The sequence below is a fragment of the Streptomyces sp. NK08204 genome (assembly GCF_020400585.1).
Taxonomy (GTDB): domain Bacteria; phylum Actinomycetota; class Actinomycetes; order Streptomycetales; family Streptomycetaceae; genus Streptomyces.
In genome coordinates, this window is record NZ_JAINVF010000021.1 from 1 (window position 1) to 111128 (window position 111128).

110 protein-coding genes, 1 tRNA gene and 1 pseudogene (1 of these 112 running past the window's edge) are annotated in these 111128 nt (G+C 72.3%); 69 read left to right on the top strand and 43 right to left on the bottom strand.

What is annotated here, in order from left to right; translation table 11 throughout:
• Positions 1 to 358 precede the first annotated feature (358 nt).
• The gene (locus K7G59_RS25830; RefSeq protein WP_225838443.1) at positions 359 to 1141 is read left to right on the top strand and encodes a tetratricopeptide repeat protein; all 783 of its coding nucleotides are present in this window, start codon (positions 359 to 361) and stop codon (positions 1139 to 1141) included.
• 109 nt (positions 1142 to 1250) lie between these two features.
• On the opposite strand, the gene K7G59_RS25835 is transcribed toward K7G59_RS25830, so the two are convergent.
• On the bottom strand, positions 1251 to 2534 hold the full coding sequence (locus K7G59_RS25835) for a DUF1015 family protein (RefSeq protein ID WP_225838193.1): 1284 nt from the start codon (positions 2532 to 2534) through the stop codon (positions 1251 to 1253).
• Positions 2535 to 2608: 74 nt separating this feature from the next.
• On the opposite strand from K7G59_RS25835, the gene K7G59_RS25840 reads away from it, so the two are divergent.
• The 4 genes from K7G59_RS25840 to K7G59_RS25855 all read left to right on the top strand — a co-directional run bounded on the left by K7G59_RS25840 (position 2609) and on the right by K7G59_RS25855 (position 6702).
• Positions 2609 to 3637, top strand: a complete 1029-nt coding sequence (locus K7G59_RS25840; protein WP_225838195.1) for an HAD hydrolase-like protein — start codon at positions 2609 to 2611, stop codon at positions 3635 to 3637.
• A gap of 136 nt (positions 3638 to 3773) precedes the next feature.
• Positions 3774 to 4814: an iron ABC transporter permease gene (locus tag K7G59_RS25845; RefSeq protein ID WP_225838196.1), complete on the top strand. Its 1041-nt coding sequence runs from the start codon at positions 3774 to 3776 to the stop codon at positions 4812 to 4814.
• Positions 4811 to 5857 (top strand): iron chelate uptake ABC transporter family permease subunit, encoded by a 1047-nt coding sequence (locus tag K7G59_RS25850; protein ID WP_225838199.1) that lies wholly within the window; start codon positions 4811 to 4813, stop codon positions 5855 to 5857. Before K7G59_RS25845 ends, K7G59_RS25850 begins: the two co-directional genes overlap by 4 nt.
• The gene (locus tag K7G59_RS25855) at positions 5854 to 6702 is read left to right on the top strand and encodes an ABC transporter ATP-binding protein (RefSeq protein WP_225838201.1); all 849 of its coding nucleotides are present in this window, start codon (positions 5854 to 5856) and stop codon (positions 6700 to 6702) included. The genes K7G59_RS25850 and K7G59_RS25855 overlap by 4 nt, the downstream gene beginning before the upstream one ends.
• Here K7G59_RS25855 and K7G59_RS25860 read toward each other — a convergent pair.
• A complete protein-coding gene (locus K7G59_RS25860) occupies positions 6686 to 7033 on the bottom strand; it encodes a sterol-binding protein (RefSeq protein ID WP_225838203.1) in 348 nt (115 codons plus the stop codon). The genes K7G59_RS25855 and K7G59_RS25860 overlap by 17 nt on opposite strands.
• A gap of 42 nt (positions 7034 to 7075) precedes the next feature.
• On the opposite strand from K7G59_RS25860, the gene K7G59_RS25865 reads away from it, so the two are divergent.
• The 6 genes from K7G59_RS25865 (at position 7076) to K7G59_RS25890 (ending at position 13234) form a co-directional block, all read left to right on the top strand.
• A complete protein-coding gene (locus tag K7G59_RS25865; RefSeq protein ID WP_225838205.1) occupies positions 7076 to 7426 on the top strand; it encodes a hypothetical protein in 351 nt (116 codons plus the stop codon).
• Between the two features lie 7 nt (positions 7427 to 7433).
• Complete coding sequence (locus tag K7G59_RS25870) at positions 7434 to 8249, top strand: TlyA family RNA methyltransferase (RefSeq protein ID WP_225838207.1); 816 nt, start codon at positions 7434 to 7436, stop codon at positions 8247 to 8249.
• Positions 8246 to 9163, top strand: coding sequence for an NAD kinase (locus K7G59_RS25875; RefSeq protein ID WP_225838209.1), 918 nt, complete (start codon positions 8246 to 8248; stop codon positions 9161 to 9163). The genes K7G59_RS25870 and K7G59_RS25875 overlap by 4 nt, the downstream gene beginning before the upstream one ends.
• Positions 9164 to 9202: 39 nt before the next feature.
• A complete protein-coding gene (gene recN, locus K7G59_RS25880; RefSeq protein WP_225838212.1) occupies positions 9203 to 10945 on the top strand; it encodes a DNA repair protein RecN in 1743 nt (580 codons plus the stop codon).
• Between the two features lie 113 nt (positions 10946 to 11058).
• The gene (locus K7G59_RS25885; RefSeq protein WP_225838214.1) at positions 11059 to 11817 is read left to right on the top strand and encodes a hypothetical protein; all 759 of its coding nucleotides are present in this window, start codon (positions 11059 to 11061) and stop codon (positions 11815 to 11817) included.
• A gap of 283 nt (positions 11818 to 12100) precedes the next feature.
• Positions 12101 to 13234, top strand: coding sequence for a glycosyltransferase family 4 protein (locus K7G59_RS25890; protein WP_225838216.1), 1134 nt, complete (start codon positions 12101 to 12103; stop codon positions 13232 to 13234).
• A gap of 3 nt (positions 13235 to 13237) precedes the next feature.
• On the opposite strand, the gene K7G59_RS25895 is transcribed toward K7G59_RS25890, so the two are convergent.
• The 3 genes from K7G59_RS25895 to K7G59_RS25905 all read right to left on the bottom strand — a co-directional run bounded on the left by K7G59_RS25895 (position 13238) and on the right by K7G59_RS25905 (position 18252).
• On the bottom strand, positions 13238 to 14884 hold the full coding sequence (locus K7G59_RS25895; protein WP_225838218.1) for a PucR family transcriptional regulator: 1647 nt from the start codon (positions 14882 to 14884) through the stop codon (positions 13238 to 13240).
• Between the two features lie 90 nt (positions 14885 to 14974).
• The gene (locus K7G59_RS25900; protein WP_225838221.1) at positions 14975 to 16357 is read right to left on the bottom strand and encodes an FAD-binding oxidoreductase; all 1383 of its coding nucleotides are present in this window, start codon (positions 16355 to 16357) and stop codon (positions 14975 to 14977) included.
• Between the two features lie 92 nt (positions 16358 to 16449).
• A complete protein-coding gene (locus K7G59_RS25905; protein ID WP_225838445.1) occupies positions 16450 to 18252 on the bottom strand; it encodes a glycoside hydrolase family 15 protein in 1803 nt (600 codons plus the stop codon).
• 590 nt (positions 18253 to 18842) lie between these two features.
• Here K7G59_RS25905 and K7G59_RS25910 point away from each other — a divergent pair.
• From K7G59_RS25910 to K7G59_RS25960, 11 genes are all read left to right on the top strand, one after another.
• A complete protein-coding gene (locus K7G59_RS25910; protein WP_225838448.1) occupies positions 18843 to 20492 on the top strand; it encodes a CTP synthase in 1650 nt (549 codons plus the stop codon).
• Positions 20493 to 20593: 101 nt separating this feature from the next.
• Positions 20594 to 21220 carry an NUDIX hydrolase gene (locus K7G59_RS25915; protein ID WP_225838224.1) on the top strand — a complete coding sequence of 209 codons (627 nt, stop codon included), beginning with the start codon at positions 20594 to 20596 and terminating at the stop codon, positions 21218 to 21220.
• Positions 21221 to 21547: 327 nt separating this feature from the next.
• The gene (locus tag K7G59_RS25920; RefSeq protein WP_374114282.1) at positions 21548 to 23626 is read left to right on the top strand and encodes a tetratricopeptide repeat protein; all 2079 of its coding nucleotides are present in this window, start codon (positions 21548 to 21550) and stop codon (positions 23624 to 23626) included.
• 139 nt (positions 23627 to 23765) lie between these two features.
• Positions 23766 to 24890: an alanine dehydrogenase gene (gene ald, locus K7G59_RS25925; protein ID WP_225838229.1), complete on the top strand. Its 1125-nt coding sequence runs from the start codon at positions 23766 to 23768 to the stop codon at positions 24888 to 24890.
• Between the two features lie 425 nt (positions 24891 to 25315).
• Entirely contained in the window at positions 25316 to 26449 is a 1134-nt protein-coding gene (locus tag K7G59_RS25930) for a ParA family protein (RefSeq protein WP_225838231.1), read from the top strand.
• Positions 26434 to 27000: a hypothetical protein gene (locus K7G59_RS25935; RefSeq protein WP_225838234.1), complete on the top strand. Its 567-nt coding sequence runs from the start codon at positions 26434 to 26436 to the stop codon at positions 26998 to 27000. Before K7G59_RS25930 ends, K7G59_RS25935 begins: the two co-directional genes overlap by 16 nt.
• Positions 27001 to 27018: 18 nt before the next feature.
• Positions 27019 to 28047, top strand: coding sequence for a ScpA family protein (locus tag K7G59_RS25940; protein ID WP_225838236.1), 1029 nt, complete (start codon positions 27019 to 27021; stop codon positions 28045 to 28047).
• Positions 28044 to 28694, top strand: coding sequence for an SMC-Scp complex subunit ScpB (scpB, locus tag K7G59_RS25945; protein WP_225838239.1), 651 nt, complete (start codon positions 28044 to 28046; stop codon positions 28692 to 28694). The genes K7G59_RS25940 and scpB overlap by 4 nt, the downstream gene beginning before the upstream one ends.
• 13 nt (positions 28695 to 28707) lie before the next feature.
• Positions 28708 to 29772 carry a pseudouridine synthase gene (locus K7G59_RS25950; RefSeq protein WP_225838242.1) on the top strand — a complete coding sequence of 355 codons (1065 nt, stop codon included), beginning with the start codon at positions 28708 to 28710 and terminating at the stop codon, positions 29770 to 29772.
• Positions 29773 to 29834: 62 nt separating this feature from the next.
• Entirely contained in the window at positions 29835 to 30554 is a 720-nt protein-coding gene (locus tag K7G59_RS25955) for an NUDIX domain-containing protein (protein ID WP_225838244.1), read from the top strand.
• Positions 30551 to 31573 carry an ADP-ribosylglycohydrolase family protein gene (locus K7G59_RS25960; RefSeq protein ID WP_225838246.1) on the top strand — a complete coding sequence of 341 codons (1023 nt, stop codon included), beginning with the start codon at positions 30551 to 30553 and terminating at the stop codon, positions 31571 to 31573. The genes K7G59_RS25955 and K7G59_RS25960 overlap by 4 nt, the downstream gene beginning before the upstream one ends.
• On the opposite strand, the gene K7G59_RS25965 is transcribed toward K7G59_RS25960, so the two are convergent.
• Both K7G59_RS25965 and K7G59_RS25970 read right to left on the bottom strand, forming a co-directional pair.
• Positions 31570 to 32295, bottom strand: a complete 726-nt coding sequence (locus K7G59_RS25965; protein ID WP_225838248.1) for a DNA polymerase beta superfamily protein — start codon at positions 32293 to 32295, stop codon at positions 31570 to 31572. The genes K7G59_RS25960 and K7G59_RS25965 overlap by 4 nt on opposite strands.
• A 22-nt stretch (positions 32296 to 32317) precedes the next feature.
• Positions 32318 to 32707, bottom strand: a complete 390-nt coding sequence (locus tag K7G59_RS25970) for a Rieske (2Fe-2S) protein (protein ID WP_225838250.1) — start codon at positions 32705 to 32707, stop codon at positions 32318 to 32320.
• Positions 32708 to 32943: 236 nt separating this feature from the next.
• Here K7G59_RS25970 and K7G59_RS25975 point away from each other — a divergent pair.
• The 5 genes and pseudogenes from K7G59_RS25975 to der all read left to right on the top strand — a co-directional run.
• Positions 32944 to 33069: pseudogene (locus K7G59_RS25975) on the top strand (chorismate mutase); the annotation flags it as partial.
• Positions 33066 to 34151: a prephenate dehydrogenase gene (locus tag K7G59_RS25980; protein WP_225838252.1), complete on the top strand. Its 1086-nt coding sequence runs from the start codon at positions 33066 to 33068 to the stop codon at positions 34149 to 34151. The pseudogene K7G59_RS25975 and the gene K7G59_RS25980, both read left to right, overlap by 4 nt.
• Before the next feature lie 98 nt (positions 34152 to 34249).
• Complete coding sequence (gene cmk, locus K7G59_RS25985; RefSeq protein WP_225838254.1) at positions 34250 to 34945, top strand: (d)CMP kinase; 696 nt, start codon at positions 34250 to 34252, stop codon at positions 34943 to 34945.
• Complete coding sequence (locus tag K7G59_RS25990) at positions 34942 to 35607, top strand: 1-acyl-sn-glycerol-3-phosphate acyltransferase (RefSeq protein ID WP_225838256.1); 666 nt, start codon at positions 34942 to 34944, stop codon at positions 35605 to 35607. Before cmk ends, K7G59_RS25990 begins: the two co-directional genes overlap by 4 nt.
• Before the next feature lie 78 nt (positions 35608 to 35685).
• Positions 35686 to 37167, top strand: a complete 1482-nt coding sequence (gene der / locus K7G59_RS25995; RefSeq protein ID WP_225838258.1) for a ribosome biogenesis GTPase Der — start codon at positions 35686 to 35688, stop codon at positions 37165 to 37167.
• A gap of 56 nt (positions 37168 to 37223) precedes the next feature.
• Here the strand turns inward: der and K7G59_RS26000 are convergent, their stop codons facing one another.
• Both K7G59_RS26000 and K7G59_RS26005 read right to left on the bottom strand, forming a co-directional pair.
• Positions 37224 to 37622: a hypothetical protein gene (locus tag K7G59_RS26000; protein ID WP_225838260.1), complete on the bottom strand. Its 399-nt coding sequence runs from the start codon at positions 37620 to 37622 to the stop codon at positions 37224 to 37226.
• Between the two features lie 74 nt (positions 37623 to 37696).
• Positions 37697 to 38482, bottom strand: a complete 786-nt coding sequence (locus K7G59_RS26005; protein ID WP_225838450.1) for a hypothetical protein — start codon at positions 38480 to 38482, stop codon at positions 37697 to 37699.
• Positions 38483 to 38983: 501 nt separating this feature from the next.
• Here K7G59_RS26005 and K7G59_RS26010 point away from each other — a divergent pair.
• The 3 genes from K7G59_RS26010 to K7G59_RS26020 all read left to right on the top strand — a co-directional run bounded on the left by K7G59_RS26010 (position 38984) and on the right by K7G59_RS26020 (position 41284).
• The gene (locus K7G59_RS26010; protein WP_225838263.1) at positions 38984 to 39700 is read left to right on the top strand and encodes a transglycosylase family protein; all 717 of its coding nucleotides are present in this window, start codon (positions 38984 to 38986) and stop codon (positions 39698 to 39700) included.
• Between the two features lie 94 nt (positions 39701 to 39794).
• Positions 39795 to 40796 (top strand): YafY family protein, encoded by a 1002-nt coding sequence (locus K7G59_RS26015; RefSeq protein ID WP_225838265.1) that lies wholly within the window; start codon positions 39795 to 39797, stop codon positions 40794 to 40796.
• 272 nt (positions 40797 to 41068) lie between these two features.
• On the top strand, positions 41069 to 41284 hold the full coding sequence (locus K7G59_RS26020; protein WP_225838267.1) for an I78 family peptidase inhibitor: 216 nt from the start codon (positions 41069 to 41071) through the stop codon (positions 41282 to 41284).
• 152 nt (positions 41285 to 41436) lie between these two features.
• Here the strand turns inward: K7G59_RS26020 and K7G59_RS26025 are convergent, their stop codons facing one another.
• A complete protein-coding gene (locus tag K7G59_RS26025; RefSeq protein ID WP_225838270.1) occupies positions 41437 to 42462 on the bottom strand; it encodes a phosphatase PAP2 family protein in 1026 nt (341 codons plus the stop codon).
• A 236-nt stretch (positions 42463 to 42698) separates the two neighbouring features.
• The gene (locus K7G59_RS26030; RefSeq protein ID WP_225838272.1) at positions 42699 to 43976 is read right to left on the bottom strand and encodes a mannosyltransferase family protein; all 1278 of its coding nucleotides are present in this window, start codon (positions 43974 to 43976) and stop codon (positions 42699 to 42701) included.
• A 259-nt stretch (positions 43977 to 44235) separates the two neighbouring features.
• Between K7G59_RS26030 and K7G59_RS26035 the strand changes: the two genes are divergently transcribed.
• On the top strand, positions 44236 to 45891 hold the full coding sequence (locus K7G59_RS26035; RefSeq protein WP_225838275.1) for an MFS transporter: 1656 nt from the start codon (positions 44236 to 44238) through the stop codon (positions 45889 to 45891).
• Between the two features lie 67 nt (positions 45892 to 45958).
• Positions 45959 to 47149, top strand: coding sequence for an acyl-CoA dehydrogenase family protein (locus tag K7G59_RS26040; RefSeq protein WP_225838277.1), 1191 nt, complete (start codon positions 45959 to 45961; stop codon positions 47147 to 47149).
• A 37-nt stretch (positions 47150 to 47186) separates the two neighbouring features.
• Here K7G59_RS26040 and K7G59_RS26045 read toward each other — a convergent pair whose 3' ends face one another.
• Complete coding sequence (locus tag K7G59_RS26045) at positions 47187 to 47624, bottom strand: cell division protein SepF (RefSeq protein ID WP_225838280.1); 438 nt, start codon at positions 47622 to 47624, stop codon at positions 47187 to 47189.
• Between the two features lie 263 nt (positions 47625 to 47887).
• Here K7G59_RS26045 and K7G59_RS26050 point away from each other — a divergent pair, with 263 nt between their 5' ends.
• Complete coding sequence (locus K7G59_RS26050) at positions 47888 to 49015, top strand: DUF5685 family protein (protein WP_225838282.1); 1128 nt, start codon at positions 47888 to 47890, stop codon at positions 49013 to 49015.
• 411 nt (positions 49016 to 49426) lie between these two features.
• Here K7G59_RS26050 and K7G59_RS26055 read toward each other — a convergent pair whose 3' ends face one another.
• Complete coding sequence (locus tag K7G59_RS26055; RefSeq protein ID WP_225838284.1) at positions 49427 to 49684, bottom strand: hypothetical protein; 258 nt, start codon at positions 49682 to 49684, stop codon at positions 49427 to 49429.
• 13 nt (positions 49685 to 49697) lie between these two features.
• Between K7G59_RS26055 and K7G59_RS26060 the strand changes: the two genes are divergently transcribed.
• The 5 genes from K7G59_RS26060 to K7G59_RS26080 all read left to right on the top strand — a co-directional run bounded on the left by K7G59_RS26060 (position 49698) and on the right by K7G59_RS26080 (position 56274).
• Complete coding sequence (locus K7G59_RS26060) at positions 49698 to 50075, top strand: hypothetical protein (protein ID WP_225838286.1); 378 nt, start codon at positions 49698 to 49700, stop codon at positions 50073 to 50075.
• Between the two features lie 209 nt (positions 50076 to 50284).
• Positions 50285 to 51136: a S1 family peptidase gene (locus K7G59_RS26065; protein WP_225838288.1), complete on the top strand. Its 852-nt coding sequence runs from the start codon at positions 50285 to 50287 to the stop codon at positions 51134 to 51136.
• A 101-nt stretch (positions 51137 to 51237) separates the two neighbouring features.
• Entirely contained in the window at positions 51238 to 51657 is a 420-nt protein-coding gene (locus K7G59_RS35410) for a S1 family peptidase (RefSeq protein ID WP_225838290.1), read from the top strand.
• A 58-nt stretch (positions 51658 to 51715) separates the two neighbouring features.
• Positions 51716 to 55273, top strand: coding sequence for a DNA polymerase III subunit alpha (locus K7G59_RS26075; RefSeq protein ID WP_225838292.1), 3558 nt, complete (start codon positions 51716 to 51718; stop codon positions 55271 to 55273).
• Positions 55270 to 56274, top strand: a complete 1005-nt coding sequence (locus K7G59_RS26080) for a hypothetical protein (RefSeq protein WP_225838293.1) — start codon at positions 55270 to 55272, stop codon at positions 56272 to 56274. The genes K7G59_RS26075 and K7G59_RS26080 overlap by 4 nt, the downstream gene beginning before the upstream one ends.
• 30 nt (positions 56275 to 56304) lie before the next feature.
• Here the strand turns inward: K7G59_RS26080 and K7G59_RS26085 are convergent, their stop codons facing one another.
• On the bottom strand, positions 56305 to 56679 hold the full coding sequence (locus K7G59_RS26085) for a cupin domain-containing protein (RefSeq protein ID WP_225838296.1): 375 nt from the start codon (positions 56677 to 56679) through the stop codon (positions 56305 to 56307).
• Positions 56680 to 56788: 109 nt separating this feature from the next.
• Here K7G59_RS26085 and K7G59_RS26090 point away from each other — a divergent pair, with 109 nt between their 5' ends.
• The 3 genes from K7G59_RS26090 to K7G59_RS26100 all read left to right on the top strand — a co-directional run bounded on the left by K7G59_RS26090 (position 56789) and on the right by K7G59_RS26100 (position 58908).
• The gene (locus tag K7G59_RS26090; RefSeq protein WP_225838298.1) at positions 56789 to 57235 is read left to right on the top strand and encodes a MarR family winged helix-turn-helix transcriptional regulator; all 447 of its coding nucleotides are present in this window, start codon (positions 56789 to 56791) and stop codon (positions 57233 to 57235) included.
• 191 nt (positions 57236 to 57426) lie between these two features.
• Positions 57427 to 58290 carry a triacylglycerol lipase gene (locus K7G59_RS26095; protein WP_225838299.1) on the top strand — a complete coding sequence of 288 codons (864 nt, stop codon included), beginning with the start codon at positions 57427 to 57429 and terminating at the stop codon, positions 58288 to 58290.
• Positions 58291 to 58458: 168 nt separating this feature from the next.
• Complete coding sequence (locus K7G59_RS26100; RefSeq protein WP_225838301.1) at positions 58459 to 58908, top strand: GNAT family N-acetyltransferase; 450 nt, start codon at positions 58459 to 58461, stop codon at positions 58906 to 58908.
• A 26-nt stretch (positions 58909 to 58934) separates the two neighbouring features.
• Here K7G59_RS26100 and K7G59_RS26105 read toward each other — a convergent pair whose 3' ends face one another.
• The 3 genes from K7G59_RS26105 to K7G59_RS26115 all read right to left on the bottom strand — a co-directional run bounded on the left by K7G59_RS26105 (position 58935) and on the right by K7G59_RS26115 (position 61124).
• Positions 58935 to 59090 (bottom strand): hypothetical protein, encoded by a 156-nt coding sequence (locus tag K7G59_RS26105; RefSeq protein WP_225838303.1) that lies wholly within the window; start codon positions 59088 to 59090, stop codon positions 58935 to 58937.
• Positions 59091 to 59713: 623 nt separating this feature from the next.
• Positions 59714 to 60214: a DUF402 domain-containing protein gene (locus K7G59_RS26110; RefSeq protein WP_225838305.1), complete on the bottom strand. Its 501-nt coding sequence runs from the start codon at positions 60212 to 60214 to the stop codon at positions 59714 to 59716.
• Positions 60195 to 61124: a GNAT family N-acetyltransferase gene (locus K7G59_RS26115; RefSeq protein ID WP_225838307.1), complete on the bottom strand. Its 930-nt coding sequence runs from the start codon at positions 61122 to 61124 to the stop codon at positions 60195 to 60197. The genes K7G59_RS26110 and K7G59_RS26115 overlap by 20 nt, the downstream gene beginning before the upstream one ends.
• A gap of 70 nt (positions 61125 to 61194) precedes the next feature.
• On the opposite strand from K7G59_RS26115, the gene K7G59_RS26120 reads away from it, so the two are divergent.
• Positions 61195 to 61566, top strand: coding sequence for a GntR family transcriptional regulator (locus K7G59_RS26120; RefSeq protein WP_225838310.1), 372 nt, complete (start codon positions 61195 to 61197; stop codon positions 61564 to 61566).
• 120 nt (positions 61567 to 61686) lie between these two features.
• Here the strand turns inward: K7G59_RS26120 and K7G59_RS26125 are convergent, their stop codons facing one another.
• Both K7G59_RS26125 and K7G59_RS26130 read right to left on the bottom strand, forming a co-directional pair.
• Positions 61687 to 62457 (bottom strand): DUF72 domain-containing protein, encoded by a 771-nt coding sequence (locus tag K7G59_RS26125; protein ID WP_225838312.1) that lies wholly within the window; start codon positions 62455 to 62457, stop codon positions 61687 to 61689.
• A gap of 29 nt (positions 62458 to 62486) precedes the next feature.
• A complete protein-coding gene (locus K7G59_RS26130) occupies positions 62487 to 63581 on the bottom strand; it encodes a DUF5925 domain-containing protein (RefSeq protein ID WP_225838313.1) in 1095 nt (364 codons plus the stop codon).
• A gap of 976 nt (positions 63582 to 64557) precedes the next feature.
• Between K7G59_RS26130 and K7G59_RS26140 the strand changes: the two genes are divergently transcribed.
• A complete protein-coding gene (locus K7G59_RS26140) occupies positions 64558 to 64827 on the top strand; it encodes a hypothetical protein (protein ID WP_225838315.1) in 270 nt (89 codons plus the stop codon).
• Between the two features lie 11 nt (positions 64828 to 64838).
• Here K7G59_RS26140 and K7G59_RS26145 read toward each other — a convergent pair whose 3' ends face one another.
• Genes K7G59_RS26145 through K7G59_RS26155 form a run of 3 tightly spaced genes read right to left on the bottom strand, consistent with a single transcriptional unit; the run spans position 64839 to position 67815 of the window.
• Positions 64839 to 66035: a CaiB/BaiF CoA-transferase family protein gene (locus tag K7G59_RS26145; protein ID WP_225838317.1), complete on the bottom strand. Its 1197-nt coding sequence runs from the start codon at positions 66033 to 66035 to the stop codon at positions 64839 to 64841.
• Positions 66036 to 66079: 44 nt separating this feature from the next.
• Positions 66080 to 66862 carry an ABC transporter permease gene (locus K7G59_RS26150; RefSeq protein WP_225838320.1) on the bottom strand — a complete coding sequence of 261 codons (783 nt, stop codon included), beginning with the start codon at positions 66860 to 66862 and terminating at the stop codon, positions 66080 to 66082.
• Positions 66859 to 67815 (bottom strand): ATP-binding cassette domain-containing protein, encoded by a 957-nt coding sequence (locus K7G59_RS26155; RefSeq protein WP_225838323.1) that lies wholly within the window; start codon positions 67813 to 67815, stop codon positions 66859 to 66861. The genes K7G59_RS26150 and K7G59_RS26155 overlap by 4 nt, the downstream gene beginning before the upstream one ends.
• 63 nt (positions 67816 to 67878) lie before the next feature.
• Between K7G59_RS26155 and K7G59_RS26160 the strand changes: the two genes are divergently transcribed.
• Together K7G59_RS26160 and K7G59_RS26165 are read left to right on the top strand one after the other, a co-directional pair.
• Positions 67879 to 68607, top strand: a complete 729-nt coding sequence (locus K7G59_RS26160; RefSeq protein WP_225838326.1) for a TetR/AcrR family transcriptional regulator — start codon at positions 67879 to 67881, stop codon at positions 68605 to 68607.
• Positions 68604 to 69137: a nucleotidyltransferase domain-containing protein gene (locus K7G59_RS26165; protein ID WP_225838328.1), complete on the top strand. Its 534-nt coding sequence runs from the start codon at positions 68604 to 68606 to the stop codon at positions 69135 to 69137. Before K7G59_RS26160 ends, K7G59_RS26165 begins: the two co-directional genes overlap by 4 nt.
• On the opposite strand, the gene K7G59_RS26170 is transcribed toward K7G59_RS26165, so the two are convergent.
• Genes K7G59_RS26170 through hmgA form a run of 3 tightly spaced genes read right to left on the bottom strand, consistent with a single transcriptional unit; the run spans position 69134 to position 72432 of the window.
• The gene (locus K7G59_RS26170) at positions 69134 to 70291 is read right to left on the bottom strand and encodes a type ISP restriction/modification enzyme (RefSeq protein WP_225838330.1); all 1158 of its coding nucleotides are present in this window, start codon (positions 70289 to 70291) and stop codon (positions 69134 to 69136) included. The genes K7G59_RS26165 and K7G59_RS26170 overlap by 4 nt on opposite strands.
• Before the next feature lie 22 nt (positions 70292 to 70313).
• Positions 70314 to 71063, bottom strand: coding sequence for a GntR family transcriptional regulator (locus tag K7G59_RS26175; RefSeq protein ID WP_225838333.1), 750 nt, complete (start codon positions 71061 to 71063; stop codon positions 70314 to 70316).
• Positions 71064 to 71118: 55 nt separating this feature from the next.
• Positions 71119 to 72432 carry a homogentisate 1,2-dioxygenase gene (hmgA, locus tag K7G59_RS26180; RefSeq protein ID WP_225838335.1) on the bottom strand — a complete coding sequence of 438 codons (1314 nt, stop codon included), beginning with the start codon at positions 72430 to 72432 and terminating at the stop codon, positions 71119 to 71121.
• A gap of 206 nt (positions 72433 to 72638) precedes the next feature.
• On the opposite strand from hmgA, the gene K7G59_RS26185 reads away from it, so the two are divergent.
• The 7 genes from K7G59_RS26185 (at position 72639) to K7G59_RS26215 (ending at position 80770) form a co-directional block, all read left to right on the top strand.
• Positions 72639 to 73289: a hypothetical protein gene (locus tag K7G59_RS26185; RefSeq protein ID WP_225838338.1), complete on the top strand. Its 651-nt coding sequence runs from the start codon at positions 72639 to 72641 to the stop codon at positions 73287 to 73289.
• A gap of 90 nt (positions 73290 to 73379) precedes the next feature.
• The gene (locus K7G59_RS26190; protein WP_225838340.1) at positions 73380 to 74000 is read left to right on the top strand and encodes a TetR/AcrR family transcriptional regulator; all 621 of its coding nucleotides are present in this window, start codon (positions 73380 to 73382) and stop codon (positions 73998 to 74000) included.
• Positions 74001 to 74118: 118 nt separating this feature from the next.
• A complete protein-coding gene (locus K7G59_RS26195; protein WP_225838343.1) occupies positions 74119 to 76404 on the top strand; it encodes a molybdopterin oxidoreductase family protein in 2286 nt (761 codons plus the stop codon).
• A gap of 120 nt (positions 76405 to 76524) precedes the next feature.
• Entirely contained in the window at positions 76525 to 77100 is a 576-nt protein-coding gene (locus K7G59_RS26200; protein WP_225838346.1) for a hypothetical protein, read from the top strand.
• Positions 77101 to 77290: 190 nt separating this feature from the next.
• Positions 77291 to 78202, top strand: coding sequence for a class F sortase (locus K7G59_RS26205; RefSeq protein ID WP_308295093.1), 912 nt, complete (start codon positions 77291 to 77293; stop codon positions 78200 to 78202).
• An 81-nt stretch (positions 78203 to 78283) separates the two neighbouring features.
• The gene (locus K7G59_RS26210) at positions 78284 to 79672 is read left to right on the top strand and encodes an aldehyde dehydrogenase family protein (RefSeq protein ID WP_225838348.1); all 1389 of its coding nucleotides are present in this window, start codon (positions 78284 to 78286) and stop codon (positions 79670 to 79672) included.
• 15 nt (positions 79673 to 79687) lie between these two features.
• Positions 79688 to 80770 carry a Zn-dependent alcohol dehydrogenase gene (locus K7G59_RS26215; protein ID WP_225838350.1) on the top strand — a complete coding sequence of 361 codons (1083 nt, stop codon included), beginning with the start codon at positions 79688 to 79690 and terminating at the stop codon, positions 80768 to 80770.
• A gap of 22 nt (positions 80771 to 80792) precedes the next feature.
• Here the strand turns inward: K7G59_RS26215 and K7G59_RS26220 are convergent, their stop codons facing one another.
• On the bottom strand, positions 80793 to 81506 hold the full coding sequence (locus K7G59_RS26220) for a helix-turn-helix transcriptional regulator (protein WP_225838353.1): 714 nt from the start codon (positions 81504 to 81506) through the stop codon (positions 80793 to 80795).
• A gap of 55 nt (positions 81507 to 81561) precedes the next feature.
• Entirely contained in the window at positions 81562 to 82203 is a 642-nt protein-coding gene (locus K7G59_RS26225) for a TetR/AcrR family transcriptional regulator (RefSeq protein WP_225838356.1), read from the bottom strand.
• A gap of 86 nt (positions 82204 to 82289) precedes the next feature.
• Between K7G59_RS26225 and K7G59_RS26230 the strand changes: the two genes are divergently transcribed.
• The 3 genes from K7G59_RS26230 to K7G59_RS26240 all read left to right on the top strand — a co-directional run bounded on the left by K7G59_RS26230 (position 82290) and on the right by K7G59_RS26240 (position 84556).
• Positions 82290 to 83441 carry an acyl-CoA dehydrogenase family protein gene (locus tag K7G59_RS26230; RefSeq protein ID WP_225838452.1) on the top strand — a complete coding sequence of 384 codons (1152 nt, stop codon included), beginning with the start codon at positions 82290 to 82292 and terminating at the stop codon, positions 83439 to 83441.
• Between the two features lie 72 nt (positions 83442 to 83513).
• The gene (locus tag K7G59_RS26235) at positions 83514 to 83801 is read left to right on the top strand and encodes a YiaA/YiaB family inner membrane protein (RefSeq protein ID WP_225838359.1); all 288 of its coding nucleotides are present in this window, start codon (positions 83514 to 83516) and stop codon (positions 83799 to 83801) included.
• A gap of 113 nt (positions 83802 to 83914) precedes the next feature.
• Entirely contained in the window at positions 83915 to 84556 is a 642-nt protein-coding gene (locus K7G59_RS26240) for a TetR/AcrR family transcriptional regulator (RefSeq protein WP_225838454.1), read from the top strand.
• On the opposite strand, the gene K7G59_RS26245 is transcribed toward K7G59_RS26240, so the two are convergent.
• Positions 84547 to 85008 carry a MaoC family dehydratase gene (locus K7G59_RS26245; protein ID WP_225838361.1) on the bottom strand — a complete coding sequence of 154 codons (462 nt, stop codon included), beginning with the start codon at positions 85006 to 85008 and terminating at the stop codon, positions 84547 to 84549. The genes K7G59_RS26240 and K7G59_RS26245 overlap by 10 nt on opposite strands.
• Positions 85009 to 85119: 111 nt before the next feature.
• Between K7G59_RS26245 and soxR the strand changes: the two genes are divergently transcribed.
• A complete protein-coding gene (gene soxR, locus K7G59_RS26250) occupies positions 85120 to 85578 on the top strand; it encodes a redox-sensitive transcriptional activator SoxR (protein ID WP_225838362.1) in 459 nt (152 codons plus the stop codon).
• Positions 85579 to 86090: 512 nt separating this feature from the next.
• Here soxR and K7G59_RS26255 read toward each other — a convergent pair.
• Positions 86091 to 86693, bottom strand: coding sequence for a hypothetical protein (locus tag K7G59_RS26255; protein ID WP_225838363.1), 603 nt, complete (start codon positions 86691 to 86693; stop codon positions 86091 to 86093).
• A gap of 214 nt (positions 86694 to 86907) precedes the next feature.
• Between K7G59_RS26255 and K7G59_RS26260 the strand changes: the two genes are divergently transcribed.
• Positions 86908 to 89691, top strand: a complete 2784-nt coding sequence (locus K7G59_RS26260) for a penicillin acylase family protein (RefSeq protein WP_225838364.1) — start codon at positions 86908 to 86910, stop codon at positions 89689 to 89691.
• A gap of 37 nt (positions 89692 to 89728) precedes the next feature.
• On the opposite strand, the gene K7G59_RS26265 is transcribed toward K7G59_RS26260, so the two are convergent.
• Together K7G59_RS26265 and K7G59_RS26270 are read right to left on the bottom strand one after the other, a co-directional pair.
• Positions 89729 to 91039, bottom strand: coding sequence for a serine-threonine protein kinase (locus K7G59_RS26265; RefSeq protein ID WP_225838365.1), 1311 nt, complete (start codon positions 91037 to 91039; stop codon positions 89729 to 89731).
• 80 nt (positions 91040 to 91119) lie between these two features.
• Positions 91120 to 92346 (bottom strand): exo-beta-N-acetylmuramidase NamZ domain-containing protein, encoded by a 1227-nt coding sequence (locus K7G59_RS26270; RefSeq protein ID WP_225838366.1) that lies wholly within the window; start codon positions 92344 to 92346, stop codon positions 91120 to 91122.
• A 155-nt stretch (positions 92347 to 92501) separates the two neighbouring features.
• Here K7G59_RS26270 and K7G59_RS26275 point away from each other — a divergent pair, with 155 nt between their 5' ends.
• Both K7G59_RS26275 and K7G59_RS26280 read left to right on the top strand, forming a co-directional pair.
• Positions 92502 to 93275 carry an SDR family oxidoreductase gene (locus tag K7G59_RS26275; RefSeq protein WP_225838367.1) on the top strand — a complete coding sequence of 258 codons (774 nt, stop codon included), beginning with the start codon at positions 92502 to 92504 and terminating at the stop codon, positions 93273 to 93275.
• A 141-nt stretch (positions 93276 to 93416) separates the two neighbouring features.
• Entirely contained in the window at positions 93417 to 94010 is a 594-nt protein-coding gene (locus tag K7G59_RS26280; protein ID WP_225838368.1) for a TetR/AcrR family transcriptional regulator, read from the top strand.
• Positions 94011 to 94109: 99 nt separating this feature from the next.
• On the opposite strand, the gene K7G59_RS26285 is transcribed toward K7G59_RS26280, so the two are convergent.
• Together K7G59_RS26285 and K7G59_RS26290 are read right to left on the bottom strand one after the other, a co-directional pair.
• Positions 94110 to 95324 carry an acyl-CoA dehydrogenase family protein gene (locus K7G59_RS26285; RefSeq protein WP_225838369.1) on the bottom strand — a complete coding sequence of 405 codons (1215 nt, stop codon included), beginning with the start codon at positions 95322 to 95324 and terminating at the stop codon, positions 94110 to 94112.
• A 5-nt stretch (positions 95325 to 95329) separates the two neighbouring features.
• A complete protein-coding gene (locus K7G59_RS26290) occupies positions 95330 to 96352 on the bottom strand; it encodes a phosphotransferase family protein (RefSeq protein WP_225838370.1) in 1023 nt (340 codons plus the stop codon).
• A gap of 176 nt (positions 96353 to 96528) precedes the next feature.
• Here K7G59_RS26290 and K7G59_RS26295 point away from each other — a divergent pair, with 176 nt between their 5' ends.
• Positions 96529 to 97464, top strand: a complete 936-nt coding sequence (locus K7G59_RS26295; protein ID WP_225838372.1) for an NADP-dependent oxidoreductase — start codon at positions 96529 to 96531, stop codon at positions 97462 to 97464.
• Positions 97465 to 97494: 30 nt separating this feature from the next.
• Here the strand turns inward: K7G59_RS26295 and K7G59_RS26300 are convergent, their stop codons facing one another.
• From K7G59_RS26300 to K7G59_RS26315, 4 genes are read right to left on the bottom strand one after another with little or no spacing between them, the layout of a single operon-like run.
• The gene (locus K7G59_RS26300) at positions 97495 to 97818 is read right to left on the bottom strand and encodes a DUF202 domain-containing protein (protein ID WP_225838374.1); all 324 of its coding nucleotides are present in this window, start codon (positions 97816 to 97818) and stop codon (positions 97495 to 97497) included.
• On the bottom strand, positions 97806 to 98198 hold the full coding sequence (locus tag K7G59_RS26305; protein ID WP_225838375.1) for a DUF202 domain-containing protein: 393 nt from the start codon (positions 98196 to 98198) through the stop codon (positions 97806 to 97808). The genes K7G59_RS26300 and K7G59_RS26305 overlap by 13 nt, the downstream gene beginning before the upstream one ends.
• Before the next feature lie 21 nt (positions 98199 to 98219).
• The gene (locus K7G59_RS26310) at positions 98220 to 98735 is read right to left on the bottom strand and encodes an NUDIX hydrolase (RefSeq protein ID WP_225838377.1); all 516 of its coding nucleotides are present in this window, start codon (positions 98733 to 98735) and stop codon (positions 98220 to 98222) included.
• Between the two features lie 45 nt (positions 98736 to 98780).
• Entirely contained in the window at positions 98781 to 99674 is an 894-nt protein-coding gene (locus K7G59_RS26315) for a DMT family transporter (protein ID WP_225838379.1), read from the bottom strand.
• Between the two features lie 569 nt (positions 99675 to 100243).
• Here K7G59_RS26315 and K7G59_RS26320 point away from each other — a divergent pair.
• The gene (locus tag K7G59_RS26320) at positions 100244 to 100933 is read left to right on the top strand and encodes a molybdopterin-dependent oxidoreductase (protein WP_225838456.1); all 690 of its coding nucleotides are present in this window, start codon (positions 100244 to 100246) and stop codon (positions 100931 to 100933) included.
• Positions 100917 to 101543 (top strand): cytochrome b/b6 domain-containing protein, encoded by a 627-nt coding sequence (locus K7G59_RS26325; RefSeq protein ID WP_225838382.1) that lies wholly within the window; start codon positions 100917 to 100919, stop codon positions 101541 to 101543. Before K7G59_RS26320 ends, K7G59_RS26325 begins: the two co-directional genes overlap by 17 nt.
• A 192-nt stretch (positions 101544 to 101735) precedes the next feature.
• On the opposite strand, the gene K7G59_RS26330 is transcribed toward K7G59_RS26325, so the two are convergent.
• Together K7G59_RS26330 and K7G59_RS26335 are read right to left on the bottom strand one after the other, a co-directional pair.
• Positions 101736 to 103133, bottom strand: a complete 1398-nt coding sequence (locus tag K7G59_RS26330; RefSeq protein WP_225838387.1) for a GntP family permease — start codon at positions 103131 to 103133, stop codon at positions 101736 to 101738.
• A 56-nt stretch (positions 103134 to 103189) separates the two neighbouring features.
• The gene (locus tag K7G59_RS26335; RefSeq protein ID WP_225838389.1) at positions 103190 to 103732 is read right to left on the bottom strand and encodes a gluconokinase; all 543 of its coding nucleotides are present in this window, start codon (positions 103730 to 103732) and stop codon (positions 103190 to 103192) included.
• Between the two features lie 141 nt (positions 103733 to 103873).
• Here K7G59_RS26335 and K7G59_RS26340 point away from each other — a divergent pair, with 141 nt between their 5' ends.
• Complete coding sequence (locus K7G59_RS26340) at positions 103874 to 104575, top strand: FadR/GntR family transcriptional regulator (protein ID WP_225838392.1); 702 nt, start codon at positions 103874 to 103876, stop codon at positions 104573 to 104575.
• Between the two features lie 23 nt (positions 104576 to 104598).
• On the opposite strand, the gene K7G59_RS26345 is transcribed toward K7G59_RS26340, so the two are convergent.
• On the bottom strand, positions 104599 to 104973 hold the full coding sequence (locus K7G59_RS26345) for a YchJ family protein (protein WP_225838394.1): 375 nt from the start codon (positions 104971 to 104973) through the stop codon (positions 104599 to 104601).
• A 102-nt stretch (positions 104974 to 105075) separates the two neighbouring features.
• Here K7G59_RS26345 and K7G59_RS26350 point away from each other — a divergent pair, with 102 nt between their 5' ends.
• Together K7G59_RS26350 and K7G59_RS26355 are read left to right on the top strand one after the other, a co-directional pair.
• Positions 105076 to 105387, top strand: a complete 312-nt coding sequence (locus tag K7G59_RS26350) for a dsRBD fold-containing protein (protein WP_225838397.1) — start codon at positions 105076 to 105078, stop codon at positions 105385 to 105387.
• 7 nt (positions 105388 to 105394) lie between these two features.
• Entirely contained in the window at positions 105395 to 106540 is a 1146-nt protein-coding gene (locus K7G59_RS26355; protein WP_225838399.1) for a CapA family protein, read from the top strand.
• 17 nt (positions 106541 to 106557) lie between these two features.
• On the opposite strand, the gene K7G59_RS26360 is transcribed toward K7G59_RS26355, so the two are convergent.
• A tRNA-Leu gene (locus K7G59_RS26360) sits at positions 106558 to 106645 on the bottom strand.
• Positions 106646 to 106839: 194 nt separating this feature from the next.
• Here K7G59_RS26360 and K7G59_RS26365 point away from each other — a divergent pair.
• The 3 genes from K7G59_RS26365 (at position 106840) to K7G59_RS35105 (ending at position 109646) form a co-directional block, all read left to right on the top strand.
• The gene (locus K7G59_RS26365) at positions 106840 to 108165 is read left to right on the top strand and encodes a M20/M25/M40 family metallo-hydrolase (RefSeq protein WP_225838402.1); all 1326 of its coding nucleotides are present in this window, start codon (positions 106840 to 106842) and stop codon (positions 108163 to 108165) included.
• 146 nt (positions 108166 to 108311) lie between these two features.
• Positions 108312 to 108545, top strand: a complete 234-nt coding sequence (chpH, locus tag K7G59_RS26370; RefSeq protein WP_225838404.1) for a chaplin ChpH — start codon at positions 108312 to 108314, stop codon at positions 108543 to 108545.
• A 114-nt stretch (positions 108546 to 108659) separates the two neighbouring features.
• Positions 108660 to 109646, top strand: coding sequence for a chaplin (locus tag K7G59_RS35105; RefSeq protein WP_225838406.1), 987 nt, complete (start codon positions 108660 to 108662; stop codon positions 109644 to 109646).
• Between the two features lie 66 nt (positions 109647 to 109712).
• On the opposite strand, the gene K7G59_RS26380 is transcribed toward K7G59_RS35105, so the two are convergent.
• Complete coding sequence (locus K7G59_RS26380) at positions 109713 to 109901, bottom strand: DUF5703 family protein (RefSeq protein WP_043407302.1); 189 nt, start codon at positions 109899 to 109901, stop codon at positions 109713 to 109715.
• 47 nt (positions 109902 to 109948) lie between these two features.
• Between K7G59_RS26380 and K7G59_RS26385 the strand changes: the two genes are divergently transcribed.
• Complete coding sequence (locus K7G59_RS26385) at positions 109949 to 110608, top strand: hypothetical protein (protein WP_225838408.1); 660 nt, start codon at positions 109949 to 109951, stop codon at positions 110606 to 110608.
• 82 nt (positions 110609 to 110690) lie between these two features.
• Here the strand turns inward: K7G59_RS26385 and K7G59_RS26390 are convergent, their stop codons facing one another.
• Positions 110691 to 111128, bottom strand: the 3' portion of a protein-coding gene (locus K7G59_RS26390) for a helix-hairpin-helix domain-containing protein (protein ID WP_225838410.1). Its footprint extends 1827 nt past the window's final position; only the last 438 of its 2265 coding nucleotides appear in the window; its start codon lies beyond the right edge, outside the window; the stop codon is at positions 110691 to 110693.

The window sequence follows — 111128 nt, forward strand, 5'->3', positions numbered from 1 at the left end:
CCGGGACGACCGTGGTGACCGTGGTGACCGTCCCGCTTTCCGCCGGGACGACCGTGGCGACCGCGGCGACCGCCCCGCGTTCCGCCGGGACGACCGCCGGGACGACCGTCGCGACGACCGCCGGGACGACCGCCGAGGCGAGGACCGTGGCGGCTTCCGGCGGGAGGACAGCCGTGGTGAGCGCGGCGGTTTCCGGGGCCGTGACGACCGGGGCGGCCGTGGGCCCCGTCGGGACGACCGTGGTGGACGGCCCGGGGGCTTCCGCGGCCGTGACGGACGCGACGACCGTCGGGACGACCGCCGTGGCGGTAGCCGCTTCCGTGACGAGCGCGACCGGGACCGGGAGCCGATCAAGCGGCTGCCCATCCCGGAGGACGTCACCGGTGAGGAGATCGACAAGGACGTCCGTCAGGAACTGCAGAGCCTGCCGAAGACGCTCGCTGAGGACGTCGCCAAGAACCTGGTGATGGTCGCGCGGCTCATCGACGAGGACCCCGAGGCCGCCTACGGCTACTCCAGGGTCGCCCTGCGCCTGGCGTCCCGCGTGGCCGCCGTGCGCGAGGCCGCTGGTTTCGCCGCCTACGCCACCCAGAAGTTCGGTGAGGCACTCGCCGAGTTCCGGGCCGCGCGGCGGATGACCGGCTCCGTCGACCTGTGGCCGGTGATGGCCGACTGCGAGCGCGGGCTCGGCCGGCCGGAGAAGGCGCTGGACATGGCCGGCGCCCCGGAGGTGCACAAGCTGGACAAGGCAGGCCAGGTCGAGATGCGGCTCGTCGCGGCCGGTGCCCGGCGTGACATGGGGCAGCTGGACGCGGCGATCGTGACGCTGCAGAGCCCCGAGCTGGCCTCCAGCTCCGTGCAGCCCTGGACCGCGCGCCTGCGCTACGCCTACGCCGACGCCCTTCTCGCCATCGGCCGTGACGCGGAGGCCCGCGAGTGGTTCGCCAAGGCCGTCGAGGCCGACCGGGACGGCAGCACGGACGCCTCCGACCGGCTCGCCGAGCTGGACGGTGTCGAGTTCGTCGACGCCCTCGACGAGAGCGAGAGCGAGGACAGCACAGGCTCCACGGATGCCCCCGCACCCGCCCAGGACGCTGAGGACCCCCAGGGCCCCCAGGCCGGCCAGGACGACCGGGACTGACGTGAGCCGGTGAGATCACGGCAGTGACGAAATGAAGAAGGGCGGGACCGACGAGGTCCCGCCCTTTCGTATGAGACGCGGATGCGACCGGTGCCGCCCGCGGAAGGGGTCAGACCTCCAGCGCCCGCAGCACCAGCCCCGACGCCGGCTTCGGGCCGAACGACGTCGACTTGCGGGGCATCGTCACGCCCTGCCGGGCCAGGTCACGCACGACCTCCTCACGGACCGGGTGCAGCAGCACGGCCGTACCGCCGTCCCGCTCCGCCTTCGCGACCGTGGCCGCCGCGTCGTGGATGTAGGCGATGTGGGCGGGGGAGTCCTCGGGGATGCGCCACACGTGGTCGAGCAGCGTGGCGTGCAGGACGGTCGCGTCCAGGGAACGCCAGGCGGTCGGGCGGTCCGTGGGGACCGTACGGGCCAGCAGGTCCGGGTCGGGGCGGTCTATCAGGTGGAAGGCGCCGTCGCCGGCCAGCAGAAAGGCGTTGCCCGCGCAGGCCGCGTCCGCGAGCGCTTCCAGGGCCTCGGGCAGGGGCACGTTCAGGTGCCGGACCCGGAACAGGCCCGCCACGGCCCTCAGCGCCTCCGCGACCGGCAGGCCGTGCAGCAGGCGGTGGATGGCGCGGACGCGCAGCGGATAGCGGGCGGTGTCGACCAGCAGGACCAGGCCGTAGTCCCAGGGGCTCGGGGAGGGTTGCTCGGCGCGGAGCATCCGGTACGTGGCCCAGCGGTGGTGGCCGTCGGCGATGAGGGCCTGGTGGTGGGCCAGGTCGGACTGGATGCCGGCCACGTCGCCGGGGTCGGTGACCGACCACAGCCGGTGGTGGAAGCCGTCCTCGGTGACGGTGTCCAGCAGCGGCGGACCCAGCACCGTGCGCTCGACGACCTCGGCCGCCGTGCCGTTGCCGCGGTAGCTGAGCAGCAACGGCTCCAGATTCGCGCGAGTGGCCCGCATCAGGGCCGCGCGGTCTGCGACCAGGGGCGGCATGACGTCCTCGTGCGGGAGCACCACGCCTTCCCCGGGCTCCGAGACACGCAGCGCGCCGATGACGCCGCGCTGGAGCATGCCGTTGCCGTCCCGCTGTTCGTACACGTACAGGCCGGGGTCCGGGTCGGCCGTCAGAACGCCCTCGTCGATCCAGCGGCGCAGCGTGTCCGCCGCCTGTTCGTTACGGGCGGCGGGGGTGCCGGCCTCGGGGAGGATGAGCCGGACGATGTTGTACGGGTCCGCCGACTGAAGGTGGTGGACGCCGTCGGGGCGCACGACGACGTCGTACGGCGGGGACGTGACGGAGGCGAGGCTGCCGACCCGGTCAGGGTCGTAACGAAGGCCTCGGAACGGGGTGAGTTCCAGGCCCCGGGGCGCCGTTGCTTCCGAGTGACCTGCAGTGTTCATCCCGGCATCGTACGTGTGTCAGTGCCATGCGGGATGATCGATGGGGAAAGCGACAGAACGAGGAGCGATGCGGAATGAGCCAGGGCGTCAGGACCAGGCCCGGGAACAGTGGGCAGCCCCTGAGCGAGGCGTACGACACGGCGCTGCTCGATCTTGACGGGGTGGTGTACGCGGGCGGGAGCGCGATCGTGCACGCGGTCGACTCACTGACCCGCGCCCGTGCGGTCGGGATGCATCTGGCCTACGTCACCAACAACGCGCTGCGGACCCCGGACGCCGTCGCCGAGCACCTGACCGAGCTGGGGATACCGGCGGGCGCCGGTGACGTCGTCACCTCGGCGCAGGCCGTCGCGCGGCTGATCAGCGAGCAGGTGCCGGCCGGGGCGAGGGTGCTGGTGATCGGCGGCGAGGGGCTGCGGGTCGCGCTGCGGGAGCGGGGTCTGGTGCCCGTGGAGTCGGCGGACGACGACCCGGCGGCGGTCGTGCAGGGCTACGGCGGCCCCGAGCTGACCTGGGGGCGGTTCGCGGAGGCGTCGTACGCCGTGGCGCGCGGGGTGCCCTGGTTCGCGTCCAACGCCGATCTGACGATCCCGAGCGGACGGGGCATCGCACCCGGCAACGGCGCGGCCGTGGAGGTCGTACGGATCGCCACCGGCGCCGAACCGCAGGTGGCGGGCAAGCCGCTGCCGCCCATGCACCGGGAGACCATCCTGCGTACGGGCGCGAAGCGGCCCTTGGTCGTCGGGGACCGGCTGGACACGGACATCGAGGGAGCGTTCAACGGCTCGGTGGACTCGCTGCTGGTGCTGACCGGCGTCACCGACGGCGCCCAGCTGCTCGCCGCGCCCCCGCAGCACCGGCCGACCTATGTGGACGCCGACCTGCGCGGCCTGCTCACCGGGCAGCCGGAAGTCACCGAGGAGGGGGACGGGTTCCGCTGCGGCGGCTGGACGGCGCGCAGCGGAACCGAGCGGCTGGAGCTGGACGGCACGGGGAAGGCGGCCGACGGGCTGCGGGCGCTGTGTGCGGCGGCCTGGACGGTGGCCGGTAAGGGTTCCTGCGAGCTGGACGGGGGGAAGGCTCTGGCCAGGCTCGGCCTCTGAGGCGCGAAACCGGCGCGAAACCGGCGCGGAGCTGCACGGATCTGCACGGAGCTGTGGGGAACTGTGTGGAGCTGCCTGGGAGCTGCGCAGGCACCGGGGGACCGATCGTAAGTAAGGGTAGGCTAACCTAAGCTTCATGATCGGCCGTCCTTCGGAACCACGCGCGCAGACCGCCCCCGCGCCACCTGCCCGCCGGGCGGTACGGGCCCTTGGGCTCCTGCTCTCCGCCGCGATCCTCGTGCTCGTGGCCCTGGCGAGCATCGCGATCGGGGCGAAACCGCTGTCGGCGGACCAGATCTGGCACGGCCTGTTCCACGGCACGGGGACCTACGGCGACGTCGTCGTGGACGAACGGCTCTCACGCACCGCCCTCGGTCTGCCGGCCGGTGCCGCGCTCGGCCTGTCCGGGGCGGTGCTCCAGGCGCTCACCCGCAATCCACTGGCCGACCCCGGCCTGCTCGGCATCAACGCGGGCGCCTCCGCCGCCGTCGTCACCGCCATCACCTACCTCGGCGTCACCAGCCTGAGCGGCTATGTGTGGTTCGCCTTCGTCGGGGCGGCGGCGGCCGGCGCGCTGGTGTGGTTCCTCGGCGGCGGCCGGGGCACCACCCCGGTGCGGCTCGCGCTCGCCGGCGCGGCCATCAGCGCCGCGCTCTACGGCTACCTCCAGGCCGTGATGATCACAGACGGCGCGGCGCTCGGCAGGATGCGCTTCTGGACGGTGGGTTCGCTGGCCTCCGCCAGCGACGCGACCGTCCGGCAGGTCCTGCCGTTCCTCGCGGTCGGCACGGTCCTCGCGCTGGCCCTGGCCCGCCCGCTGAACGCCGTGGCGACGGGCGACGACACCGCCCGGGCCCTCGGCGTGAACCTCGACCGCACCCGCGCCCTGGCCATGCTGGCCGCGACCGTGCTGTGCGGCGCCGCGACCGCCGCCTGCGGACCGATCGTCTTCGTCGGCCTGCTGGTCCCGCACGCCGTGCGCTCCTTCACCGGCCCCGACCTGCGCTGGACCCTGCCGTACGCCGCCCTCCTGTCGCCCGTGCTGCTGCTCGGCGCCGACATCATCGGCCGCGTCGTCGCCCGGCCCGCGGAACTCCAGGCCGGCATCGTCACCGCGATCGTCGGCGGCCCGGTCTACATCCTGCTCGTACGCCGACGCAGGACGGTCCGGCTGTGAAGACACCCTCCCGGAGCCGTGCCGTACGCGCCCCTGGCGGGCTCTCCCTGCGCCTGGACGTGCGCGCGCTCCTCGTCGTCCTCCTGCTGCTGGCCGCCGCGGGCGCCGTGGCCATCGCGCTCATCGGCACCGGCGACGCGCGGATCCCGGCCGCCGACGTCATCCGGACACTGGCCGGACAGGGCACCGCCTACCAGGACTTCATCGTCAACGAGTTGCGACTGCCGCGCGTCCTGGCCGGCCTGCTGGTCGGTGCCTCGCTCGGGCTCGGCGGCGCCCTGTTCCAGTCCGTCACCCGCAACCCGCTGGGCAGCCCGGACGTCCTCGGCCTGTCCCAGGGCTCGACGGCGGGAGCACTGGTCGTGATCGTGCTGATGTCCGGCAGCGCCACCCAGGTCACCGTCGGCGCCCTGACCGGTGGCCTGGCGACCGGACTCGCCCTCTACCTGCTCGCCCGGAAGCAGGGCGTGCACGGGTACCGGCTGGTCCTGGTCGGCATCGGCGTCAACGCGATCGGCACCGCGGTCAACGGCTGTCTGCTCACCAGAGCCGACCTGGTCGACGCGGCCCGCGCGACGGTGTGGACCACCGGCTCCCTGGGTGGCCGTGGCTGGGACGAGGTCCGGCCGCTGGCCGTCCTGTGCGCCGTGCTCGTCCCGCTGGTCCTCGCCCACGCGCGCGGGCTCAGGATGAGCGAGATGGGCGATGACGTCGCGGGCGCCCTCGGGGTCCGGGTGCAGCGGGTACGGCTGGTGCTGGTGGTCTCCGCCGTGCTGCTCACCGCCGCCGCCACGGCTGCCGCCGGACCCGTCGGCTTCGTCGCGCTCACCGCGCCGCAGCTCGCCCGCCGACTGACCCGCTCGCCGGGGCCGAACCTGGTGCCCTCCCTCTGCACGGGCGCCACCCTGCTGGTCGCCGCCGACTGGTACGCGCAGCGCGCCTTCGGCGCCGACCAGCTGCCCGTGGGTGTGGTCACCGGCGTCATGGGCGGCGGCTACCTGCTGTGGCTGCTGGTCACCGAGCGCCGCGCGGGCCGGATATGAGCGGCACACACCCGAACACCCCGAGGAGCACGGTGAACCGTCTGTCCGCCCAGAACATCACTCTCGCCTACGACCAGCGCGTCATTGCCGAGCGGCTGTCGGTGGAGATCCCCGACAACTCCTTCACGGTGATCGTCGGCCCGAACGCGTGCGGCAAGTCGACGCTGCTGCGGGCCCTGTCGCGGATGCTCAGGCCGAGCCGGGGCCGGGTACTGCTGGACGGGCAGGTCATCCAGTCGATGCCCGCGAAGAAGGCCGCCCGGACGCTCGGCCTGCTGCCGCAGTCGTCGATCGCGCCGGACGGGATCACCGTCGCCGAGCTGGTCGGCCGGGGCCGCTACCCGCACCAGGGACTGCTGCGGCAGTGGTCGGCCGAGGACGAGCGGGTCGTCCAGGAGTCGATGCGGCAGACCGGCGTGGCCGACCTGGCCGGCCGGTACGTGGACGAGCTGTCCGGGGGGCAGCGCCAGCGCGTCTGGATCGCCATGGCCCTCGCCCAGCAGACCCCGCTGCTGCTGCTGGACGAGCCGACCACCTACCTGGACATCCAGCACCAGATCGACGTCCTCGACCTGTGCGCCGAACTGCACGAGACACAGGGCCGCACCCTGGTCGCCGTCCTGCACGACCTCAACCACGCGGCCCGCTACGCCACCCACCTCGTCGCCCTGCGCGGCGGGGAGGTGGTAGCCGAGGGCGCCCCGAACGACATCGTGACCGCTGAGCTGGTCGAGGAGGTATTCGGGCTGCGCTGTCAGGTGATCGACGACCCCGAGACCGGAACCCCGCTGGTGGTGCCCGCGGCCCGCCGGGCCCGCTCCGCGCGGGTCACAGCAGCTTCCTGAGCCGGAACAGGTCCAGCAGGCTCGCCTCCAGCCGCACCCGGCCCCTGCCCCAGGCGGTCGCGAAGCTCAGCTCCCCGTCCACCAGGGCCAGCAGGTCGTCCCCGGCCATGGCGAGCCTGATCTGCGCCTTCTCGCGCGGCGGCCCGGGCCGGGTGTCGTCCACCTCGATCCGGCCGCCCGTCATCCGGCCGGCGAAGGTCACGTCCAGATCGGTGATGTGGCAGCTCACCGAGCGGTCCAGGACCGCCGCCGCGCGAACCTCGCCCTCGGCACCCTGCATGGTGTCCGAAAGCTTGCCCAGCGCGGCACGGCATTCCTCGATGGTGGCCATCGCGCACGACCGTACCCCAGGGGTTCGAGGTAGCGTCTGGGCATGAGCGAGTCCGTGTCCGAGGCCGAGGGCGTCCCGGCGGCCGAGACTGACATCGGCCCGGCGGCCGAGCCCGAGACCGTCCCGGCGGCGGAGCCCGAGACCGTCCCGGCGGCGGAGCCCGGGTACGATCCCGCCGCCCCGGCGCCCCTGGACGTCCCCCGCACCCCCACCGGCAACGCCGAGGTGGACGCCCAGCTCGACCGGCTGGGCGATGCAGACCACCTCGCCACCGACGGACACCTCGAGGTGTACGAGGATGTACATCGGGGGCTGCGCGACGCGCTCACCGCGCTCGACGCCCGCCCGGGACCTCCGGTGCCCCCGACCCCGTACTACCCGAGCAGGAGCTGAACCGAACGTGGCAGGAGTCGCACGCCGCCGTCTGGACGCCGAGCTGGTCCGCCGGAAGCTCGCGCGTTCGCGCGAGCACGCCAGCCAGCTGATCGTCGCGGGGCGGGTCACCGTCGGCAGGACCGTGGCGACCAAGCCGGCCACGCAGGTCGAGACCGCCGCGGCCATCGTGGTCCAGGCCGACGACAGCGACCCCGACTACGTCTCCCGCGGCGGGCACAAGCTCGCCGGCGCACTCGAGGTCTTCGTGCCGCAGGGACTCGTCGTCCAGGGTCGGCGCGCACTCGACGCCGGCGCGTCCACGGGCGGCTTCACCGACGTGCTGCTGCGCGCCGGCGCCGCGCACGTCGTCGCCGTCGACGTCGGGTACGGACAGCTCGCCTGGTCGCTGCAGAACGATGAGCGTGTCACCGTCAAGGACCGTACGAACGTAAGGGAGTTGACGCTGGAGGCGATCGACGGGGAACCTGTGGATCTTGTGGTCGGAGATCTGTCCTTCATCCCGCTCGGGCTGGTGCTGCCCGCCCTGAAGCGGTGCGTGAAGCCGGACGCCGACCTCGTGATGATGGTCAAGCCGCAGTTCGAGGTGGGGAAGGAACGACTCGGCAGCGGGGGTGTCGTACGGAGTCCGCAGCTGCGGGCGGAGGCCGTGCGGGCAGTGGCCGAGAAGGCCTGGGAGCTGGGGCTCGGGGTGCGTGGCGTCACCGCGAGTCCGCTGCCGGGGCCCTCGGGCAATGTCGAGTACTTTCTGTGGCTGCGGTCCGACGCCCCCGAACCGGACCCGGCCGACGTTGACCGTGCAGTGGCGGAGGGGCCGCGTTGACACAGAACCAGGCGCGTACTGTTTTCCTGCTCGCCCACACCGGCCGGCCCGCGGCCATACGCAGTGCGGAACTCGTGGTCAAGGGTCTGCTGCGGTGCGGGATCGGGGTGCGGGTCCTGGCGGAGGAGGCGCGCGACCTGCCGCTGCCGGACGAGGTGCAACTCGTCGAGGCGGCGACACCGCAGTGCCTGGACGGCTGCGAGCTGCTGATCGTGCTCGGCGGCGACGGCACGCTGCTGCGCGGCGCCGAGTTCGCCCGGGCCTCCGGGGTGCCGATGCTCGGCGTCAACCTCGGGCGCGTCGGGTTCCTCGCGGAGGCCGAGCGGGACGACCTCGACCGGGTCGTCGAACGGGTGGTGGCGCGGTCGTACGAGGTCGAGGAGCGGATGACCGTCGACGTCGTCGTGCACCGCAACGGTGACATCGTGCACACCGACTGGGCGCTCAACGAGGCGGCCGTGCAGAAGGCCGGTGCCGAGAAGCTGCTGGAAGTCGTCCTGGAGATCGACGGGCGCCCGGTGACGGGCTTCGGATGCGACGGGGTCGTCCTGTCGACGCCCACCGGGTCCACCGCCTACGCGTTCTCCGCCGGTGGCCCGGTGGTGTGGCCCGAGGTCGAGGCGCTGCTGATGGTGCCGATCAGCGCGCACGCGCTGTTCGCGAAGCCGCTGGTCACCTCGCCGGACTCGGTGCTCGCGGTGGAGGTTCTGCCGCACATTCCGCCAGGCGTGCTGTGGTGCGACGGGCGGCGGACGGTCGAGCTGCCGCCCGGGGCGCGGGTGGAGGTGCGGCGGGGGGCCGTTCCGGTACGGCTGGCCCGGCTGCACCACGCGTCGTTCACGGACCGGCTGGTGGCGAAGTTCGCGTTGCCGGTCACGGGATGGCGGGGGGCGCCGCACCACTCGGGGGAGTGATGCGGGCGGGCCATGTGCACTCCCCGGCCCGGACCTCGTATGGTCTGTTCCGTGTTGGAGGAGATGCGGATACGGTCGCTCGGGGTCATCGACGACGCAGTCGTCGAGCTGTCGCCCGGGTTCACCGCCGTCACCGGTGAGACGGGTGCGGGCAAGACCATGGTGGTCACCAGCCTGGGGCTGCTGCTCGGCGGGCGGGCCGACCCGGCACTCGTGCGGATCGGGGCCGACAAGGCGGTCGTGGAGGGACGGGTCACCGTACCCGCGGACGCCTCCGCCGTCGTACGCGCCGAGGAGGCGGGGGCCGAGCTGGACGACGGGGCTCTGCTGATCAGCCGCACCGTCTCCGCCGAGGGCCGGTCGCGGGCACACCTGGGCGGGCGCAGCGTGCCCGTCGGGCTGCTCGCGGAGCTGGCCGACGACCTGGTGGCCGTGCACGGGCAGACCGACCAGCAGGGGCTGCTGAAGCTGTCCCGGCAGCGGCAGGCCCTGGACCGGTACGCGGGCGACGCGGTCGCCGTGCCGCTGGCCGAGTACGCCGAGGCCTACCGGCGGCTGCGGGCCGTCTGTGCCGATCTGGAGGAGATCACCACCCGCGCGCGTGAACGGGCCCAGGAAGCCGACATGCTGCGCTACGGGCTGGACGAGATCGCCGCCGTGGAACCGCGCGCCGGGGAGGACGTGGAGCTGGCCGAGGAGGCGGAGCGGCTCGGACACGCCGAAGCCCTGTCCTCGGCCGCGACCGCCGCGCACTCCGCGCTCGCGGGCAATCCCGAGGACCCCCAGGGCATCGACGCCGCCACCCTCGTCGCGGGCGCGCACCGGGCACTGGAGGCCGTGCGCGCGCACGACCCGGAGCTGGCCGCGCTCGCCGACCGGATCGGCGAGATCGGGATCCTGCTGGGTGACGTGGCCGGTGAGCTGGCCGGGTACGCCGACGACCTCGACGCCGACCCGCGGCGGCTGGCCGCCGTGGAGGAGCGGCGGGCCGCGCTGACCGCGCTCACCCGCAAGTACGGCGAGGACATCGCCGCCGTCCTCGCCTGGGCCGAGCAGAGCGCCGCCCGGCTGACCGAACTCGACGGCGACGACGAACGGATCGGCGAGCTGACCGCCGAGCGGGACGCGCTCCGCGTCGAACTGGGCGGACTCGCCCAGGCGTTGACGGACGCGCGGACCGAGGCCGCCGAACGGTTCGCGGCGGCCGTGACCGCCGAGCTGGCGTCGCTGGCGATGCCCCACGCACGCGTGTCCTTCGACATCCGGCAGACCGAGGACCCGGAAGGGGTCGAGGTCGGCGGGCGCACGGTCGCCTACGGACCGTCCGGTGCGGACGAGGTCGAGCTGCTGCTCGCCCCGCACCCGGGCGCGCCGCCACGGCCCATCGCCAAGGGCGCCTCCGGCGGTGAGCTGTCCCGTGTGATGCTGGCCGTGGAGGTCGTGTTCGCGGGGACGGACCCGGTGCCGACGTACCTGTTCGACGAGGTCGACGCCGGTGTCGGCGGCAAGGCCGCGGTCGAGATCGGACGGCGCCTGGCGAAGCTCGCCAGGACCGCGCAGGTCGTCGTGGTCACCCACCTGCCCCAGGTCGCCGCCTTCGCCGACCGGCAACTGCTGGTCGAGAAGACCAACGACGGCTCGGTGACCCGCTCCGGTGTCAAGGTCCTGGAGGGCGAGGAGCGCGTCCGAGAGCTGTCCCGGATGCTCGCCGGCCAGGAGGACTCGGAGACGGCCCGCGCGCATGCGGAGGAACTGCTGGCCGCGGCGCGGGCAGAGGTGTGAGGGCGGACGGACCTCCGACAGCGGCGCCGGGCGGACGGATACCGGGCAGGCGGATGTCGGGCGGACGGATGTCGGGCGGACGGATACCGGGCAGGCGGACACCGGGCGGGTGGATGAGCGTCAGGAGTGGGGCCCTGGTGGTCGCCGCCGCCGTCACCCACCTCGGCCAGGCCGCCCTGCGCGCCACCGCGCCGGGTGGGCGGGCACGGTGGGAGCGGAGGAACCACGCCGGGCGGACCGTCGGGCTGTACGCGGGGCCGGCGGCGGCCGTCGCAGCCGCGGCGGGTGCCTCACGGGTGCATCCCGCCGCCGGGGCCGCCGTGCTCGCCGCGGGGGCCTGCGGGGCGTACGACGATGTGGTCGCACACGTCCGGGCGGACACCCGGCGCGGATTCCGGGCGCACCTCGGGGCGCTGCGGCAGGGTGAAGTCACCAGCGGCGCCGTGAAGTTGTTCGGGATCTCGGGCGCCGGGCTGGTCGCGGGCGCGCTGCTGAAGGAACGGCCGCTCGACAAGCTCCTCGCCGGGATCGTGATCGCGGGCGCCGCGCACTTCGTGAACCTCGTGGACGTGCGCCCGGGACGGGCCGCCGGCACGGTGCTCGCGCTGGCCGCGCCGGGGCTGCTGCGGACCGGGCCCGCCGCCGAGCTGTCCGCGGTGGCGGTGGGTGCCGCGGCTGCCGTCCTGCCCGGCGACGTGGGGGAGCGCACGATGCTCGGCGACACGGGGGCGCACGCCCTCGGCGCGACTCTGGGGGCCGCCGTCGTCGTGGGCAACCGGCGTGCGGGACTGCTCGCGCACGCCGTCGCGGTGGTGGCCGCCGCCGTGTACGGGGACCGGGTGAGCGCCTGGGCGCGAGCTGTGAGCGGCTGACCTCGTCGTACGGCGGCGCCGGCCCGGTGTACGACATCACGGGCCGTTCGACCGTGCCGGAATTTCCTCACCCATGTGGGTGAGGCGCCCCGGCGCACTGCCCCGGCCCGCCGCGCTGTGTGCCTCCCCGGAATTGCCGGAAGAGCCTTACGGCCTGGCATGCTTGGCGGGGAACGCGCATCGCGCGGCCGGCGCGCACGGTCGTCCTTCCGCGGCCCTTCGCCCGCCGTGTTCTGTACGTTTCCTCGTGACCGTCCACGCCGAACCAGGAGCCCCCGGCCACGTGAGCCCCGTGAGCAGCAACGCACCGCACGGCCAGCCGCTGCGCACCGTGCAGGTACTGGGCGGAGGCAACGCCGGCAGCAGCGCGCACGTGCGCTCCCTGGCCGAGGGGCTCGTCGCGAGGGGCGTGCGGGTGACGGTGTGCGCCCCCGTCGAGGCCGATCACGCCTATGACTTCACCGGGACCGGCGCCGAGCACGTGCACGTGCCGCGCAGCAGCGATCCCACATCCGTGGCCGCCCTGCGGACCGCATGCGCCGACGCGGACCTGGTGCACGCGCACGGCCTGCATGCCTCCTTGCGCGCCGTGCTCGCGCTCAGCGGTCGCACCATCCCGCTGGTGGTCACGTGGCACAACAGGACCCGGGCCGAAGGCGCGCGGGCGCATCTGCTGAGGCTGCTGGAGCGGCGCGTGGCGCGCGGGGCGACCGTGGTGTTCGGCACCACCTACGACCTGGTGGACCGGGCCCGCCGCAGAGGAGCGCGGGACGCCCGGCTCGCCGCCGTTGCTCTGCCGGGCCGGTGCCGGCCCGTCGACCGGCACGACCCCGACCGCCTGGGCGCCAAACTGCGGGCCGAACTCGGCGCCACCGGGCGCCCGTTGCTCATCGCGGTCGGCTCCCTCGACCGGTACCGCGGCTACGACGTCCTGCTGGACGCGGCGCGCGCGTGGCGGGAGCTGGACCCGCCGCCGCTGGTCGTCGTCGCGGGGGAGGGGCCGCTACGGCCGGTGCTGCAGCGGCGGATCGAGGACGAGGAGCTGCCGGTGCGGCTCGTCGGGCGGCGAGACGACGCGCCGCGACTGCTGGCCGCCGCCGATCTGGCGCTGCTGCCCAGCAGTTGGGAGGCACGCTCGGTCCTCGCCCAGGAAGCGCTGCACGCGCGCGTGCCGCTCGTCGCCACCGCCGTGGGCGGCATCCCCGACCTCGTCGGCGACGCCGCCGAACTCGTCCCGTACGGCGACGCGGAAGCCCTCGCCGCCGCCGTCGTACGGCTGCTCGGGGACCCCGGGCGGCGTGAACTGCTGCGCGAACGTGGCGTACGACAGGCGCAGAGCTGGCCGACGGAGGACGAGATGGTCGCCCAAGTGCTCAGCGTCTACGATGAGTTGACCCAGCCGAGGCCGCTGGCGTGAACCCTACGGCACGTGCCGGCGGGCCCGCAGGGCCAGGCTCAACGCCAGGACCGTCTGCGGGTCGTCCAGGTCGGTGCCCAGCAACTCCCCGATGCGGGCGAGGCGGTTGTAGAGCGTCTGTCGATTGAGGTGCAGCTCGCGGGCCGTCTCCGCCTTGCGTCCGGCGTGCGCCAGATAGGTCTCGAGAGTGGGCAGCAGCGGCGGCCTGGAACGGTTGTCGTGGTCGCGCAGCGGGCCGATCGCGCGATCCACGAACGCCGCCAGGTCCGGGTGGTCGCGCAGCCGCCACAGCAGCAGGTCGATGTCCAGGCGGCGGGCGTCGTACCAGGGGCGGTCGGTCAGGCCCTGGGCGGCGGTCGCGGTCTCGGCCGCGTGCCGCAGCCCGGCCGAGGCGGCGGCCCAGCCACCGGCCACACCGACGACCACCACCGGCGGCGGCGAGCCCGGCCGCAGCATCCCGGCCCGCTCCACACCCGCACGCAGCGCCGCCGCCACCCGGTCCGCGACCGCCGACCGCTCCGACTCCGAACGCAGCCCCAGCAGCACCGGCACCCGGCCCTCGACCGGCCGCACGCCCAGCAGCGCCGGCACGCCCACCGCGGCCAGCTCCTCGGCGACCGCACGCGCCAGCACCGCCCAGCCACCGCCGGTCGAGAGGGAGTCCCCGACCCGCATGACGACCGGCAGCAGCGGACTGTTGCCGGGCTTGAAGCCCAGCACCCGGGCCTGCGCGGGCGCGTCCTCCGCGGTGATGCGTCCCTCGGCGAGGTCGGTGAGGAAGTCGCCCCGGCCGCGCGCCGCCAGCTCCTCCTCCTGGCGGGCCTGCATCAGCACCACGGCAAGGATGCCCGCTGCCCGCTCGGCCGCGATCCGGTGCACGGGGGCCGGTGACGAGCGCACCGGCAGCACCACCAGGCGGGCCCGTACCGACCCCGCCGTCCCCGGGCCTCCGCCGGGCACGTCCACGAGCACCGAACCGGCGGGCGGCACCTCCTGCTTGTGCGGGCCGCGCAACCCCTCCCACACCTGCAGCGGGTCCGCGCCCTCCGGTCCGGACCCGGCGGCGTACAGCAGCCGGCCGTCGGCTGTCTCCAGGAACACCGGGTTGCCGCTGAAGTCGGCCAGGATGCCCAGCACCTGCGGCACCCCGCCCCCGCCCAGCAGGGCCTCGGTGCAGCGCCTGTGCACCTCCTCCGCGCGCTGGAGCAGCGCGTAGTGGCCGTTGACGATCTCGGTGTGGATCTCCTCGGTGACCGTCACGAACGGCACCTCGCGGTGCAGCTGGACCAGCGGCAGCCCGGCGGCGCGGGCGGTGTCCACCAGCGCGGCGGGCAGCCGGGCGAAGCGCGGGCCCAGCTCCACCACCAGGGCCGCGATGCCGCGCTCGGCGAGGGTGCGGACGAACGCCCGCTGCTCGGCCGGCCGGGTACCGAGGCCGTAACCGGTGGTGAGCAGCAGCTCGCCGCCCTTGAGCAGCGAGGCGATGTTCGGCACCTCGCCCGCGTGCACCCAGCGCACCGTGCGCCCCAGCCGGTCGGCGCCCGCCAGGATCTCCGGGAGCCCGCTGCGCAGTCCGGGCAGCTCCAGAGCCTGCTGAACGGTGATTCCGGCGCCCTGGGTGGCGAGTCTGTTGTCCGTGCCGCTGTCCATGCAGCGGACGCTACCTGCGTGAACGCCCGGAGGACATCTCCGGGCAGCACCTGCTTGATGCCGTGGGCTACACCGGTCTGATGCCGTGGGCTACACCGGCCTGATGTTGTGGTTGAAGCGGAACACGTTGTCGGGGTCCCACCGCCGCTTCACCTTCTCCAGGCGCAGCGTGTTGCCCACGCCCAGCCCCGCCCGCACCCGCTCCGGGCCCTCCTCGCCGATGAGGTTGAGACAGACGGTGCCGGTGCTCCACGGCCGGACGTCGGCGCGGGCCCGGTCCACCCAGGCGGCGGCCCGCTCGTCGTCGGCCGGGTCGGCCCACTCGGCGTAGGGGTGCACGGCCCACGGCGCGGTGCGGTACGCCACCGGGCGGTCGGCGGGCCCGGCGGCGACCGCCCCGCCCTGCGGAAGGAGCATGTGCCGGCTGTGGGCGGGCACCGGCATGCTGACCGCGCGCTCGCAGAACAGGTCCACCACCGGGTCGGGCAGCCCGGTCAGGTACTCGGCCGAGCAGTGGCCGCGCAGGCCGGGCGGACCGTCCAGCAGGCACTGCGCCCGCGGGTACGGCAGGGCACCCAGCAGCTGCGCCTCGTGCGGCAGCGCGAGCGCCGGCTCGGCGAGCTTGCGCAGCTCCTGCGCACCGCCCGCGTACGTCAGCAGCAGGCCGCACAGCAGCGTGCCCACCAGGTGCTCCGGCACGAACGCCGCGGGCGGGCCGCTCAGGTACAGCACCGCGCCGCCCAGCTCGTCCGGCCCGGCTGCGATCATCTCGCGGAAGGTGCGCACCACCTCGGGACCGAACCGCGGGAGGTGGAGCAGCAGCGCGACCGAGAACTCGGGGAGTTCGTGCAGCTCCAGGGTGAACGCGGTGACGATGCCGAAGTTGCCGCCGCCGCCGTGCAGGGCCCAGAACAGCTCGGGGTTCTCGTCGGCGCTCGCCCGCACCCGCCGCCCGTCGGCGGTCACCAGCTCCACGCCGATCAGGTTGTCGGCGGCCGGCCCGAAGGTGCGGTCCAGCCATCCCGTGCCGCCGCCGAGGACGAAACCACCGACGCCGACCGTGGAGACCCGGGCGCCGGTGGTCGCCAGGCCGTACGGCGTGGTGGCCCGGTCCAGGTCGCTCACGGTGGCCCCGCCCTGCACCCGCGCCGCCTCGGCCGCCGGGTCGACGGTCACCGCCCGCATCCGGCGCAGGTCCACCACGAGCGCGCCGTCGCCCAGCGCTGTGCCTGCCACGCCGTGCCCGCCGCCGCGCACCGCGATGTGCAGGTCCAGATCCCGCCCGAAGCGCACCGCACGCACCACGTCGGCCGCGTCCGCGCAGCGGGCGATCACGGCCGGGCGCCGGTCGATCACCGCGTTGAAGACAGCACGGGCCCCGTCGTAGCCGACGTCCCCGGGGGCGAACACCTCGCCGGCCAGATCCTCACGCAGGGCGGCGAGGGCCGTGTGAGCCTTCGAGGGGCAGGCCATGACCGCCCCCTTTCCGGGAAAGGGGCCTGTGTGCGGTTTTCAGCCTAGGCGGGGGCGCGAGTGTCGGCCTCTCGCGGTCCCCGGCGCAGGACTCAGCCGCCGTACGCCCCCGACGCCGTCAGCCGCAGGGCGGTGTCGATCAGCGGAACGTGGCTGAAGGCCTGCGGGAAGTTGCCGACCTGGCGCTTCAGGCGCGGGTCCCATTCCTCCGCGAGCAGGCCGAGGTCGTTGCGCAGCGCGAGCAGCTTCTCGAACAGCTTGCGGGCCTCGTCCACCCGGCCGATCATCGCCAGATCGTCCGCCATCCAGAACGAGCAGGCCAGGAAGGCACCCTCGTCGCCGGGCAGACCGTCGACGCCCGCGTGTTCGCCCTCGGTCGGGTAGCGCAGGATGAACCCGTCCGCGGTGGACAGCTCGCGCTGGATCGCCTCGATCGTGCCGATCACCCGCTTGTCGTCCGGCGGCAGGAAGCCCATCTGCGGAATCAGCAGCAGGGAGGCGTCCAGCTCCTGCGAGCCGTAGGACTGCGTGAAGGTGTTGCGCTCCTTGTCGTAGCCCTTCTCGCACACGTCCCGGTGGATCTCGTCGCGCAGTTCCTTCCAGCGCTCCAGCGGGCCGTCCGCGTCACCCCGCTCGATCAGTTTGATCGTGCGGTCCACCGCCACCCAGGCCATCACCTTCGAGTGCACGAAGTGCCGGCGCGGGCCGCGCACCTCCCAGATGCCCTCGTCCGGCTCCTGCCAGTGGTCCTCCAGGTAGCGGATCAGCTTCAGCTGGAGCAGCGAGGCGTAGTCGTTGCGGGCCAGCCCGGTCATGTGTGCCAGGTGCAGGGCCTCGGTGACCTCGCCGTACACGTCCAGCTGCAGCTGGTGGGCGGCGCCGTTGCCGACCCGGACCGGGGCGGAGTTCTCGTACCCCGGCAGCCAGTCCAGCTCGGCCTCGCCCAGCTCACGCTCGCCCGCGATGCCGTACATGATCTGCAGGTTCTCCGGGTCACCCGCGACCGCGCGCAGCAGCCACTCGCGCCAGGCGCGGGCCTCCTCGCGGTAGCCGGTGCGCAGCAGCGAGGACAGGGTGATCGCCGCGTCCCGCAGCCAGGTGTAGCGGTAGTCCCAGTTGCGCACGCCGCCGATGTCCTCCGGCAGGGAGGTGGTCGGGGCGGCGACGATGCCGCCGGTCGGGGCGTACGTCAGCGCCTTCAGCGTGATCAGCGAGCGGATCACCGCCTCGCGGTACGGCCCGTGGTACGTGCAGTGCTCGACCCACTCGCGCCAGAACTCCTCCGTCGCCTCCAGCGACTGCTCCGGCTCCGGCAGCGGCGGCGGCTCCTTGTGCGAGGGCTGCCAGGAGATGGTGAACGCGATCCGGTCACCCGGGGCGACCGTGAAGTCGGCGTACGTCGTCAGCGACTTGCCGTAGGTGTCGGCCTCGGTGTCGAACCACACGGAGTCGGGCCCGGCGACCGCCACCGTACGGCCCTCGTGCTTGTGCACCCACGGCACCACCCGGCCGTAGGAGAACCGCATCCGCAGAACCGACCGCATGGGGACCCGGCCGGTGACACCCTCCACGATCCGGATCAGCTGCGGGGCGCCGTCGCGCGGGGGCATGAAATCGGTCACGCGGACGGTGCCGCGCGGGGTGTCCCACTCCGACTCCAGGATCAGCGAGTCGCCGCGGTAGCCGCGCCGGGCCGCCGTGGGCGGCGGCGAGTCGGCCGCGTGCGCCGGGCCGAGCCGCCAGAAGCCGTGCTCCTCGGTGCCCAGCAGGCCGGCGAAGATGGCATGCGAGTCGAAGCGGGGCAGGCACAACCAGTCCACCGTGCCGTCCCGGCAGACCAGTGCGGCGGTCTGCATGTCTCCGATGAGTGCGTAGTCTTCGATGCGCCCGGCCACGTGCAACTCCAGTCGAACGGCCACGTCACCCCCGCACAGGGGGCTGTCGCTAGTGCGGTCAAGGGGTCGTTTTTATGCGTCTTTGAGCGGTGAAGCAAAGCAGTCCGCCGAGCCCTGGGGCAATACGACAGTCCTTGCTCAACGAACTGCCGCGCTCTCGTTGTTTCCGGTTGCCTGCAGGCGGGGGTGTGCCGTCGTGTGCCGGCCGGGCTCGGCAGTGAGTGTCCGAGCAGGATACGACGCACGTAGATGATGTGCGTGCCGCCGAGGGCAACGTATGTGGGCCGAACGAGTGAGCGTCGAGTGATTTCCGTGTAACCGGTGCGTGCCTGTGTCGACGCCGGGCCGCGGCCGTGCCGTGTCTGTGCCGTTCCTGTGCCGTTCCTGTGCCGGCCCGGGCGCGGAGAGTGGCCGGAAGCCATCGCCGCGCAGCGCTGATACCCTGGTAGCCCGTGGACCGGTGGGCTCCCCTCGAAGGCAAGAAATCCGGCAGGGGTCCCCCGAACCGCAGCGACGGCACCCCCGGCAGGCGTCCGGACCGGCAGCCGTACCGCACGACAGACAGCGACCACGGGAGCCCCCTCTTGGCCATGCCGCCGAAATCTACGACGACCAAGCACATCTTCGTCACCGGGGGTGTCGCCTCCTCGCTCGGCAAGGGCCTCACCGCCTCCAGCCTAGGCATGCTGCTCAAGGCCCGGGGCCTGCGTGTCGTGATGCAGAAGCTCGACCCGTACCTGAACGTGGACCCGGGCACGATGAACCCCTTCCAGCACGGTGAGGTGTTCGTCACCAACGACGGCGCCGAGACCGACCTGGACATCGGCCACTACGAGCGCTTCCTCGACCGCGACCTGGACGGCACCGCCAACGTCACCACGGGTCAGGTCTACTCGACGGTGATCGCCAAGGAGCGGCGCGGCGAGTACCTGGGCGACACCGTGCAGGTCATCCCGCACATCACCAACGAGATCAAGCACCGCATCCGGCGTATGGCCACCGACGAGGTCGACGTCGTGATCACCGAGGTCGGCGGCACCGTCGGCGACATCGAGTCGCTGCCGTTCCTGGAGACCGTCCGCCAGGTCCGCCACGAGGTCGGCCGGGACAACGTCTTCGTGGTGCACATCTCGCTGCTGCCGTACATCGGCCCGTCCGGCGAGCTGAAGACCAAGCCGACCCAGCACTCCGTCGCCGCGCTGCGCAACATCGGTATCCAGCCGGACGCGATCGTGCTGCGCTGCGACCGCGAGGTGCCGACCGCGATCAAGCGGAAGATCTCGCTGATGTGCGACGTCGACGAGGCCGCCGTCGTCGCCTGCCCGGACGCCCGCTCGATCTACGACATCCCGAAGGTCGTGCACACCGAGGGCCTGGACGCCTACGTCGTGCGCAAGCTCGACCTGCCGTTCCGTGACGTCGACTGGACGACCTGGGACGATCTGCTCGACCGCGTCCACAACCCGGAGCACGAGATCACCCTCGCGCTGGTCGGCAAGTACATCGACCTGCCCGACGCCTACCTGTCGGTCACCGAGGCGCTGCGCGCCGGCGGCTTCGCCAACCGGGCCCGCGTGAAGATCAAGTGGGTCACCTCGGACGACTGCAAGACCCCGGCCGGTGCCAAGGCCCAGCTGTCCGACGTCGACGGCATCTGCATCCCGGGCGGCTTCGGCGACCGCGGTGTGCTCGGCAAGGTCGGCGCGATCCGCTACGCCCGCGAGAACAAGGTTCCGCTGCTCGGCCTCTGCCTGGGCCTGCAGTGCATCGTGATCGAGGCCGCGCGCAACCTGGCCGACATCCCGGACGCCAACTCCACCGAGTTCGACCCGGGCACCGCCCACCCGGTCATCTCCACCATGGCCGAGCAGATGGACATCGTCGCCGGTGAGGGCGACATGGGCGGCACCATGCGGCTCGGCATGTACCCGGCGAAGCTGGCCGAGGGCTCGATCGTGCGCGAGGTGTACGACGGCAAGGAGTACGTCGAGGAGCGTCACCGCCACCGCTACGAGGTGAACAACTCCTACCGCGCGGAGCTGGAGAAGAGGGCCGGGATCCTGTTCTCCGGCACCTCGCCGGACGGCAAGCTCGTCGAGTACGTCGAGTACCCGCGCGATGTCCACCCCTACCTGGTCGCCACGCAGGCCCACCCCGAGCTGCGCTCGCGGCCGACGCGTCCGCACCCGCTGTTCGCCGGCCTGGTGAAGGCGGCTGTCGAGCGGAAGAACGCCGAGTAACGCAGCAGTTGTACGGTGGCCGGGGTGCGTACCTTTCAGCAGGGAGCACCCCGGCTTCGTCTTCGGCCGGGTTTTTTCGAAACCGTGGGGAAGGACAGGGCATGACGATCAGGGACGTCGCACAGGAGTGGGAGATCCGGGCGACACAGACCCCCTTCGTGGGCAACAAGACCTCCGTCCGCACGGACGACGTGGTCATGCCCGACGGCTCGGTGGCCCGCCGTGACTACCAGGTCCACCCCGGCTCGGTCGCCGTCCTCGCCCTGGACGAGGAGGACCAGGTGCTGCTCATCCGCCAGTACCGCCACCCGGTGCGGCAGAGGCTGTGGGAGATCCCGGCCGGCCTGCTCGACGTGCCCGGCGAGAACCCGCTGCACGCAGCCCAGCGCGAGCTGTACGAGGAGGCGCACGTCAAGGCCGAGGACTGGCGGGTGCTGACCGACGTGTACACCACCCCGGGCGGCTGCGACGAGGCCGTACGGATCTTCCTCGCCCGCGATCTGTCCGAGGCCGACGGCGAGCGCTTCGAGACGGAGCACGAGGAGACCGACATGGAGCACGCGCGCGTGCCGGTCGACGAGCTGGTCCGCCGGGTGCTCGCCGGCGACGTGCACAACAACTGCCTCGTCGTCGGCGTGCTCTCCCTGGTGGCCGCCCGCACCGGCGACGGCCTCGACGTGCTGCGCCCGGCCGACGCGCCGTGGCCCGCGCGTCCGTTCGAGTCGTGAGCCGTCGCCGGGTCATGGCTGATCGTCGCCGGCCAGGGCTGATCCCTGCCGGCCAGGGCTGATCCCTCTCGGGCATGGCTGCTCTGTCGGGCATGGCCACCCCGGCGGTGTGACGATCGGCTGATCCGATCGGGGGAAGTGTCCACCGCACCCCGCCGTGCTCCGCCGGGCGCGTCGCAGAGCGTGAACTAGGCTTTCGCGAGCGAGCCGAGCGAGCCGAAGAGCACAGGCTTTGGCGCCCGGAGGCGAGCCAGCCAAGACTTAGGTGCACATGCCCGTGCCGGAGACCGGTGGGCTTGCGTGTGCGGTGGGACGGGAGTGTGGCCCGTGACGGATCAGGTGATGGACACAGGCGATGCCCGGTTCCCGGCGCATCCGGCCGGCGAGGACCATTTCCTGGGCCGCACCAGGGAGTTGAAGGAACTGCGCGCCGACATCGAGCGTGCGGGCCTCGACACCCTCGCCGGCCGCAAGGCCCCCCGCGCGCGCGTGCTGCTCATCGCCGGCCGACCCGGCTCCGGCCGCACCGCCCTCGCCGAGGAACTCGTACGGCAGGTCGAGGACCGCTACCCCGGCGGAGTGCTGCGCGCCCGGCTCAGCGAACCCGACAGCGCCCCCGTCCCGGTCGAGACGACCGCCCGCGAGCTGCTCACCGAGCTGGGGGTGCGGGCCCCGGCCGGGGCCGCCGAGGACGAGCTGGGCGAGGCGCTGCGCACGGCACTGGCGGGGCGGCGGGCGCTGCTCCTGCTGGACGACGCGGTCGGTGCCGAGCAGGTCGACGCCTTGCTCCCGGACAGCCCGGACTGCCTGGCCGTGGTCGTCTCCCAGGGCCCGCTCACCGGTATCGCGGACGTCCGCCCCTGCACCCTGGGCGGCCTCGACACCAAGTCCGCGGTGGAGTTCCTGGCCCGCTACGCCGGCTCGGTCCGCATCACCGTCGACCCGCGCTCCGCCGAGAGCCTGGCCGAGGCCTGTCTGGGCCAGCCCGCCGCGCTCACCCTGGCCGGCGGCTGGCTCGCCGCCCGGCCCAAGGCTGCCGTCTCCGACCTCGCCAAGCGGATGCACGCGGACACCGGGGACGGCGCCGACGGCACCCCGCTGGCCCGCGTCTTCCGGCTTGTCCACGAAGAGCTGCCCGGCCCGGCCGCCCGGATGCTGCGGCTGCTCTGTCTCGCCCCGGCGGGCATGCTCGACCCGCACACCGCCTCGGCCCTGGCCGGCTGCTCGGTGAGCGGCGCACGAGCCACCCTGGACGACTTCGTCGCCCTCGGCCTGCTGCGCGCCGTCGACTCGCCCCTGCCCGAGTACGAGGTCCCCGGCTGCCTGCACCCCCTGCTGCGCGCCCTCGCCGAGGGCCAGGACCGCCCTGGGGAGCTGCAGCTGGCCCGCGCCCGCATGCTGGAGCGCACGGTACGGCTGCTCCAGTCCTGCAGGGCGATCACCGAGACGGACAGCCCGCAGGCCCACGAGAAGCTCCTCGGCATGCCCCGCGCGCTGCGCTTTCCGAACCCCAGGGCCGCTGCCGACTGGCTGCGCATCCGCCGGCCCGCCCTGCTGGCCGCCGCCCGGCTGGCGGTGGCCGACGGCGAGCTGGACACCCTGGCCCGCAGGCTGATGTCCCAGCTGGTCAGGGCCATGGTGGCGCACTTCGGCACCCAGGCCGCCGCGCCGGATCTGTACGGCATCCACAGCCTCGTCCTCGATGTCGCCGAACGGCGCGGCCTGCCCCGGGAGCAGGCCGCCGCCCTGCTGAACCTGGGCGATCTCGACGCGCAGACCGGCCGCACCCGGGACGCGCTGGCCCGCTACCGGGCCGCCCTGGACGCCGGACGCGCGGCGGACGACCCGTACGCGACCGGCCGCGCGATGGAATCCGTAGGCGGCGCGTACCAGGAGCTGGGGGACTACGACCGGGCCGCCGACTGGTTCGGCCGGGCCCTCGCCCAGCGCCTGGCCCGGGACGAGCGTGCGGAGGCCGCCCGGGTGTACGGCCGGCTGGCCACTGCGCAGACCTACGCGGGCCGCTACGGCGAGGCGCTGCGGAACTGGCGCGCCGCGGTCGCCGGGTACCGCAGGAACGGCGATGTCGCGGCCCACGCGCGCGCGTTGAGCGAACTCGCGCGGGTCCAGGAGTACGCCGGCCGCCCCGAGGAGTCCCTGCACACCTGCCACGAGGCAGTGGAGTGGGCGCGGCGCGCCGAGGACGTCCGGCTGCAGGCCGCGCTGCAGCTCCGGCTGGCCGACACCCTCGAGCGCCTGGGCGACCCCGCCGCCGCCCGACTGCATCGCGGGGCGGCCGAGCGCATGCTGGGTGAGGAGAGCCCGGAAGACGCCCCGCAGGACCACGAAGGGCAGGAGGACGACGTGAGGGCCTGCGAAATCCGTAGTGCATCACAAGAAGATTGATGCAATGAAAGGCTAGACACGCGGAACACCTTCATTAAACTGGCTCTGCCGCACTTTCTCCTGCGGTGTCTCCCGGTGTGCCGTGCATGCCTGGGTATGTCTTGTAATGCACCCCCCCATACCCTCTGAGCCAAGGACCGTGATCGACGTGAAGGTCGGCATCCCCCGCGAGGTCAAGAACAACGAGTTCCGGGTGGCCATCACCCCTGCCGGTGTGCACGAGCTGGTGCGCAACGGCCACCAGGTCGTCATCGAGCGCGGCGCCGGCGTCGGCTCCTCGATCACGGACGCCGAGTACGTGGCCGCCGGTGCCGAGATCCTGGACACCGCTGACGAGGTCTGGGCCGCCGCCGACCTGCTGCTGAAGGTCAAGGAGCCCATCGCGGAGGAGTACCACCGCCTCCGCAAGGACCAGATCCTCTTCACCTACCTGCACCTGGCCGCCTCCAAGGAGTGCACGGACGCGCTCATCGAGTCCGGCACCACGGCCATCGCCTACGAGACGGTGGAGCTGCCGAACCGCGCGCTGCCGCTGCTCGCCCCGATGTCCGAGGTCGCGGGCCGCCTGGCCCCGCAGGTCGGCGCCTACCACCTGATGCGCGCGGCCGGCGGCCGTGGCGTGCTGCCGGGCGGCGTCCCGGGCGTGACCCCGGCCAAGGCCGTCGTCATCGGCGGCGGTGTCTCCGGCTGGAACGCCACCCAGGTCGCCGTGGGCATGGGCTTCGACGTGACCCTGCTGGACCGCGACATCAACAAGCTGCGCGAGGCCGACAAGATCTTCGGTACGAAGGTCAAGGCGATCATGTCCAACTCCTTCGAGCTGGAGAAGGCCGTCCTCGACGCCGACCTCGTCATCGGCGCGGTGCTCATCCCGGGCGCCAAGGCCCCGAAGCTGGTCACCAACGAGCTGGTGTCCCGCATGAAGCCGGGAAGTGTCCTTGTCGACATCGCGATCGACCAGGGCGGCTGCTTCGAGGACTCCCGCCCCACCACGCACGCCGAGCCGACCTTCCAGGTCCACAACTCGGTCTTCTACTGCGTCGCCAACATGCCGGGCGGGGTGCCCAACACCTCCACCAACGCCCTCACCAACGCGACGCTGCCGTACATCGTCTCGCTCGCCAACAACGGCTGGGTCGAGGCGCTGCGCCGCGACGCCGCGCTCGCCAAGGGCCTCAACACGCATGACGGCAAGGTCGTTTACAAGGAGGTCGCCGAGGCGCACGGCCTGGAGCACGTGGAGCTGGACACCCTGCTCGGCTGAGCCGCTCGACCTGGTGAGTCATCAGTGAGTCACTAAGTCACCTACAGGTAAAAGGCGATTCGTCAACACACATCGTCAACACCGCACGCCCGGCCGGACCTTGCCCGACAAGGTCCGGCCGGATGTGTGTATGGTCACTTTGCGGTTCTCGCTCAACTCGCCTCGAACGTAACCCTTCGACCGATTCGCACACCGGTGAAACCTGCTGTGCGACGGCCGTACGCCCTTGACAGCGAGATGTTTCATTGCCGACACATCCTGCCGGGTCCGGCGGATTGTGTTGCTGCGGACCGCCGACACGCCATAGAGTCGCCAACCGTCGGCATGGTGCCACGCTGACCTTGTCTAGAAGTTTCCTGGTCACCAAGGAGGTAAGACGACTTGTGAATGAGTCGACATTTTCTCCCGGGGGTGGTCAACCAGGAATGCCGGTACGGGGCCAGGGCCCCACGGGATTCGAGGCTGTCGGCTCCGTCGCTGTGCGCACCTTCGCAGCCCACCAGAGTCCGGTGCAGCAGACCGCCCGGACAGCACACCAGAGCATGGATGGCCATCACGTGAACGCCATGGCCGGCGACGGAAGTGGCGCGCCCCACAACCACTTCGCCGACTACGACGAACTGCCCGAGGGGCACTTCTACGACCCTGACGCCGAGTACGAGCCGGATCCGGAGTACGCGGCCACGCTCGCGCCCGACGCGGCCCGCCAGCGCCGTGAGCGCGTCGGTCCGACCGGACGCCCGCTGCCGTACTTCCCGATCCCGGGCCCGCTGACCGACCACGGCCCCGCGAAGATCATTGCTATGTGCAACCAGAAGGGCGGCGTCGGCAAGACGACGTCGACCATCAACCTGGGCGCCGCGCTCGCGGAGTACGGCCGGCGCGTGCTGCTCGTCGACTTCGACCCGCAGGGCGCGCTGTCGGTGGGTCTCGGGGTCAACCCGATGGAACTGGACCTGACCGTCTACAACCTGCTCATGGAGCGGGGCATGTCGGCGGACGAGGTCCTGCTGAAGACGGCGGTTCCCAACATGGACCTGCTGCCGTCCAACATCGACCTGTCGGCCGCCGAGGTCCAGCTGGTCTCCGAGGTCGCCCGTGAGTCGACGCTGCAGCGCGCCCTCAAGCCGCTCATGGCCGACTACGACTACATCGTGATCGACTGTCAGCCCTCGCTCGGTCTGCTCACCGTCAATGCCCTGACGGCCGCGCACAAGGTGATCGTCCCGCTGGAGTGCGAGTTCTTCGCCCTGCGTGGTGTGGCTCTGCTGACGGAGACCATCGAGAAGGTGCAGGAACGGCTCAACCCCGAGCTGGAACTGGACGGCATCCTCGCCACGATGTACGACTCGCGCACGGTCCACAGCCGCGAGGTGCTGGCCCGGGTGGTCGAGGCGTTCGACGACCACGTCTACCACACGGTCATCGGCCGCACGGTCCGCTTCCCGGAGACCACGGTCGCCGGTGAGCCGATCACCACGTACGCCTCCAACTCCGTCGGTGCCGCCGCCTACCGCCAGCTCGCCAGGGAGGTGCTCGCCCGGTGTCACGCCGAGTGAGTCTGCCCGGGGCCGACGAGCTGTTCCGCACGACAGGGGGGACGGCACTGCAGCCGTCCACGCCCCGTCGCGTGGCGGGCGGCGAGGCCCGCGTGCCGGCTCCCGCGGGGGAGAGCGACCCGACGACGGCCGCTGCGGAGGACGCGCCGCAGTCGGTGCCCGCGCAGGGCGGCGACGGCGACGGCGCCGAGCACGTGGCGGCGGCCGAGCCGGAACCGGCCGAGGCCGGGGAGGCCCGCACCCGCCCGGCGCGGCGGCAGACGGCGCAGGAAGGTTCTTCTGCCGCCCCCTCCGCCGCGCAGCCGCGCAGGCGCGGGCGGGCCGCGGCCCGGCGCCCCAGCGGGCGTGAGCGGCACGACGAGAAGATCACCGTGTACGTGTCGGCCGAGGAACTGATGGACCTGGAGCACGCCCGCCTGGTGCTCCGCGGCGAGCACGGGCTGGCGGTGGACCGCGGGCGCATCGTGCGCGAGGCGGTCGCCGTCGTTCTCGCCGACCTGGAGTCCCGAGGGGACGCGAGCATCCTCGTACGCCGGCTGCGCGGCCGGTAGCGATAGCCTTCGGGGGCTATGACCTCGAACGACGTTCCCCTCCCCGGCGCCGGCGCCGGTGCTGGTCGTCGGCGTGCGCTGGGGCGGGGGCCGGGGGCTCTGCCGGCTGAGCCGGTCTTGGTGGAAGCGGGGGTTCCTGAGCCGGTCGTGGCTGAGGCGGGGGTTCCTGAGCCGGCGCTGACCGAGGCCGGGCCCGAGCCCCTGCCCGCTGAACCGGAGCCTGCGTCCGACGGCGTCTTCAAGGTCCGCCTGTCGAACTTCGAGGGCCCTTTCGATCTGCTCCTCCAGCTGATCTCCAAGCACAAGCTCGACGTCACCGAGGTCGCGCTGTCCAAGGTCACCGACGAGTTCATGGCCCACATCAGGGCCATGGGGCCGGACTGGGACCTGGACCAGACCACGGAGTTCCTCGTCGTGGCCGCCACGCTGCTCGACCTCAAGGCCGCCCGGCTGCTGCCCGCCGCCGAGGTCGAGGACGAGGCGGACCTGGCACTGCTGGAGGCCCGGGACCTGTTGTTCGCGCGGCTGCTCCAGTACCGGGCGTACAAACAGATCGCCGACATCTTCAGCCGGCGCCTCGACGAGGAGACCCGCCGCTACCCCCGTACCGTCGGCCTCGAACCGCACTACGCCGAGTTGCTGCCCGAGGTCGTCATCAGCATCGGCCCCCAGGGCTTCGCCGAACTCGCCGTCAAGGCGATGCAGCCGAAGGCCAAGCCGACGGTCTACGTCGACCACATCCATGCCCCGCTGGTCAGCGTGCAGGAGCAGGCCGGGATCGTGGTCGCGCGCCTGCGGGAACTCGGCGAGGCCAGCTTCCGCGCGCTGATCGAGGACACCGACGACACCCTCACCGTCGTCGCCCGGTTCCTCGCGCTGCTGGAGCTGTACCGCGAGAAGGCCGTCGCCCTGGAGCAGGAGGCAGCGCTCGGGGAACTGACCGTGCGCTGGACCGGCGGGGACGGGGACGCGGCACCGGTGGTCACCGACGAGTTCGACCGGCCGCCCGAGGAGCCCGGGGAGTCCAAGGAGGAGAAGAAGGCATGAGCGAGGACACGGCGGAACTCCCGGCGGGGCTGCACGGCGTCGCCGGCCTCGAGCTCAAGCCCGCCCTGGAGGCGGTCCTCATGGTCGTGGACGAGCCCGCGACCGAGGAGCACCTGGCGAGGATCCTGCAGCGCCCCCGGCGGCAGATCGCCGACGCGCTGCGCGAGCTGGCCGACGAGTACACCGTGCAGGGCCGCGGCTTCGAGCTGCGGTTCGTGGCGGGAGGCTGGCGTTTCTACACCCGCGCAGAGTACGCCCCCGCCGTCGAGCGGCTCGTCCTGGACGGCCAGACGGCCCGCCTCACCCAGGCAGCGCTGGAGACCCTGGCGGTGGTCGCCTACCGCCAGCCGGTCAGCCGCAGCCGGGTCTCCGCCGTGCGCGGAGTCAACTGCGACGGCGTCATGCGCACGCTGCTCCAGCGCGGTCTCGTCGAGGAGGCGGGCGCGGAACCCGAAACAGGTGCGATCCTGTACACGACGACGAACTACTTCCTGGAGCGGATGGGCCTGCGCGGCCTGGACGAGCTTCCGGAGCTGGCGCCCTTCCTCCCGGAGGCGGAGGCGATCGAGGCCGAGACCCAGGAAGGGGTCCCGTCGTTCGACCCGGACGCGCCCGACGCGCCCGGCGGTCAGGACGCAGACGACTAAGACGGAAATCTTGATGCGAAGCAGCGGCAGCGGCAGGAACAGCGGACGCGGTAACCACCGCGGCGCCGGCAACAACCGGGACGAGCGGCAGGGGCAGGGCCGTCCCCGCAAGCCCCGCCCCGAGGAGCGCCGCTACGACGTGGGTCCCGGCGCCACCCAGGACGGCCCCAAGTCCGGGCGCGGCGGCGCGGCCCGGGGCGGCGCCAAGGGCGGCCCGAAGCAGACCCAGCAGCGCGGTGGCCGTACGGCACCCGGGCGCTCCCGCGAGTACGAGGCACGGGCCGAGGAGCGCAACCGGGAGCGGTACGCGGGCAAGAAGGACATCAAGCTGCCCAAGACCTTCCCGGGCGCCGAGCAGGAGGGCGAGCGGCTGCAGAAGGTCCTCGCGCGCGCGGGCTACGGCTCCCGGCGCGCCTGCGAGGAGCTGATCGAGCAGGCGCGGGTCGAGGTCAACGGCGAGATCGTCCTGGAGCAGGGCCGCCGGGTCGACCCGGAGAAGGACGAGGTCAAGGTCGACGGCCTGACGGTCGCGACGCAGTCGTACCAGTTCTTCTCGCTGAACAAGCCGGCGGGCGTGGTGTCCACCATGGAGGACCCGGAGGGCCGGCAGTGCCTCGGTGACTACGTCACCAACCGTGAGACGCGGCTCTTCCACGTCGGCCGGCTGGACACCGAGACCGAGGGCGTCATCCTGCTCACCAACCACGGCGAGCTGGCGCACCGTCTGACCCACCCCAAGTACGGCGTGAAGAAGACCTACCTCGCGGCCATCGTCGGCCCGATCCCGCGCGACCTGGGCAAGCGCCTGAAGGACGGCATCCAGCTGGAGGACGGCTACGCGCGCGCGGACCACTTCCGGGTGGTCGAGCAGACCGGCAAGAACTACCTGGTCGAGGTGACCCTGCACGAGGGCCGCAAGCACATCGTGCGCCGCATGCTCGCCGAGGCGGGCTTCCCCGTCGAGAAGCTCGTGCGCACGTCCTTCGGCCCGATCACCCTGGGCGACCAGAAGTCGGGCTGGCTGCGCCGCCTGTCCAACACCGAGGTCGGGATGCTGATGAAGGAAGTCGACCTCTGATCCTTGCCACCCACCACCACCCCCTTTTATAGTCAGACCGACTATTAAAGGGGGTGGTGGTCGTGGACGGCTACGACAAGTACGCCTACGAGCCCTTCGCCGTCACCGTCGACCTCGCGGTCCTCACCCTCCGCGCCGGCACCCTGCATGTGCTGCTGGTCGAGCGTGGGCAGGAGCCGTACGCGGGCCGCTGGGCGCTGCCCGGCGGCTTTCTGCTGCCCGACGAGTCGGCGGAGACGGCCGCCCGGCGGGAGCTGGCCGAGGAAACCGGCCTGGCCGACGTCTCGGGCCTGCACCTGGAGCAGCTGCGCACCTACAGCGAGCCCGGCCGCGATCCCCGGATGCGGGTGGTGTCGGTCGCCTTCACCGCGCTGCTGCCGGACCCTCCCGAGCCCCGCGGCGGCGGCGACGCGGCACAGGCCCGCTGGCTGCCGTACGACACCGCCGGGCCGCTCGCCTTCGACCACGACCGGATCCTGGCCGACGCCCGCGAACGCGTCGGCGCCCAGCTGGAGAACAGCTGCGTGGCCACCGCCTTCTGCCCGCCCGAGTTCACCCTCGGCGAGCTGCAGCAGGTCTACGAGACGGTGTGGGGCGCCACCCTCGACCGGCCCAACTTCCGCCGCAAGGTGCTCGCCACCCCCGGCTTCGTGGCCCCCGTCCCCGGCGCCGCCCGGCTGACCGGCGGCCGTGGCAAACCGGCCGCCCTCTACCGCGCCGGTCCCGCCACCGCTCTGCACCCGCCCCTGCTCCGACCGTCCCGGGAAGGACGCCCCGCATGACGACGACCCCGGCGCGCAAGCGCGCCGCCACCGGATCCCTGATCGGCCTCGCCCTGGGGGACGCGCTCGGTTTCCCGACGGAGTTCAACGACGTGCCTTCGATTCTCGCCAAGTGCGGGCCATGGCGGGAGATGGAGCTGCCGGGCCGGGCGTTCGTCTCCGACGACACGCAGATGACCCTCGCCCTCGGACGCGCCCTGCGGACCGCCATGGACCGGGGCGCGCTCGCCCCGAAGCGGCTGGAGCGCCCGCTGCGCGAGGAGTTCGTGGACTGGTACCACTCGCCGGAGAACAACCGCGCCCCGGGCCGCACCTGCCTCACCGCCTGCGCCCTGCTGAAGGAGGAGGGGCGGCCCTGGCAGGACGCCAGTCAGATCGGTTCCAAGGGCTGCGGTGCCAACATGCGCGTGGCCCCCCTCGGGCTCGCCCCCGGCCTGAGCGGCGAACAGCGCGCCGGTGCCGCCCAGTTGCAGTCCGCCCTCACCCACGGACACCCCACCGCGCTGGCCGCCTCGGACCTCACCGCCCACGCCGTCCATCTGCTCGCCCGGGGCGCCGACCCCGCCGGGCTCGTCGGTCGGCTGCGCTCGTACGCCCTCGACAACCGCACCCGCTACCACCAGACCTGGCTCGGCGACCTGTGGACCCGGTCCCAGGACCCGACCCCCGAGCACTTCATCGCGCGCGGCTGGGACGAGTGCCTGGACATCCTGGCCCGGCTCCAGGAGGCCCTGCGCACCCACTCCCCGGAGACCGACCCCTGCCTGGCCACCGGCGAGGGCTGGATCGCCGAGGAGGCCCTCGCCACCGGGCTGCTGTGCTTCCTGCTCTTCCCGGACGAGCCGGTCACCGCCCTGCGCCGGGCCGCCTGCTCCTCCGGCGACTCGGACTCCGTCGCCTGCCTCACCGGAGCCTTCGCGGGCGCATGGCTGGGCGCGGACGCCTGGCCCGCCGAGTGGGCCGACCGGATCGAGTACCGGGGTGACCTGGTGACCCTGGGCGCGCTCTGGGACGCCTAGGAAGCCTCCGGGGCGCTGCGGGGCCCCTGGGTGCCGGCGGCCTTCAGGGCTGACGCGCGGCGCACCCGGAAGACGAAGTCGGCCACGCGCGCGTGGTCCGGTTCCGGCGGCAGCGGGGTGTGCCGCAGGGCGTCGTCCGCCTGCGCCGCCAGCCGGGCCATGCGCGCCTGGACCTGAGCCCATGGCACCTCCCCCCGCTTCACCGCCAGCAGCGACTCGCGCTCCTCGCCGACGTCGATGCGCAGCTCGCCGGTGCGCAGCAGATCGCGGGCGCTCATCAGCAGGCGCAGCAAGTGCATGGCGTGCTTCCAGCGCGGGGCGCCGGTCGTGCGGACGTCGGCGTCGATCCTGCGGCGCTGGCCCAGGGCGTAGCGGGTGAAGCTGTCGTGGGCGCGGCGGGAGAGGAACGCGCCGCGCAGGGACAGAAGCTCCCGGCCGGTGTCGTCCACGTGCTCGACCAGCGGGGAGTGCAGGCACTCCAGGATGTTCGGGTTGCCGCGCAGCGCCAGCTCGCAGAACCGCTCCAGCTCCCACGAGAACCGCTCCTCGCCCGGCCCCTCCACATGTGTCGGGGGTTTCTCGAACCGCCAGAACAGGGGGGTGGGGGCGAGGAACACGCCCCGCCGGTCGGTGTCGCTGGTGTCCGTGGCCAGGCCGAAGGCCCGCGACCCCATGACACAGGCGTAGACCGTGTGCTCGCGTACCAGATCCTCGGGAGGCATGCCCGGAGCGTACGCGGACCTCTCACGCCAGGCGGATGGAATTTCCCTCCACCTTGATCGGCTCACGGGCCAGCGGGCGGCGCGCCGGTCCGTGGGCCACCGAGCCGTCGCCGATGTGGTACTTGCTGCCGTGGCAGGGGCAGTCGATCGTGCCGTCCGCCACCTTGTTCACGGTGCAGCCCAGGTGCGTGCAGATCGCCGTGAAGGCCTTGAAGTCGCCCTCCGTCGGCTGGGTGACGACGATCTTCCGGTCCCGGAAGACCTTGCCGCCGCCCACCGGGATGTCGCTCGTCCTGGCCAGCTCCTGCCCGCCTGACCCGCCGTTGCCCGCACCGCCGCACCCCACGGCTGCGGCACCGAGCGCCGCCGCGCCCGTCGCCAGCACCGTGCGCCGTGTCGCACCCTCGGTCATGCCATCACTCCGTACACCCTCAATCCGCTCATACCGGGAAAATGCACAATCACCGGCATTCTGGCACCCGGTGCACCCAGCGGCGGGCGCCGCGCGCCGCTCGCGCACACGGGCTGACTAGGCTGGACGCACCAACGCACCAACGCACCAACAGCACCAACGCACACCAGGCACCGAGACACATGTCGGGGAGGACTACGGCCGTGGGGGTACGAGCGGTCCGGAAGGCCGTCCCCGTCGAGGGCGCCGAGCCCCGGGGCGTCCGGGTCCTCGCGCACACCGAGCCGGACCCGCCCTGCACCGACATCGCCCACGTCCACCTCGGCGCCGCAGCCGACCCGCGCAAGGACATCGCCCAGTGAGAACCGCACTCGTCATCGGCACCGGCCTCATCGGCACCTCCGCCGCGCTCGCCCTCGCCCAGCGCGGCGTCACCGTCCACCTCGCCGACCACCACCCCGAGCAGGCACGTACGGCGGCGGCCCTGGGCGCCGGCACGGACGAGCCCCCGCAGGGCCCGGTCGACCTGGCGATCGTCGCCGCCCCGCCCGCGCACGTGGCGGGTGTGCTCGCCGACGCCATGCGGCAGGGCCTGGCCCGCGGCTATGTGGACGTGGCCAGCGTCAAGGGCGGCCCGCGCCGCGAGCTGGAGGCCCTCGGCCTGGACCTGAGCCGCTACCTGGGCACCCATCCGATGTCGGGCCGCGAGAAGTCCGGCCCGCTGGCCGCCACCGGCGACCTGTTCGAGGGCCGCCCCTGGGTGCTCACCCCCACCCGGGACACCGACACCGAGGTGCTGAACCTCGCCCTGGAGCTGGTCTCGCACTGCCGGGCCGTGCCGGTCGTCATGGACGCCGACGCCCACGACCGCGCCGTCGCACTCGTCTCGCACATGCCCCACCTGGTGTCCAGCATGGTCGCCGCGCGCCTGGAGCACGCCGAGGAGGCGGCCGTACGGCTGTGCGGGCAGGGCATCCGGGACGTGACCCGGATCGCCGCCTCCGACCCGCGGATGTGGATCGACATCCTGTCCGCGAACCCGGGGCCGGTCGCCGACCTGCTCTCCGGTGTCGCCGCCGACCTGGACGAGACCGTGCAGGCCCTGCGCGCCCTGCAGTCCTCCGACGAGGCCAAGCGCCGGGAGGGCAGCGCCGGCATCGAGGACGTGCTGCGCCGCGGCAACGCCGGCCAGGTGCGGGTGCCCGGCAAGCACGGCAGCGCCCCGCGCGTCTACGAGACCGTCGTCGTGCTCATCGACGACCAGCCCGGCCAGCTGGCCCGCATCTTCGCGGACGCGGGGCGGGCCGGGGTGAACGTCGAGGACGTCCGGATCGAGCACGCGACCGGTCAGCAGGCGGGTCTGGTGCAGCTCATGGTGGAGCCGAAGGCGGTACCGGTACTGACGGACGCGCTGCGCGAGCGGGGCTGGAAGCTGCGCCAGTAACGCCCGGCGAGAGCGCCGCCCGGGAGCCAGTAACCTTGTGCGGGGCGCCCTCGCGCCCCCACCCCATCCACCACCCTTCACCAGGAAGGTGCCCTCCCGTGGAAAACGGCGCCGCCCCGACCGCCAAGCCCGTGATCGTCGCGATCGACGGTCCCTCCGGCACGGGCAAGTCGAGCACGTCGAAGGCCGTGGCCGCGCAGCTCGGCCTGAGCTACCTGGACACCGGCGCCCAGTACCGGGCGATCACCTGGTGGATGGTGAACAACGGCATCGATCTGGAGGACCCGACCGCCGTCGCCGCCGTCGCCGGCAAGCCGGAGATCGTCTCCGGCACCGACCCGGCGAACCCGACCATCGCGGTCGACGGCACCGACGTGTCCGGGCCGATCCGCACCCAGGAGGTCACCTCCAAGGTCAGTGCGGTCAGCGCGGTCCCCGAGGTGCGCACTCTCATCACCGAGCTGCAGCGCTCGCTGGCCGCCGCCGCGGAGAACGGCATCGTGGTCGAGGGCCGCGACATCGGTACGACCGTGCTCCCGGACGCCGACCTGAAGATCTTCCTCACCGCCTCCCCGGAGGCCCGTGCGGCCCGCCGCAGCGGCGAGCTGAAGGGCGTGGACATCCACGCCACCCGCGAGGCGCTGATCAAGCGCGACGCGGCCGACTCCAGCCGCAAGACCTCGCCGCTCGCCAAGGCCGACGACGCGGTCGAGGTGGACACCACCGACCTCACCCTGCCCCAGGTCATCGAGTGCGTCGTCACCCTGGTCCGGGAGAAGCGAGCCGGGAGGTGAACCTCCCGTCGCGTCCGGAGGCAGACCTTCCGTCCGAGCGGGGAGCCGAGACCGGGCGGCGCATCGGTGTCGGCCTGATGTACGGGCTGTGGAAGCCGCGGGTGATCGGCGCCTGGCGGATGCCCGCGACCGGGCCGGTGATCCTCGCGGTGAACCACTCGCACAACATCGACGGCCCGATGGTCATGGGAGTGGCACCGCGGCCGGTGCACTTCCTGATCAAGAAGGAGGCGTTCGTCGGACCGCTGGGTCCCTTCCTGACCGGCATCGGCCAGCTGAAGGTGGACCGCACCGCCGCCGACCGCACGGCGATCACCCAGGCCCTCGGGGTGCTCGGCGCCGGGGGCGTGCTGGGCATCTTCCCGGAGGGGACCCGGGGCGAGGGCGACTTCGCCTCGCTGCGCGCCGGACTCGCCTACTTCGCGGTCCGCGGCCGGGCGCCGATCGTGCCGGTGGCCGTACTGGGAAGCGCCGAGCGGCGGGGACGGCTGGTCGGTGCGCTGCCTCCGCTGCGCTCCCGCGTCGACGTCGTCTTCGGCGAGCCCTTCCTCGCGGGCGACGGCGGGCGGCGCACGCGCGCGGCGCTGGACCAGGCGACCGAACACATCCAGAAGCAGCTCACCGCGCACCTGGAAAACGCCAGGCGTCTGACCGGGCGCTAGGCGACACTTGAGTAGTGGCGCGGCCCAGCGGGGCTCGCGCCACCGATCACCACGAATGAACGACGAGGTACGGACTTCATGAACGACCAGATCCAGCCCGACGGCTCGGCCGAGCACGAGTACGAGCACGGGGCTCTCGGCGACGCCGAGTACGCGGAGTTCATGGAGCTCGCCGCGGAAGAGGGCTTCGACGTCGAGGACGTCGAGGGCGCCATCGAGGCCGCGGGCCACGGTCCGCTGCCCGTGCTCGCCGTCGTCGGCCGCCCCAATGTCGGCAAGTCGACCCTGGTGAACCGGATCATCGGCCGCCGCGAAGCGGTCGTCGAGGACCGGCCGGGCGTCACCCGTGACCGCGTCACCTACGAGGCCGAGTGGGCCGGCCGCCGCTTCAAGGTGGTCGACACCGGAGGCTGGGAGCAGGACGTCCTCGGTATCGACGCCTCCGTGGCCGCCCAGGCCGAGTACGCGATCGAGGCGGCCGACGCGGTCGTCTTCGTGGTCGACGCCAAGGTCGGCGCGACCGACACCGACGAGGCGGTCGTCCGGCTGCTGCGCAAGGCCGGCAAGCCGGTCGTGCTGTGCGCCAACAAGGTCGACGGCCCGAGCGGCGAGGCCGACGCGGCCTACCTGTGGAACCTGGGCCTCGGTGAGCCGCACCCGGTCTCCGCCCTGCACGGCCGCGGCACCGGCGACATGCTCGACGCCGTCCTGGAGGCGCTGCCCGAGGCCCCCGAGCAGACCTTCGGCACCGCCGTCGGCGGCCCGCGCCGCGTGGCCCTCATCGGCCGCCCGAACGTCGGCAAGTCCTCGCTGCTGAACAAGGTCGCCGGCGAGGAGCGCGTCGTCGTCAACGAACTGGCGGGCACCACCCGCGACCCGGTCGACGAGCTGATCGAACTGGGCGGCGTGACGTGGAAGTTCGTCGACACCGCCGGTATCCGCAAGCGCGTCCACCTCCAGCAGGGCGCCGACTACTACGCCTCCCTGCGCACGGCCGCGGCCGTGGAGAAGGCCGAGGTCGCGGTCATCCTGATCGACGCCTCCGAGAACATCTCCGTGCAGGACCAGCGGATCATCACCATGGCCGTCGAGGCGGGCCGCGCGATGGTCATCGCCTACAACAAGTGGGACACCCTCGACGAGGAGCGCCGCTACTACCTGGAGCGGGAGATCGAGACCGAGCTGGCCCAGGTCGCCTGGGCGCCCCGCGTCAACGTCTCGGCCCGCACCGGCCGCCACATGGAGAAGCTGGTTCCGGCCATCGAGACCGCCCTCGCCGGCTGGGAGACCCGCGTCCCCACCGGTCGTCTGAACGCCTTCCTCGGCGAGCTGGTCTCGGCCCACCCGCACCCGGTCCGGGGCGGCAAGCAGCCGCGCATCCTGTTCGGTACCCAGGCCGGCACGAAGCCGCCGCGGTTCGTGCTCTTCGCCTCCGGCTTCATCGAGGCGGGCTACCGGCGCTTCATCGAGCGCCGCCTGCGCGAGGAGTTCGGCTTCGAGGGCACCCCGATCCACATCTCGGTGCGGGTGCGCGAGAAGCGCGGCGCGAAGAAGAAGTAACCGTCGTACGACACGAAGGGCGGCCCCTGCGGACAGGGGCCGCCCTTCGGCGTGCCTTATGCTCCCCGGCGCGGTCTCGGGGGCAGCACGGCCGGCACGTGCTGCGTCCCGTTGCCCTGCTGCCGCCCGAGGGTGCCGATCCGCTGCCACTGCGACTGCTGGCGCGCGCTGTAGGCACCGGCGCTGTAGGCGCTGTACGAGCTGCTGAACGACCCCGGCCGGTGGCCCCCGTAGGAGCTGCTGCGGTCCGGGATGCTCCCGAAGGCCGTGAAGCCCAGCTCCTCCTCACCGCTGCGGTCCCCCGGCAGCGCACGGAAGGCCTTGACCCACTCCGCGTAGAGCGAGTCGTAGATCGGCGTGGCCGATGGCCCACCCCCGATGTCCTGCGCCGCCCGAGCGGACGGAACGGATGAGAAGAGGGCCCGGCGGGGAGAGGGGGTGTCGTATGGGTGCACGTATGTCCAAACGACCGAACCTTCAAAGAGATGCGGTCGGCCGGCCCCTGGCGGCCCCGCCCTTCAACGCGGCGTCACGTACCGGCCAGAGGCAACGCCGCGGCAACCAGCCTCCCGTGCGCCGCGGCCCTGTCCAGCGCATCCCGCAGCAGATCCTCCCGGGGCTGCCGGCCGATGGACGCCACCGGCGCTGCGAACAGCAGCACCTGCTGGTGCTTGTTGGCGGCGGCCCGCCAGCTGTCGGTCACCTGCAGCGGCTGGTGCGCCTGCCACCACGCCACCGGTTGCCCGCCGCCCGGGTTCGGCTGCAGCACGGCGTGCAGCCGGCCGGCGGCGAGCAGCACCGACCAGCCGTGCAGCACCGGCGGCACCGAGGCCAGTTCGGCCAGCGGCATGAAGCCCTGCTCGATGAGCAGCGGAAGGAAGTCGTCGCCGGTTCCGGTGGAGCCCGGACGCACGATGGGCGTGGTCGGCTCGACGACCAGCGCGGGGTGCAACTCGCCCTCGATCAGGACCAGTCCGCTGGTCACACCGAGCACGGCCTGCTCGGGCGCGGAGTCCAGCGGCTCGTTGCCGACCGCGGCCTCACCGCCGATCGACCGTACGGCGCCCCGCAGTTGTTCCTCGGTGACCTGGACGACCTGCGAAGGCAGACAGCCGGCGTGGGCGAAGGCGAGGACCGCGGTCTCCTCGCCCACGAACAGAACGGTGCTGGTGCGCTCCTGTTCGGAGTCGCCCGGGGTACGACAGGACGTGCAGTCGTAACTGCCCGGGGCGCTTACTCCGGCGAGCAGCCGGTCGGCTTCCTCGTCGCCGATCTCGGCGCGTACGGCGTCACTGACGTCGAGCATGCGCGGCACGGTGGCTCCCTCGGGATGCGGTGCTGGGCTCATGAAGAAGACAACGGGCGTCCTGTGGCAGGAGTCACGCCCCGAGCGGAACGGAGTCGAACCACCCAGCGCACAGGGTCACCGACCGGCCGGAATCGGACACTCACCGTCAACTCTCCGTGGAGCCAGGAAGCTTGAAAGGGTGACGTCAGTCACAGGTCGCCTCTGGCGTTGGTCGAAAAATCATGAAATCAGCGAATGAAATGGGTGTCCGAAAATTGCCGATACCCTCGGTAACTCGCAACTGGCCTGGAGCGACGAGCAGTTGGTTGAACCCGGCCGCCCGCTCTCCCTACATTCCTCCGCCGTGTGCAACGAGCACCGCTCGGGTACGTCCGCCCGCCGGCACCAGGCAGAGCACGATCACAGCCGGGGGCCGCGGCGGACGGGGACGGGCGCGAGGAACCGCGGTCCTGCGCGGTGAGGCGCGCTCCGCCCTGGGGGAGCCCGGGTTCGTGGAGAGGGAATTACATGTCCGAGTGTGCCGATACCAGCCGCGACACCGCTCGTCCCGACAGCGCCCGCAAGGGCCGTACGACGGCCGCTCTCGCCGGAGCGGTGCTCCTCGCCCCGCTGGGCCTGCTTGCCGCGACCGGCAACGCCGCCGCCGCGGACAACGGAGTGTGGGACCGAATCGCCCGGTGCGAAAGTGGCGGCAACTGGCACATCAACACCGGCAACGGCTACTACGGCGGGCTCCAGTTCTCCGCCGGCACCTGGCGCGCGTACGGCGGCACCGCGTACGCCCCCCGGGCCGACCTGGCCTCCCGCAGCGCGCAGATCACCGTGGCCACCAAGGTCCAGCACGCCCAGGGCTGGGACGCCTGGCCGGTCTGCGCGGCCCGGGCCGGAGCCGCCGGCAGCGCACCGGCGACCGCGTCCTCCGGGTCGGCCGGGACGAACACCGCCGAACAGAGCGCGGCAACAGGGAGCACCGCGCCGGAGAGCAGCGCCACCACCAAGGCGGCCCCACGACGTCCGGCGAAGACGCCGGACCATCCGGCGGCCCACACCGACCGCGGCACCCCCCACGGCTCCCGCGGCGACTACACCGTCCGCGAGGGCGACACCCTGAGCGCCGTCGCCGCCCGGCACGGCACCAGCTGGCAGCGGATCTACGCAGCCAACCGGACCGTCATCGGCGACGACCCGGACCTGATCGTGCCCGGCCAGCGCCTCGCCCTCTGACCGGGCGGGTCACGGACGCCGATCACCTGACCGGTACAGCCGCTGTCCACGAAGAGGACAGCGGCTGTCCGCATCGACTGGCAGACTCGCCCCCATGTCGGAGACCTCCGCACGCCTGCTGCGTCTGCTCTCGCTGCTGCAGATCCACCGCGACTGGTCCGGTGCCGAACTCGCCGAGCGCCTCGGCGTCAGCGCACGCACGGTGCGCCGGGACGTGGACCGGCTGCGCGAGCTGGGCTACCCGGTCAACGCCGGCCCCGGCACCGGCGGCGGCTACCGCCTGGGCGCGGGCGCCGAGCTCCCGCCGCTGCTGCTGGACGACGACGAGGCCGTCGCCGTCGCGGTCGGCCTGCGCACCGCCGCCGGACAGGGCATCGAAGGCATCGGCGAGACCTCCGTACGCGCCCTCGCGAAGCTGGAGCAGGTGCTGCCGGACCGGCTGCGCCGCCGGGTGAGCGCACTGAACGCCGTCACCGTGCCCATGCTGCGCGACGGTCCGCCCTCGGGTGCCGTCGACCCGGCCCTGCTCACCGAACTCGCCCACCTGTGCCGGGACGGCGAACGGCTGCGCTTCGAGTACCGCAGCCACGAGGGCGCCACCGGCCGCCGCACGGTCGAACCGCACCGGCTGGTGTGCACCGAGCGGCGCTGGTACCTGGTCGCCTGGGACGTGGACCGCGCGGACTGGCGGACGTTCCGCGTCGACCGCATCACCCCCAAGCCGCCGCACGGGCCGCGCTTCCCCCCTCGCGAGCCGCCCGCCGAGGACCTGGCCGCCTATGTCTCGCGGGGCGTGTCCACGCGCGCGTACGCCACGCACTCCGTGGTCCGGCTGCTGGTCCCGCTGCACGAGGCTGCCGAGCGGATCTCGCCGTCCGCCGGGACGCTGGAGGCCGACGGGGCGGACGCGTGCATCCTGCGCAGCGGCGCCGCGAGCCTGGAGCTGATGGTCGTTCACGTCATGATGCTGGGTCTGCCGTTCCAGGTGCTGGAGCCCGCCGAGCTGACCGAGGCCGTCCGCACGGTGCGGGACCGGCTCGACGCCGCTCTGACCCGGTCCACGGCTTTAATTCCCAGGCAGTGTCAGCTCCCGTGACGGCGCCCGGGATTCCGGCGGTAATGGAGTCCGGGGCCCGTGCGGACCCCCTCTCGGCGCTTTCCGGCGGGGCAATGGGAGAGGGCGCATCGGTCCGCTTGAATTTCGCTTGATTACGCCCGTAAGCGGTAGGGAAACCCTCGTTCGGGTGACGTAGTTCGAGTGAAACGGGTGCCGGGACTCTGTGACAGAAGTGTGACCGGCTTCTGATGCGGTTCTTACCCTGGGGAGCCCGGCTTCCGTCGTCGCCGGATACCGCCTAGCGTGGCCGTATGGCACCGATTCCCACTCCTTCGGCGGAGCCCCAGGACAGTCCGGACGGGTACGTCGGCCTCGACGCCGCCCATGCCGAACGGCTCGCCCGGGAACGGGGGTGGTCGACGGTGCGGTCCCTTCCGCCCGGCGCGGTCATCACCATGGAGTACCGGGTGGGCCGGCTGAACTTCGAGGTGCGTGACGGCCGGGTGGCCCGCGCCTGGAAGGGCTGAAGCTCCGCACGTACGACCGTCCGCACCGCACGCCGGCCCTCGTCGCGGTGGGCGTACGGACGACGAGGGCCCCGTCTCCCTCTCCGGGAGCGGGGCCTTCGCCGTGGCGCGGGGGCTGGTGGTGCGTACCGGGCCCCGCGCCGTCCAGGCCGTCAGCCGCCTGTCAGGGGGCGGGCCGGCTGGCTTGTGCCGCGCGGGAGGCGATCGGCGTGCGGCGGGCGCCTGCTGCCCACCGGGGTGACCGGGGTGCGTTCCGAGCGGGCCGTGTGCGGACCGGCGGCGAGATGGATCGTGCCGCGGGAGGTGCGGGTCAGGGAGACCGGCTCCCGCTCCGGGGCGGGGGACTCGGCCGCCGTGGTGCGTGACGTGAGCAGCACCGGCGTGAGCGGCACGGCGGGTGCGGGGACCGGCCGGCCGCGACGGGCGCGCCAGCGGTCACGGACGTCGAGGATCCAGGTCTCCGTCCGTGCGATCAGCGGCTCGAACCAGGGCAGGGCGAGCAGGATCAGCAGGCCCGCGGCCCAGCCCAGCAGCACGTCGCTCAGCCAGTGCGTACCGAGGTAGACGGTGGTGAGGCCGACGCCGAGCGCGGTGACCGCCGACAGCGCGGACAGCCAGCGGCGCGCTCTCGGGGTGGAGGCCAGATAGGCCAGGATTCCCCAGGTCACCACCGCGTTGGCGGTGTGGCCGCTGGGAAATATATCGCCGCCCAGGCCCATCTCGTTCGAGCCGATCACGGTGGCGTAGTGCGGGCCGAGCCGGCCCATGCCGAGCTTGGCGGCGCCGACCGTGGCGTTGAGCAGCAGCAGCGAGGCGGCCAGGGTCAGCAGCGGGCGCAGGGTGTGCTGCCGCCAGGAGCGCCAGCCCAGCCAGGCCGCGACCATCACGGCGGTGGGGCCGCGCTGGCCGAGCACCACGTAGTAGTCGAGGAAGGCGTGGATCTGCGGCCACTGCTGGTACGGCCGGAAGAACATGACCTGCCAGTCGAGGCGGACCAGCCAGGAGGTGGTGATCACGGCCCACACGATCGCCAGGTAGAAAGCCAGGGTCGCGGAGAACAGCACGACCCTGTGCCGGCTCATCCGCGGCACATCGATGTGGGCCGGTCGTTCCGGCTCACGGTCCAGCCTGGCGAACACCCGGTCCAGACGCCGGGTGAGGTTCCGTTCGGTACGCACTCAATCGACGTTACAGCGAGTGAGGTGTGTGACCGGTCGAAACAGGGGGGTTGTGATGACGATGTGATGTGGGAAACGTCTCAGGACTCGTGGAATTCCGATGATTCCGCAATCCCTCCCCGTGGTGCCCTTCAATTCTTTTGATCATGACGCGTGTCGCTTATATGGCGCTTATGAATTCGTTCACCGAATCCTGGGGTGGAATTCTCCGGTCGCTCACCGTGCGCGATGGTTGATCACGGCGGCCCGGAGCCGTTCAGCCAGAACGCCCCGTAGACCGCCGACGCCACCGCCACCCCCGCCGTGACCAGCGCCGACCGGGACGTACGCGCCCGGGCCAGGGTGTGGGCGAGCGGCAGCAGCAGCGGGAAGGCGGGCAGCAGGAGGCGGGGCTTGGAGCCGAAGTAGCTCGACGCGCACAGCGCGAGGGCCAGGACGACACCCGTGTAGACCAGCAGCGGGACGGGCTGGCGCCGACGTACCCCGGTCACGTAGAGCCAGATCAGCAGGGCGACCCCGAGGACCAGTCCGGCGCCGGCCGGTGCGGACGGAACCGACGTGAACTTTTCGCCGACGAAGCGCGCGAAGGCGTAACCGCCGTCGAAGCCGTTGCGCCACCCGGCCTGCACGTCCAGATATCCGAGCGGCCCCTTGCCGGTGCGGTGCCCGACCCACAGGACATATCCGGCGGCGCCGAGAGGTGCGATCACCATGCCGAGGGCCCGGCGCCATGAGGGGGCGTCGGGTGTGGACGAGGGGGCGCGTGTCGCAGCCCGCGCGCCGTTCTCTCTTGATATGCGCCCGGTCGGGGAGTCGTACGGCGGCGCGGGGGCGCGTTCGTCGGCCTGCGCGCCGTGCGATTCGCTCGCGCTTCGGGTGCCCACGAACGAGAGCACGCCCGCCACCCACACCGCCGCGACCACCGCAGCCCCCACCGGCCGGGTCAGCCCCGCCAGCGCCGCGAGCAGCCCGGCGCTCACCCACCGGCCGGTCAGCAGCGCGTACAGCGACCAGGCGGCCAGCGCCGTGAACAGCGACTCGCTGTACGCCATCGACTGCACGATCCCGACCGGCAGCACCGCCCACAGCAGCACCGCGCACAGGCCGACGCGGGGGCCGTGCACCCACTCCGCCACCGCGAAGATCCCCCCGGCCGCGGCCAGCGAGGAGAGCAGGGAGACAGCGAAGCCGGCGTCGGCGTACGACAGCGGCGTGACCGCGTGCAGCAGCCGCTCGAGCCAGGGCAGCAGCGGGAAGAACGCCAGGTTGGAGTGGACGTCTCCGTTCGGCAGCCGCACCTCGTAGCCGTAGCCCAGCTCAGCGACCCGCGTGTACCACAGCGCGTCCCAGCGCGCGGTCAGCAAGGTGTACGCGCTCTTGCCGCGCGCGGCGCTCCACACCGCCAACACGATCAGGCCCAGGGCGCGCACCGCCGCGTATCCCACAAGCGCAGGAGCCACCCGGCGCGGCAGGGTCGCGCGGGGCGGGGACACGCGTGTCGCAAGATCGGTCACGGGGACGATTATCGACGGGACGGGGAGGTGGGCCGTGCGCCGGGGCCTGGTCAAGGGGTGCGGCAGTGGCGTACGCCACACGGGTTGGGTCGCGCGTGTGAGAGGTCCGCCACGTGTCCGGCGGGCGAACTCGCGTACGCTGACGAGTCACCCGCGTGGGTTTGCGCGGGCCGGAGACACCGCTCCTCTTCCGGCCGCACGACGGCAGTCCCCACCCGTCGGCCCGCACTGCGCGAGGGAACATCTGGGAGGTACGTACATGTCCGGCACGACCACGGCTGCCGTGCGGCAGCGCCGTCGGGCGGCCGGGGCCGGTGCCAACCGCTGGGTGGTGCTCGTCGTCCTCTGCGTCAGCCTGCTGCTCGTCGCCCTGGACGCGACCGTGCTGCACGTGGCGGTCCCCGCTGTCACCGAGGACCTGCGGCCCGGCGCCATAGAACTGCTCTGGATCGTCGACGTCTACCCGCTGGTCTGCGCCTCGCTGCTCATCCTCTTCGGCACCCTGGGCGACCGGGTCGGCCGCAGACGCATCCTGCTGCTCGGCTACACCCTGTTCGGTGTCGCCTCCGCGGTGGCCGCCCTGGCGCAGACCGCCGAGACGCTCATCCTGGCCCGCGCACTCCTCGGCGTCGGCGGCGCGATGATCATGCCCGCGACCCTGTCGATCCTCCGCCAGGTCTTCCCCGACCGGCGCGAGCGCGCGCTGGCCATCGGCATCTGGAGCGCGGTGGCCGCCGTCGGCGCGGCGGTCGGGCCGCTGCTCGGCGGATTCCTGCTGGAGCACTTCTGGTGGGGCGCGGTCTTCCTGGTCAACGTCCCGCTGATGCTGGTGAGCCTGCCGATCGGCCGGATGCTGCTGCCCGAGTCGCGCGGCGACCGCGACGGCCCCTGGGACGTGGTCGGCGCGCTGATGGCGGCGGTCGGCCTGTTCGGTGCGGTCTTCGGCGTGAAGCGGCTCGGCGGCGGGGAACCGGTCGCGAGCCCGTTGACCGTCCTGCCCCTGCTCGCGGGCGGGGCGCTCCTGCTGCTCTTCGTACGGCGGCAGAAGCGGCGGACGTACCCGCTGGTCGACCTGCGGATGTTCCGGCGGCCCGCGTTCAGCACCTCGGTGGGCTGCATCGTGCTGGCGATGCTCGCGCTGGTGGGCCTGGAGCTGATCGCGGCCCAGTACCTCCAGCTGGTGCTCGGACTCACGCCGCTGGAGACGGGACTCAGACTGCTGCCGCTGACCATCGCGGCGATGGCGGCGGGGCTGGCCGGCGCGCGGATGCTGCGCCGGTTCGGGCCGCGCCGGATGGTGTGCTTCGGCTTCTGCCTCACCGCGGCCGCGGTCCTCGTGCTGACGGCGATGGGCGCGAGCGACGACGCCGGCCTGCTGCTCTTCGGCTTCGTGCTGCTCGGCTTCGGCCTGGAGACGACCCTCTTCGGCGCCTACGAGTCGATGCTGAGCGAGGCCCCGGCCGAGCAGGCCGGCGGGGCGGCGGCGATCGGTGAGACCTCCTACCAGCTGGGCGCCGGCATCGGCATCGCGCTGCTCGGCAGCGTGATGAACGCGGCCTACGCACCCGGTCTGGCGTCGGTGCCCGGCGTCCCGGCGTCGGCCTCGGCCTCGGCGGGGCACTCGCTGGGCGAGGCGTACGACGTCGCCGGCCGGCTCGGCGGTCCGGCCGGGGCCGCGCTGCGGCGGGCGGCCCGCGACTCCTTCGTACACGGACTGCATGTGACCCTGCTGGTCAGCGCGGGTCTGCTCCTGCTCGGCGCGGCGATGGCCCTGCGGCTGCCGCGGATCATGCACTGCCCGGAGCAGCAGGCCAGGACCGAGCGGCCCGCCGGCGTCGAAGTTCCCGCGCCCCGGGAGGCCGCGCAGCCGAGGGTGCCCGTGGCGGCTCTGGACGTGCGGGACGTGGCATCGTAACGTCGGCCGGGAATTGTAACTAGCGTCGCTAGTTTTCACTCTGTCCCCGTGTGCCGGAGGGTTGTCCATGTCCGCGTCCGCGAAGTTGCCCCCGTTCGATGCCGCCGACCCGCTCGGGATCGACGACCTGCTGGAGCCGGAGGACCTGGCCGTCCGGGACACCGTCCGCTCCTGGGCCGCCGACCGCGTGCTGCCGCACATCTCCGACTGGTACGAGACGGGCGAGCTGCCGCAGATCCGGGAACTCGCGCGCGAACTCGGCGGCATCGGCGCGCTCGGCATGTCGCTGACCGGATACGGCTGCGCCGGGGCCACCGCGGTCCAGTACGGCCTCGCCTGTCTGGAGCTGGAGGCCGCCGACTCGGGCATCCGGTCCCTGGTCTCCGTGCAGGGCTCTCTCGCGATGTACGCCATCCACCGCTTCGGCAGCGAGGAGCAGAAGCAGCAGTGGCTGCCGCGCATGGCCGCCGGCGAGGTGATCGGCTGCTTCGGTCTCACCGAGCCCGACATCGGTTCCGACCCGGCCTCCATGCGCACCCACGCCAAGCGCGACGGCGACGACTGGGTCCTCAACGGCCGCAAGATGTGGATCACCAACGGGTCCGTGGCCGGGGTCGCCGTCGTGTGGGCACAGACGGAGGAAGGGATCCGCGGGTTCGTCGTACCGACCGACACCCCCGGGTTCTCGGCCCCCGAGATCAAGCACAAGTGGTCCCTGCGGGCCTCCGTCACCAGCGAACTCGTCCTCGACGACGTACGGCTGCCCGCCAGCGCCGTCCTGCCCGACGGCACCGGCCTGCGCGGCCCGCTCAGCTGCCTGTCGCACGCCCGCTACGGCATCGTCTGGGGTGCGATGGGCGCCGCGCGCAGCAGCTTCGAGTCGGCCGTGGAGTACGCGAAGACGCGGGAGCAGTTCGGGCGGCCCATCGGCGGCTTCCAGCTCACCCAGGCCAAACTCGCCGACATGGCGGTCGAACTGCACAAGGGGATTCTGCTCGCCCACCATCTGGGGCGGCGGATGGACGCCGGCCGCCTGCGCCCCGAGCAGGTCAGCTTCGGCAAGCTCAACAACGTCCGCGAGGCGATCGAGATCTGCCGCACGGCGCGGACGATCCTCGGTGCCAACGGGATCTCCCTGGAATATCCCGTGATGCGGCACGCGACCAACCTGGAATCGGTGCTCACCTACGAGGGCACCGTCGAGATGCACCAGCTCGTGCTGGGCAAGGCGCTCACCGGGCTCGACGCCTTCCGCTGACCCTCAGCAGCGGGCAGGGCCGGTGAGCGGCCCTGCCTCAGCTCTGGTTGAAGAAACCGTCCTCGCGGTGGGCCGCCGGCTCACCGCTGACGATCTCCGTGTTCGCGGGCGTCAGCAGGAACACCCGGGTCGCGACCCGCTCGATCGTGCCCCGCAGCCCGAAGGTGAGTCCGGCGGCGAAGTCCACCACGCGCTTGGCGTCGGTCGGCTCCATCGCCGTCAGGTTCATGATGACCGGGACGCCCTCGCGGAACAGCTCACCGATGGCGCGGGCGTCCCGGAAGCTGTCCGGGGTGACCGTGCCGATCCGGCGGCCCTTCTCCACGGCGACGTCCGTCGCCACCCTCACCCGGGGGTCGGTGGCCCAGGCATCGCCGGGCTCGGTCCCCTCGTTGTAGTCGTCGTCGTAGTAGCGCTCGTCATCGTTGTCGTCGACGAGGCCGAGCCACGCACTGGCCTTGCGTACCGATCCCATGGACGCCTCCTCTCACAGCGGTCTTCTTGCGTTCCTCTTCCCTATGGTCGTCCATGATGCTGACAGCGCGCCAAGTGGATGGGCGCCGCGCGGGGGGTTTGTGACGGTACTGGTGCACAGCCGATCCGTCGAGAGTCCTTGTGCCCCAAGGGTTCTGACACATACGGCTGCTGACTGTGAGTGAAATATGATTGTTGTTGGCGGACGGGTGAGGCGCGGGGCGTCCGGGTGAACGTCTCATCGGGCCACGGGGGGAGATCATCGTGTTCGGAATCGTCAGGCCCTGCAGCCATCGGCTGGGGGAGCGCTTCAAAGCCGAGTGGATGGCGCACTTGTGCGGGCTGTGCCTCGCGCTGCGCCGGGACCACGGACAGTTCGCGCGGATCGTGACGAACTATGACGGGCTTCTCATATCGGTTCTGACGGAGGCTCAGGCAGGACGGGCGAGCGGATCCCGCCGCACCGCCGGGCCGTGCGCGCTGCGGGGCATGCGCACGGCGTCCGTCGCCCAGGGCGAGGGAGCGCGGCTCGCCGCCGCCGTCTCGCTGGTGCTCGCCTCGGCCAAGGTCCGCGACCATGTCGTGGACCGCGACGGACTGCTGGCCCGGGCGCCCGTCGCGGCTGCCGCCCGCCGGGTCGCCGCGAACTGGGGGCGGGCCGGGGCGCGCACGGGGTCGGCGGTCGGCTTCGACACCGGCCTGCTGCTCGACGCCGTGGGCCGGCAGACCGGCATCGAGGCCCTCGCGGGCCATGGCACCCCGATCCTGACGGTGACCGAACCGACCGAGACGGCGACCGCCGCGGCGTTCGCGCACACCGCGGTGCTGGCGGGGCGGCCCGCCAACGGCGAGCCCCTCGCCGAGGCCGGGCGCCTCTTCGGGCGGCTCGCGCACCTCCTGGACGCCGTCGAGGACCGGCACGCCGACGCCGAGTCGGGCGCCTGGAACCCTCTGACCGCCACCGGCACCTCCCTCGCCGAGGCCCGCCGGCTTGCCGACGACGCCCTGCACGGCATCCAGCTCGCGCTGCGGGAAGCCGAGTTCGCGGACGGCCGGCTGGTCCATCTGCTGCTCGTTCACGAGTTGCGCCGCTCGGTGGACCGGGCGTTCGGCACCGTCCCGGCCTGCGCTGCGCACCAGCCGGGACCGTATGTCCCCGGGCCCCCGCCCGCACCCCACAAGCCCCTGGAGCCCCGCGGTCTCCTGCCCGGCTGCGGGATGTTCCTGCTGCTGTGCTGCACGTGCCAGATGTGCTGCGCCACGGAGTACGAAGGGCCCTGGTCGCGCAAGAAACGGGAAGGCTGCTGCCACAGCTGCGACTGCGACCGCCCGTGCAGCGGGTGTGACGGTTGCGGTGGTTGCGACTGCTGCTGTCCTTGCGACGGTTGCTGACCCACTGCCGTCACGGCACGCAGAAGCCCCGCCAGGTATCACCTGACGGGGCTCTCCTGCGCACCACATGCCATGGCTGCGCCCGGACCTCAAGTCCGCGTGGAGCAGGCCGTCCGCGAAGACCGAACTGCTCAGTCCCTGTGAACCCTGCCTCCTCGGCCGGCAGTTCCCGCATCCCCGCGGCAGCGCCGGCGGCAGGGCAGCCGCTGTTGGGAACGAACGCCGGAGTCCTGCCCGCCGGCACACAGTATGTACGCAGGCGCGTAGGGCTTGTTCCCCGTGACGATGACCGTTTCACACCCAGGTCGGCGCGGCGGTACCCGTCGCACGTACAAAGGCTCCGACGGAAACGATGAGCCGCCCACACGCTGTGAGCGGCTCATCACTGTTCCCTGCTGGTCAGGGGGCGGGCTACGGCGCTCCTATGCGTAGGAACTCACCATAGATTCGATGCAGCAGAACTGCATACCGATAATGGGCGTCGACAACTTCTCGCTCTTCCGTGGTCGCGCCTTCGCCGAATCGTTCCAGGCGAGAGGCGATCCCTTCAAGCAAACCCATGACGTCCCCCCGGGCCGGCTTGAATATCCCCTCGTCGACAAAAGGGATCACCTGGGTCACATGTTCGTCGGCGAGAGCTAGGTCGCCACCCACTTCCTTCCAGGTCACCCGCTTCGCCCCGGTGCCCGGCTCGGACCACAACACCGTCGCCATCGACCCGGTCACCAACCGCACCGCCCACCGCTACCGGATCAGCGGCACCACCTGGAAGTACAGCCTGTACGACCTGGCCACCTTCAAGGCCGGCACCTTCACCCCGCTGGCCACCATCACCCAGCCCTCCGTGCTCACCGGGCCGACCTTCCAGGGCTACACCTCCATGGGCCAGTACCTGTACACGATCGACGGCACCGCCTACACCTACGACAGCGACGGCAACCGGACGAGCACCAGCAACACCCCCACGGTCGCCCGCCTCCACCTCGGCTTCGGCTCCGAGGAGTCCCTCACCCAGACCGACAAGAAGGCCAGCTTCTACTACAAGGACCTCGTCGTCTGACGAAGAGCGGGCCGGTCCGAGCGCGGACGGGCGCCGGCGACTCTGCCCACCGCTGATCGAACAGGCCTTTTTTACAAGGACGTTGCCCGTGTCTTGTGCGTGGCGCCTGCGGGCGTCATTCTCACTGGAGCGTGTCAGGAACACGCCAGAAAGCGCGTTACGGGTCCTCACCCCCCGGCCCGGCCTTCCGCTTCCCATGAGGAGGATCAGTGAGAGCCAAGCGCACCCGACTGCTCGCCATCGCCGCAGGTCTCATCGCCGCGACCCTGGCCGGAGCCCCCACAGCGGGCGCGGTCGGCACCCCCGCCCGCAGTGCGGCCCAGCTGGCCCGCGTCTCGGACAACGTCGCCAAGGCCGCGGTCGACGGCACCGCCTGGTACACCGACCAGGCGACCGGCCGTGTCGTCGTCACCGCCGACAGTACGGTCACCAAGGCCGGCGTCGCCCGCATCGAGAAGGCGGCGGGCACCGACCGGGGCGCCGTGGAAGTCCGGCGCGCCGCCGGGGTCTTCCGCCCGCTGCTGTCCGCCGGCGCCGCCATCTACGGTGGCCAGTACCGCTGTTCCCTCGGCTTCAACGTGGTCAGCGGCAGCACGTACTACTTCCTCACGGCGGGCCACTGCGGCAAGGTCGCCAACACCTGGTACACCAACCAGTCCCACACCACGCTCATCGGCCCGAACATCGGCTACAGCTTCCCGGGCAACGACTACGCCCTCGTCCGGTACGACAACACCAGCCTCAGCCACTCCGGCGGCTACAGCGCGGCGAACGCCTACGTCGGCGAGAACGTCAAGCGCACCGGCTCCACTTCGGGCACCCACGGCGGTACGGTCACCGCCCTCAACGTCAGCGTCCGCTACCAGGGTGGCGGCACGGTCGACGGCATGATCCAGACCAACGTCTGCGCCGAGCCCGGCGACTCCGGCGGGCCCCTGTACGACGGGACGAAGGCGCTCGGCCTGACCTCCGGCGGCAGCGGCGACTGCACCACCGGCGGCACGACGTTCTACCAGCCCGTGCCCGAGGCGCTCAGCGCCTACGGCGTCAGCATCTACTAGACCCGTAGACCCGTAGACCCGTAGACCCGTAGACCCGTAGACCCGTGCGGCGGCGTCGTGGCCGCATTCGGGACGTCGGGCACGGGTGACCGGCAGGACGGTTGAAGGCTGCACGGCCGAAAGGCGCCCTCGGGGCGGTCGGCCGTGCAGCCGCGTGCGTCCGGGACGTCCCCGGCACGGCCTGGGTGGTGGACGGCAGGACCAACCGTGTCGTGGTCACCGTCGAGGGCACGTGTCCAAGACCGGGATCGCCGGGACCGAGCCGCAGCCGGGCGCCGGCTCCGGTGTGCCGATCACCCACTCGGCACCCGCACTCTCACCTCCCTCACCCTCACCCTTGCCCCGCACCCCCGCGCCCCCGCACCCCCGCGCCCCCGCACCCCCGCACCCTCGCGCTCCCGCGTGCCGGGTGCCGATGGTCCGGGATACCCCGCGGTCCGGACGGCCGGGTGTTTGCGCAGGTCGGAGGCGCAAGGACGGGTGTCGTACACATGTTCGGGAATGGAGGTATGGTGGGATGAGGAAGTTGGGAACTGATGTTCGAGAGCCGTTCGGGGCTCACGAGTGCGGGAGGTGCGTGTGCCGGGCTTCGCGCATCTGCACACCGTCTCCGGGTTCTCTCTGAGGTACGGCGCCTCGCATCCGGAGCGGCTGGCCGAGCGCGCCGCGGAACGGGGCATGGACGCCCTCGCCCTCACCGACCGCGACACCCTCGCCGGCGCCGTCCGCTTCGCCAAGGCCTGCGCCAGGGCGGGCGTGCGCCCGCTGTTCGGCGTGGACCTGGCCGTGGCCGGGCCGGAGACCGTACAGATGGAGAGGCGCCGCGCCCCCGTGCGCGGCGGCGCCTTCGTCGACGAGTCGGCGCCCCGGGTGACCTTCCTCGCCCGGGACGGCGCCCGCGGCTGGGCGAGCCTGTGCCGGATCGTCACCGCGGCGCACCGGAGCGAGGGCGGCAAGGGCGGCGCGGGCACGCCGCTGCTGCCCTGGTCCGACCATCACGGCGACGGCCTCACCGTCCTGCTCGGCCCCGCCTCCGACGTGGGCCGTGCCCTCGCCGCGGGCCGCCCCGACCGTGCCGCGAAGCTCCTCGCCCCCTGGCGCGAGGTCTACGGCGACGCCCTGCGCCTGGAGGCCGTCTGCCATGGCCGCAAGGGCACCGGCCCCGGCTCCCTGCGCCTGGCCGCCCGTACCCTCGGCTTCGCCGCCGAGCAGCGGATCCGGCCGGTGCTCGGCAACGCCGTCCGCTACGCTGACCCCGGCCAGGGGCCGGTCGCCGACATCCTGGACGCCGCTCGCCGCCTGGTCCCGATCGACGCCGTCGGGGAACCGGACTCCGGCGAGGCCTGGCTGAAGGGCGCGGACGCCATGTTCCAGATCGCCGAGCGGGTGGTGGAGGCGGCCGGCTACCGGCGTGACACCGCCCACCGGCTGATGGAGCAGACCGTGGCCGCGGCGGCCGAGTGCCTGGTCGACCCCGAGGACGACCTCGGTATCGGCACCGTCCACTTCCCCGAGCCGCACCTCGTCGGCGCCGGTCGCCGCACCGCCCAGCGTGCGCTGGCCTCCCGGGCGGCGGCGGGCATGGTGCGGTACGGCTATACCGGCCGCCGGGAGTACTGGGAGCGGATGCACCACGAGCTGGACATCATCGCCCACCACGGCTTCGCCTCCTACTTCCTGACGGTCGCCCAAGTGGTCGACGACGTGCGGAAGATGGGCATCCGGGTGGCCGCACGCGGCTCCGGCGCCGGCTCCCTCGTCAACCACCTTCTCGGTATCGCGCACGCCGACCCGCTCGAGCACGGGCTGCTGATGGAGCGCTTCCTGTCCAAGCAGCGGGTCGTACTGCCGGACATCGACATCGACGTGGAGTCCGCACGCCGCCTGGAGGTCTACCGGGCGATCATCGGCCGGTTCGGCACCGAGCGCGTCGCGACCGTCTCCATGCCGGAGACCTACCGGGTCCGGCACGCCGTCCGTGACGTGGGCGCCGCCCTGTCCATGGACCCCGCCGAGATCGACCGTGTGGCCAAATCCTTCCCGCACATCCGGGCCCGGGACGCCCGCGCGGCGCTGGAGGAACTGCCCGAACTCCGGCGGCTGGCCGGGGAGAAGGAGAAGTACGGCAGGCTCTGGGAGCTGGTCGAGGCCCTCGACGCCCTCCCGCGCGGAGTCGCCATGCATCCGTGCGGGGTGCTCCTGTCCGACGCCTCCCTCCTCGCCCGCACGCCGGTGGTGCCGACCAGTGGTGAGGGCTTGCCCATGTCGCAGTTCGACAAGGAGGACGTGGAGGACCTCGGACTGCTCAAGCTCGATGTGCTCGGTGTGCGGATGCAGTCGGCGATGGCGCACGCGGTCGCCGAGGTGGAGCGGGCGGCGGGCGAGCGGATCGACCTGGACGCGCTGCCGCCGGGCGACCCGGCGACGTACCGGCTCATCCGCTCCACCGAGACGCTCGGCTGCTTCCAGATCGAGTCGCCGGGCCAGCGGGACCTGGTGGGGCGGCTGCAGCCGGCCACCTTCCACGACCTGGTCGTGGACATCTCGCTCTTCCGGCCCGGCCCGGTCGCCGCCGACATGGTGCGGCCGTTCGTCGAGGCACGGCACGGCCGGGCGCCGGTGCGCTATCCGCACCCGGACCTGGAGGGGCCGCTGAAGGGGACGTACGGGGTCGTCGTCTTCCACGAGCAGATCATCGACATCGTCGCCATCATGACCGGCTGCGGGCGAGGCGAGGCGGACCGTGTCCGGCGCGGGCTGTCCGACCGGGAGATGCAGGGGCGGATCAAGATGTGGTTCGCCCAGCATGCGGCGGAGCGCGGCTACGACGCAGAAACGATTCAGCGGACCTGGGGGATCGTCGAGGCGTTCGGGTCCTACGGCTTCTGCAAGGCGCACGCGGTCGCCTTCGCCGTACCGACCTACCAGTCGGCGTGGCTGAAGGCCCATCACCCGGCCGCTTTCTACGCCGGACTGCTCACGCACGACCCCGGGATGTACCCGAAGCGGCTGCTGCTGGCGGACGCGCGGCGGCGCGGGGTGCCGATCCTGCCGTTGGACGTGAACGTGTCGGGGGTCGCACATCGTGTCGAACTGGTGTCTGAAACGCCTGGGTCCCCCGGGTTCCTTGGATCGCCCACCTGGGGACTCCGGCTCGCCCTCTGTGACGTGCACGGCATCAGCCGGGCCGAGGCCGAGCGGATCGCGGACGGGCAGCCGTACTCCTCCCTGCTGGACTTCTGGGAGCGGGCCCGCCCGAGCCGTCCTCTTGCCCAGCGGCTCGCCCAGGTCGGGGCACTGGACGCCTTCGGCGCCAACCGCCGTGACCTGCAACTGCATGTGGCCGAGCTGCACCGGGGCACCCGGGGCGCAGGGGGCGGCCAGCTCCCCCTCGCCGGCGGCCGCAGGACGGCCTCGGCCGGGCTGCCCGACCTGACCTCGGAGGAGCGGCTCAGCGCCGAACTTGGCGTGCTGTCCATGGATGCCTCGCGCAACCTGATGGACGACCACCGGGAGTTCCTCGCCGAACTGGGCGTGCTCTCGGCGCGCCGGCTGCGCACGGCCCGGCACGGGGAGACCGTGCTGGTCGCGGGCGCCAAGGCGGCCACCCAGACCCCGCCGGTCCGATCCGGCAAGCGGGTCATCTTCTCCACGCTGGACGACGGCACGGGCCTGGTCGACCTCGCCTTCTTCGACGACTCCCACGACGCCTGCGCGCACACCGTCTTCCACTCCTGGCTGCTGCTGGTGCGCGGAGTGGTGCAGCGGCGCGGCCCGCGCAGCCTCAGTGTGGTGGGCTCCGCCGCCTGGAACCTCGCCGAGCTGGCCGAACTACGCGCCGAGGGCGGTCTCGACGAGGTGGCGGCCCGGCTGGCGGCTCCCGTCCCGGGGCGGCCGGAGGAGCCGGGGCGGCCGGAGGAGCCGGGGCGGCCGGGGGAGTCTGGGCAACCGGCGCAGCCGGAGCAGCCGGGGCGGCGGTCGGGCGGTGGCGATCCGACGGGCGGGCGCCGGATCCATCTGCCGACCGGTTACGAGATGCATCCGTGGGCCGATCTGCGGCCCGCGGGCCAGGAGGCCGCACAAGGGCCTGCGGCGATACGGAAGTTGTGGCACCAGAGCCCGGGGAGTGCGGGATGACCATCCTCTGCGTACGTTTCCAGCTGACGCCGGAGCGCGAGGCTGCCCTGCCCGGACTGCTCCGCCTGCTGGAGGAGTTCACCCCGGTCGTCGAGGGACTGCCCCCGGACGGAGTGCTCGCCGATCTGCGCGGTGCCGAGCGCTACTTCGGCCGCGGTGCCGTGGAACTGGCGGCGGTGATCCGGGTCCGGTCCCTCGCGCTGTACGGCGTCGACTGCGCGATCGGCGCCGGGCCGGGCCCGATGCTGGCCCGGGTGGCGCTGCGCGACGCCCGGCCCGGGGTGACCTGTGCCGTATCCGAAGAACCGGGCGCCGTCGCGCAGTTCCTCGCCGGCCGGCCCGTGTCCGCGCTGCCCGGTGTCGGCGCGGCGACCGCCCGCACCCTGTGCGAGTACGGGCTGGACACCCTCGGCCTGGTCGCCGCCGCGCCCCTGTCCACGCTCCAGCGGCTGATCGGCGCGAAGGCGGGCCGCGAGCTGCGCGAGAAGGCGAACGGCATCGACCGGGGCCGGGTCGTGCCGAACGCCGTCTCCCGCTCTCTCGCCGCTGAACGTCCCTTTGCCAGTGACGAGTTGAACCCGGACCGGCACCGCAGGGCACTGCTGTCGGCAGCCGAGGAGATCGGCGCCCGGCTGCGCGCGGGGGAGAAGGTCTGCCACACCCTGACTCTCACCGTCCGCTACGCCGACCTGCGCCGCGCTCGAGCGGGAGGAGGAACCTGCGACTCGACCACGCGCAGCCGCACCCTCACCGAGCCGACCGCGCACTCCGCGGCCCTGACGAAGGCGGCTTACGGCATGTACGAGGCGCTCGGGCTCCAGCGCGCCCGGGTCCGTGCGCTCGCCCTGCGCGCCGAGGGTCTGACCCCCGCCTACCGGGCGTCGTACCAGCTCACCTTCGACCCCGTGGACGACAAGGTCCGCCGCATCGAGGAGGTCGCGGACCGCGCACGGGCCAGGTTCGGCCCGCGCGCGGTGCTGCCGGGCGCGCTGGCCGCGTGACGGGCGTCCTCCCGGACGCCTTCTCGTGGCTCAGTTGGCCCAGGGCGGCGTCAGACGGGTGCCGTCGGTCAGCTCCGCCGTGAGGCCGACGGAGGTGGTGACCCAGGAGACGGCCGTGTGATCGGTCGGGTTCTCCACGGCGAGGGTCGCACCGGCGTTGACGATCACCGTGTCTCCGGCGGAGACCCGCTCCGTGTGGCCGTCGAGGGTGATCAGCAGTTCTCCGATGAGCAGGTGGAAGATCTCCTCGTGGCTGACGGTGTGGGCGGGCGCCCTGGTGCCCGCGGGGATCTCCCCGCGCCAGGCAGCCAGCTCCTTGCTGCCGGTCCGGCGGGTGGCGTACGAGACGAAGCGGGCGCCGTGGATCTCGTGGGTCACGGACTCGGATGCGCGGACGACGGGCATGACGGTGATCTCCGTTCGGTCGGCAATCGGTGTTGGTCAAGCTGCTTGACCATCTGGTGCGTATGGTCAAGCAGCTTGACCAATCTGTCAAGGGTGCTTCAATGCCCCTGTGCAGAACTCCGAAGCCATGGCCCTGTCCGCCGCCCTGCTCGCTGCGGCCGGCGATCTGACGCAGCGCATCCATGACGGAGTCGTGGCCCGCGGCTTCACCGATCTCCGGCCCGCCCACGGTTTCGCCTTCGCGCGGCTCGCGCCGGACGGCGCCACCGTCAGTGACCTCGCCGCGCACCTGGGGGTCACCAAGCAGGCCGCGAGTCAACTGGTGGACGAGATCGTCCGCAAGGGGTACGCCGAGCGGAGGCCGCATCCCGGGGACGCGCGGGCCCGGCTGATCGTGCTGACCGAGCGCGGGTGGGCCTGCACCCGGGCGGCCGAGGCGGCGGCTGCCGACGTCGTGGGAGTGTGGGTCGAACTGCTGGGCGAGGGTGAAGTGCACGCGTTGCGGGACCGTTTGGCGCGGATCGCTCCCTATGGTCCGATCAGGCCTTCCTGGTGAGCGTGCTGACCGTCCATCAGTGATGCGGGGGTGGTGAGAGCGCCCCGGGATGTTACCGACAGTTTTTACCGACGCGTAACTTCACATCCGAACTACTCACCCGTAACTTGACGAGTGAACAGCATCCACGTGATCCGGATCACTGGGTTGAGTTGTCCCCCACCTCCCCTGAGCCGCAAGGAGATCACCCGATGCTGCCCTGGAAGCGAGTCCTCAGACCGCTTGCCGCGCTGCTGCTGACCGCAGCCGTCGCCGCCGTACCCGCCGCCACCGCGCACGCCACCGACGCGGCGCCGACCAGCGGCTGGAACGACTGGTCCTGCAAGCCCTCCGCCGCACACCCCCGCCCCGTCGTCCTCGTCCACGGCACGCTGGGCAACTCCGTGGACAACTGGCTGGCCCTCGCGCCCTACCTGAAGGACCGCGGATACTGCGTCTACTCCCTGGACTACGGTCAACTGCCCGGCGTGCCCGTCTTCTACGGCCTCGGGCCCATCGACCAGTCGGCGCAGCAGCTGTCCGACTTCGTCGACAAGGTGCTCGGCGCGACCGGAGCCGCCAAGGCCGACCTGGTCGGCCACTCGCAGGGTGGCATGATGCCCCGTTACTACCTGAAGTTCCTCGGCGGAGCCGCCAAGGTGAACTCCCTCGTGGGCATCGCCCCCGACAATCACGGCGCCACGCTGAGCGGCCTGACCAACCTGCTGCCGTACTTCCCCGGCGCCGAGGACCTGATCAAGGACACCACCCCCGGGCTCGCCGACCAGGTTCCCGGCTCCGCCTTCCTCACCAAGCTCAACGCGGACGGCGACACGGTCCCCGGAGTGCACTACACGGTCATCGCCACCAAGTACGACGAGGTGGCCACGCCCTGGCAGAGCCAGTACCTGAACGGCTCGGACGTCCACAACGTCCTGCTCCAGGACCTGTGTCCGCTCGACCTGTCCGAGCACGTGGCGATCGCCACCTTCGACCGCATCGCCTTCCACGAGGTGGCCAACGCGCTCGACCCGGCCCATGCCACCAGCACCACCTGCGCGTCCGCCTTCAGCTGACCGGAGCCGGGGCCTGTCCGGCCTGAGCCGCCGGACAGGCCCTCACCCCTGGGGACGGTGACCCCCGGGGCACCGTGAAATCCCCTACGGCGCACGGCGGATGCGGGTCCGTCCGGCCGGAGCTCGAAGACGTGCTGAGGCTGCGCTCAAGCAGGTACCGTGCGCGAGATGACAGACGAACTGATCCGCCCGGCCGGCCCCCACGACGTACCGGCCATCAAGTGCGTGACCGACGCGGCGTACCACCACTACATCGAGCGCATCGGAGTGGTGCCGCAGCCCATGGAGGCGGACCACACTGCGGACGTGGCAGCGGGCAGGGTGTTCGTCACCGGGGAGCCGGTGACCGGGCTGGTCGTCATCGACGCCCACGACGACCACCTGTTCCTCGACAGCATCGCCGTCCACCCCGACGCGCACGGCAAGGGAGTCGGCCGGCGGCTGCTGCACTTCGTCGAGGCACACGCGGGTGAGCTGGGCCTCGATGAGATCAGGCTCTACACCAACGCGATGATGTGGGAGAACCAGAAGATCTACCCGCGGTACGGCTATGAGGTCGTGGAACGCCGTGTCGACGGCCCCTACGACCGCATCCACTACCGCAAACGGCTGGGCTGAGGCGGGACTGCGGGACGCTCGGCGGGTCAGGCGTCCGGCCACCAGGTGCGTGCGATGTCCTTCCGCACCTCCGGGCGCGGCTGCGGACATCCCGCGGGGGGTTCTTCCGCCTCCTCGCGGGCCTCGCGGAGCCGGCGGCTGTCCGTCTTCTTCAGGGGCTTCTGCACGGTCATGCGGCGCATGGCTGCCTCCTTCAGTGCCTACCCGAGATCCGGACGGTCACGGAGGTAGACCCTTTCGGCGAGGGTTCCTCATCGGTGCCCGACTGTCAGTGGCAGATGTCACTCCCGGGACATGACGAGCGAGAGTGAGTCCACGGTTGCTCCCGGGCCGGGGCGGACCGGGACGCTGCCGCCGAGACCTTCGACGACGAGCCCGACCACGGCCTGCACGACCCTCACGTGCGTGCCGACGGGGCGGACAGACTTCGTTCATGACCCCCCGAGTACCCCTCGCACACGTCCTCGATCTCGGCTGCGGTCACCGGCAGCAGGTCGCTCCTCGCCGCCGAGCGGGGACACCGGGTGACGGCCGCCGACAGTTCCGCAGCCGTGGCCGACCGGGCCGCGCCGAGCTCGCCGGACGCGACGCGGTGGTGCTGCACGGCGACGCCGTGAACCCGCCCGTGGGGAGCGGCACCACGACGTCGTCCTCGTCCGCCAGGGCCGCCCGTGCCCTGCGCCGCCGGCGGACCTGCTGCGGCCCGCAGGACGGAGCGTGCCGGTCGAGGGCGTGCGGGGGACCCTCGCACCGGTGGGGACACCCGCCGGCCGGCACACCGGCCTCCTGACACCGCCGGCCTCCGTCAGGGCAGCAGCGTCTCGAAGTCGCCGCCCCGGGCCAGCGCCTCCAGCTCGTCGAGGGCGGCCATGGCGGCCGACGCGGCATCCGGGTCCGTCCTCGCCAGCCCGCTCGCGGCGAACTCGTCCTCGTCCAGGCGCCGTACGTCCTTGCCGTCCGCGGAGCGCCACAGGTCGAGGTCGAGGTCCTCCACGACCAGTTCGGCGCCGGAGAGGACGGCGGGCCGGGTGATGTCGCAGTACCAGCCCTTCACCGTGCCGTCCGCCGCGCGCACCTCCTTCACGGAGTACCAGCGATCCCGCCAGTAGTGCTCGGTGAACACATCGCCAGGCTGAAAGCGCACGAAGCCGAAGTCCCGCACGCCCTCGCCCGCCCACGGAGCCCGCACGGACACCCGCGTACCGTCGTCACCGATCAGCTCCGCGGCGTAACGGATCTTGGTACGGCCGGCCTTGACCAGGACGACCTCCACCTCGACCGGGGCCTCAGCCGAGTTCGCGGACATAGCGCACCTCCGTCGCACAGGTTTCGTACCCGAGCCACTTGTTGATCGCGATCATGGGGTCGTTCCCGGTGTCGTTGCCCGTGAACGCCTCGGTGACACCGGCCGCACGGGCCCGGTACAGGGAGTGGACCTTGGCGAGCTTGGCCAGACCGCGACCCCGGTACGCGCGGGCGGTGCCGGTCATCGCGGTGGCGTAGTGGCCGTGTCCGTCGGTGTACGCCACGCTGAACGCGACCGGGCGGCCGTCGACGACCGCGGCCATGGTCAGCTCCCGGTTCAGCAGTGGGTGCTTCCAGCTCTGCTCGACCCAGGCGTCGTAGTCCGTGAACTCGGTCGCTACGTCCCCCGGTTCGTCCCGTACCGTCTCGGCGTCCAGCTCGAACAGCGGCCGGGGGTCGTCCATGAAGTCGGCCGCCGTGCGCAGTTCGACGCCGGGAGGGAGGTCCGGCAGCGGAGGCAGGGTGCCGTTCGCCAGGTCCAGCCGCAAGAAGAGGGCGCAGCGGCTGCTCGAGTAGCCGCGCCGCTCGGCGAAGGCGCGATTGGCCGGCTCGTCGAGGACCCAGCTGAGCAGCCTCGTGGCGCCCTGCGCGGCCAGGTGCTCCTCGGCGGCCTGCACCAGGAGCCCGCCCGCGCCGCGGTGGGTGCGGTCCGGCCGCACGAACACGTTCACGCAGCCGAGGCCCGGCTCGGGGCTGTCATAGGCCAGATACGCCTGTGCCGTGCCGATCATCTCACCGTCCTCCTCGGCGACGAGCGGAAGCAGGCGGGCGTCGGGGTGGACCCGGTTGGCGAGGTGGCGGACCGAGTCCGAGGTGGACAGGATGTACGGGAGGGCCAGCCGACGGACCTCGGCGAAACCCTCGGTGTCGGCTGTGACGTCGGGGCGCAGAGCGCGCACGGTCAAGGTCATGTGCAAGGACCGTACGCACGCAGCTGCCGGGGTGCCTCTCATTTTCCGGTGCGTGCGGGACAATCGGCCTGTGAGCCTGAAGATCCACGTCGATGACAGCGCGCCGCCGTACGAGCAGGTGCGGGCGCAGATTTCCGAGCAGGCGCGCAGCGGGGCGCTGCCGGTGGGGTACCGGCTGCCGACCGTGCGGGGGCTGGCCGAGTCGCTGGGGCTCGCGGTGAACACGGTGGCCAAGGCCTACCGGGCGCTGGAGACGGACGGGGTCATCGAGACCCGCGGCCGCAACGGCACGTTCGTGGCCGCGGCCGGCCCGGCCGCGGAACGTGAGGCGGCAGCGGCTGCGCAGGCTTACGCCGAGCGGGTGCGGAGGCTGGGGCTGGGGGAGCCGGAGGCGCTGGCCGCGGTGCGGGATGCGCTGCGGGCTGCTTATGGGGAGAACTGAGCGGGGTTTCGGCACCGCCGGCCTGCGCGCGGCCGTGGCCGGGCGCCGTCGGGACCGGGCGCCGTCGGGACCGGGCGCCGTCGTGGCCGGGGGGCGTCGCGGCGGAAACCCGTCGACCGGTCAGCGGTGTGCCGCCGGCTCAGGTGTGCGCGTCACCGTCAGACCCGCCCTCCTCGCCGTTCGTCCGAAGGCCACCGCGTCCTTCACCGCCGCCCCGCCGGGATCGTTGTTGAAGTACGCGTACACGTCCTCGGCATCGGACCAGGTGGTCGCGATGCGGTCCGCCCATGTCTCCAGGGACCGTCGGCCGTAGCGCGGCCACGGGCTGGCCCGGCCCTGGTGGAAGCGGACGTAACCCCAGTCCGTGGTGCGCCACAGCGGGGTGACCGGGTGGGCCTGGACATCCGCCCAGCACAGGGCCGCACCCCGGGACGACAGCACCTCGCGCACCTCGCGCGTCCACCAGGACTCGTGCCGGGGTTCCACCGCGACCCTCGTGCCGGACGGGAAGCGGGCCAGGCAGTCGTCCAGCAGGGGCGGGTCCGCGCGCAGGGTGGGCGGGAGCTGGAGGAGGACGGGGCCCAGGCGGTCGCCGAGGCCCGCCGCGTGGGTCATCAGGCGGTGGACCGGCTCCGCGGGGTCCTTCAGGCGCTTGATGTGGGTGAGGAAGCGGCTGGCTTTGACCGCGACCACGAAGTCCTCGGGCACACGGTCGCGCCACGCCGCGAAGTTCTCCCGCGTCGGCAGCCGGTAGAACGCGTTATTGATCTCCACCGTGGCGAACCGGGCCGCGTACTCCTCGAGCCACAGCCGGGTCGGACAGTCGGACGGGTACAGGACGCCCCGCCAGTCCTTGTACTGCCACCCCGACGTGCCGACGAACAGGGTCATACGTCCATCAAAGCACCCGAAGGACCGTCCTACAGGTACAGCCCCGCGTCCGCCCCTTCCCGTGCCCCCGGTACCGACGTCGGTGCCGTGCCCCGGCGCAGGGCGTACAGCTCGGCCAGCGTCGCCCCCTCCCGGCCGACCCCCTCCTCGGTGCCGAGCCAGTTCACCGCCTCGCGGCGGGTCAGCGGGCCCACCTCGATGCGGGCCAGGCAGCGGCCGGGGCGGACGACGGCGGGGTGCAGCCGCTCCAGGTCCTCGTTGGTGGTGACGCCGACCAGGACGTTGCGGCCCTGGCCGAGCAGGCCGTCGGTGAGATTGAGCAGCCGGGACAGGGCCTGGCCCGCGGTGTGCCGGGCCTCGCCGCGGATCAGCTCGTCGCAGTCCTCCAGCAGGAGAAGACGCCAGCGGCCCTTGCCCGCGCCGTCCTCCTCGCCGATCGCGATGTCCATCAGATAGCCGACGTCGGAGAAGAGCCGTTCCGGGTCGAGGACGCAGTCCACCTGGCACCAGTCCCGCCAGGAGCGGGCCAGTGTGCGCAGCGCCGAGGTCTTGCCGGTACCGGGCGGGCCGTGCAGCAGGAGCAGACGGCCGGCGATGTCCTGCGGGGTCGTCTTCATCAGGCCGTCCATCGCGTCCGCCACGGGCGCCGTGTAGTTGGGGCGGACCTCGTCCCAGGTGCCCGCTGAGATCTGCCGGGTGGTGCGGTACGGGCCGCGCCTCGGGGAGACGTACCAGAAGCCCATCGACACGTTCTCCGGCTGCGGTTCGGGCTCGTCCGCCGCGCCGTCCGTGGCCTGGTCGAGGACCCGCTTCGCCAGCTCGGCACTGGTGGCGGTGACCGTGACGTCCGCACCCCGGTTCCAGCGCGAGACCAGCAGGGTCCAGCCGTTGCCCTCGGCGAGGGTCGCGCTGCGGTCGTCGTCGCGGGCGACGCGCAGCACGCGGGCGCCGTCCGGCAGCAGGGTCGCGCCGGAGCGCACGCGGTCGATGTTCACCGCGTGCGAGTACGGCTGCTCGCCCGTCGCGAAGCGGCCGAGGAACAGCGCGTCGACGACGTCGGACGGCGAGTCGGAGTCGTCGACGTTGAGCCGGATCGGCAGAGCGTCGTGTGGGTTCGCGGACATGCCGCCATGATCCGGCACAGGTGCGCCCCGTGCACGGCATTTCCGCTCCTTGTTCCGGGTGTTCCCGAGGCGGCCGCCTGCTCTTCGGGGCTCCGTCGGCTCCAGCGGCGACGTCTCCCCCGACGAGATCCGCTCCGGCGGCCCGACGACAGCGCCCGACCCGTCAGCGCCCGACCCGTCAGCGCGCCGGGCCCCGGCGGAGCAGGCCCACGCCGGGGAGCGGACCTCGGCCCGGCAACAGGCCCCCGGCCGGGAGCGCACCCGGCGGCTGTCCACCCGGCCCTGGCCGAGCAGGTCCGACGCACGTCCGACCCACGTCCGACGCACGTCCGGGGTGCCCACCACCGCCGTCGCGCACCCGTACGCCCCGGACGCGCCCCCTGTTCGTGCCGTCCGCCACGGCCACCGCGGCGGCGGCCCTCCTCGTCGCCTCCCTCTTCACGCGCAGGCGCAGCGCGCTCGGGGCCGGCCCGAGGCCGAACGGGTCCGGGCACGTGAGATCGCCCACGTTCTCGCCGCCCCCGGCGCCCACGCCGCGAGCAGCGAGGAGGTCCGGGGCCCGCACGATCGGAGTGACCGCTTCCGTGTCGCCGGGGCGAACCGTCGTCACCCTCGGCGGACACGGCACCCCGCCCGGTGGCCGCGTCCGTCCGCCGTGGCTCCTGCGCCCCCCGTGCGCGAGCGCGCTCCCCGGGCCTCCTCGCGGGCGACACGCCCCAGGGCGCCCAGGGGGCTCGCGCAGTCCTCGACGTCACTCCCCGTGACCGTGGAGCCTGATGGTGGATCAGCGCAGCCCATTGTTCAGCCGGTTGTCCAACTCACCTTGAAATCGGTCGGATTCGGAGAGTAGTCACATCGGCATGGTCAACAGCCTTACGGGGAAGGTGAATCCTGTGACCGTGATACACGCGTGCCCCACCGGGGCGATAGGGTTACTCTGCCCGGGCCGGGTGGACTCGTACGGGTGGGGAGTGACATGGAGCAGATAACAGTGCGCAGCAGGGCGAGGGTCCCTGCGATCACCTGCGGGAGCAGCGCGACCAGTTCGCGCCTGGACCGCCATCTGGCGGTGCTGGCGGGTCCCGCCATACCGCAGCAGAAGACGATCGAGGCGACGTCGCTGATGCGTGAGCTGACCGCACGTGACACCGTGCGCAAGCCCAGCGACCGGGGCGCGCGTGTCAGCCGGGTCTCCCTGTTCGCGCCGTTGCGCCGACTGCGCCGTTCCCTGTTCGGCGGCCACTGAGAGGCTCGCGCTCAGGCCGCCACACCGTCCCGGCGCAAGGCTGCGATCTCTTCGTCCGTCATCCCCACGGCACGCAGCAGCGCCTCGGTGTGCTGTCCGAGCGCGGGCACGTCACCCATCCGTGCCTCGTCCCCGCCCGGCAACGTGAGGGGAGGCAGCAGCGCGCGCAACGGCCCGACCGGCGAACCCACCTCACGCCACCGCTCCCGGGCCGCGAGTTGCGGATGCGCCGCAAGCTCCGGCAGATCCCTGAGCCGGGCGCACGCGATGCCTGCCTTCTCCAGCCGCGCCAGCGCCTCGTCGGCGTTCAGCATGCCCAGCGCCCTCGCGACCAGCGCGTCGGTGCGCTCCCGGTTCGCCACCCGCGCAGCGTTCGTCGCACAGGCCGGATCCGTCCCCAGTTCCGGCCTGCCTATGACCTGCTCGGCCAGCCGCCGCCACTCCCGGTCGTTCTGCACCGACAGCAGCACCCGCCCGCCGTCCGCCGTCTCGTAGGCGTCGTAGGGTGCGATGACGGCGTGCGCGAGCCCGGTGCGCGCCGGGGGAGTGCCGTCGTGCATCGTGTGGTGCAGCGGATGTCCCATCCACTCGGCCAGCGCCTCCAGCATCGACACCTCCACCGGCCCGCCGCGCCCGGTCGTGCCGCGCCGCACCAGTGCGGCCAGGACCCCGGAGAACGCGTACATGGCCGCCGCGATGTCCGCGGCCGGAATGCCCGCCTTCACCGGCTGCTCGGGCGTGCCGGTCACCGACACCAGCCCCGCCTCGCACTGCACGAGCATGTCGTACGCCCGCTTGTCCGCGTACGGCCCCGATCCGCCGTAGCCCGAGATGTCCACCGCGATCAGCCGCGGGTGCGCGGCACACAGGGTGGCCGCGTCCAGCCCGAGCCGGGCCGCCGCGCCGTGGGCGAGGTTCTGCACGAACACGTCCGCGTCCGCGACCAGCCGCCGTACGACGTCCAGGCCGCGCGGATCCTTCAGGTCCAGGGCGATGGACTCCTTGCCCCGGTTGCACCACACGAAGTGCGAGGCGAGACCGCGGGCCGCGGTGTCGTAGCCGCGCGCGAAGTCGCCGCCGTCGATCCGCTCCACCTTGACGACCCGGGCCCCCAGATCGGCGAGCTGCCGGGTCGCGAACGGCGCGGACACAGCCTGTTCGACGGCGACGACGGTGATGCCCTCCAGGGGCAGCGGGAGAAGGTCCATGGCGTGGATGATCTCCTCTGAGCGGCGCTGTTGTCAGCAGCCGTTCACCGCCGCCCGCGCGCGTACCGGCGCACCGCGAGCGGCAGGAACACCGTGACGAGCGCGAGACTCCACGCCAGCGCCCCGGCGACCGGGTGGGCCACCGGCCAGGCCGAGTCCGCCGGGACGGGTGAGTTGCCGAAGAGATCCCGCAGAGCCGCGGTCACCGCGCTGATCGGGTTCCACTCGGCGAGCGTGCGCAGCCGGCCCGGCAGGTTGTCGGTCGGGATGTAGGCGTTCGACAGCAGCGGCAGCACGAAGGAGGAGGCGCCGAGCTGGCCCGCCGCCTCCTCGCTGCGGGTGAGCAGCCCCAGGAAGATCCCGGCACAGGTGCAGGCCAGCCGGAAGAGCAGCAGCAGTGCCACCGCGCCGGCCGCCGCGAGTGCGGACCCCTCGATCCGCCAGCCCACCGCGAGCCCGGCCAACAGCAGCGGCACCGTTCCCACCGTCGTGACGACGAGGTCCGCGACCGCCTGGCCGAGGGGTACGGCGGCCCGGCTGACCGGCATCGTGCGGAACCGGTCCATCACCCCCCGGTGCGTGTCCTGGGCGGCCTGGAACATGCCGGTCATCAGCCCGCCGGCCGCCGTCGCCGCCAGCAGACCGGGCACCAGGAAGGAGCGGTACTCGCGGCCGGGCATCGCCAGCGCGCTGCCGAACACATAGCCGAAGAACAGCAGCAGGTTGACGGGCATCATCTGGGTCAGCACGGCCATTCCCGGGCTGTTGCGGACCCGCCGCAGCTGCCGTCCGGTCATCGCCAGTCCGTCGTGGGCCAACGCGCTCATGCCACAGGCTCCTTGTTGTCGGTGGACTCCCCGGTGAGCCGGAGGAAGACGTCGTCGAGGGTGGGCGGGCGCAGGCCGGCGTCCAGCAACGGCACGCCCGCCGCGTCGAGTTCGCGCACCAGCCTGGGCAGGGTCAGGGTCGGATCGGTGCTGACCGCGCCGACGGCGTTCCGCTCACGGTCGAACACCGGCTCACCGCCGGTGAGCCGGCCGAGCACGACGGCCGCCCGCTCCAGCGCCCCGGCATGGGCGACGACGGCCTCGGCGAACGACCCGATCAGCGCCTTGAGTTCGGCGGGCGAGCCGGTGTGCGCGATCCGGCCCCGGTCCATCAGGACGATGTCGTCGGCGAGCTGGTCGGCCTCCTCCAGATACTGCGTGGTCAGCAGCACGGTCGTACCGTCCGCTCGCAGCTCGCGGACCGCCTCCCGGACGAGGTTGCGGCTGGCCGGGTCCAGCCCGGTGGTCGGCTCGTCCAGGAACAGCACCTCGGGCCGCCGGATCAGACTCGCGGCGAGGTCCAGCCGGCGCCGCATGCCGCCCGAGTAGGTGGCCGCCCTCCGGTCCGCGGCCTCCGTGAGCCCGAAGCGCTCCAGCAGCTCACCGGCGCGCTCGGCCGGCCCCCGCACCCGGTGCAGCCTCGCGAACAGCCGCAGGTTCTCCCGGCCGGTGAGGTCTCCGTCGACCGAGGTGCGCTGTCCCGTCACCCCGATCCGCCGGCGTACGGCCGCGGGCTGCCGCACCAGATCCTGCCCGGCGACCCGCGCCGAGCCCCCGTCGGGACGCAGCAGCGTGGTGAGCAGCCGTACCGCCGTCGTCTTCCCCGCCCCGTTCGGCCCGAGCAGCCCGCACACCGAGCCCCGGGCCACGGCCAGATCCAGTCCCCGCACGGCGTGCACCGCACCGAACCGCTTCTCCAGCCCTTCACTAAGTACAGCGTACGTAGTAGCCATGGGTCGAACGTAGCGCACTACGTACGGTGTACGCCACTAGGATGGTGGCCGAGGTGATGACCGATGGCAGTCCGAGGCGCCGTACCCGAGGTGATCTGGGCGCGCCCCGAGCGCACGGGCAGGGGGCCGAAGCCGGCCCGCACACGCGACGACATCGCCGCCGCGGCCGTCCGGATCGCCGATGCGCAGGGGCTCGACGCGGTGTCGATGCGGCACGTGGCGGCCGAACTGGGCTGCGGCACCATGTCGCTGTACAACTACGTCCCCCGCAAGGAGGACCTCTACGAGCTGATGGTGGACGCGGTCAGCGCCGAGCACGCCTCGTGGGAGCCGAGCGGCAGTTGGCGGGACGACCTGCTCCGGGTCGCGCACCAGACCCGCACGCTGATGCACCGCCATCCGTGGCTGCCGCGCCTGATGTCCCCCGTCTACGGCTTCAGCCCGCACGCCCTGCGCTACCTGGAGCACTGCCTGGCCTGCCTGGACCCGCTGGAGGCCTCCTACAGCACCAAGTTCGAGCTGATCGCGATGCTCAACGGCGTCGTGACGACCTACGTCCGCAACGAACTGGACACCGCCGAGCGGGTCCGCGCCCTGCCGTGGTCCGAGAAGGAGGAGAACGCCGCCCGGATCACCTACCTGAGCGGCCGGATCGCCTCGGGCGCGTATCCGAGGATGGCTGCGGCGTTCACGGAGGCCCCCGGGCCGGTCGACGCGGAGGCCGTGTTCGAGCGGCTCCTGAAGCGGGTCCTCGACGGATTCGACCCGGAGCGTGGAGCGGCAGCGCGGTGAGCCGGAGCCAGGACCGTGCGGAGCGTCAACTCGCTTTGATCGCCGCAACATTGGAGATGTCCCGGCGCGACGGGACAGAGCTGTGGCTGCGCGGCGGCTGGGCGATGGACTTCTTCCTCGGCGAGATCACGCGCGAGCACGGCGACATCGACTGGTTCGCCTGGGCCTGGGACGCGGCCCGCCTGCGCACGGCCCTGACCGGGCTCGGCCACCGTCCGGTACCCGGTCCGCCCCCCGACCTCCAGCTCGACTTCACCAAGGACGGCCTGGACAGCAGCTTCACCCTGCTGGACCGGGACGACGCGGGCCGCGTGACCGTCGCCGGCGGGCCCTGGGCCGGAACGTTGTGGCCCGAGGGGATGCTCGGCACCGAGCCGGGGCGTATCGCAGGTCTGGCGGCGCCGATCGTCAGCCCGCGCGTCCAGATCGAGATCAAGCGCATGATGCCCGTCTGGGACCCCTCCCGGCCTCGCCGGGCGAAGGACGCCGAGGACATCGCCCGGCTGGAGGCCGCCCTGCGCCGCCGCTAGAGCAACGCGAACTGGCCCTCCGGACCCTCCTCGGGGTGGTCGAGGACCGAGGCGGGGCGACGCGCCGGGTCCGGGACCGGGAGGACGCCCGCGCGGCGCAGCTCGGCCGCCGTCACGTCCGATGTCGTCTTCGACGTCAACTCGGTGCGCAGTGGCTGGAGTTCGGCCAGCAGGGCCAGGACCGTGATCAGTTCCAGGAGCTCCGACGTCCAGGTCTGCGGCCAGGCCGACGGGCGGATCGCGGCGAGGGTGCCCGGCTCGGCGGGGGCCGTGCGCGCCGCGACCCAGGCCTCGAGGACGCGGACTCCGGCCACCTCGAAGTCCCAGGCGTCCGGCGGGACGGGCGAGATGCGGCCCTCGTCCAGGTGGAGGGTCTCCTCGTCGCGGTCGTAGCGAGGGGTGAGGGGGCCGGCGGGCAGGGGTGCGCGGACGTAGGGGCGGCGGCCACCCGGCAGCTTGGGGCGTTCGCCGTCGCGGCGCATCAGCCACAGGGTGCGGTGGCCCAGCTCGACGCCCCGCGCCCAGAGTTCCGCGTCCTCGGTGAGCGGCACCGAGAGGTCGGGACGGACGGCGGTGAGGATCCAGGCCAGTACGTCCACGGGAGCGGGGCGCTCGCCGAGGCGGGCGCGGAGGTGGTCGAGCAGGCCCGGGGCCAGATTCGGCTCGGCGCCGCCGGGGCGGCGGTACAGCGGGCGGATGCGGCCGGTGCGCAGGGCGGGGAACAAGGAGGTCGCCAGCAGGGGCCGCTCGTCGGCCGTCTCGACCACGAACACCTGCCGCTCGTCCGTCACCCGCCACAATTCCGGCCGGGCCGCGTCGATCAGCCGGTGGTCCGGGATCAGCCACTGCTCGTCGAAGGGTGCCGACAGGACCCGCACCGGCTCGGCGCAGGGGCCCCCGGCGCGCGCCAGCCGCCCAGTGCCGCCCGGCCGGCCCGGCAGCTGGCCCACCGCCGACTGGAGCGTGCGCGAGCGGGTCGGCTGGAACAGGGCCTCCCGGTCCGGCCCTTCCGCCTTCAGCAGAGCGGCCCAGCGGGCCTTCAGGGAGGCCGGATCGGGCGCCGTGGGCCAGGCGCGGCCCGGCCGCACGGGTGCGACGGACCACGGCATGAGGTCCGCCAGCGGCGGAGCGTCGTCGTGCGTCACGCTGGGCATGGTACGGCCTGACGGCCCGGGATCAGGTGGCGTCGAGCGTCACGGTGAAGGAGAAACGGTCGCCCCGGTAGTGGATGACCGCCACGTCCAGCACCCGCCCCTCGGTGTCGTACGTCACACCCGTGTAGTGCAGGATCGGGCTGAGCAGCGGCACTTGGAGCAGCCGCGCGGTCTCCGGGTCGGCGAGCCGGGCCTCCACGGTGTCCGTGATGCGGCTGATGTTCGCCTTGACGGCGTCCCGCAGCACCTTCGTCATCGGCCAGCGGACCAGGTCCTCGAGCTCGATGCGCGCGGCCACCTCGGGGCGGACGTGGTTGACGGCGTGGTTGGTCGGCTCGCCGGTCTCCTCGTCGCTGCGCAGCCGGTGGTACGTCGCCACCTCCGTGAGGTCCGGGAAGTACTCGGCGAGGCCGGTCGGCACGGGGGTGGTTCCGTGGCCCAGCAGCTCGGTCGTCATCCCTGACTGCTGGGCCACGATCGCGTCCACCGAGCCCAGCAGCCGCACCGGGGCGCCCGGCCGGGCGTCGGGCTCGATGAACGTGCCGCGCCGCCGGTGCCGGCTGATCAGTCCCTCGTCCTCCAGCTCCTTCAGCGCCTGCCGCATGGTCAGCACGCTGACGCCGTAGTGCTCCGCCAGCTGCTCCTCGGTGGGCAGGCGCAGTGGGTCCCGGGCGGAGCGGCCGAGGATCGAGGCGCGCAGCGACTGCGACACCTGATACCAGAGCGGCAGCTTGCGGTTCAGGACGATCGAATCCGGAGCAAAGGAGGTCACTTGGCTATCCGTACCTAATGAAGAACGGTCAGCGCAATGCCGGCGACCGGAGTGGTCAGGACAACCGGAAGTGCCGTTCGAGGCCCTGCCACACGTCGTCGTAGCGCTGCTGGAGGTGCTCCGCCCCGGCGGCCTGCGGGGTGAGCGTCAGCGGCCAGCGGGTCTCGAACATGAACGCCAGGCCGTCGTCGATCTTCTGCGGCCTCAGCTCGGCCGCGCTCGCCCGGTCGAAGGTCTCCCGGTCCGGGCCGTGCGCCGACATCATGTTGTGCAACGAGCCGCCGCCCGGCACGAAACCCTCCGCCTTCGCGTCGTAGGCACCCTCGATCAGGCCCATGTACTCGCTCATCACGTTCCGGTGGAAGTACGGCGGCCGGAAGGTGTCCTCGCCCACCAGCCAGCGCGGCGCGAAGACCACGAAGTCGACGCCGGCCAGGCCCGGGGTGTCGGACGGGGACGTCAGGACCGTGAAGATGGACGGGTCCGGGTGGTCGTACGAGATGCTGCCGATCACATTGAAACGGCGCAGATCGTAGACGTACGGCACATGGTTGCCGTGCCAGGCGACCACATCCAGGGGGGAGTGGGCGTACGCGGCCGTCCAGAGGTTGCCACAGAACTTGTTCACCACCTCCACCGGGCCGTCCACGTCCTCGTACGCGGCGACCGGCGCCCGGAAGTCCCGGGCGTTGGCGAGCCCATTGGCGCCGATCGGCCCGAGGTCGGGGAGCTGGAACGGCGCCCCATAGTTCTCGCACACATATCCGCGGGCCGTCTCGTCCAGCAGTTCCACACGGAAGCGCACCCCACGGGGGATCAGCGCCACCTCGGCCGGTTCGACATGGAGTCGGCCGAACTCGGTGTGCAGCAGCAGCCCGCCGCGCTCCGGCACGATCAGCAGCTCGCCGTCGGCATCGCTGAACACGCGCTCCATCGACGAGTTGGCGTGGTACAGGTGCACCGCCATGCCGCTGCGCTGGGCCGCGTCGCCGTTGCCGCCCAGCGTCCACAGGCCGCCGAGGAAGTCGGTTCCCGCGGGCGGCTGCGGCAGCGGGTTCCAGCGCAGTCGGTTCGGGTCGGGCACCGCCTCGGTGAAGGGGGCCGTGCGGATCGCGCCGTTGCCGGTCAGGGTGAACGCAGGGTGCGCGGCCGACGGGCGGATGCGGTACAGCCAGGAGCGGCGGTTGTGGGCGCGCGGCTCGGTGAACGCCGAACCGCTCAGCTGCTCCGCGTACAGGCCGAGCGGTGCCCGCTGCGGCGAGTTGCGGCCCTCGGGCAGGGCACCCGGCACCGCTTCCGAGGCGTGCTCGTTCCCGAACCCGGACAGATAAGACAGCCCCTCGGCCGTCTTCCGCGCGTCCCCGCTCATGCTCGCTCCCTTGCGACCTTGTGACGCTGATTCCTTGATTCCTATGTAACACCGTAGGAATGTGTGGGTGCGGACGCAAGAGGTCTCCACCCCTTTCCCGTGCCGTCCGCCCAGGGGCGCTCCTCGCGGTCCTCCACCCCGGGGAGGAGGAGAACCAGACTTCAGACGGATCCGGGTGCCGGAAGGGGTGTTCTAGTCTCCGGAGCATGTCGTGGACGTCGTGGACGCGTAACTCCCTCACCGCCCTTGCGGTCTGCGTCCTGCTGCCGCTCGGTGTGGCGGGCTGCGGGACCGGCCAGGCGCACGGGCGTGGCAGTGCCGTGTCCTCCTCACCGGTGGGCAAGGTCCTGGACGACACCGACGAGACCGGCCGGCACCTGCGCGAGGTCGACCGGGAGGACGCGCCCGAGGTCGGCGTGGAGGTCACCCCCGACTCCGGCGGCGGCTGGGACGTCCTGCTGACGTTCCGGAACTTCCGCCTCTCCCCGGCCCACGCGAAGCCGCGGGCGGTGCCCGGGCGCGGACTCGCCTACCTCTTCCTGGACGGCCACCGGGTCGCCCGGCTGCACACTCGTGAGTTCCACCTGGCCGGCCACCTTGTCCCGCGCGGCACCCACCACGTCACCGCCCGCCTGTACGCCGACGACGGCACCGTGTGGGCCGTCCGCGGCAAGAAGGTCGAGAGCACCGCCGACATCACGGCGTCCGGCGCGGACGCGGACTCGGGTGCGGACCCGGACCCGGACCCGGGCGCAGCCTCGGACCAGGGCGCGGGCCCGACGGTCTTCCACTCCGCCGTCCGGCGCTCCACGGCCTCGCCCCCCGCCACCACCACGGCCTTCACCGCCGGGCGGTGAGTGCCACGGGCACGCTTCTTCGTACTCTGGTGCGGGGCCTGTGCGTCAGTACGTCAGAGGGGCCCCGCCCGGACCCGGCGGAAAGGCATCATGAAGCCCGTGCCCGATGCGACATCGCTGCGCTGCGCCCCCGTCCAGCGGCGCAGTGCCGAACGACTGACCAGGATCCTCGACGCCTGTGCCGACCTGCTGGACGAGGTCGGCTACGACGCCCTGAGCACCCGGGCCGTCGCCCAGCGCGCCGGAGTGCCCATCGGCTCCGTCTACCGGTTCTTCGGCAACAAACGGCAGATGGCCGGCGCCCTCGCCCAGCGCAACCTGGACCGGTACACCGAGCGGGTCACCGAGCGCCTGGAACACGCACAGGGCGGAGACTGGCGTGCCGCCGTGGACGCCGTACTGGACGAGTACCTGAGCATGAAGCGCACCGCGCCCGGCTTCTCCCTGATCGACTTCGGCAACCAGATCCCGCTCGGCGACGCCCGCCACGCCGAGCCCAACACCCGGGTCGCCGACCGGCTCACCGAACTCCTCTCCGGCTTCCTCGGCCGGACCCCCGACGAAGAGCTGCGGCGCGTCTTCCTCGTGGCCGTGGAGAGCGCGGACACCCTCGTGCAACTGGCCTTCCGGATCGCCCCCCAGGGTGACGAGGCGATCATCCACGAGACGCGGGAGCTGCTGCGGGCGTACCTGGGGCGTGTGCTCGACTGAGGGGTGCCCTGACGGCAGCAGGGGACTCCCCTCCGTGCCTACCGGTCGGTATGCTCACGTCTCCGAGCCTGACTCTGACCGTGCTCGCCCGGCACCGACGCCGACCCCTGGAGGATCCGTGTCCCGCACCGCCCTGCGAATCTGCCCCCTGTGCGAGGCCACCTGCGGGCTGACCCTCACCGTCGACGGCACCCGCGTCACCGGCGCCCGCGGCGACCGCGAGGACGTCTTCAGCAAGGGTTTCATCTGCCCGAAGGGCGCCTCCTTCGGTGCCGTCGACGGCGACCCGGACCGGCTGCGCACCCCGCTCGTACGCAAGGACGGCGCCCTGCGCGAGGCCACCTGGGAGGAGGCCTTCGACGCGGTCGCCGCCGGGCTGCGCCCGGTCGTGGAGCGGTACGGCGCCGACTCCGTCGGCGTGGTCCTCGGCAACCCCAACGTGCACACCATGGCCGGCGCCCTCTACCCGCCGGTGCTGCTCGGCGCGCTGCGTACCCGGAGCCTGTTCACCGCCTCCACCGTCGACCAGATGCCCAAGCACGTCTCCAGCGGGCTGCTCTTCGGCGACGCGAACGCCATCCCGGTGCCCGACCTCGACCGCACCGGCCATCTCCTGCTGATCGGCGCCAACCCCCTGGAGTCCAACGGCAGCCTGTGCACCGCCCCCGACTTCCCCGGCAAGCTCAAGGCGCTCCGCGCCCGCGGCGGCACCCTCACCGTCGTCGACCCGCGCCGCACCCGCACCGCCCGCCTCGCCGACCGGCACCTCGCGATCCGCCCCGGCACCGACGCCCTGCTGCTCGCCGCGATGGTCACCGTGCTGTTCGAGGAGGACCTGGCCGACCTCAAGGACCTGGCCCCGCATGTGCGGGGAGTGGCCGAAGTGCGGGAGGCCCTGCGGGACTTCACCCCAGAGGCGGTCGCCGGGGCCTGCGACGTCGACGCGGACGTCATCCGCACCCTCGCCCGTGAACTCGCCGCCGCCCCCACCGCCGCCGTCTACGCCCGTATCGGCAGCTGCACCGTCGCGCACGGCACCCTGGCGAGCTGGCTGGTCGACGTCCTCAACATCCTCACCGGCAACCTCGACCGCCCCGGCGGTGCCCTCTTCCCCCAAGCCGCCACCGACAGGACGCCCCGCCCAGCAGGCCCCGGCCATGGCTTCGCTCTCGGCCGCTGGCACTCCCGGGTACGACGACTGCCCGAGGCCAAGGGCGAGTTGCCGTTCTCCGCGCTGGCCGAGGAGATCGACACCGCGACCGACGAGGGCGAGCCGGTCCGCGCGCTCGTCGTCGTCGCCGCCAACCCGGTGCTGTCCGCACCCGACGGCGACCGCCTCGACAAGGCCCTGGAATCACTGGACTTCATGGTCAGCGTCGACCCGTACCTGAACGAGACCTCGCGCCACGCGGACGTGGTCCTGCCGCCGCCCCCGCCCGCGCAGAGCCCGCACCACGACTTCGCCTTCAACACCCTCGCCGTGCGCAACCAGGTCCGCTACACCCGGCCCGCGATCCCGCTGGAGCCCGGCCGCATGGCCGAGTCCGAGATACTCGCCAGGCTGATCCTGGCCGCGACCGGCATGCACGGCGCCGACCCGGCCGCCGTCGACGCGATGGTCGTCGACCAGACCCTCGCCAAGGCCGTCCAGGATCCCCACTCCCCGGTGTACGGCCGTGACCCCGTGGCACTCGCCACGCAGCTCACCGGCGACAACGGCCCGGAGCGGCGCCTTGACCTGATGCTGCGCCTCGGCCCGTACGGCGACGGCTTCGGTGCCCGGCCCGACGGGCTCACCCTGGCCGAGCTGCTCGCCCACCCGCACGGCATCGACCTCGGCCCGCTGCGCCCGCGTCTGCCGCAACCGCTGAAGACCCGCAGCGGGAAGATCGAGCTGCTGCCCGAGCCCGTCGCCGGCGACCTGCCCCGGCTGCGCGCGGCCCTGGCGGAACGCCCCGCGGGGCTGCTCCTCGTAGGCCGCCGCCATCTGCGCTCCAACAACAGCTGGATGCACAACGTGCCCGCCCTGACCGGCGGCAGCAACCGCTGCACCGTGCACATCCACCCGGAGGACGCGGCACGCCTCGGCGTGCGGGACGGGGCGGACGTACGCGTGAAGGGCGCCGGGGGAGAGGTGACCGCCCCGGCCGAGGTCACCGACAGCGTCCGGCCGGGCGTGGTGAGCATTCCGCACGGCTGGGGCCACGACCGTCCGGGAACCCGCCTGACCCACGCCGCCACCGCTCCCGGCGTCAATGTCAACCAGCTCCTCGACGGCAGCCTGCTCGACCCGCTGTCCGGCACCGCGGTCCTCAACGGAGTGCCCGTCGAGGTCGCCGTTGCCGCTGACCTCGGGGACGGCGGCGGGGGCGGACCGCAGGGCGCGCTCGGCGTTGCGCCGTAAGGGCGATATCCGAGCGGTTTTCGCGGGAACACGGCATCGCTTCGAGGATGGGCGGGGGCCGGTGACACACAGTCAGGCAAAGCAGATTGTATGAAAATCGCCTGCCTCGGAGTGTGGTTCATGCCGACCCCGTCCCTGCTCCGCCGCGCCGCCGCCTGCTCGGCCCTCGCCCTCGCGGGAACCGTCTTCCCGGGCGCACCGGCCGCCGCCGCGCCGCCCGGCGCCCATGGCGACATCAAGATCCACGTCGTGGGCACGGCCGTCGCCGCCCAGCGCAACCAGCCGAAGGTGTGCCGCTTCCATCTCGACGCCGTCGACTTCGGTGCGAACCAGAAGATCACCTGGACCATCGCGCCCCAGCCCGCCCAGCCCGGCGGCGCGACGCTCTACGGCACCCTCGCCCTGCCCCACGGCGTCGGCGCCGGCTCCGACCTGTTGCTGCCGGGCGGCCAGTACAGGCTGACCTGGAACGTCGTCGGCGTCCCCGGCGCGGGCAAGCTCAAGGTGTTCCACGTCGACTGTCCGAACGACCCCGGCGGCGGTCACGGCCCCAACGGCGGCCCGCCCGCCGGTGGCGGCGGACTGGCCCGCAGTGAGGCCTTCAGCCCGGTCGTCGGGGCCGGCGCCGTCGGTCTCGCCGCGGTCGGCGGGACGGTCTGGTTCCGGCTCCGCCGCCGCCCGCATGGTGCCGCGTAGTCAGGTTCGCGGGCCCTCCCGGGCCCCCGTCGCCCGCCCCGGACGTGCCGCCGCCCCGGTCGCGCGGCGCGTCCCGCCCCACAGGCCGTGGCACCGCACGCGCGCCTACCGCCTGGCCCGCACGGTAGCGCTGACCGTCGTCCTGGTGGTGACCGGCGCCCGGTGCGCCGCCGGCGGCGACGGCCCCGTCATGGACCCCTCGGACACCGGCGCGACGGGCGTCCGCTCGGACGCCCGGGGCGGCGAGCGGCCTCCGGGGGGACGGCAGGGGCACGGGCCGGCGTCGGACGGGGGGCGGGGCGGCGGATCTTCGTCGGGAAACGGGTCCGCCGCGGGGAGTGGCCCCTCGGCGGCCCGCGCGCCTGCCTCCGGCAGCGGCTCCGCGTCGCACGGTCGGCCCCGCTCCCCGTCGGACGCTCGTTCCCCGTCGGACGGCCGGTCCCCGGCACCGCCGCAGCGCCCGTCCCCGGCGGGCCCCGCGGCCCAGGGCCCGACCGCATCCGCGCAGGCGAACCGTGCGCCCGGCGCCCGGCCGGGTACCACGTCCGCCCCGCAGGCCCCCCGCCCCTCGCCCCTGCCCCGGTCCCGTGCCACCGCCCTCGCCATCCCCTACCTCAGCGTCGACGCCCCGGTCATGGCACTCCGGCTCGACGGCGAGCACCGCATGACCGCCCCGCCGGACGACCACGCGAAGCTGGTCGGCTGGTACCAGGACGGCCCCTCGCCGGGCGAGCAGGGCACCGCGGTCGCCGTCGGGCATCTCGACACCGATACCGGACCCGCCGTCTTCGCGGGTCTGTCGCAGCTGAGCGCCGGCCGGGTCATCGAGGTCCGCCGCGCCGACGGCCGTACCGCCGTCTACACCGTGGACGCCGTGCGCACCTTCGAGAAGGCACATTTCCCCGACCGCGAGGTCTACGGTGACCGGGGCCGCCCCGAACTGCGGCTGATCACCTGCGGCGGCGCCTACCACCGTCGGACCGGCTACGCCGGAAACGTGGTCGTCTTCGCCCATCTCACGGGCGTCCGCGCCCCGGGCACCGCGGTGGGCGCACACGGAGAACCGACCCCGAAGAGTGAGCGTACGCCTGCCCGGCGATGATGACCCGGTACGTCTGGCGCAGAAAAACTAACGTCGCTAGTTTGTGTGCCGGACGAGGTGAGCACGCCGGGAGGGAACAGCATGAAGGCACACGACGGGCTGTACATCGACGGCGCCTGGCGGTCCGCCGGGAGCCAGGACGTGATCGAGGTCGTGAACCCGTCCGACGAGCAGGTCATCGGACGGGTCCCGGCGAGCGGCGCCCTGGACGTCGACACCGCTGTACGCGCAGCGCGCGCCGCGCTGCCCGGCTGGGCGGCCACGCCCCCCGCCGAGCGGGCCGCCCGCCTGGCCGCGCTGCGAGACGCGCTCGTGGCACGCAAGGACGAGATCGCCGAGACCGTCACCGCCGAACTCGGTTCCCCGCTGACGTTCTCGCAGACCGTCCACGCCGGTGTGCCGATCGCGGTCGCGGGCTCCTACGCCGAGCTGGCCGCGACCCATTCCTTCGAGGAGCGGGTGGCCAACTCGACCGTCCTGCACGAGCCGATCGGCGTCGTCGGCGCCATCACCCCCTGGAACTACCCGCTGCACCAGATCGTCGCCAAGGTCGCCCCGGCGCTCGCCGCGGGCTGCACGATCGTCGTCAAGCCCGCCGAGGACACCCCGCTCACCGCCCAGCTCTTCGCCGAGGCCGTGCACGAGGCGGGCGTACCGGCCGGCGTGTTCAACCTGGTCACCGGGCTCGGCCCGGTCGCCGGGCAGGCGCTCGCCGAACACCCGGGCGTCGACCTGGTCTCCTTCACCGGCTCCACGGCGGTCGGCCGGCAGATCGGCGCGGTGGCGGGGGCGGCGGTGAAGAAGGTCGCGCTCGAACTCGGCGGCAAGTCCGCCAACGTCATCCTGCCGAGCGCCGACCTCGCCAAGGCCGTGAACGTCGGTGTCGCCAACGTGATGTCCAACTCCGGCCAGACGTGCAGCGCCTGGACCCGCATGCTGGTCCACACCGACCAGTACGACGAGGCCGTCGAGCTGGCCGTGGCCGCCGCCGCCAAGTACGGCGACCGCATCGGCCCGCTCGTCAGTGCCAAGCAGCGGGCCCGTGTGTGCGGTTACATCGAGAAGGGCATCGCCGAGGGCGCCCGCCTGGTCGCCGGCGGCCCCGAATCCCCGCGCGAGCGGGGCTGGTTCGTCAGCCCGACGGTCTTCGCCGATGTGACACCGGACATGACGATCGCCCAGGAGGAGATCTTCGGTCCGGTCCTGAGCATCCTGCGCTACACCGACGAGGACGACGCCCTGCGTATCGCCAACGACACCGTCTACGGCCTCGCAGGTGCCGTCTGGGCCGGCGACGAGGCCGAGGCCGTGGCCTTCGCCCGGCGCATGGACACCGGCCAGGTCGACATCAACGGCGGCCGGTTCAACCCCCTCGCCCCCTTCGGCGGATACAAGCAGTCCGGGGTCGGCCGGGAACTCGGCGCGCATGGACTCGCCGAGTACCTTCAGACCAAGTCCCTCCAGTTCTAAGGAAGTCCCCGAGCCATGGCCGTACGAGCCGCCGTCCTGCCCGCCATCGGCGCCCCGCTGGAAATCACCGGCATCGAGCTGCCCGACCCGGGCCCCGGACAGGTCCGGGTCCGCCTCGCCGCCGCCGGGGTCTGCCACTCCGACCTGTCCCTGTCCAACGGCACCATGCGGGTGCCGGTCCCGGCGGTCCTCGGCCACGAGGGCGCCGGCACCGTCGTCGCCGTGGGGGAGGGGGTCACGCATGTGGCCCCCGGCGCCCCCGTGGTCCTCAACTGGGCCCCCTCCTGCGGGCGTTGCCACGCCTGCGGGCTGGGCGAGGTCTGGCTGTGCGCCAACGCGATGAACGGCGCCGCCGGCGTCCACGCCCGCACCGTCGACGGCACGGACCTCCACCCCGGCCTGAACGTCGCCGCGTTCGCCGAGGAGACCGTGGTCGACGCGTCCTGCGTCCTGCCCCTGCCGGACGGGGTGCCGCTCACCGACGCCGCCCTCCTCGGCTGTGCCGTCCTCACCGGCTACGGCGCCGTCCACCACTCGGCCCGGGTCCAGCCCGGTGAGACGGTCGCGGTGTTCGGCGTGGGAGGGGTCGGCCTGGCCACCCTCCAGTCGGCCCGCATCGCCGGTGCGTCCCGGATCGTCGCGGTGGACGTCTCCCCCGGGAAGGAGGAGCTGGCCCGAGCGGCCGGCGCCACCGACTACGTCCTGGCCTCCGAGAACACCCCGCGCGAGATCCGTGCCCTCACCGGCAAGCAGGGCGTCGACGTCGCCGTGGAGTGCGTCGGCCGGGCGGTCAGCATCCGTGCCGCCTGGGACTCCACCCGCCGGGGCGGCCGGACGACCGTCGTCGGCATCGGCGGCAAGGACGAGGAGGTCACCTTCAACGCCCTGGAGATCTTCCACTGGGGCCGCACCCTGTCCGGCTGTGTCTACGGCAACACCGATCCGGCCCGCGACCTGCCGGTGCTCGCCGAGCACGTACGCGAGGGGCGCCTCGACCTGTCCGCCCTGGTCACCGAACGCATCGGCCTGGAGGGCATCCCGGCCGCCTTCGACAACATGCTGGCAGGCAAGGGCGGCCGGGCGCTGGTGGTGTTCTGACCGCGGGCCGCGCCGATTCCGCTCAGCCCAGCCCCGCCACCTCGAGCCCGAGCAACGACGACAGCGCCCGCTCGCCCGACGGTGTCACCCGTACCGCCCGCTGGGAGCCGATGCGTTCGCACCACCCGGCGTCCAGGGCGTGCCGGCACAGCGCGGCGCCCGCGGCTCCCGCGAGGTGCGGACGCCGCTCGGTCCAGTCGAGGCATGCGCGGGCGAGCGGGCGGCGGCTCCCGTGGTCGAGCGTGATGCCCACCACGCCGAACCACTCCAGCCCCGCGTCCGTCAGCGCGAACCCGGTGTCCTGCCGCAGCAGTCCGCGTGCCGTGAGCGCGTCCGTGAGCGCGATGCCGAGCCGGCCGGCCAGGTGGTCGTAACACGTGCGGCCCCGCGCCATCGCGGAGCGGGCGCTCGACTCCCGCAGGTTGCGCGGGCGTTGCCGCAGCGGGTCCGCCGGGACCTGGGCGGCCAGTTCCTCGACGAGCTGGGCCACCCGCGCGTCGGCGAGCCGCACATACCGGTGCCGGCCCTGCCGTTCCCCGGCGAGCAGTCCGCCCGCGACCAGCTTCCCCAGGTGCTCGCTGAGCGTGGACGGGGCGACCTCGGCGTGCCGGGCCAGCTCACCGGCCGTCCAGGCTCGCCCGTCCAGCAGCGCGAGCAGGCACGCCGCCCGGGTCTCGTCGGCGATCAGTGCGGCGAGCGAGGCGAGGCCCGCCGCCCGGGGGTCCCTGTCGGTCATACGCCCAGGATGCGGCACGGACGGTTCGGCGGTCACCGAAATGCCCTGACGGCGCTCACGCGTCCTGCCGCGCCTGCTCGAACTGCTGCGCCAGCCCGTCCAGCAGTGCCGTCAGTCCCGTCTCGAAGGCCCGCGCGTCGATCTTCTCCTGCTGCTCGGCCAGCAGGTGCGCCTGCCCGAGGTGGGGGTAGTCGGCGGGGTCGTACGCGCTCGCGTCGTCCACGAAGCCGCCGGCGAAGGAGCCGAGTGCGGAGCCCATGATGAAGTACCGCATCAGGGCGCCGATGGACGTGGCCTGGGCCGGTGGCCAGCCCGCCTCGACCATCGCGCCGTAGACCGCGTCGGCGAGCCGGAGCGCGGCGGGACGGCGTCCGGGGCCCCGGGCGAGGACCGGGACGATGTTCGGGTGGGCGCGCAGGGCGGCCCGGTAGGAGACGGCCCAGTCGTGCAGCGCGGTGCGCCAGTCCCGCCCGTCCTCGAACATCGACAGGTCGACCTGCGCGCTCACCGAGTCGGCGACCGCCTCCAGGATCTCGTCCTTGGTGCGGAAGTGGTTGTACAGCGAGGGCCCGCTCACCCCGAGCTCGGCGGCGAGCCGCCGGGTGGACACGGCCGCCAGGCCCTCCGTGTCCACGAGTTCGCGTGCCGTCCCGACGATCCGGTCGGTGCTGAGCAAGGGCTTGCGTGGTCGGGCCATGGCGCACATAGTAGGGCTGCAACCAGAAACTAGCACTGCTAATTTAAAGGTGCTGGCTTTCATGTCTCGTGTGGGGTGATCGCGTGGTGAACCTGGAGCTGAGCGAGGAGCAGGCCGCCGTCCGGCAGCTCGCCCGGGACTTCGTGGAGCGCGAGATCGCCCCCCACGTCGTCGCCTGGGACCGGAACGAGGAGGTCGACCGGGGCATCGTGAAGAAGCTCGGTGAGGTCGGCTTCCTCGGTCTGACCATCGACGAGGAGTACGGCGGCTCCGGCGGCGACCACGTCTCGTACTGCCTGGTCATGGAGGAGCTGGGCCGCGGTGACTCCTCGGTGCGCGGGATCGTGTCCGTCTCGCTCGGGCTCGTCGCCAAGGCCGTCGCCGCCTGGGGCAGCGAGGAGCAGAAGCGGCGCTGGCTGCCCGGACTGACCGCCGGTGCGTTCGTCGGCTGCTTCGGGCTCACCGAGCCCGGCACCGGCTCCGACGCGGGCAACCTCACCACCCGGGCGGTGCGCGACGGCGACGACTACGTCATCAACGGCACCAAGATGTTCATCACGAACGGCACCTGGGCCGACGTCGTCGTGCTCTTCGCCCGGTCCACGAACGCCCCCGGCCACAAGGGCGTCACCGCCTTCCTGGTCCCCACCGCCACGCCCGGTCTGACCCGCCGCACCCTTCACGGCAAGCTCGGCCTGCGCGGCCAGGCCACCGCCGAACTGGTGCTGGAGGACGTCCGGGTGCCCGCCTCGGCCATGCTGGGCGAGGAGGGCAAGGGGTTCTCCGTCGCCATGTCCGCGCTCGCCAAGGGGCGGATGTCGGTGGCCGCGGGCTGCGTCGGCATCGCCCAGGCCGCGCTGGACGCGGCCGTCGGGTACGCCGGGCAGCGGGAGCAGTTCGGCAGGTCCATCGCCCACCACCAGCTGGTGCAGGAGCTGATCAGCGACATCGCCGTCGACGTGGACGCCGCGCGCCTGCTGACCTGGCGGGTCGCCGATCTGATCGACCGTGGCCGGCCGTTCGCCGTCGAGTCCTCCAAGGCCAAGCTGTTCGCCTCCGAGGCCGCCGTCCGCGCCGCCAACAACGCCCTCCAGGTCTTCGGCGGTTACGGCTACATCGACGAGTACCCGGCCGGCAAACTCCTGCGCGACGCCCGCGTCATGACCCTCTACGAGGGCACCAGCCAGATCCAGAAGCTGCTCATCGGGCGTTCCCTGACGGGGGTTTCGGCGTTCTGAGTACCGTTTGAGTACACGTCCTGAGTATCCGGGCGGATGCGGCGCGGGCCCTCCCCGCCGGATGCTCGTCCCATGAGTGAGACACCCGTCAAGCAACAGGGCACGGCCGCCTTCTACGGTCAGGCCGTCGCGTCCTTCTCGGTGGCCATGGCCGCCACCGCCATCGGTATCTACCGGCTGAACGCCGACGCATGGGTGCGGGCCTTCCTGGCCATCGCCGTCCTCTACCTCGTCACGTCCGCCTTCACGCTCGCCAAGGTGGTCCGCGACCGCCAGGAGGCCGGGCAGATCGTCAGCCGCGTCGAGCAGGCCCGACTGGACAGGCTCCTGGCAGAGCACGACCCCTTCGAGAAGCTCTGAGCCGTCTTCGCGACGCTGCGGGCGGTTCTCGGGCAGCACCGGACGGCTACGCTAAGCGCTCGCTCACCCTCGGCGGTATGCTGGTGTTTCTGACCGAGAGGGGCGAGCGAGCGATGAGTACGGCGGAGGAGACGGCCGGCGGCGAGACCGAGCCGTGGGACGAGGTCACCCCTGACGCGGCCCGGCGGCTGCTGGTCGCCGCCGTGGAGGCCTTCGCCGAGCGCGGCTACCACGCGACGACGACCCGGGACATCGCGGGGCGCGCCGGCATGAGCCCGGCCGCGCTCTACATCCACTACAAGACCAAGGAAGAGCTGCTCCACCGGATCAGCCGGATCGGCCACGACAAGGCCCTCGACATCCTGCGCACCGCCGCGCGGCGCGAGGGCGGCGCCACCGAGCGGCTGGCCGACGCCGTCAGCTCCTTCGTCCGCTGGCACGCCGGCCGGCGCACCACCGCGCGGATCGTGCAGTACGAGCTGGAGGCGCTCGGGCCGGAGGCGCGCGCGGAGATCGTCGCGCTGCGCCGCCAGGTCGACGCCGAGGTGCGCGGGATCATCGAGGACGGTGTCGCCTCGGGTGAGTTCGACGTGCTGGATGTGCACGGCACCACCCTCGCCGTGCTGTCGCTGTGCATCGACGTGGCCCGCTGGTTCAACGTGGAGGGTCCGCGCACCCCCGAGGAGGTCGGCGCGCTCTACGCCGACCTCGTGCTGCGGATGGTGGGCGCGAACCGGGTCCGCGCTCAGAGGTAGTACCGGACCACCGACTCCGCGACGCAGACCGGCTTGTCGCCGCCCTCACGCTCCACGGTGAAGGTGACGGTGACCTGGACACCGCCCTTGACGTCCTCGACGCCGGTGATCGTGCCGGTGGAGCGCAGCCGGGAGCCGACCGGGACGGGGGAGGGGAAACGGACCTTGTTCGTCCCGTAGTTGACGCCCATCTTCGCGCCCTCGACGTTGATCAGCTGCGGGCCGAAGATCGGCAGCAGGGACAGCGTGAGGTAGCCGTGCGCGATCGTCGTCCCGAACGGCCCTCCGGCGGCCTTCTCCGGGTCCACGTGGATCCACTGGTGGTCCCCGGTGGCCTCGGCGAACAGATCGATCCGCTTCTGGTCGACCTCCAGCCAGTCCGTGTACCCCAGCTGCTCTCCCACGGCCGCCTTCAGCTCGTCGGGGGAGGTGAAGGTCCTCGGTTCCGCCATGTGCCCGGCCTCTCACTCGCGTCTCATTTGTCTAAGCAACTGCTTAGCATGCTCGGGTCGGGAGGCGATGTCAACGGCCGGCGATCCGGACCGGTCGGTAGTCTTGGCCGAGTGCCCCAGATTCCCGAGAAGATCCACGAGCTGACCGTCGGCCAGTTGTCCGCACGCAGCGGTGCCGCCGTGTCCGCCCTGCACTTCTACGAGGCCAAGGGCCTGATCAGCAGCCGCCGTACCTCCGGCAACCAGCGTCGCTACAGCCGTGACACCCTGCGCCGGGTGGCCTTCGTCCGCGCCGCCCAGCGGGTCGGGATCCCGTTGGCGACGATCCGTGAGGCCCTGGCCCAACTGCCCGAGGAGCGCACCCCCACCCGTGAGGACTGGGCCCGCCTCTCGGAGGTGTGGCGCACGGAACTCGACGAACGCATCAAGCAGCTGAACCGCCTGCGCAACCATCTGACGGACTGCATCGGCTGCGGATGCCTCTCCTTGGACACCTGTGTCCTGTCCAACCCGGACGACGTGTTCGGTGAGCGGCAGGCCGGGTCGAGGCTCATGGTGGAGGGCAGGTAGGCGTCAGCGCCTCGCGCACCGACTGGGCGGGGGCAGGGGGATCGGCCGTCCGGCGGGAGCAAGGTGTCCTCCGGGCCGATGCACGGGGCCCAGGCCCGGATGCCCGGCCGGCCTCGGTGCCGGTCAGGTGCCGCCCTCCTCGCCGTCCGATCGGCACCGGGCGGCCGTGAGCCGTACCGGCGGCGGCCGGCGGGGCGTACACGGTGGCCTCGGCGCTCGCGAGGCCCGGCTCGGCCGGCTCCGCCAGGATCCGCAGCGCCCTCGGCGTCCGGTTCGTACCGGTTGACCGGGGTGAAGTCGAGCGGCACGGACCAGCCGCGCACCCGTGCCCGTACCGCCCCGAGCGCCGGTGCGGAGACCCGCGCGGAGAGACTGCCGTGTCGTTACGGCGCGCGCCGTCGGTGGCGTGATGGCGCCCGCCGGGCCGGATCGGCCCCATGTCCCGGCGGTGCCGGACCCCACTGACCAGGGGGTGCGGCATTCCCCGGCGCACCCCCGGTTCGAGCCACGGGTCAGGCGGACATCAACAGCCGTTCGCTCCTGGCCTGCGCCAGGGCCTGGGGGGTGAGCACGGGCCGCGGCACCAGGATCCCGCAGTCCGTGCAGACCGGACCGGACGACGGCTCATGGACCAGCCCGTACTTCCAGGTGAGGCGCTCGCCGCCGCACACCGGGCAGCAGGTGCCCGGTTCCCGCCGCAGGGCGGCGATCAGCCGGCGCAGCACCTCGGCCAGGGGTGCGTCGGGGTGCACCCGCGGGTCGTCGCACCAGGCGACCCCGAACCCGCCCCAGGTCAGCCGGTGCCAGTCGTCCACACTGCCCGGCCGGCGCAGCCCGTCGTGCTTCTCTCTTCTGCGACGCTCGGTGAACTCGGTCTCGTACGCGAGCCAGACGGTACGCGCCTCCTCCAACTCCTGGAGCGCGGCCACCAGCCGCGCGGGGTCGGGGGAGCGGTCCTCGGGGCCGAAGCCCGCCCGGGAGCACAGATGGTCCCAGGTCGCCCGATGCCCGTAGGGGGCGAACTTCTCGAGGCACTTGCGCAGCGAGTACCGCCGCAGTGCCAGATCACAGCCCGGATCGCGTACCTGTCTCGCCAGACTCCGGAAACCGGCCATCGCCTTGCACCTCCGTCACACCTGCACCTGCACCTGTACTTCGGTCACTTCGGCGTCGTCGCACGGGCTTTGTGCGACGTCGTCCCGTAGACGTGTCGACAGGCGGTTCGGCTCCATCTCTTCTCGTCGTCTCCCAAAAAACTGACGTCTGTTCATCTTCCAACTCGGGGATACCGGCGGTAACGTCTGCCCACCCCCGTCGCTAGGAGCTGCCATGCCACGGCGAACCCCACGTATCGCCCTCGACAGACTGAGAACGCCTCGCGGATTCCCCGGGTTCCTGAAGACCGCATCCGTATGCGTCCTCGTCGCCGGACTGCTCTCCCCGCTCAGCCAGGCGGCGGCCGCCGAGGCCACCGTCTCGAACGACTACTGCGGCGGCGGGTGTTCGGACATCCTGCCGCCCGGCGAGAACGGTGACGCGACCCTCGCCGAGATCCTGCTCAACCAGATGTTCGGCACCCAGCCCGCGCACGCCGAGGACCAGCTCGGCCCGTACGCCAACCTGGCCACCGGCTACAAGACCCTGACCGACTCGACCGTCAACACCTTCTTCAACGACGCCTCGTTCGGCGTCCCCTCCGACCAGATCGCCTCGACCGAGGATCCGGCCGGCCGCGGTGACGTGAAGATCGTCCGCGACAAGAGGACCGGTGTGCCGCACATCACCGGCACCACCCGGTACGGCACCGAGTTCGGCGCCGGATACGCGGCGGCCGAGGACCGGCTGTGGCTGATGGACGTCTTCCGGCACGTGGGCCGTGGCCAGCTGACCTCCTTCGCGGGCGGCGCGCCGGCCAACCAGGGCCTTGAACAGCAGTTCTACCGCAACGCGCCCTACACCGAGGCCGACCTCCAGGCGCAGATCGACCACGCCGTGGCGACCAACGGCACACGTGGCCGGCAGGCCCTCGCGGACGTCAACGCCTACCTCGACGGCATCAACGCCTACATCGACGCCTCCGACAGCGGCCGGTACTTCCCCGGCGAGTACGACCTGACCGGCCACAAGGACCCGGTCACCAACGCCGGCACCATAGACCACTTCAAGGTCACCGACATGGTCGCCCTGGCCTCGGTCATCGGCTCCCTGTTCGGCTCCGGAGGCGGCGGCGAGGTCAACAACGCCCTGTCCCTGCTCGCCGCCCAGTCCAAGTACGGCGTCGAGGAGGGCACCAGGGTCTGGGAGTCCTTCCGCGAGCGCAACGACCCCGAGGCCGTCCTCACCGTCCACGACGGCGAGAGCTTCCCGTACGGCGCGAAGCCCGCCACCGCACAGGGCCAGGCCCTGCCCGACGCCGGCTCGGTCACCCAGGAACCGCTCGTCTACGACCGCACCGGCAGCGCGGCCACCACCACCGCCCAGAAGACATCCACCACCGCGGCGAGGACAGCCGTCGGCTCCGCCCGGCGCGGCATGTCCAACGCCCTCGTCGTCAGCGGCAAGTACACCGCCAGTGGCCACCCCATCGCCGTCTTCGGACCCCAGACCGGCTACTTCGCCCCGCAGCTGCTCCTGCTCCAGGAGATCCAGGGCCCCGGCATCAGCGCCCGCGGCGCCTCCTTCGCCGGCCTGAGCATGTACGTCGAACTCGGCCGCGGCCAGGACTACTCCTGGAGCGCGACCACCTCGGGTCAGGACATCATCGACACCTACGCCGTCGAACTGTGCCAGGACGACTACCACTACCTGTACCACGGCACCTGCACCGCCATGGACAAGGTCGAGCAGAAGAACTCCTGGTCACCCACCACGGCCGACAGCACACCGGCGGGGTCGTACACGATGCGCGTGTGGCGCACGAAGTACGGGCCGGTGGAGTACCGCGCGACCGTCGGCGGCAAGAAGGTCGCCTACACCACACTGCGCTCCTCCTACCTGCACGAGGCCGACTCCATCGTCGGCTTCCAGATGCTGAACGACCCGGGCTACGTCAAGGGTCCCGAGGACTTCCAGAGCGCGACCCAGCACATCAACTACACCTTCAACTGGTTCTACGCCGACTCCCAGCACACCGCCTACTACAACAGCGGTGACAACCCGGTCCGACCCGACGGCGTCGACGCCGAGTTCCCGGTGTGGGCACAGCCCGCCTACGAGTGGCGGAACTGGGACCCGGACACCAACACCGCGGACTACACCGCGCCCGCCGAGCACCCCGGCTCCATCGACCAGGACTACTACGTCTCCTGGAACAACAAGCAGGCAAAGGACTACACGACCGCGTCCTGGGGCGACGGCTCCGTGCACCGCGGGAACCTGCTCGAGGACCGGGTGAAGAAGCTGGTGGCGGCCGGCGGGGTGACCCGTGCCAAGCTGGTGCAGGCCATGGCCGACGCGGCCCTCGCCGACCTGCGCGCCGAGGACGTGGTGCCGAAGCTGCTCAAGGTCGTCAACTCCTCGCCGGTGACCGACCCCACGGCGGCCGACGCGGTGAACAAGCTCCAGGCGTGGATCACCGCGGGCGCCCGGCGCACGGAGACCTCGGCGGGTTCGAAGGCGTACGCGAACGCCGACGCGATCCGCATCCTGGACGCCTGGTGGCCGCTGCTGGTCAAGGCCGAGTTCGAACCCGGCCTGGGCAGCGACCTGTACAGCGCCTTCACCGGCAACCTGCCCGTCGACGAGTCCCCGTCCGCCGGACACGGCCCCACCGGCTCACACGCCGGAAGTGCCTTCCAGTACGGCTGGTGGAGCTATGTCGACAAGGACATCCGGGCCGTGGTCGGTGAGGACGTCAAGGGGGCCCTCGCCCAGAAGTACTGCGGTGGCGGCAGCCTCGGCGCCTGCCGGGACATCCTGATCAGCACCCTGAAGCAGGCCGCCGGCCTGACCGCCGCCCAGGTCTACCCGGGCGACGACCAGTGCTCGGCGGGCGACCAGTGGTGCGCCGACTCGATCGTCCAGCGCCCCCTGGGCGGCATCAAGCACGGCAGGATCAGCTGGCAGAACCGGCCGACCTTCCAGCAGGTCGTGGAGTACACCTCGCACCGGTGACATCCCGGCCGGTGCGGACGCCGGTGCCGGCGGCGGGTCAGGCGATACGGCCCGCCGCCAGCACCACCCGCGCCAGCTCGGGGTGCACGATGTCGCTGTGCGCCCCGGCCGGTGCCCCGCCGCGCCGCACGACCGTGGAGGCGTCGACGTTCACACATCCCGATGCGGGCAGCCCGCCGTTCAGGGCCGCGGCGAGATCGATCCCGGCGGTGCCCGGCACCGCCTGCACCCCGTCGTGCCCCATGGCACCCCACCGGGCGCCCAGCAGCTCCCCGACCAGCTCCCCGGCGACGGACCGGTCGTCGTCCGCCATCCGCGAGGCCATCGGATAGAACGAGCCGAGAGCCTGGTCGAAGTGCGAGTAGCAGCACACCAGCGGCCCGTCGATCCGCCGCTGCCGGTCCTTGAGCGCACCCGCCCGGTCCGGGTGGCGCGGCAGCTGCTGCGCGAACGCGTAGTGCGAGAAGGCACCTTGCAGCAGCGTCACGGACTTCACCGTGCGCACCCCGTCGGGCAGCCCGCGCAGCGCGAACGACACCAGCCGTCCGCCGAAGCTGTGCCCCACCAGATGCACCCGGACGCCGGGCGCCGCCTCGGCCAACCGCCCGATGACCGTCCCGAGGCCGCGTTCGCCCACGGTTCCCGCGCGCCGCTTCATCGTGTAGTACGTCGCCTGACGCAACAGCTCCTTGGCGCCTTCCCAGGGGTTCGGCAGCCTGAACTCGGCCTGTCCGTCCGTGGGTCCGAGCCCGGCGAGGGTCCGCGCGAACGCCTCGCACACCGTCGCCGCGTCCCCGCCCAGCACAGCCGGCTCACCCTCGCCGTCCGTGTCCGCCGTGTCCGGCGCCGCGTGCGGGCCGTCCGCCGCGGGCGTGACCAGCAGCCGCACCAGCCGCCCGAACCCGGCCAGCTCCGCCTCGCCACGCGGCTGTTCCCTCAGCAGCCGGGCCACCTGGTCGAGCACGTCGGCCCGGCCCGGGAAGGCCGCCGCCAGGGCCCGCCGGGTGTCCGCGTCCAGCGCCGGCCCCGCAGCCGCCCCTGCGGCCACCGTGGATCTGGGGAAGTCGGGGATCGGCTCGTCGCAGAACCGCATCGACGGCCAGATCACCCCCACGTACCCGAGCCGCGCCTTCGGCACGAGCCCGGGGATCGGCGCGAAGAAGGCGCGGTACAGCGCGGTCGCGGCCGAACGGTCGTTGTTCCAGCCGTGCGCGAAGACGATCAGGTCACGGACACCATGGTCCGTGACCTGCGTCAGCAGCTGGTCGCGTTCGGGGCCGTCCACGTCCCCGTCCGCATCGAAGGTCAGCTCCCAGTAGGGAGTCACACTCATCCCCGGATCCGCCATGCCAGGCTCCCTCGACCCCGCAACGGTGCGTTTGTGGCGTATCGTCCCGCAGCGGGGCAGGGTTGGCCATACAGTCCGGCTCAGCTGTAGAGGAGATATTCCTTTCGAATCCGCCGGAACGCGGCCAGCTCCTCCTGCCAGGCGCCGACCACCTCGTCCGTACCGGCCCCCGCGTCGATCATCGTGCGTACCCGGGCGGAACCGGTGAGCTTGTCGATCCAGCCGTCCGGACGCCAGGCGAACCCGCTCCACACCTGCTTCGCGGTCACGAGCAGCGCGATCCCGGTGCGTACGGGGTCGTAGGCGGCCCGGTCGTATACATGGACCTGCACACCCCCGACGGTCCTGCCCTGGAACTTCGAGAAGGTGGGGGTGAAGTACGCCTCCCTGAACCGCACGCCAGGCAGCCCGAGCCCGTCGGCGGTGGCGGCCCAGCGTGCGTCGATGCCCTCGGCGCCGAGGAGTTCGAAGGGCCGGGTCGTGCCCCGCCCCTCCGAGAGGTTGGTGCCCTCGAACAGGCAGGTGCCGGAGTACACCAACGCCGTGTCCGGGGTGGGCATGTTGGGGCTCGGCGGCACCCAGGGCAGCCCGGAGGCGTCGTAGAACCGGGTGCGCTTCCAGCCCGTCATCACAACGGTCTCCAGGGGGACGGGCGTGCTCAGGAACTCCCCGTTGAACAGACGGGCCAGCTCGGCGACGGTCATCCCGTGCGCCTGGGCGATCGGCTGCCGGCCGACGAAAGTGGCGAACTCCTTGTGCAGGACGGGTCCCTGGGCCGAGCGGCCGGTCACGGGGTTCGGCCGGTCGAGCACGACGAACCGCTTGCCCGCGAGCTGCGCCGCCTCCATGCAGTCGTACAGGGTCCAGATGTACGTGTAGAAGCGTGCGCCCACGTCCTGGATGTCGAAGACGACCGTGTCCACGCCGGAGGCGGTGAAGACGTCGGCGAGCGGTTTGCCGCTCTTGGAGTACGTGTCGTAGACCGGCAGTCCGGTCGCCGGGTCGTCGTAGCGCCCCTCGGAACCGCCGGCCTGCGCGGTGCCGCGGAAACCGTGCTCGGGGCCGAACACCGCCGTGAGCCTGACGCGCGGGTCCTGGTGCATGACGTCGACGATGTGGCGGACGTCGCGGGTGATGCCGGTGGGGTTGGTGACGATCCCGACCTTCTGGCCGGACAGAAGCGTGTAGCCGTCGGCCGAGAGACGCTCGAAGCCGGTTCGCAGCTCCGGGGGTCCGGCTGCGGCTGGTACTGCCGGCAGGGCTGTCATCGTGGCCGATGCGAGAAGGCTCCGTCTGGACAGGTGCATGGGCGACCTCCGGGTGCGGGCGTGCGGGCCAAAATGCGGTTGCTCGCGCAGTTCCCCGCGCCGACGGGGTGTCAACCCTTCCCTCCCTACATACCGACTGGTTAGTCTGGCCGTACAGTCGAGGCGCGCCGCGCCGGATCGTGTCGAAGGAGACCATGGTGGAAGCCCTGCGGGATGCGGGAGTGGTCGTCACCGGAGCCGGGGGCGGCATCGGGGCCGCGCTGGCCCGCCGGTTCGCCGGCGAGGGGGCCCGCGTCGTCGTCAACGACCTGGACGGCGACAAGGCGAAGGCGGTCGCAGAGGAGATCGGCGGGATCGCCGTGCCGGGGGACGCCTCCGCGATCGTCGGCGCGGCCCGTGAGGCGCTCGGCGGCACCGTGGACGTCTACTGCGCCAACGCCGGCGTCGCCTTCGAGGACGCAGGTCCCGCAGAGCCCCTCGACGAGCGGTCCTGGGCGCTGTCGTGGGACGTCAACGTCATGGCACACGTACGCGCGGCCCACGCCCTGCTGCCGGAGTGGCTGGAGCGAGGGCGCGGCCGGTTCGTCTCCACCGTGTCGGCCGCCGGGCTCCTCACCATGATCGGCGCCCCCTCCTACAGCGCCACCAAGCACGGCGCCCTGGCCTTCGCCGAGTGGCTGGCGCTGACGTACCGCCACCGGGGGGTGAAGGTCCACGCGATCTGTCCGCAGGGCGTGCGCACCGACATGCTGGCCGCCACCGGCACGGCGGGCGACCTGGTCCTGCGGCCCACCGCGATCGAGCCGGAGGACGTCGCGGACGCCCTGCTCCGGGGCATGGAGGAGGACCGCTTCCTGATCCTTCCGCACCGTGAGGTCGCCGAGTACTACCGGGTGCGGGCCACTGCCCCCGAGCACTGGCTGTCGAACATGAACCACATCCAGCAGAAGTGGGAGGCCGCCCGCTGAGTCCGTCGCGCCCACCCGCCCGACCTGCGCGGGCGGGTCAGTGGCAGGATCTCCCGTAAACCCCACGCGGCAGAACTCACGCGGCATGGCGCACGCGGCGGACCTCACGCGACACACCTCACGGAAAGGCAGGTGGCGGCAGTGCCCAGGACGACGGACGGAGACGGCACGCCCGTCCCGCAGCGGCTGCTGGCCGCGGCCACTCGCCTCTTCGCCGAGCAGGGCTACGACCGCACCTCTGTGCAGGAGATCGTGGAGGCGGCCGGCGTCACCAAGGGTGCGCTGTACCACTACTTCGGCTCCAAGGACGACCTGTTGCACGAGGTGTACGCGCGCGTGCTGCGGCTTCAGCAGGAGCGGCTGGACACCTTCGCGAACGCCGACGAGCCCGTGGAGAAGCGGCTGAGGGACGCGGCGGCGGACGTCGTCGTCACGACGATCGAGAACCTCGACGACGCGATGATCTTCTTCCGCTCCATGCACCACCTGAGCCCGGAGAAGAACAAGCAGGTGCGCGCCGAGCGCCGGCGCTACCACGAACGCTTCCGCGCGCTCATCGAGGAGGGCCAGCGCGAGGGCGTCTTCTCCACGGCGACCCCCGCCGACCTGGTGGTGGACTACCACTTCGGCTCGGTCCACCACCTGTCGACCTGGTACCGCCCCGAGGGCCCGCTCGGCCCGCAGGAGGTCGCCGACCACCTGGCCGACCTGCTCCTGCGGGCACTGCGCCCGTAGCGGACCGCCGGCGACCACGGCCGCCGGTGACCGCACGGGCCGTCGGTGACCGCGCGGACCGTCAGTGCCCGCGCGGCCCGGGGTGCCTGCTGCGGGCCCCTACAGGTACTTCTTCAGCTCCCGTCGCGCCAGCGACCGCTGGTGCACCTCGTCCGGGCCGTCGGCGAGCCTCAGCGAGCGCGCCGCCGCATACAGCTCGGCCAGCGGGAAGTCCTGGCCCACGCCGCCGGCGCCGTGCAGCTGGACGGCCTGGTCGACGATGCCGACGACCGCCCTGGGCGTGGCGATCTTGATGGCCTGGATCTCGGTGTGGGCGCCCTTGTTGCCCACGGTGTCCATCAGCCAGGCCGTCTTCAGCACCAGCAGCCGCAGCTGCTCCACCGTCACCCGGGCGTCGGCGATCCACCCCTGGACGACGCCCTGCTGGGCCAGCGACTTGCCGAAGGCGGTGCGGGACACCGCACGCCTGCACATCAGCTCGATCGCCCGTTCGGCCATGCCGATCAGCCGCATGCAGTGGTGGATGCGGCCGGGGCCGAGCCGGGCCTGCGCGATGGCGAAGCCGCCGCCCTCCTCGCCGATCAGATTCGACACCGGCACGCGCACCTGGTCGAAGACCACCTCGGCGTGGCCGCCCTCGGAGTGGTCCTCGAAGCCGAAGACCCGCATCGCGCGCTTCACGGTGACGCCCGGGGTGTCACGCGGGACGAGGACCATGGACTGCTGGCGGCGGATGTCGGCGCCGTCCGGGTCCGTCTTGCCCATCACGATGAAGATCTTGCAGTCCGGGTTCATCGCCCCGGAGATGTACCACTTGCGGCCGGTGACGACGTACTCGTCGCCCTCACGCCGGATGCGGGTGGTGATGTTCGTGGCGTCGGAGGAGGCCACCTCCGGCTCGGTCATCGCGAACGCCGAGCGGATCTCGCCGGCCAGCAGCGGCTCCAGCCACTGCTTCTTCTGCTGCTCGCTGCCGAACTGCGCCAGCACCTCCATGTTCCCGGTGTCGGGCGCGGCGCAGTTCGTCACGGTGGGGGCGAGGTGCGGGGAACGGCCGGTGATCTCGGCGAGCGGGGCGTACTGGAGGTTGGTCAGCCCGGCGCCGTACTCGGTGTCCGGCAGGAAGAGGTTCCACAGGCCCTGCCGGCGCGCCTCGGCCTTCAGCTCCTCCACCACGGCCGGGGTCTCCCACGGGGACGCCAGGGCGGCCCGCTGTTCCACGGCCACCGCCTCGGCCGGGTACACGTACTCGTCCATGAAGGCGAGGAGCCTCGCACGCAGTTCCTCGGTGCGCGCATCGAACCCGAAGTCCATGTCCGTCAGCCTTCCTGGAGAGTGGTCAGTCCGTGATCGATGAAGACGGGCACGAGCTCGCCGATCCGGTCGAAGCCGCCCCCGACCGTCTTGCCCTGCGTGTAGCGGTAGTGGATGCCCTCCAGGATCACCGCGAGCTTGAACCAGGCGAACGCCGTGTACCAGGAGACGGCGGAGACGTCCCGCCCCGAGCGCGTGGCGTACCGCTCGATCAGCTCCTGCGCGCTGGGGTGCCCCGGCGCCTCGGCGGTCGTGGAGACGGGCGAGCCGGGCAGGCCGAGCGGCGTGCTGTACATCACCAGCAGGCCCAGGTCGGTCAGCGGGTCGCCGAGGGTCGACATCTCCCAGTCGAGGACCGCCCGGATCGTGTCGTCGGTGCCGATCAGGACGTTGTCGAGGCGGTAGTCGCCGTGTACGACGGTCGGAGCGGGGGAGGCCGGCAGGGCGCGGCCGAGGGCGGAGTGCAGCTCGTCGATGCCGGCCAGGTCGCGGTTGCGGGAGGCGTCCAGCTGCTTGGCCCAGCGGCGCAGCTGCCGGTCCAGGAAGCCCTCGGGCCGCCCGAAGTCCGCGAGGTTCACCTCGGCGGGGTTCACCGCGTGCAGCTCCACGAGGGTGTCGACCAGGGACAGCACCGCGCCCCGGGTGCGCTCCGCGCCGATCGCGGCGAGCTGGCCGGCCGTGCGGTACGGCGTGCCCTCGACGAAGTCCATGAGGTAGAAGGGGGCGCCGAGCACCTCCTCTTCCTCGCACAGCAGCACCGGACGGGGGACCGGAACCTCGGTCGGGTGCAGCGCGCTGATGACCCGGTGCTCGCGCTTCATGTCGTGCGCGGTGGCCAGGACATGGCCGAGGGGCGGGCGCCGTACGACCCACTTCGAGGTGCCGTCGGAGAGCAGGTAGGTGAGGTTGGACCGTCCGCCCTCGATCAGCCGGCCGGTCAGGGGTCCGTTGACCAGCCCGGGCCGATCCCGGTCGAGCAGGGCGCGCAGCCGGTCGAGATCGAGTCCGGGCGGGTGGTCGGCGCTCATCACATCACTCCTAGGCACGTGTTACGGAACCCGACTCATGATGCCGACCGGTCGGTATGCCGTCCAGTGCGCGGGCGCAACAGGACGTCGAACGTGATCGGGGCCACGATAGGCCGCCACCTCCTGTGGGGGCACCCCGGTTGCGTGACCCGCGAGCACCTCGGAGGGTCGAGGGCATGAAGGCCATCAGCTACAGCCGCTACGGCGGACCCGAGGTGCTGGAGTACGGCGAGGTGCGCGACCCGAAGGTCGGCCCCGACCAGGTGCTGGTCAAGGTGCGCGCGGCGGCCGTCAACCCGGTCGACTGGAAGTGCCGCGAGGGCTATCTCGACCCCGTCCTCGACGCCGTCTTCCCGGTCGTCCCCGGCTGGGACGTCAGCGGCGTGGTGGTGCAGCCGGGCGTCTCGGTCCCGGAGTTCGCCGTCGGTGACGAGGTCATCGGGTACGTCCGCGAGGACTTCCTGTCCCGGGGCACCTTCGCCGAGTACGTCGCCGCGCCCGTGCGCACCCTCGCCCGCAAGCCGCGCAACCTGTCCTTCGAGGAGGCCGCCGGGCTGCCGCTGGCCGGGCTCACCGCCTACCAGGTGCTCGTCCAGGCGCTGGCGGTCGAACGCGGCCAGACCGTGCTGGTGCACGCGGCGGCCGGCGGCGTCGGCTCCCTGGCCGTCCAGATCGCCGCCCATCTCGGCGCCCGGGTCATCGGCACGGCGAGCGAGCGCAACCACGACTTCGTACGGCAGCTCGGCGGCGAGCCGGTCACCTACGGCGAGGGCCTGGCCGAACGCGTGCGCGGGCTCGCGCCGGAGGGCGTGGACGCGGTCTTCGACACGGTCGGCGGTGAGGCGCTCAGCATCTCGGCCGAACTGCTCGCCTCCGAAGGCCGGCTGGTGTCGATCGCCGATCCGGACGTGGTGGGCTACGGCGGCCGCTACTGCTTCGTCCGTCCCGACGCCGAGGACCTGCGGCACCTGTCCGAGCTGGCGGAGCAGGGAGTCGTGTCCGTGCACGTCCAGCAGACCTTTCCGCTGGACCGGACAGCGGACGCGCACCGGGTGAACCAGGAGGGCCGCACCCGGGGCAAGATCGTCGTGACCGTCGACTGGCCGGACTGACTGAGTCCCGCGTAACACCACCAGGACCGCCTACACCACGAGTACGGCCGCACACACCGCCGTCGCCACCGTGCACAGCACGGCCGCTGTCGCATACCGGGGCGGCAGCACCGGCGGCCGGGTGTGCACGGTGAGGGCGTGGATACGGCGCTGGGCCACCCACAGGAAGCCCAGCCAGAGCACGGCGCACAGAGCACCCATGACGACGGCAAGGGCCGTCACACCTGCGTGCAGGGCGGTCCGGGCCGCGAGCACGGCCGCCACGGACGCGGACAGGGTCGTACGACGCCAGGCCAGCCGGGTGCGCTCCGGCTGCAGCCCGGGGTCCCGGCCCGCCGGGTCTACCCCGCCCATCCGGCCAGCACCACGACGACCATCGCGACGGCCACCGCCGCCACCACCACGCCCAGCAGAGCCGGGAACCGGGAGGCGGGCAGGTCCTCGCCGCGCCGCATGGCCCGCTCGCAGCGCACCCAGTGGTTCACCGCGCGCAGGGAGCACAGCACCCCGGCGCCGAGCAGCGCGAGGGCCAGCCCGACCCGCCACGCCCGGGGCAGGTCCGGCAGGAACTGGTCCACCGCGAATCCGCCGCCGATCAGCGCGAGCGCCGTGCGCAGCCAGGCAAGGAACGTGCGTTCGTTGGCCAGGGAGAAGCGGTAGTCGGGCGTGCCGCCCTCCGCCCGCACCTGCTCCGGCGCGAACCACAGCCGCAGGTTCCGTACGAATCCGATCACGTCAAGGACCCTACCGGCGGGTCAGCGCGCCGCCCGGAACGCCCGCAGCCGCTCGTACGCCGCGAGCCCGTCCGGCACCCACTCCCACTCGCCGAGCCGCCGCTCGACCTCCTCCTCGGGCAGGTAGGCGTACCACTGGACCTCCTCCGCCTGCGGCTGCACCGGCAGTTCGCAGCGCACCTCGTACACCGCCGACCACCAGCTCTGCCCGGCCCCGTTGTCGTAGAGGAACGTGAACAGGCGGGACGGCCGGGCCAGCCCGTGCACGCCCAGTTCCTCCTCGGCCTCGCGCAGCGCGGCGTCGTCGTAGGACTCGCCCGCGCCCACGACCCCGCCGACGAACATGTCGTAGAGCGAGGGGAACACCAGCTTGGTGGCCGTACGGCGGTGCACGAAGAGCCGCCCGGCCGCGTCCCGGGCCTGCACGAACACGCATCGGTGGCGCAGCCCCCTGGCGTACACCTCGCCGCGCGGTGCCTGGCCGACGACCCGGTCGTGCTCGTCGACGATGTCGAGGATCTCCTCAGCGGGATTCATACGGACCATCCAAGCAGCACCGGCCGGCCGACGGTCCTGGGCAGCTCAGCGCGGCTGGAGGTTCTGTGCCGGCTGCTCCTGCGCCTGGCCGCGGGGCATCGCCGGGTGCAGGCTGAGCAGCACGATGCCCGCGACGACGGCCGCCAGACCCGCCGCCTCCCAGGCCAGCGCCCCGGTGTCGGTGCGCAGCCGGTCGCCGAGGAAGCCCACCCCGCACAGGATGCCCGCCAGCGGCTGGGCCGCGGTGAGGGCGGGCAGCGACATCCGCAGCGGAGCAGTCTCGAACGCGCTCTGCACCAGGATCAGCCCGGTGACACCCAGCACCAGCACCCCGTAGGGATGCCAGCCGGTGAACAGCTCCCCGAAGCCGCCGTCGGAGAAGCGGGTACTGCTCACCCGGGTCAGCGCGTCCTGCACGCCGTACAGCAACCCGGCGGCCAGACCCAGCAGCACCGGGGCCCATATCAGGCGCGAGCGCTTGGCGTAGGCGGTCAGCAGCAGTGCCGAGCCGACCACGAGGCCGATGATCAGCCAGTGGCGCAGCGGATCGGTGACGGCGGTGCCGCCGTGCGGCTGGCCCGCGACGATGAACGCCGTCACCCCGCCCGCGAGCAGCACGAGGCCCGACGCGCCCTGGTGGCTCAGCTTGTGTTTGGTCTGGTGCCGGGACAGGGCGAAGGCGAACAGGAGGTTCGTCGCCAGCAGCGGCTCGACGAGCGAGATCTCGCCCTTGCCCAGAGCGACCGCGCCCAGGATCATGCCGGCCACCATCAGCCCGATGCCGCTCAGCCAGCGCGGCATCTTCATCAGGTCCAGCAGCAGCCGGGGCGAGAGGAAGTCGCTCAGGGGTGCCTGCTGGGCGGCGTTCTGCTGGAGCACGAATCCGAAGCCCAGACAACAGGCCGCGCTCACGGCGAGAAGGAGAACCAGAACGGACACGCTGCGAACCTCGATCATCCGGCCGGACCACGGGTGCGTAGTGGCCGACTGTAGCGCCCGGGACGGCACTGCCCCGGCGACGACGGGGCCGTACGGCCATCGTCCGCCGCCCGGCGCAATGGCGCCATGGCGCACGCCGCGGATCCACCGGACCCCCCCGTCCGTTCCCTGCGTGACCGTCTCTGCCCCACCACGTGCCTCGTGTGCCGCCCCCCGGTGCGGAGACGGGAACGGGGGCACGGCGGAACCTCCTGTCGCGTTCGCCCGGTCCTGTGCAGCCCGCCCCGCCGAGGCCGCGGCCCTGTACCTCGGCCCGCACGCGACCCGCGTGCCCTGGTCCCCCCACGGCGACCCGCCCGCGGCCTTCCGTACGGCCCGCGCCCGTGCCCTGACACCATGAGCGCTGCACGAGCGGTCCTCGGCCACTCGGGAGCGGCCCTCGGCGATGACCGCAGTCCTTACGAAACCCTGACCGACGGCCGTACTCCCTGGCCCCACGGGCGCCCGAGTGCTCGAATGATGCCGTGAACCCTGAACGATCCGCGGCGTCCGACCCGGAGGGCAGGCCGATGGGCCGCCGCATCTTCCTCGGCACGCTCGGTCTCGGCGCCCTCGGCATGGCCGCCGCACCGGTCCTGCAACACGGCCTGGAGGACTTCCTCGGCAGCGTCGCCGGCAAGGACCCCACGGGCCTTACCGGACTCCTGCCCAACGGCGGTGGCTTCCGCTACTACTCGGTCGCCTCGTCCGTCCCGCACAAGGGCCCCGCGGACTACCGGCTCACCCTCGACGGCCTCGTGGACCGCCCGCACACCTACACCCTCGCCGAGCTGCGTGCCCTGCCCCGGACCCGGGTGGTCAGGGACGTCCAGTGCGTGACCGGGTGGCGGGTCCCGGGCACCCCCTTCGAGGGCGTACGCCTCCGCCATCTGCTGGACCTGGCGGGCGTCCGTCCCTCCGCCAAGGCCCTCCGCTTCACCTGCTTCGACGGCACCTACACCGAGAGCCTCACCCTCGAGCAGGCCCGCCGGTCCGACGTCCTGGTCGCGCTGCGCATGCACGACAAGGACATCGGCCATGACCACGGCGGCCCCGTGCGCCTCTACGTGGCCCCTATGTACTTCTACAAATCCGCCAAGTGGCTCTCCGGCATCACCGTCACCGACCACGTCCGGCCCGGCTACTGGGAGGAACGCGGCTACGACGTCGATGCCTGGGTCGGCCGTTCGAACGGACGTTCAGATGACCCTACAAGCTGACGTTCCGGCGCCGCCGGGCGCCCGGATCCGCCGCTTCAGCCGGGCCGAGCGATGGGTGCACCGCACCACGGCCGTGCTCATGGGGATCTGCGTGGTGACGGCGGCCGTCCTCTACATCCCGCAGTTCGCCGTCCTGGTCGGCCGCCGTGAACTGGTCGTCCGCGTCCACGAGTGCGCGGGCCTGGCGCTGCCGGTGCCGGTCCTGCTGGGTCTGGCCTCCCGCGCCTTCCGGGCCGACCTCGGCTTCCTCAACCGCTTCGGCCCGCACGACCGGGTCTGGCTGCGGGCCGTGCTCCGCCGCGACCGCCGGCGCGCCTCCCGCCCCGCGGGCAAGTTCAACGCGGGGCAGAAGATCTACGCGGCCTGGATCGCCGGGGCGAGCCTGGTCATGCTCGGCACCGGCCTGATCATGTGGTTCACCCACCTCACCCCCTTGATGTGGCGCACCTCGGCGACGTTCGTCCACGACTGGCTGGCCCTGACGATGAGCGTGGTCCTGGCCGGGCACATCGGCATGGCGCTCGGTGACCCGGAATCGAGAAGAGGTCTGCGGACGGGATCGGTGAGCAGGGACTGGGCGGCGAGGGAGCACTCACTCTGGCGCCCGTGACGGTTCCCGTGGCTCCCTCGCCCCGGAGAGACGGCTTCGTCGCGCCGAACGGCCGCCGCGGACGGCTTCCCTCCTCCGGACGCATTCCTCCGCACGGTCCGCCCCGCGGGAAACGAGCGGCCCACCCGCTCCTCGAGCGGGTGGGCCGCCATCGCCGTACTGCCTGGGGATCGCGAGGACCCCGGACCGGCCCTAGATCACGAGGGACAGCAGCAGGACCAGTGAGCCGGCGACCACGGAGATGATCGTCTCCATGATCGACCAGGTCTTGATGGTCTGCCCCACGTTCAGCCCGAAGTACTCCTTCACCAGCCAGAACCCGGCGTCGTTGACATGGCTGAAGAACAGCGAGCCGGCGCCGATGGCGAGGACCAGCAGGGAGGCGTGCGCGGTCGACATGTCCGCGGCCAGAGGGGCGACCAGGCCGGCCGCCGACACCGTCGCCACGGTCGCCGAGCCGGTGGCCAGCCGGATACCGACCGCGATCAGCCAGCCCAGCAGCAGCGCCGGGATCGACCAGTCCTTGGAGACGTCAAGGATCATCTGGCCCACGCCGGAGTCGATCAGCGTCTGCTTGAACCCGCCGCCCGCGCCGACGATCAGCAGGATGCCGGCGATGGGCATCAGACCCTTGTCGACGGTCTGCTGGATGCGCTCCTTGCTGAACCCGGCGGGCCGGCCCAGCGTGAAGATGCCGACGAGCACGGCGGCGAGCAGGGCGACGAGCGGGGAGCCGACGACGTCGAAGACGCGCTGCGTCGTCTGCGTCGGGTCGTCGACGACGATGTCCACCAGCGCCTTGGCCAGCATCAGGACGACCGGCAGCAGCACGGTGGCCAGCGTGGCGCCGAAGCCCGGACGGCGCTCCAGCTCCTCCGAGGGGCGCTGCGGAAGCATCCGCTCGGGCGCCGGGACGTCCACCCAGCGGGCGGCGACCCGGGAGAACAGCGGGCCCGCGATGATCACCGTCGGTATGGCGACCAGGATGCCGAGCGCCAGGGTCACGCCCAGGTTGGCCTTGACCGCGTCGATGGCCACCAGCGGGCCGGGGTGCGGCGGGATGAGACCGTGCATCACGGACAGACCGGCGAGTGCGGGGATGCCGATGCGCATCAGGGAGTAGTTGCCGCGCTTGGCGACCATGAGCACGACCGGGATCAGCAGCACGATGCCGACCTCGAAGAACAGCGGCAGACCGATCACCGAGGCGATGAGCACCATCGCCCACGGCATCCACCGCCCGCCCGCCTTGGCGAGGATCGTGTCCACGATCTGGTCGGCGCCGCCGGAGTCGGCGAGCAGCTTGCCCAGGATCGCCCCGAGCGCGATCAGCACACCCACGCCGCCGACCGTGGTGCCGAGACCGGTGGTGAAGCTGAGGATGGCCTTGTCGAGCGGTGCCCCGGCGACCGCCCCGAGCACCAGCGACCCGATGGTCAGGGACAGGAAGGCGTGGAGCTTGAAGCGGGTGATGAGCAGGACGATGACGGCGATGCCCGCCAGGACGGCGATGGCGAGCTGGGCGTGGCCGGCGGAGGTGATGGGCGCAGGCGCGTCCGCTGCCAGCAGCTCGACGTTGAGTCTGGTCACGGGGGTTCCTCGCAGGAGTGGGAACGGGGAGAGGGATGTCGTCGCGGTAGGGGGAGTTACCGCGGCGCGTCGGTGTCGGTGTCTGTGTCGTTGTCGGGGAGCGTCGCGAGTGCCCTGACGGCCCGCTCGGTGATCTCCTCGGGGCTGCCGGAGACGTCCACGGCCACACCCGCCTCGTCCGGCTCCAGCGGCTGGAGCGTGGCGAACTGGGAGTCCAGCAGCTTGGCCGGCATGAAGTGACCCTGCCGGTGCGACATCCGGTCCTCGATGAGCTTGCGGTCGCCCGTGAGGTGCACGAACACGACACCGGGGGCCTCGGCGCGGAGGCGGTCACGGTAGGACCGCTTCAGCGCGGAGCTGCTGACCACCCCGCCGAGCCCGGCCCGCCCGTGAGCCCAGTGGCCGATGGCGTCGAGCCAGGGCCACCTGTCCTGGTCGTCGAGCGGGATCCCGGCCGACATCTTGTCGATGTTGGCCTGGGGGTGGAAGTCGTCGCCCTCGGCATACGGAACGCCGAGCCGGGCGGCGAGCAGAGGACCGATGGTGGTCTTGCCCGTGCCGGCGACGCCCATCACCACGACGACGTGGGGGGTACGCATTGCTGCCTCGCTGTCTTCCTCGACATGACGTCCGACTACTGACGTCGGCTAGATGAAACCCATTAGGTACGACGAATTCAAGCCTCTGTGACAAATAAGTCTGACTTTTTGTTCCCGTGACCCGCCCCGTACTCTGAGTGCATGAGCACACCGGGCCGGGGGCTGCACGGCCGCGTACTGGACACCCTCGGCCCCGCGATCACCGCGGGTGAGTACCCGCCGGGCAGCGTCCTGCGCACCGACGAGCTGGCCCAGCACTTCGAGGTGTCACGGTCCGTGATGCGTGAGGCGGTCCGCGTCCTGGAATCGATGCACCTGGTGGAGTCCCGCCGTCGCGTGGGCGTGACGGTCCGCCCGAAGTGCGAGTGGAACGTCTACGATCCGCAGGTCATCCGCTGGCGCCTCGCGGGCGCCGACCGCCCGCACCAGCTGCGCTCCCTGACCGTGCTGCGCTCCGCGGTCGAACCGGTGGCGGCGGGCCTGGCGGCGACACAGGCCACGGCGGAGCAGTGCGCCGAACTCACCGAGTGCGCGCTCGGCATGGTGGCCAACTCACGCGGTCACAAGCTGGACAAGTACCTGGTCCACGACATCGCCTTCCACCGGGTGATCCTCACGGCCTCGGGCAACGAGATGTTCGCCCGCCTCGGCGACGTCGTCGCCGAGGTGCTCGCCGGCCGCACCCACCACGAGGTCATGTTCGAGGACCCCGACCCCGCGGCCGTCACCCTGCACGTCCAGGTCGCGGAGGCGGTCCGCGAGGGCGACGCCGCGCGCGCCGAACAGCTGACCCGGGAGATCACCATGGGCGCCCTCCACGAACTGGACATCCTGGCGCCGTAGCGCCCGTTCAGCGGAGACCCCGGCTACTCCAGGAAGTCCCCGTCGACGTACACCCACGCCCCGTCGACCCGCTCGAACCGGCTGCGCTCGTGCAGCGAGCCGCCCCGGTAGGAGGCCCGGAAGGTCACGGTCCCCTCCTGGTGGAACGCGGAGCCGTCGGTGCGGTCCAGGATCTCCAGCCCCGTCCACCGCATGCCCGGATCCAGCTCCAGCCGCGCGGGCCGGGTCCGCGGATGCCACGTCCGCAGCAGGTATCCCGCATCCCCCTTCACGAACGCGCTGTACCGGGACCGCATGAGCGCCTCGGCGGTCGGCGCCGCCGCCGTACCGGAGTGGAAACGGCCGCAGCAGGCGTCGTAGGGCTCGGGCAGGCCGCAGGGGCAGGTACGCGTGGTCATGGACCCATTCTGCCCGGCCCCGGGGAGGCGCCCTGAGCCCCGGCGAGGCACAGTGGAAGGACCCCGCCCGCGGTCTCGCCACGCAGTGAGGAGGGACGGACGATGTCTCGACCCGCGAGCAGTCGTCCCGTGTCCGGCAAGGAATGGCGGCTGCACCTGTACCTGTCCGAACACGACCCGGACACCACCGCCCGGATCGTCCTGGACACCGGCGACAACGTCCTGGAGAGCCACGCGGAGGCCCGCCGCAGCCCCGAGGACGAGGACATACCGGAGATCGGCGACGAACTCGCTGCCGGACGAGCGCTGATCGCCATGGGCCGTCTGCTGCTGACCGCGGCCGAAGACGACATCAAGGCGGTGGGCGGGGCCGACACGACGACTCCCACCGCCCTTTGGCAGCCCATGGAATGACCCGGGCATGCGCGAGGACACCGTCACCCTTTTCCTCGCCGGCGACGTCATGCTCGGCCGCGGCGTCGACCAGATCCTCCCGCACCCGGGCGACCCCACCCTGCGGGAGGACTACCTGCGCGACGCGCGGGCCTACGTCGCCCTCGCGGAGGCGGCGAACGGCCCGGTACCCCAGCCGGTGGATCCCGCCTGGCCCTGGGGCGAGGCCCTCGCGGTCCTGGACCGGGCCGCGCCCGACGTACGCGTGATCAACCTGGAGACCGCCGTCACCCGCGACGGCGACTTCGCGCCCGGCAAGGCCGTCCACTACCGGATGCATCCGGCCAACCTCGCCTGCCTGGCCGCCGTCCGCCCGGACGTCTGCGTCCTCGCCAACAACCACGTGCTCGACTTCGGGCCACTGGGCCTGGAGGAGACCCTGGACTCGCTCGCACGGGCGGGGCTGCGGACGGCAGGAGCGGGCCGCGACGAGGACGCGGCATGGCAGCCCGCGATCGTCCCGCTGCCGGGCGGCGGACGCGTGCTGGTCTTCTCCTTCGGGATGCCCTCCAGTGGCATCCCGCGCGGTTGGGCGGCGACCGCCGAACGGGCCGGCGTGGCCCTGGTGCCCGCACCCACCGCCGGCGCGGCGGGGGACTTCGCCGACCGTCTGCGGGGCACCGGACGACCGGGTGACGTCGTGGTCGCCTCCGTCCACTGGGGCGCCAACTGGGGATACGCCGTCTCCGGCGCCGAGGTCCGCTTCGCGCACGCGCTCGTCGACGCCGGCGCCGACATCGTGCACGGTCATTCCTCCCACCACCCGCGTCCCCTGGAGGTGTACCGGGACAGGCTCATCCTGTACGGCTGCGGGGACCTCGTGGACGACTACGAGGGCATCGGCGGCTACGAGCGCTACCGGGACGACCTGCGGCTGCTGTACCTGGTCGTGGCCGGAACCGGAACCGGCCGCCTGACCGGACTGCGCATGGTGCCCCTCCAGGCGCGTCGGATGCGCCTGGAGCACGCCTCCCCGCAGGACACCACCTGGCTGTGCACGGTCCTCGACAGTCACAGCCGGGGCTTCGGAACCCGCGTCGAGCAGAGGGAGGAGGGCCTGCTCACCGCGCGCGCCGACGACACCGCAGGAGCCGAAAAACCAAGAGACCCCTGATCAACAGGGGTCTCCACTGGTGTCCGAGGGGGGACTTGAACCCCCACGCCCGATAAAGGGCACTAGCACCTCAAGCTAGCGCGTCTGCCATTCCGCCACCCGGACAAGGTGTCTGTCGTGCGGGGTTTCCCTCGCGGCGACGAAGGAAACATTACCAGGCTTTCGGGGGTGGCTGATCACCCCCCGTCTCCGGTGCCGGTCCGGCCTGAACGGCGTGTGACGGGCCGGGACCGGTCTTGGGAACGGGCGGGCCCGGGGGCAGGATGAGGGGACCATCAGTGACAGCGGGAGGATGCAGCGTGAGCCAGACGGACACGGGCAAGGGCACGACCGGTGAGGACGAGGTCGTCGACCTCTGCCGCGAGCTGATCCGGTTCGACACCAGCAACTACGGCGACCACTCCGGGTCGGGAGAGCGCAAGGCCGCCGAGTACGTCGCCGAGAAGCTCGCCGAGGTCGGGCTGGAGCCGGAGATCTTCGAGTCGCACCCGGGCCGCGCCTCCACGGTGGCCCGCATCGAGGGCGAGGACCCGTCCCGGCCGGCGCTGCTCATCCACGGCCACCTGGACGTCGTACCCGCCAACGCGGACGACTGGACCCACCACCCGTTCTCCGGCGAGGTCACCGACGGGTGCGTCTGGGGGCGTGGTGCGGTGGACATGAAGGACATGGACGCGATGACGCTCGCGGTCGTGCGCGACCGGGTGCGCAGCGGGCGGCGCCCGCCGCGGGACATCGTGGTCGCCTTCCTCGCCGACGAGGAGGCCGGCGGGACGTACGGCGCCCGTCACCTGGTCGACAACCACCCCGGGCTGTTCGAGGGCGTCACCGAGGCGATCAGCGAGGTGGGCGGGTTCTCGTTCACCGTGAACGAGCAGCGGCGGCTGTACCTGATCCAGACGGCCGAGAAGGGCATGCACTGGATGAAGCTCACCGTGGCCGGTACGGCCGGCCACGGGTCGATGATCCACCGGGACAACGCGATCACCGAGCTGTCCGAGGCCGTGGCCCGCGTCGGCCGGCACCGGTTCCCGGTGCGGGTCACCAAGACCACCCGCGCCTTCCTCGACGAACTCGGCGACGCACTCGGCACCGAGCTGGACCCGGAGGACATGGAGTCCACCCTCGCCAGGCTCGGCGGCATCGCCAAGCTCATCGGCGCCACCCTGAGCAACACGGCCAACCCCACCCAGCTGAACGCCGGTTACAAGGTCAACGTCATTCCGGGCGAGGCCACGGCCCATATCGACGGACGGTTCCTGCCGGGCCACGAGGAGGAGTTCCTCAGCGACCTCGACCGGCTCCTCGGCCCCCACGTCCGGCGCGAGGACGTGCACTCCGACAAGGCGCTGGAGACCGGCTTCGACGGGGCTCTGGTGCAGGCCATGCAGTCCGCGCTGCTGGCCGAGGACCCGACCGCGAAGGCGATCCCCTACATGCTCTCCGGCGGCACCGACGCCAAGTCCTTCGACGACCTCGGCATCCGCGGCTTCGGCTTCGCCCCGCTCAAGCTGCCGCCGGAGCTGGACTTCGCCGGCATGTTCCACGGCGTGGACGAGCGGGTGCCGGTGGACGGGCTGAAGTTCGGCGTGCGGGTGCTCGACCGGTTCATCGACGCGTCGTGAGGCTCCGGCCCACAGTTATCGGGCGTTCGTGCGACCTCTACTGAGAAGGGTGAATGCGACCATAAGCTCGTAGCTCCATTACTCCCTCCTCGTTACAGGTGATGCGATCCCGCACCTTGGGATCGTATTGCCAACAAGGAGGAACAATGATCAAGAAGGTCGTCGCTGCTGCGGCTGCCACCGGTGGGCTGGTTCTCGCGGGCGCGGGCCTCGCCGTCGCCGACTCCGGGGCCCAGGGTGCCGCCGTGCACTCGCCGGGCATCGCTTCCGGCAACGTCGTCCAGGCGCCCGTCCACGTGCCGGTGAACGCGTGCGGCAACACGATCAACGTGATCGGGCTCCTGAACCCCGCCTTCGGCAACCCTTGCGTCAACAGGTGACGCGGAATTCCTAGGGGCGTCTTGATTCACCGTCGGCCCCGGAGCGCGCGCCATGCACTCCGGGGCAGAGCGGTCTTTCTTTCCACGAGCGTGAAGGCAGGGGGGAATTCGACAATGCGACAGAGCACCCGCAAAAGCCTGATGACCATGGCCGCCGCGACCGGGGTGATCGCCGCGGTGAGCGGCTACGCCCACGCGGACTCGGGCGCGGTGGGCTCAGCCACCGGCTCGCCCGGCGTACTGTCCGGCAACACGGTGCAGGCGCCGGTGCACGTGCCGGTGAACGTGTGCGGGAACACGGTGAACGTCATCGGTCTGCTCAACCCGTCGGTGGGCAACGGCTGCGCCGACCGCGGTGGGCAGGGCACCACCTCCGGCGGCCACGGCGGCTCGCACGCGGCCGGCTCAGCCACCGGCTCGCCCGGCGTACTGTCCGGCAACACGGTGCAGGCGCCGGTGCACGTGCCGGTGAACGTGTGCGGGAACACGGTGAACGTCATCGGTCTGCTCAACCCGTCGGTGGGCAACGGCTGCGCCGACCGCGGTGGGCAGGGCACCACCTCCGGCGGCCACGGCGGCTCGCACGCCGGCGGGCACACCGGGGGTTCGCCCGGCGTCGGCTCCGGCAACACCGTGCAGGTGCCGGTCGACGTGCCGGTCAACGTGTGCGGCAACAGTGTGGATGTCATCGGCGTCGGCAACGCCGCCACGGGCGACGGCTGCGGCAACGGCGGCCGGCAACACCAGCCGCCGGGCAACCCCGGTACTCCGGGGAGCCCGGGTCATCCCGGTCACCCAGGTCATCCTGGTCACCCGGGTCACCCGGGTCATCCCGGTCACCCCGGCCACCCGGGCCACCCGGCCCACCCCGGTACACCGCACCACCCGGGAAAGCCGGGCACGCCGCCCGCCACGGGCGGTCACACGCCCCACGGCACCACCCAGGTCAGCCTGCCGGGCGGACGTTCCGACCGGCCTCTGACCGCCGCGCAGCTCGCGCACACGGGCAGTGACCTGCCGCTGGGCCTCGCGCTGCCGGTGAGCGGCGGCGCGCTGCTCGCGGGAGCAGTGCTGTACCGCAAGGCGCGGGCTTCCGCCTAGCGCGGAGCGCGATGACGGAGCGGGTCCCGCCGGACGGCAGGGCCCGCTCCGGTCATGTGGCCCGCCTCACCACGTGGCCCGCACCTGGCGGATGATCCGCCGGCGCAACCGCACCTTGCGGCTGCCGTCGCGCAGCAGGCTCAGTCGGTCCAACTCCCAGTGTCCGTACTCGGCATGGTCCGTCAGCAGACGTGTCGCCTCCTTGCGGGAGACCCCGCGTGGCACGTACACGTCGACAAATTCGTATTCCGGCATCGCATCTATTGTGCGGGCTGGTGCCTGGTACGGATAGCGTCTGCACTATGTCTGATGCTGTGCAGCCCACCGCTGCCGAGGTACGCGCCGCCGCCGAGGCGATCAAGACCGCGCTCGACCGTCATCTGGCGGCGGTCGAACGCCGGTCGGGAGAGGACGACCCCGCCGTCTACGAGGCGTTCAACCAGCTGGCCGCTGCCGCCGAGGTGTACGACGAGCTGCTCTACGACCGCTACGACGAGGTCACCCCCTTCGAGATCCCCGGTGCGGACGACTCGCTCCCACCGTACGCGGGCCCCGAGGAGCCGAACGCGATCAGCGTGCTGATCCGCCGCGACTACACGGTGGCGGAACCCCACCGGCTGCTGGCGCAGGCCCAGCGGGTCGAGGCGGCGGAGTACGAGGACGGCGGCGAGGACGCCGATGCCGTGGGCACCGTTCCCGGGGCGTTGGGCGTCCTCTTCGGCGAGTTCGAACCGGACGAGATCGCTTCCCGGCACAAGGAGTTCGGCCTGGAGGAGGGCGACTCCACGCTCTGGGTCACCGCCGCGGAGGAGCCCGCCGAGGCCGGTGAGTGGCTGGAGGCGCCGTTCGAGGAGACCGATCCGCAGCGGGTGGTCTGCCGGTTCGACGTCAGCGCGGTCTTCGACGACGAGGAAGACGACGAGGACGGCGACGACCACGACGAGGACGGCGAGGAGGAGTAGGGGTCGCCGGGCTCCGAATGGTGAGGTGAACGGCGGTGCCGCGCGGCCCGGGGCCGCTGCGGCACCGCCCAGGTGCCGGGCGTCAGCCCGCTGCCGGTACCTGGGTGCGCAGCAGCGTCTGCAGGCGCGTCGTGCGGGGCTTGGCCGGGATCTGTGCCACCGCCCTGGACAGTGCCTGCTCCACGCCGTGCACCACCGACAGATGGCGCTCGGCCCGGCCGAACGCCGTGTACACCCACGGCCTGCTGAGCGCCTGCGCGGCGTCGCCGGGCAGCACGACGACCGCCGCAGGCCACCGGCCGCCTACCGCCTGGTGCGCGGTCAGCGCCCAGCCGTGCCGCACGCACTGCTCCACCCGCTCCCGCGGTACGACGACCCGGGCGCCCGCGCACGACAGGTGCAGCCCGTCGGCGTCGGCCTGTACGACCGTGCCCGGCACGGTACGGCCCGCGGCGGGGGAGTAGGCGATCCGGTCGCCGGGATCGAAGCCGCCGAACCGGCCGGGGCCCGGGTTGAGGCG

Excerpts from the sequence above, each read along its gene's own strand:
- K7G59_RS25835 (WP_225838193.1), bottom strand. The coding sequence starts at position 2,534 with ATGAACACTGCAGGTCACTCGGAAGCAACGGCGCCCCGGGGCCTGGAA.
- K7G59_RS25840 (WP_225838195.1), top strand. The coding sequence starts at position 2,609 with ATGAGCCAGGGCGTCAGGACCAGGCCCGGGAACAGTGGGCAGCCCCTG.
- K7G59_RS25845 (WP_225838196.1), top strand. The coding sequence starts at position 3,774 with ATGATCGGCCGTCCTTCGGAACCACGCGCGCAGACCGCCCCCGCGCCA.
- K7G59_RS25855 (WP_225838201.1), top strand. The coding sequence starts at position 5,854 with ATGAGCGGCACACACCCGAACACCCCGAGGAGCACGGTGAACCGTCTG.
- K7G59_RS25860 (WP_225838203.1), bottom strand. The coding sequence starts at position 7,033 with ATGGCCACCATCGAGGAATGCCGTGCCGCGCTGGGCAAGCTTTCGGAC.
- K7G59_RS25865 (WP_225838205.1), top strand. The coding sequence starts at position 7,076 with ATGAGCGAGTCCGTGTCCGAGGCCGAGGGCGTCCCGGCGGCCGAGACT.
- recN (WP_225838212.1), top strand. The coding sequence starts at position 9,203 with ATGGTCTGTTCCGTGTTGGAGGAGATGCGGATACGGTCGCTCGGGGTC.
- K7G59_RS25885 (WP_225838214.1), top strand. The coding sequence starts at position 11,059 with ATGAGCGTCAGGAGTGGGGCCCTGGTGGTCGCCGCCGCCGTCACCCAC.
- K7G59_RS25895 (WP_225838218.1), bottom strand. The coding sequence starts at position 14,884 with ATGGACAGCGGCACGGACAACAGACTCGCCACCCAGGGCGCCGGAATC.
- K7G59_RS25900 (WP_225838221.1), bottom strand. The coding sequence starts at position 16,357 with ATGGCCTGCCCCTCGAAGGCTCACACGGCCCTCGCCGCCCTGCGTGAG.
- K7G59_RS25910 (WP_225838448.1), top strand. The coding sequence starts at position 18,843 with ATGCCGCCGAAATCTACGACGACCAAGCACATCTTCGTCACCGGGGGT.
- K7G59_RS25915 (WP_225838224.1), top strand. The coding sequence starts at position 20,594 with ATGACGATCAGGGACGTCGCACAGGAGTGGGAGATCCGGGCGACACAG.
- K7G59_RS25930 (WP_225838231.1), top strand. The coding sequence starts at position 25,316 with ATGCCGGTACGGGGCCAGGGCCCCACGGGATTCGAGGCTGTCGGCTCC.
- K7G59_RS25940 (WP_225838236.1), top strand. The coding sequence starts at position 27,019 with ATGACCTCGAACGACGTTCCCCTCCCCGGCGCCGGCGCCGGTGCTGGT.
- scpB (WP_225838239.1), top strand. The coding sequence starts at position 28,044 with ATGAGCGAGGACACGGCGGAACTCCCGGCGGGGCTGCACGGCGTCGCC.
- K7G59_RS25950 (WP_225838242.1), top strand. The coding sequence starts at position 28,708 with ATGCGAAGCAGCGGCAGCGGCAGGAACAGCGGACGCGGTAACCACCGC.
- K7G59_RS25960 (WP_225838246.1), top strand. The coding sequence starts at position 30,551 with ATGACGACGACCCCGGCGCGCAAGCGCGCCGCCACCGGATCCCTGATC.
- K7G59_RS25965 (WP_225838248.1), bottom strand. The coding sequence starts at position 32,295 with ATGCCTCCCGAGGATCTGGTACGCGAGCACACGGTCTACGCCTGTGTC.
- K7G59_RS25970 (WP_225838250.1), bottom strand. The coding sequence starts at position 32,707 with ATGACCGAGGGTGCGACACGGCGCACGGTGCTGGCGACGGGCGCGGCG.
- der (WP_225838258.1), top strand. The coding sequence starts at position 35,686 with ATGAACGACCAGATCCAGCCCGACGGCTCGGCCGAGCACGAGTACGAG.
- K7G59_RS26010 (WP_225838263.1), top strand. The coding sequence starts at position 38,984 with ATGTCCGAGTGTGCCGATACCAGCCGCGACACCGCTCGTCCCGACAGC.
- K7G59_RS26015 (WP_225838265.1), top strand. The coding sequence starts at position 39,795 with ATGTCGGAGACCTCCGCACGCCTGCTGCGTCTGCTCTCGCTGCTGCAG.
- K7G59_RS26020 (WP_225838267.1), top strand. The coding sequence starts at position 41,069 with ATGGCACCGATTCCCACTCCTTCGGCGGAGCCCCAGGACAGTCCGGAC.
- K7G59_RS26035 (WP_225838275.1), top strand. The coding sequence starts at position 44,236 with ATGTCCGGCACGACCACGGCTGCCGTGCGGCAGCGCCGTCGGGCGGCC.
- K7G59_RS26040 (WP_225838277.1), top strand. The coding sequence starts at position 45,959 with ATGTCCGCGTCCGCGAAGTTGCCCCCGTTCGATGCCGCCGACCCGCTC.
- K7G59_RS26045 (WP_225838280.1), bottom strand. The coding sequence starts at position 47,624 with ATGGGATCGGTACGCAAGGCCAGTGCGTGGCTCGGCCTCGTCGACGAC.
- K7G59_RS26080 (WP_225838293.1), top strand. The coding sequence starts at position 55,270 with ATGACCATCCTCTGCGTACGTTTCCAGCTGACGCCGGAGCGCGAGGCT.
- K7G59_RS26085 (WP_225838296.1), bottom strand. The coding sequence starts at position 56,679 with ATGCCCGTCGTCCGCGCATCCGAGTCCGTGACCCACGAGATCCACGGC.
- K7G59_RS26095 (WP_225838299.1), top strand. The coding sequence starts at position 57,427 with ATGCTGCCCTGGAAGCGAGTCCTCAGACCGCTTGCCGCGCTGCTGCTG.
- K7G59_RS26100 (WP_225838301.1), top strand. The coding sequence starts at position 58,459 with ATGACAGACGAACTGATCCGCCCGGCCGGCCCCCACGACGTACCGGCC.
- K7G59_RS26105 (WP_225838303.1), bottom strand. The coding sequence starts at position 59,090 with ATGCGCCGCATGACCGTGCAGAAGCCCCTGAAGAAGACGGACAGCCGC.
- K7G59_RS26110 (WP_225838305.1), bottom strand. The coding sequence starts at position 60,214 with ATGTCCGCGAACTCGGCTGAGGCCCCGGTCGAGGTGGAGGTCGTCCTG.
- K7G59_RS26115 (WP_225838307.1), bottom strand. The coding sequence starts at position 61,124 with ATGACCTTGACCGTGCGCGCTCTGCGCCCCGACGTCACAGCCGACACC.
- K7G59_RS26125 (WP_225838312.1), bottom strand. The coding sequence starts at position 62,457 with ATGACCCTGTTCGTCGGCACGTCGGGGTGGCAGTACAAGGACTGGCGG.
- K7G59_RS26130 (WP_225838313.1), bottom strand. The coding sequence starts at position 63,581 with ATGTCCGCGAACCCACACGACGCTCTGCCGATCCGGCTCAACGTCGAC.
- K7G59_RS26140 (WP_225838315.1), top strand. The coding sequence starts at position 64,558 with ATGGAGCAGATAACAGTGCGCAGCAGGGCGAGGGTCCCTGCGATCACC.
- K7G59_RS26145 (WP_225838317.1), bottom strand. The coding sequence starts at position 66,035 with ATGGACCTTCTCCCGCTGCCCCTGGAGGGCATCACCGTCGTCGCCGTC.
- K7G59_RS26150 (WP_225838320.1), bottom strand. The coding sequence starts at position 66,862 with ATGAGCGCGTTGGCCCACGACGGACTGGCGATGACCGGACGGCAGCTG.
- K7G59_RS26155 (WP_225838323.1), bottom strand. The coding sequence starts at position 67,815 with ATGGCTACTACGTACGCTGTACTTAGTGAAGGGCTGGAGAAGCGGTTC.
- K7G59_RS26160 (WP_225838326.1), top strand. The coding sequence starts at position 67,879 with ATGGCAGTCCGAGGCGCCGTACCCGAGGTGATCTGGGCGCGCCCCGAG.
- K7G59_RS26170 (WP_225838330.1), bottom strand. The coding sequence starts at position 70,291 with ATGCCCAGCGTGACGCACGACGACGCTCCGCCGCTGGCGGACCTCATG.
- hmgA (WP_225838335.1), bottom strand. The coding sequence starts at position 72,432 with ATGAGCGGGGACGCGCGGAAGACGGCCGAGGGGCTGTCTTATCTGTCC.
- K7G59_RS26185 (WP_225838338.1), top strand. The coding sequence starts at position 72,639 with ATGTCGTGGACGTCGTGGACGCGTAACTCCCTCACCGCCCTTGCGGTC.
- K7G59_RS26190 (WP_225838340.1), top strand. The coding sequence starts at position 73,380 with ATGAAGCCCGTGCCCGATGCGACATCGCTGCGCTGCGCCCCCGTCCAG.
- K7G59_RS26200 (WP_225838346.1), top strand. The coding sequence starts at position 76,525 with ATGCCGACCCCGTCCCTGCTCCGCCGCGCCGCCGCCTGCTCGGCCCTC.
- K7G59_RS26205 (WP_308295093.1), top strand. The coding sequence starts at position 77,291 with ATGGACCCCTCGGACACCGGCGCGACGGGCGTCCGCTCGGACGCCCGG.
- K7G59_RS26210 (WP_225838348.1), top strand. The coding sequence starts at position 78,284 with ATGAAGGCACACGACGGGCTGTACATCGACGGCGCCTGGCGGTCCGCC.
- K7G59_RS26215 (WP_225838350.1), top strand. The coding sequence starts at position 79,688 with ATGGCCGTACGAGCCGCCGTCCTGCCCGCCATCGGCGCCCCGCTGGAA.
- K7G59_RS26220 (WP_225838353.1), bottom strand. The coding sequence starts at position 81,506 with ATGACCGACAGGGACCCCCGGGCGGCGGGCCTCGCCTCGCTCGCCGCA.
- K7G59_RS26225 (WP_225838356.1), bottom strand. The coding sequence starts at position 82,203 with ATGGCCCGACCACGCAAGCCCTTGCTCAGCACCGACCGGATCGTCGGG.
- K7G59_RS26235 (WP_225838359.1), top strand. The coding sequence starts at position 83,514 with ATGAGTGAGACACCCGTCAAGCAACAGGGCACGGCCGCCTTCTACGGT.
- K7G59_RS26240 (WP_225838454.1), top strand. The coding sequence starts at position 83,915 with ATGAGTACGGCGGAGGAGACGGCCGGCGGCGAGACCGAGCCGTGGGAC.
- K7G59_RS26245 (WP_225838361.1), bottom strand. The coding sequence starts at position 85,008 with ATGGCGGAACCGAGGACCTTCACCTCCCCCGACGAGCTGAAGGCGGCC.
- K7G59_RS26255 (WP_225838363.1), bottom strand. The coding sequence starts at position 86,693 with ATGGCCGGTTTCCGGAGTCTGGCGAGACAGGTACGCGATCCGGGCTGT.
- K7G59_RS26260 (WP_225838364.1), top strand. The coding sequence starts at position 86,908 with ATGCCACGGCGAACCCCACGTATCGCCCTCGACAGACTGAGAACGCCT.
- K7G59_RS26265 (WP_225838365.1), bottom strand. The coding sequence starts at position 91,039 with ATGGCGGATCCGGGGATGAGTGTGACTCCCTACTGGGAGCTGACCTTC.
- K7G59_RS26270 (WP_225838366.1), bottom strand. The coding sequence starts at position 92,346 with ATGCACCTGTCCAGACGGAGCCTTCTCGCATCGGCCACGATGACAGCC.
- K7G59_RS26275 (WP_225838367.1), top strand. The coding sequence starts at position 92,502 with ATGGTGGAAGCCCTGCGGGATGCGGGAGTGGTCGTCACCGGAGCCGGG.
- K7G59_RS26285 (WP_225838369.1), bottom strand. The coding sequence starts at position 95,324 with ATGGACTTCGGGTTCGATGCGCGCACCGAGGAACTGCGTGCGAGGCTC.
- K7G59_RS26290 (WP_225838370.1), bottom strand. The coding sequence starts at position 96,352 with ATGAGCGCCGACCACCCGCCCGGACTCGATCTCGACCGGCTGCGCGCC.
- K7G59_RS26295 (WP_225838372.1), top strand. The coding sequence starts at position 96,529 with ATGAAGGCCATCAGCTACAGCCGCTACGGCGGACCCGAGGTGCTGGAG.
- K7G59_RS26300 (WP_225838374.1), bottom strand. The coding sequence starts at position 97,818 with ATGGGCGGGGTAGACCCGGCGGGCCGGGACCCCGGGCTGCAGCCGGAG.
- K7G59_RS26310 (WP_225838377.1), bottom strand. The coding sequence starts at position 98,735 with ATGAATCCCGCTGAGGAGATCCTCGACATCGTCGACGAGCACGACCGG.
- K7G59_RS26320 (WP_225838456.1), top strand. The coding sequence starts at position 100,244 with ATGGGCCGCCGCATCTTCCTCGGCACGCTCGGTCTCGGCGCCCTCGGC.
- K7G59_RS26325 (WP_225838382.1), top strand. The coding sequence starts at position 100,917 with ATGACCCTACAAGCTGACGTTCCGGCGCCGCCGGGCGCCCGGATCCGC.
- K7G59_RS26335 (WP_225838389.1), bottom strand. The coding sequence starts at position 103,732 with ATGCGTACCCCCCACGTCGTCGTGGTGATGGGCGTCGCCGGCACGGGC.
- K7G59_RS26340 (WP_225838392.1), top strand. The coding sequence starts at position 103,874 with ATGAGCACACCGGGCCGGGGGCTGCACGGCCGCGTACTGGACACCCTC.
- K7G59_RS26345 (WP_225838394.1), bottom strand. The coding sequence starts at position 104,973 with ATGACCACGCGTACCTGCCCCTGCGGCCTGCCCGAGCCCTACGACGCC.
- K7G59_RS26350 (WP_225838397.1), top strand. The coding sequence starts at position 105,076 with ATGTCTCGACCCGCGAGCAGTCGTCCCGTGTCCGGCAAGGAATGGCGG.
- K7G59_RS26355 (WP_225838399.1), top strand. The coding sequence starts at position 105,395 with ATGCGCGAGGACACCGTCACCCTTTTCCTCGCCGGCGACGTCATGCTC.
- chpH (WP_225838404.1), top strand. The coding sequence starts at position 108,312 with ATGATCAAGAAGGTCGTCGCTGCTGCGGCTGCCACCGGTGGGCTGGTT.
- K7G59_RS35105 (WP_225838406.1), top strand. The coding sequence starts at position 108,660 with ATGCGACAGAGCACCCGCAAAAGCCTGATGACCATGGCCGCCGCGACC.
- K7G59_RS26380 (WP_043407302.1), bottom strand. The coding sequence starts at position 109,901 with ATGCCGGAATACGAATTTGTCGACGTGTACGTGCCACGCGGGGTCTCC.
- K7G59_RS26385 (WP_225838408.1), top strand. The coding sequence starts at position 109,949 with ATGTCTGATGCTGTGCAGCCCACCGCTGCCGAGGTACGCGCCGCCGCC.